Origin of the sequence: 'Nostoc azollae' 0708 (assembly GCF_000196515.1) — a bacterium.
GTDB lineage: Bacteria > Cyanobacteriota > Cyanobacteriia > Cyanobacteriales > Nostocaceae > Trichormus_B > Trichormus_B azollae.
The window spans coordinates 1-109570 of the sequence record NC_014249.1; the positions used below are offsets into that span (position 1 = coordinate 1).

Genomic DNA, 109570 nt, shown 5'->3' on the forward strand with positions numbered 1-109570 from the left:
TATTACCAGTCAAAGTCTAAATGATCAGAAAACTATTTCCTTATTACTATATGATTTACTAATCCAAGAACATAATATTGTAAATCGTAGACCACAAGGCTTCCCCAATGATGGTAAAAGAGCAGTAACTATTCTGCCTAAAATCATTACAGGTGGTTTAGACTTTATTAGTAATTTTTAAGAATCTGCTTTGAAGATAGCAAATACTATATTAGAACACATCTGCCCAATGGGGAATATTAATCAATATTATAAGTTACAACTTAATATTTTATGCAAGGCACTTTTATCTGTTGAAAACTATGATACACGCTTTAATGGAAGAAACCTAATTGATCAAGGATAAATAATTACACAAGATCAATCCGGGTGGAGAATTAGAGATTCACTTCGTAGCAAAATCAAAGAGATTCTATCCGAGCGCAAAATTTCATCAAATCAGGCATTACTTTTCTGGGATTTATTAGTTGAATTACATCGAGAAATTAATAATGTGATTTCCTATTCTGAAAAATTTCGTAATGTTTTAATTCAGGATTGACAGTGGGTATTAAACTCGCTAAATAGTTATGAAACTCTAGATACTTAACAACTTACTACTGCTCGTAACACTTGGGATTGGCATTACTGATTTGATCGAGATCCTGAACTCAAAAAAATAGTAACTAACTCTAAAGATTTTTTTCAGAAAAACTAACTATTCCCAGAATATGCTCCTCTTCTTGAGAGAGATACTTTCCAATAGAGAGTTTTAGAAAAGTGGGGAGAGGGTATAAACTAAGAACTAGTTAATCCAAATAACTTACAGAGTATTCATGAATGTATTCAGACTAGACTTCCATTTTTGGGAAATCCTAATCAAATATCTATACCATTCATTGTAGCTGCTAAATTAGGTGAGAAAGCAGCACAATGTGAAGTCATAAATAAGTTTCTTGAACAAGTATTAACACTATCTTTTGAAAACCCCGAGTCTCAGTTTGCTACAATAGTTTGTAAAAACTGGGTTTGGATAACTAGAAAAAATAATTACTCAGAACTAACATAGGTATTTCAGAAGATTCTACAATGAACTAATAATAATAATAAAGAAAAAATTGTAAATCTGATTCAAGGAATTTATGAAACTACCTGGGATAGTATCTCAGATACAGAAGTAAATATTTTATTAGAGCAGAAAAATAATTTCTTACAGACTAATTCATCTATCCCCTTTCTCAGTTTAATGGGTGGAATTTTCTTTCCCAATTTAGACAGAATCAAAAATACACTACAAAATGTATTTAATGAGCTTGATAATCAATAATTGCTTAATCAGTTAACTACATTTTTAGCATTATTAGACTATGCAATACATTCACTGAATATTAGGACTAATAATGTAAATAATCCTTCCTTGAGTTATGGGATTTTAGATCAAGTTTTACATCCACCTGACATGTATAATCTTAATGGTAGAAGTATTGACCATTTACAAGAAATATTGCAAATATTTGCTAAACTAGATTTGGAGTGGCTCTTGAATGCTGTATAAACACGCTTAGAAATGTCTTTAGAATCCGATAGTTCCACTAGAATACGAAATATTACCCAGTTTACAAAGATTATCTGAATTGGTTATTCCTATTTGTTTAGAACAAGTAAATGATAATAAAGTAAGAAACATACTCACAACTATACTATAATATATTGATACTTCTCCAATGTTAGTGTATAGTTTACCTCAGCATTTATTTGAGGTTACTCTTAATAGAGTATTTACCAGTGATTTAGTTATAGAAAAGCTGCGAGATTCTAAAGTAAAGGAAAATCCACAAGAAATTTATCAGTGGTCAAATTTTGCTGGTTATTACCCAGAAGAGTCTCCTAACCGGCGTAAAATTGCCCATGAGACTTACTCTCTAGCAATTCAATTTAATGATAGTAATAAATATTCAATTCTACAAGCTCTGACTAATCCTAAATAAAAAACATGGATGTCAAGTATAGGAACAGTTGCTGCAATTTTTGAAGCAGAGGTAGAAACAGCAGAACAAAAACTAGAGACTGAAAATGATTCAGTTCTTAAACCATACTGGGAATGGAGATTGCAATTAGCATAAGTAGAAATAGAACGTCAAACTGAACTAGTTAAAGAGGAGATAGAAGAATAAATGCAGAAAGATTAAAAGATTATATAAATAACAGCACTAATAAGTTATAATAAATAGTTGATACATTAAATGTATATAGTTTTTCATTATTTTTGCATGATACATCTATCAATAAAATTAAAGAATTTGAACAAATAGGAGGTGATTTATCTTGTATAAATACTCTTGTGAATGGTAGAGAGGATCCCCATAAACTACTAGAAAAACTACTCTGTGATACTAATACCTGTAATGATATTTTTAGATATTCTGGAACAGAAATTACTTTTGAAAATGCCCGACTACTTTAGTTTCAAGCGTATCTTGCAACAACTTAGGCTATATATGACTCAATTACAAGTAAGATTTCTCTATTTTTTGTCTTGAATCAGCCTGTAAAAATCTGACTAGTCCATCACAATTAATTAGCCACTTTATCAAAGAAAATAAATCTTCTTATATTAGTTACTTTATAAAAGTAAATTATGGTTAGTTTATGGGTACTTGTTATGCTATAAGAAATTATTTTGTTCATCATAGTGCTGTCAATTATGGAAATTTTTTCCAGGGTACAAACCTAGTAGATAAATCTAAGATATCTCAAGATGCCTGGAATTTTATCAATGATAAAATAAGAGGATATAACGTAACAAATGATCAACATCGTTTAGGCTTAGAATTTGAATAGAACTCTTATTTAGATGGAGTTAAGATGCCTGTTCTCATGAAGTACAAAAAGCATTCCATAGCCTAGTTCATAAACACAAAATTGGTGAATACCATCTTCCCAAAGATTCAATTGTCATTGGTGCGGGTAATCGCGCTCAAGATAGTGCAATCGTTAAACCCATGTCTTCACCTTTACTCAACCGCATAGTTCATGTCCATTTAAAGGTTTCCCATTGAGACTAGTTAGATTGGACAAAAATCATGATATTCATCCCTGGGTAATTGAATATATTAAAACTCGTCCAGATCATCTCTGGAGTCAACCTCCTAAATATGAAGGACCTTTTTCCTTGATCGGGCGACAAGGAATATAAAACTAATATAGATAAAGGGTTAAAGGTAATAGATGCACTCAAAAAATCTGGTGCTTATTAACAATTTTATGGGGTTATTAAACAGCTATTTATAAGGTGCAGTTTGATGGTAAAAAAGAATGGTCTCATCAAAATAACAAAACAATAAAAATAAATACTACCATCATTTTATCAAGAAATCCTCGAATAATACCTGAGTAATAGACAGTTAATCATCCTGAAAATGGTGGTGTGGGTACTTCAAACACAGAAAAGAGTCAGAATAGGAAGATTAGCAGCTAACCTGCCATTACCAATAGAAGAAAGTAGCCATCGTCGTCATATACAAAGATTTTTGAACTCTAATCAATTGAGTGTAGTGCTGCTATAGTTTCCAACTATTGCACCAATTTTAGCACGATTACTTAAACCACTCTCCCAATTGGTAATTGCTATAGACAGAACACAATGGAGAAGCAATACCATTTTGGTGGTAAGTGCAATTTATCAGAAAAGAGCATTACCACTATATTAGTGTCTGCTAGATAAAGAGGGTTGCAGTAATTTGCAAGAACAAAAAAGTATTACGTTTAATAATTAGGTTATTGAAAAATAATCAATTAGTCATTATTGGGGATAGAGAATTTCATGGTACTGACTTAAGGAAATGGTTACATACTCAGGGTTTGAAGTATATCTTCAGACAAAAAGGACACCACTTGAGGGGGCGACAAGCAAAGTGAAACAAAAATACTGAACTTTAGACTAAATCGGTGATCTTCAATAAAAGAAGGGAGTCTGATTGAATACAGTTCCCCTTTTGGCAAAAGCTAAGAGAAGAATCACCTACTCTTACTCACCAATATGGAACGTACCTCCTTAAAAGGATTCCGTCAAACCACATATAAGTACTTAGGCAGAGTGAAAGACGCTAACTTTGAATTAACAGATGCGATATTACTAACGAGAAATGTTTATTGTCTAGCAGAGTTGTCCCTATCACGCCTTGTTTAGACGAAAATGCACAAGCCTCTAGGAGGCACTACAAGACCGCAGACCACAGCGACAGAAATTCATGCACCTAGATTATAGAACAGATACCAACCATGGAGAAACCTCTATTGGGAGGAGATCATACAAACTGGTCACAACCAGATACAGTCAAATTGAAAGAGAGAACCTATGAAGATAAGTGGTACATCCATAGCTGGAAATAAACCAATAACCATAGGACAGGGGTATAACACAATTGCTTGGATACCAGAAAAAGAAGGGAGTTGGGCATTACCTCTAAGACATGAACGAATCACAAGTGCCGAAAGTCCCATCTCAAAAACAATTTGGTAACTCAAACAAGTGTGTAAATATTTGGCTACCAGACCAATTTCCGTTTGGGATAGTGAATACGTTGTGGGCCTTTTGTCTTAGAAACTGGTAATATTCCCACAGATATTCTCGTTTAGTTGCGTTCAAATTTGTGGTTATAGGGTGAACCGGGAGATTATTCTGGGAAAGGCCGTCCGAAGAAACATGGTGATAAATTTAAACTGAATGAGCCAACAACATGAGGTGAGACAACATCTGTATTAAAAATAAATGACCCAAAATTGGGACATGTCCGGGTGAGATTATGGAAAAATTTACACTTCCGTCAGGCTGCTACACACCCACTGTTACTAATTAGGGTTAAATATCCCAACGCGCAAGGTAACATGAGAGTATCTAAACGTTTATGGTTGACTTGGGTAGGAGAAGAAATACCACCCCTAGAAGAAGTTTGGTCTCTTTACTTGCGTCGCTTTAACATTGACCATTGGTATCGCTTTTTAAAGCAACGTTTGCATTGGAATATACCGAATTTAAGCACTCGTAAGTAGTGTGAACAGTGGAGTGATATCATGCCTCTGATAACTTGGGAATTATGATTAGCCCATGATATCGTTACTGATCATCCTCTACCTTGGCAGAAGTCTCAGGATAGTTTGACCCCTGGAAGGGTTACTCAATCCATGAGTGGAGTTTTTGCAGCCATTGGTACTCCTGGTTCTGCACCCAAACCTCGCGGAAAGTCTCTTGGTTGATAACCCGGACAAAAGCTTCACCGTAAAAATCCTTACCCCCTCGTCAAAAAAAGTATCACAGTCACCTAAAGAACCATCTGTTGCTGTTTAATACTCAAGGTTATTCATACTTTTTCTAAGTCTCTGATTAACTCAGCCCTACTGGATCATTTTCCATACCTTAGTCTAAACTCCAGTTAATAAGTTTGAAGTAGATATTTTAGCTTAAATCAATTCGTAATTCGTAGTTAAAGAGCAGAAGCCTAGTATATTAATTTTGTCTTCTCTAACATCGTGAATTTTTGAAAATCTCACTCCTGTCACGTTTTTAATTAATTCGGAAATGATGTTTATATCTAACAAGTATAAATACGTCATCTTTAAAATTTAATACCGTCTAAAGGTAATAATCCTGCGTCCACCTCAGCAAAGTCTTCGTCCAGTACTTCAAGAGTGGAAAGGATTTGCAAGACCGATTTTCTCTTGATGAAGGAAATCATGGCAAAGAGAATACCATTTTGTATAATGGTAAGGGTTTCGGCCGTTTTTTTGGCTAGTTTAAGTAGGATTTGAAGGTTTTTTGGGAGTTCTACAAGGGTAATTTATGTCATGGTGGGTTCTGGTGTTAGGGAATAATAACTTTGGCGTACAAAAAAGGAAACAGGGAACATCTAAGAAACCTTAGTTCTGAATCTAGAGCTCAGTTGAAAAAAAACAGTGTCATTATTTCAATCTCATGTTTAAAAACATGAGTTTTTTCTGTTCCCTTTTCCCTGTGAAATCTATTTTACCTATGAGGGCATTGGTAATTAGAGAAGTAAAATATTTATTTTTTTAACAAAGGAGATTCCTGAGACTGGCAGGGCAAATGCACGCCTAATAGAATCAGCCGTAAATCGTTGTGTGTTCCCAAATTCTAATTTGACAATATCTCCTCTATTCGGAAAATAAGAATTAACTACCAATCCTCACTCCCCACAGCATTTCCCGTTTCCAATTTAGGATGAAATCAGGAGTTATACCAGGAGAGCAAATCATCAAGCGTATATTTTTTTCTTTTTTGTGGTGTAATCACAATACTGTTAGCGTCCACACTCAAATTTATCGCTATCCCTTCTGTTAAATTATACAACTGCATAATCCACATATCGCCGCATTTCCGGAGCTTGAAACCCTAACACAATATCTTCCTTTACTATCCCTCTTTACACAAGTTCTTGAGCTACTCTCATTTCCATCATATTTTGCTCAATCCAAATCTTTCCCTGCTTAATATCCAAATATAAAACACAACCATATACCTGCCGATGTTCATCCTATACCATATTCATGATCTAGTAATGGTCTTGTTCAAGCTCAAAAACGGTGTAGCAATTTATTAACCCATTGGCGATGAGAATAGCTGCATAATCTGTCAACAAAGACTGAATTATATGGGGATAAGAATCTATGGTATCCATTATACAATTACCTCTTAGATCGGGTCATAAATAATTTGTTTAATTTGATATGTTTACTAATAAAATTTCTGCAAATTCCCGTTTTAAAAAAGTTTCATAAGTAACCACAAGCATAGCTAAATAGAGAATACGAATTAGATCACTGATTTCTAAAGCCAGGTGATAGTTCAAAAACTGTCCTAACGCAGCATGGTAATTGGTCAGTGGCGAATCACTCGAGAGGGTCTTAATTTCAACTGCAATTTTTTCTTGGTCTCGCGCTGCTGCTAATAGTTGCTGGGTAACTAAATCAATTTCTTTCCTCTGTTCCGCCTACTTCTAGTCGCAGGAAATGATCGCTTATCTACCACTGCTCATTTTCCAAAGAAATTCTAACCACAGGATGAATCTATCTTTAGCTGCCATCGCTATCTTTCTCTGATTTACTTGCAATTTATAGAACAGTTGAAATAAAGAATGCACTTCGCCCCATCACACAGCGGAGCTATTCTCCTATTGCGTGGAGATCCGCGGAATATAAATACATTCGCGGAGCGTCTCCTAGAGAAACCCCTCCAGGACAATTGAACTGGGGCGGAGTACAAGCCAAGCTCCCCCTGCCATCTACCTCTTCTGACCGTAATTACACGCACCAAAAGCCATCTGGTGTGTTAACCAAATATTCCCAATGAGCGAACGCCAAGTTAGACATGAAATTCCCTGTACATTCACGGGAGGGTAGAATATAAAAAAAGCTTCCTGAAACCACGCTTCCAGGAAGCTAGATGTTAATTGTCATGTGATGGTTATTTCCCAGATGGATATTACTAATGTTGAGGTAAGCAACGTAGAAAGTCTCCCTCCCTCCGCCAGTAGAGTTGTATGTCATGATACTTCTGCATCTGTTACCGCTGAATTAGTAGAGGAGGTGATTCGCCAATATTATTACCTTACACCTGCTGTAGCAAATGATGAGGAGTTGATTTTGGCTTGGGCAGGGTCACAGAACCGTGAGCAAACTAAGCGAAAATACTATCGCTTTGGTCAAAAATTACTCACTTGGTTGAAAAATCAAGGTGTACGAGATTTACGGCTGGTTCAGGCACCAAAGTTACTGGAATTTATTGCTAGTTGGGGTGAGGTTTCTCCTTATACCAAATCTAACCAGGTGCTAATATTGCGATCACTATGGAGCTATGGTCATGGGGAGAATGTTGGCTATTTCTTACGGAATATTACTAGTAGTATAGATTACGATAATTTCAGTGACTTACCAAAGGCAGAGCGTTATTTAGAAGATTGGGAGATGGCACAGTTGGCTGATGTTGCCCAACGATTGAGGGAGCAGTACTGGCTAGTTTTTTCTTTGCTTTTTTATAGTGGGATGCGGGTGGGTGAGGTTGGTCGGGTGACGGTTCCTGGTGATAAACCGGGTCAGCCGAAGGAAGATTATCCGGGTTTATATTGGCACAATTTTAAATGGCAGCCCGACCCGATACCAGAAGATAGTTCCAGGGGATATTACACAATTAAGTTTCGGGGCAAGGGGGGAAAGTACCGGGAAATTGGTTTGGATCACGAAACTTCACGGATCTTTAAGAAGTACCGGGGGATGGCAGGTGAAAAGATGCCAGTGTTTCCGAATATGTCACCTAACCCGAAAAAGCGGGGTTTACCGTTGAGTGACCGGGCAATTAAAAGGTTGATTCAGGATATATCTGAGGTGGCGAAGGTAAAGTTTTCTTGCCACTGGTTACGGCATTCTCACGCATCGCGGGCGGTGGATAGTAAATCACTGTTTGAGGTGCAAGACCAGTTAGGGCATAGTAAGAGCGATACTACTAAGACCTATGTTCGTTCTAAAAAGGATGCGGGAACGGGGACTGTATTACCGAGGTTTTGAGGAGAAATATCAAAGTTAAAACAAATCCTTCGTTCTGTTAAAAGTCGCACCTTGGATTAAATCTTGAAATTATTGTTACTTAATTTTTTAGGAATGAATAGAAATCATTTTAATACTTAGAGTGTGATAAATGGATCTTTCTGGTTTTTAATTAGTAATAAATTCTGTTGCCTCTACAGATAAAGTTAGCCCAATATATAAAGCGTCCATTGCCCCTACTCCAAATTTACTTGATTGTTCATAAGCTGTGGCAATAATTGTATTTATACCCTTTGCCCAGTGAGAAACTTCCTCAAAAAATGCTTCATAAAACTTAACTTCAGTTTTTTAGTGATTATAAATTGCTTTTGGTAATACCTCTAATTTAAGAAAAATACTAGAAGCAAATTCTCGGTTTTCGTCCTCCAGAATTTGTAAGGCCTGTTCAGCGATCTCTCCTTGAGAAAGAGCAGTATAAATTAAAATACTAGCCTCAATAAAATTACGATTCATATCAGGTCTTCTCCATATCTACCTCGACATTCTGCTTTCTCTTTGTCTACTTCTTCAGCCGTTAATAAAGGCATACCAGAATCAATTATCTCTTGGCGGATTTTTCCTAACTTTTGGCCCAACTTAGAAGCAGATTGTTTTTGGTATTTTAGAGAATCAATAAAAGCTAAAATTTTTGATTATTCATCTGTATTTAAATCTTACTATTTGTACATGAACAAATGACAAAATAGTCGAAAAGGACTATCAGATAAAGATTATACTGCTTTATAGTAAGAAAAGATAGAAGCAGTCTTTTCAATAAAGACTATCTATTAATGGAGTTACAAGAATTCTATAAGACAGACCTAAAAAATCAGTTGAATCTAGCAGAGTATATATTGCTCAGAATGATGATCATTCTGCTGCGATCATTAGAAAAAGTAAGTTTAGAAGCTTTGCTTACTGACATAACAATTCCGATTAAATCTGAAAGTAGAAAAAGAAAAATACAGAGACTTATATCTTTACCAAACCTAACAATTGATAAAATCTGGTTCTCGATTATGAAAACATTTTTAGAAACATATTTCAGAAATGAAAAATTAATTTATATACTGATGAATAGGATAGCTTGGGGACATATCAATTTATTCATGATTAATATAGTTTGGGATCAAAGAGCATTTCCTATATATTTTGAATTATTACCAAAGTTAGGTAGGAGTAGCTTTGAGAGATAATCACGGATAGTGAAGAAAAGTTTACCCATTTTAAATAACCACAAAATCTGCTGCCACTCGTAATCCATGACTTTAGATCAACAAAATTAAATTAGGGTCGAGTCTCAATAAGCGTAGCGACCCTTGGATTTTTGGATAGCTGACCGCATCGCCTCAACTTCTTCCAGTAACGAATGTTCTCTAGTCCTGACCTCGCAATATTTGCGAGAGTTAGGCGATTGACGCTCAAGTTTTTCTGTTTTACCAATTTTCGGTAATTGGACAAGTTCTTTACTCATGACCCAAACTCCTAAAAAGCTTGGGGTATACCAACTAATTTTACCAACTTAAGCACAAAAGTTAGTTTTGCACAGTTTCTTAGAAAAGAAATCAACCTTCCACAGAAATTTGTGTTGATCCGGTAAATTGAATTACATGAATATTGAGTATCTAAGCAGCATAAGATATTAGCTGATTCTGTTAGTTATCGACTCTAAATCCGGGATACCATTACTGGAATTTACTGGTTAATTCTTCATTTAAAACTTGTGTCCGTACCTGAATCAAAAGATGGCTACCTTTGGGTATCCAACATATTTATTGCTTTTTCAAAAACCGCTTGCTGACAATCTAGTTTACTGCTGATTCTGTAAAACTAGTGGAAATAGTTTCACCACAGCAACAACGTTCTCAATAATTGGGAATATAGCTTTCATTATTAGAGATATAACTCTCCAACTCCCTCACTATTTTTAGCAGTTTATTGAACTCTTTTGATGCTTTATCATCTAGTTGAACTATTTCTAAAATATCAATCACTAGGTCAATTAACTCTAATACCATGAATACATTACCATGCCAAAGATAGCACTTAATACGTTTAATTTGTTTGAGGCTATCTTCTTGAATCTGCTGATATTTCCGACCCAAACCCCTGACCATTTGCTTGATTAATATTATTCTTATTCGCATTGTGATATAAAACCAATCCAGTAAATACTGTGTATCGGGGTTTAAGTAAGATATTAGCTTGGGAAGTTTATCATCACCATCTGATAGAAAAGTTATTTGTTGGTTCATTTGCATTCCTTAAAACTTTAACACCTTAAAGATACGGCGTTGAAGTTTATTATCGTAGCAATAAGTCATGCAAAAACGTTTTGATGTGCCGTCTGCTTTTATACTTTTACCAACAAAAACTTCAAAGTTACTCGCTTTTTTCAACTTCTTACCATAGGAACGAACATACTCGCCATCCAAACCAACTAGAAGTGGAAAATCAGGTCTAGGTAACTAGTTCCAGTCTTATGGGCATCCTTCAATATATCCCCCCCCTTTTCTTCGTACCGGAAACATTTAACCAGTTCCTTGTACGCTATCAAGGCATATTTACAAGATGGTTTAGAGTGTTTATTAACTAAACAAGGAAGTTTCATCACTGAAGATTAATATACAGATATTGATAAAGCTAATGATGCAGTAATTTTGCGGACGGAATCCTACTTTGAAGAGGTAGATCCCCAGAAAAATCAATATTTAAAGGATTTACTGCGCCAACTTGACATACCGGAGAAGACACCAAGCTTTTCCATTTTATTCAGACTTTACGCCAAGAATTAACCCAAGGAGAAAGTGCCATTGTCTTTACCCAGTACACAGACAGAATGGACTATCTGCAAGATGCTTTAAAACAATTGTATGGTAGTCAATTAGCTTGTTACTCTGGACAAGGTGGGTAAGTATTAACTGTTAACAATTCACCGTTGACTGAACAAAATAGTCAGGATTCAACAGTCAATAATCAAACTACTTGGCGTATAGTTCCCAAAGAAGAGATTAAACATAAATTTCGCCAAGATGAAATCAAAATTCTGCTTTGTACGAAATCTGCATCAGAAGGATTAAACTTGCAAAATTGTGGAGTGTTAATCAATTATGAGATCCTCTGGAATCCAATGCGCATAGAACAACCTATAAGCGGAATTGAAAGAATTGGACAAAGATATCAAACTGTCCGCATCCAGAATTTTTATTGTGATGGCACTCTAGAAACAAAAGTTTATAGAAAATTACGCGATCGCATCAATGCCTTTGCTACTGTTGTGGGTAATCTCCAACCCATTTTAGCCAAAGTTCCCACTTTCATTGAATAGGTAGCTATGAGCGTAGATCCAAAAGAAGAGGATGTATCGATGTATGAGTTTGACTCGGTATTAGACACACCTCTTCGTCCAGGAATTGAAGCAATGGTGACAATGGATTTGGATGCTGATTTGGCAGAAATTGAAAAAGCTATTCCACCCACTCCTTTTACACCAGAAAGCATTGAGCATTTATTTACGACATCGGCAATTTTAAAATCTACTGGGGTGATTTTTGAGCCAAACGGGAAAGGACTTAGTTACTGACTTATAAAGGCAAGGAACACCAGGTTACTTTTTACACAGCTGTATTTGATAAAATGTCTTCTCTGAGATTGATGAATTTTAGAGAAACTTTGTTTGCAGGATTGTTACAGTCTTTCCTATCTAACTGACAAACTCAAGAGATAATGTAAAGTGGTTAAGCCATTAAGGAGGTTCTTTATAGTGATCTAGCTGTAATGAACAACGAAGATAAAGTTTGGAAATACTACTTTATTCGCTATTGCCACTCTTTGGGAATCACATTAAACAATTCACCCATTCCACAGCCGAAAAAATCACACACAACTGCTAAAATATCAACATCATAACAATTTTCAGAGTTATGATACAATCCCCTAACAACAGTAAAAGTTAGCCCATTCGCCTGAGCCAGCACCAACCTGGTCAAATATTGGTCATCAATTAAATCCTGTAAGCGACAACGAAGTTAGACTTTCAACTGCTGCACAACTTTTCTGTCACTTCATTTAGTAAATTTTGGTGAAACGTTACGATTCATTAAGGATACTGTTATTTAAAAGTCTTTCTTTTCTATTGTGTTTATACTTAACGCTATTATGGCGATTAGATAATTAAATAGTTAATCGCTATAATTGAAAAAGCAAAAAGGCGATCGCCCCATTCCAGCAAGAATATGCGATCACCCTTTAAAAACTAGACGTAACATTTGAGGTCAAAACTATGATGACACAAGATCAGGGTTTTAAGGTAGCTCTAGGCGATATCCAAGTAAGCAACTGCACAGCTAGAGTTAAAGAAATACATTAATAAACAAGCCGATACCATTACGCTATTTGCAGTCAATTACAGCTTTGATTACAACCGATTTACAGAACGCGCACTGCAAAACAAAGCCAAAACCACGCTAGCTAACTTTATCGGCTTTCTCCGTCAGACCTTTGATAGATTATTAGCTAGTGGTAAAGCATTACAGAATTTGTACTACGATTGCCTTACTTTTTGCCCAAATGGTAAACAAGTTTTTCACACTTGGCTTGAAAGTGAAGATTTTGGCATATCTTGCCATATTGCCTCCTCAGCCATGAAAATTTTCACTTAGTTTGACTAACTACCAAAGCAAATCCAAAGCTTAGTACGAAAAAAAGTCCATAAATGGAGCGTTGGAGCCCTGAGCCAATTGAGTAAAGTAGCTCATCACCTCATCAAAGAACGGGTAGATTCTGGCAAGAAAACAGCGGCACAAGTCAAGGGAACAGCAGAGAAAACTGCAACCAGCGCCAAAAAACTAATTCCACCGTTGTTGCTACTACGAGTAACGAAAGAATAGATGCACCAGAGTTGGCTCCTGGGATACAGATTGTCGTTATTGCTGATGGAGACTGAAAAAGTTACAAAGGCATTATTACCGCCAAATGAGAGATAAATGGCCATGAATCCTGGTGGGTACTATTAGAAAATGTGGTTTCTCAAGAGTCATTCACCAAAATATTGTTTGAACCAGAACAAATTCAATTAGGAGTACTAACAAATCAGGGCGGAAGGAAGACTAGTCCAAAAGAGACTTTCACTGCACAACAAGTAGAACAAAAGATTGCTGAGGCTTTAGCAGAACGAGAAAGAGAACAAATAAAAGCCGAACTGAGGAAATTTATTGAAATTCATGATACTGCTATTCAAGCGGCCACAGTTGAGTTAAAAGCTACTCAGGAACACTCACAAAAAATGGCGTAAGAGAAGGAGAAATTAATTGGGCAGTTAATTGAAAAAGAGAGACAGTTAGACAGAATGCAGGATCTCTCTATAAAAAACCAACAATTAGAACAACGGGTAGCCTAGTTAGAGAAAGCATTAGAACAAGCAGGTCAAAACAGTTGGCAGAATACATTTTCCAGACAAACAGCGGCGCTAGTTAATTCACAATTAGAAGAAGCAACAATTACACCATTGATATCAGAAGTTGAGCGATTCAATAAAGTAGTTTCCAGTAGGGAACAAGAAGTTGCACAAGTCAAAGCTGTTAACCACAGGCAATAAGCTAAATTAACGAATATTGTCAATTTGATCACCAATACGAACGAGATAAATTCAGACCAAACAGAAGTTTTCGAACAATTTTTACAAATAAAAATTTTGCTTCAGGAGATTAGGATCAATAATACCTCTATAGATCCAAAAGTATAATTTAAAGAAGATTAAAACTCCTCCCAATCGCAAGCGCCATATAAATAGCAGGGTTTTTAAGCCTTGTTACCACAGTCAGGGAGCAACGCGATTTTATAAAATCCGGCAAAAATGTAATTTTAGCTACTCGCACTAGAAGTATAGCTAAAATATTTTTCTAGTATCCAAGTAAATTCAATCATATTAAAGAATAAAATTGCACAACAAAGTATCCTCTCAAAATATCGTAGGAAGACTTTTATCCAATGCTTTAATAAGCAAGTACTGATTAATACAAATACCTATTAAACAGCAGTTAGAAGTCTAAAATATTAGATAGTTTGAGGACAAATAAAAAAGGTGAAAATCGAATTACAGAAATTATTCCAGTTTCCAGCTATCCATTGATAACGCAGATGTAACATAATTTCCGCATTTTCCCTTAACCAAGATTTACTGTTTCCTTTCATTCTTGAAATAAACTTAACTTGCTCGTAATTCCCTGTCAAATCAATGCGAGTTTATTGCTGTTATTTCTATTAACCTAACTGCTTTCCAGTATATATTCGTGGTTAGACTTCTGTTCCAAGTATCAAATTTTTAATGGTGGTTTTTCATCCCTTTAATCCAGTAAATATAACAGAAGAAGAACATAATAATAAAATTATACTTTTATTTGCACTTTTGCATGAGTAAGCTTGGATAAAAAGTACTGGCATAAGAACTATTTCAGTCAAAGAAATTAACACAAAATTTATACCAATTCATCTGGCTCCAACTTGAACACAGGATTCAACTTAATCACTAATTGTGGTGGGAACTGAATTTAGGAATAATTAAACAAAATATATCAAAAAGCATAGTATTTTACATCAAATAATATCCTTTAAATAGGGAAATAATCTGTAGCAATATAACTAACACATTTCATAAACTTGAGAATTATGTGGAGTAAATCATAACTAACAAGAGGAAGAAAATGACTATGAATGGAAATGTACAGATACCAGCAAGTGAAGAAACTACAAAAAATAAACAATTAGAGACAACTAAATAAACAAGAAGAATAGTAATTATGACTGGTAATAAAGGAGGTGTAAGTAAATCCACATTTGCAAGAGGATTACTGCATTTATATCTCAACAAACAGCTAAAGTATTGAGCGTATAACTCACATCATCGCAATGCCAGATTGTATAGACATTACAACTCAGCATAACCTAGAGTCAAGCTACTTGATATTTTTACAAGAGGAGGTACAGATGACTTACCAATGGACTTAGAAAAAGAACTTCCCCCATTGGTATTAGTAGATTTACCCACTCAATCAGGTCTGCTTTTTAAGAATTCTGAGAAAAATTTGGGTGTATTTGATGCTATCAAAGGCTTAGGATACAGAGTCATAAGGGTGAGTGTACCATCTAGGGCAAAAGACTCAGTGAGTCTATTACAAATCCCTCAGAAATACTGTGAAGATCACGTTAATTATGTAGTTATAAAAATATATTCCATAGTGAAGCTGATAAGTTTAAACGCTATGACAGTTCTGATACTCGCACTACACTTTTAGATGCTAGCACGGTAAAAATTAAAATACCCAATTTGTATTTCAAGCCCTATAAATATATTGATAAAAAACTTGACTTTTAGTGAAGTTTTACAAGATAAACAAGCCAATATTGTCATTAAATCTTGTGTTTAATTTTGGTTGGAAAAATCAGAGGAAAGCGTATTGAATGCTAATGAACTATTAGGGATAAAAGAAAATATAGTCATCACAGATCAAGCCGCATAGCCAAAATAATCCAGGAATTATCCCCACTACTAAACAACTAGTAATGACAGTTGGCAATCCTAGCGTAGGTAAGTCAAAAACAGCAAGGTTATTACTAGAGTTTTATCTAGAATCAAAACTGGACTCAGAGTTTATTACAGTGGTAATCGCAATAAGTTATATGCTTATCAGCTATTATTAGCTATTGCTCAATTACCATTAACCCAAGGTGGTGCAGACCAATTATTAATTGATTTAGAAAGTTTTTATGATGTACAATTAGCTTTGAGTGATTTACCCAGACCAAGTTTTGAAGGATCCAGACAATTTGCAGAAGAAGTTATGCTGTGGGATGCAATTGCACAATTAGGTTATCGTATCACCTTTATACATCCAATTTCTTATCGGAGAGATTATATAGATTATCTACAAAAGCTTTTTAATTGTTATCACAATAAAGCAGACCAGATCATTACTAAGAATGTGCATTTTAGTGATGATTTTCCCTAGTATAATGGTTCTAATATTCAACAGCGTATTCAAGCAAGTGGAAGAGATAAATTATATTTAGGAAAAGTATGGAGAGATACTTATGAATTAGTAGAATCTCTGGATTCACCTTATAACTATGCCATCCAAAATTCTGAAATAGATTTTATGAACCGTTCTTATGTCTTTAACTAGATAGAATAATTTAGTTAGTAAATCCAGAATAATCAACATACTGGGAAACTATTAGCTTTATTAAACATTACATCAGTACTGAACTTCCACAATCAATTAAATAGCGGTTTTTAAGCTTTGTTCTAAATATGCAGAATCAGGAATAACTAGGAATAGAATTATGCAGAGAAAAGCCATAATTCAGAACACTTCTAAGATTTGCAGTAAATTAATATAAAGCTGAATAGAATAAAATTTCAAGAATAATTGACCACCCATAAACACAGATAAAGATGGATAAAATAATAGATTTTCCAGTCCGTGCAACCTCATATAAAATTGGTCTTAGAGTTATCTTTTATTTGTCTTGAAAAGACCAATTCCTCTATATTACTGAACCTTTACTTTTTAAAATTCTAGTTTCTAACTCCTGAATTGTTACTTTTTAGCTACTACCTAAAATAGAATTATGTTAGAAAATTTCAGCACAATCAAAAACTGACATATAGGACTCCTATATCATCTCTATCAAGAAACTTAAAAAAGGCACACAAACTTATAAACACCTCTGTAAAAGCTTCTTTAGATACAACATTAGCAGGATAATCAGATCATTTTAAGCAGAAACCTCTCGATGTGGTGAGACGTTCTGGTATCAATCCTAAAGACCCATTTTTCTTGATATTGAGTTCCTTCAGTAAATTTGAAGTATTAATAGAAGACATTGTCGGTAAAACCAATACTGTAGTCGAGGGTTGGACAACAAAAATAGATGACAAACTTAATCAAGTATCAAGCATAGCTATTGTTCAAAAAAAAAGTGCTATTGCTAAAGTAGCATCAACCTTGTTAAGCAAAGCAGAACAAAAAAATCTAAATCCGTCTTTAGTCCCTTAATAGCCACTGCCCTAGTATTATCTGGTGTAGTTGGTGTTGTTATGCCGGCTGGTAATATATTTTTTATTTGAAGAGCTAGAGGATCAACAGAAGCAATTCGCTTAACTTGAGAAGAACAAGAAACTTTGAATTGGACTAGGTCAAAAGACGGAGAATTTGCCCATCAGATTATAAGGTGGAACGATTTTGACCTGAGTATTTGTCGAGCAAAAAAAGCTCAACTGAAAGGCAGATGTATGATTTGGGTTGTAAATAATGACGAACGACAACATTATCTAGACCAATTAGATCAAAAATCAAGATCAAGCCATTAAACTGATTTGATTTGTTTCTGAACTATCTATCAGTTCCTCTACAATTACTTCTGTAGCAGCTTGAGCACGATTTTGACAATCGAGTTTAGTTAGGACACGATGGACATGAGACCTCACAGTACCTACATTCAAAAAAAGTTTGTCGGCAATTTCATTGTTTCTATCACGAATAGCAATGAACTGTCATCTGCAAAATGCAGATTAACAAAAGCTATGTGTGGAGTATGAATATTAATGGTTTCTAGTTCTTCTACTACTGTTTGAGCCTCTGCAAAAATCTCGATATTTTTGTCAGCAGATAGTAGCATTTTGATACTATATCGAGTGAAATCATAGTCATCAATAATTACTATTTTGATCATCTGATTTACATATAATGTGCAGTTTATTCTGATTTACTCGTATTAATGATGATATTTAGAAATGGTTAAGTATCTCTTAACTTAGATAGATAGATGACAAATATCTTAATTTAATATTTTCTTAGAATTTGTCTATTAAATTTAATGTCTGCATTATAAAATAATGAGTTCTGTTCGCTGTATCGCTGCATAGGAAAGAAAACGTAGTGTGTCACAGAGACGATCAAGGGAGTCGTTAGTTTATTTATACTGTGTTGTGATACGGAAAAACTTCAACCGATAATATGCAAATTACTTCTCTTGAGCTAAAAATTGTCACATGATAGTCTAAAGACAGATTTTTACAAGATTTTCAGTGCGTAAACTAGGAGATATAAGAATTTTTTCTTGTGTTGCTTACTGCTAAATATAAAGATAGATTTTTATGAGGAAAATAAAAAATCATTTTTTTATACCTTTAGATAGGAGTGCAATTAAGAGAGCTATGTATAGTAGGCAAATAATTTATGCTCTGTTTGCTGTTAAGAAGTCACTTTTTTCTGCTAAAAAGTCAGCAGTTTTAGATCTAATATCTAAAACTGCTGGTTTGACTAAAGTGATTTATACTAAATCATCTTGTTTAATCTCCTCAACAGGACGATTTTTAAAGTTTCTAGTATGATTGAATGAACTATCATTCAAAATGTGACAGTAGCCAGATAAAGATATATAACTATCCTAGTACTATTGTAGAAGTTCACTATCACCTCCACTCAGTTTTGATAAACGCAAGAAATTTTTAGAGTCATTCTCACGAACAAATTTCACTTTTAAGCATGTGTATACAGTTGTAGAATCAACACCAATTTTCTCAGCTAACTTTTTTTTGAGTCCAGACTTCTTGTAATAACTGTTCAATTAACTGAACTAATTGTTTTTGGTATTCTTGCATAGCAGAAAAACTAGTTCTACTATTTATAAGATTTAGTTTTTATTCCACTTTATACTTATCGGATTATGTTAGCGAATTCAAATAATATCTAAATTATTGAATTTGGTTGAGAATAACGGCTACATCAGGCTTTTAGAATTTTGTATTTTATTCGCCAATAATATGCTTGTTTTAATATAAGAGTTTAGCAAAGCTAAATTGGATAAAACCTGCGTACTTATTTTATTCTCTAATTGTAAGACTAAACATCTTTTCTTTACAAGAGGTTCAGCAAAATAATAAAGCCGAAATTTCTGACAAGCCAATCAAGCATTTTAGATCACATCTTGACATACTTTCCAGAATTCTCTTAGAAATCACGGCTCCTAATGAAATTTTTAAGAAATTATAAGTAAAAATAGAACCTACCCTGCATTGTACAACCATAATTAGTGCAGGGCGAAAAAGTTACAGAATGGACTTTAAAAAGCATCCGTCAACAAAAAAGGTGTCATCACTCCCAAAGCAAAGTTATACGTATATGAGGGAATTGACTCAAACTTCTACTAATAGAGGAGAGAAGCAAACTAACTCATCCTCTAAATTCTACTATCTTTTTGGATACACAAAATCTTACTGTTGCCGAAGATATTGATCCAATAGAGTTGGAGACAAACTCTGAACAAAATCAGGCAGCTAATCAATACCTATCAAACAGAGCGGATCATCTAAATGAAGTTGATAGCCTGCATGGCAAAGCCATAAATGTGGAACTAGGTAGATTAGAGGACAGAATTGAAAAGGGTTTAAGAGCTTTTTGGGAAATTGGAAACTCCTTGGATCAAATTCGAGATAAACAGCTTTATCAGCAAAGTTAAACAACCTTTGATGAATATTGCCTTAACCATTGGGAAATGTCGCAACGGTCTGCTTATCACTTGATACAAGCTGCAGTGGTTTATAAAAATGTGACCCGTAGACACAAAGTTTTGTAAATGTGATCCATGGATCACAAAATCAAATTCTGCATACCAATGAATGCCAAATCAGACCCTTAGCAACACTACCCCCAGAAAAACAACGCGAAGCCTGGGCTACAGCAGTTTCTACAGCCCCCAATAGTAAAGTCACAGGTGCTCATATTACCGAAGTAGCAAGAGAGTATCACCGAGAGAACTCAGCAGATAAATCTAGGCAAAAGCATTCTTTTAAACAACAACACCAATCAACTGATAATTCTGAGCAATCATTAAACCATAGTTACTGGAATTGCCGTTATTCTAGTTAAGAGTTGGTAAAAGATGATCACCAAAGTTTTTATTGCGATCGCTTGGATAAGTTAAATTCTGTGGAAAAAAACAGCAACCAACGGGGTGCAGAATGTGAACACTGGACTTATCCCTTTGGAGAATCATCTCAAGTCAGAAATAATTTAGTCTCCTTACGAGAAACTTTTAACCTCACTTCATAACTAGCAACATACTTGCAAGCATTAATACAAGATGCTGCTAAAAAATCAGACTTAGCATTGATGGAATAAGTAGCAAAACTTGTGGAAGAGGCAATTTTCAAAAAGAAAACTCCTCCAAATAGAGATATTCACCAAAATTTTATAGATATTATAGTTTGAGAAGTTACCTGACATTCAAAAAAAATACCCTTATGCAGGGAGAGGGAGAACAGGGGGACATGAAAAAAGAACGCACGGTGGAAGTCTTCGTTATACCCCGCGCCTCTAATTCTTCTGTTTAAAATGCCGTCTCAGGCATTAGGATTTATAAAGGAAGTGCTGTTTCCACACCACTAATTTTTAAAGTTGTAATGTTGACTGTGAAAGACCGACCAACCAATTTTCAACTTCCGCCGCACAACGAAGCGGCTTTAGAAGGACTTAGGGAAGCAAAAAACGTCGACTCCACTGTGGCTCTAGCAACTAGTCGTTCAGCAATTGCTACAAGTACAATTGCCCCCGCTGGCTGGTTGCTTTTTGGCTTAGCTTACAAACCATTGGTGAGGGTGGAGAAGATTACGCGACTGGAAAAGCTAACAACTGTATTGTTAGATGAATTTAAAGACCAAGGAATACAAGTCTTTCCAGTCCTTCAAATTGAAGATAAGAACCCTATTGACTTTTTTATCAGGTTTCCACGCAAAACTCACCTGTTTATCTCCATCAGATCATTAGGAGACAGGGAAGTAGTCTACAACGAAACTAGGGAAATTATCCAAGTTCGCAAGAAAAATAAGGGTGGTTTAACAAGCTGGAAACCTTGTCCATTGCTTGAGCTAGCAGATTACGAAAAGTGGCTCAACAAGAAGAGAGACTTATTTGGAATGTCTTCAAGGGAGGCCACAAAAATACGTACTGCAAAAGTTCTAGTCTTATGGCATCCTACTAAGAAAGCTTCAAATCTCAAAGAACATCTTTATACTGAAGTGGGAAGTATGAAAACTCTAGCTCTCAGGAGAAAAGGTACTATGTTTGTTATTCAAGAGGAGGAAGTAACTGAGTTCGTCAAATCTTGGTTAGCTACGTGCGAATAAATTAAATAGATTGAAAAGGCGAAAACCCCACGTCCAGTTAGGACAGCGAGGTTTTCCACATACATTCCATCATCGGAATTGGAGCGGGGTATTGGGTTTGCAGCCTAATATTTATATCCCTGTTAGTGATCTTATCTCAAAAAGTTGAGATGTAAAACCAGAAGAACACTGATTTTACAAGAAAATTAGGATTTACGCAATTACGATGCCTTCGGTGTAACCCTTTGGGGAAACAAGGTCAAGCTACGAGCAGCGTCTCTTAACGCTAAATCGTTAGCATGGTATGATGCAAATATTAGCTCTGCTAAAGCGCACCGTCTCCAGCAGGAGAAGCAAAGAAAACGTAGATATCACGGGAAAACAATTTGAAACCCATATTGTTTGTACCCCTTGCGTAAGTCCTAGTAAAAAAGCAATTCAGGAATTATATCTTCTTATCTTCCTGAGTGTGTGTCTCAAAGATTACTAATATGGGATAGCTCCAATTCCTCCAAAACACTTACTGGAGGATTGGCTATGATCTCACAACAACAATTTCATAACGAATTAGAACCACAGCAGCCTGAAGAAAAGAAACAGGGGGCAAGGGAGCAAGGAGCAGGGAGCAGGGAGGACACTATCCTGCGGGAAGCTGGCGCAACAGGTGGAGATTCGACACTTCGACCAAGCTCAGTGACCACCCTACCTGGACAAGAACTTTGTAGAAATGGGAGACTCAAACATGAGTTCTGCTCCGCTTTACCGCAGGAGGAAGGAGTCATTTCTCCCTGCCCTAGTTCGGCTTACGCTCACGGCAAAAGCCTGCCCACTTCCCCCTACCTCTTCATTAAACAAGATCAATTTACACCACAGTTAGAACTAGAGCCTATTCAGAACGACAAAATTAAATTCGCATTTAACGCCACGGGTAAAGATAAAAACTGGGATTTTCGGAAACTAGCAGCCAACTTCCAAGACAAAAAAGGAACTATTTGGGATGTAGCTAGACATGTAGAAGCAGGACACGCCTTATGTGCTGGGTTACTTGATGGGCAATGGCGAAGTAAATCTCATATTATTGGTTCTCAGTGGTTGTTACTAGATATTGACAACTCACAAACTTGGTTAGATAAAAATGGTAATCCATTAGATAAAAATGGTAGACCAATCAAAATTAATAGAGCCTGGGTAGATATTGACGGTAATGTCATTGAAAAATCAGATGGTAGACAAGCCAAGAAAATCTACCAACATCAGCTAAAATTAGACGAAGCGATAAAACACCCATTCATCAAACAACATTGCGCTTTAATCTACACCACAGCCAGCCATCAACCAAACTGGGACAAATTCCGGTTAGTATTCGTACTACCTGAATACGTTCAGGGTGCAGATACAGTAGAAGTATTAACACGCTACTTAATGAAGCATCTACCACATGACCCAGCCTGTAAAGATGCTTCACGGGTATTTTATGGCAATACTAAAGCCACATTCCCCTTAATTCAACCTCATGTCAGACTACCCCAATCTTGGATAGATAAAGCTGTAAACACTGCTTATCAAGAAAAAATTGAGTACGAGAAACGGATAGCAGAAATTACAACACGTCGTCTACAATTCAAAGAACGGGCAAAAGCTAACAACTGGGATATTGATCAGCTAATTCAACAAGCATTAACTTATATTCCCTCACGTAGTCCTGGTAGTAACAACTATAAAGAGTGTATAGATGTATTAATAGCGCTAAATTCTCATTATGATGCTGTAGATGCAGAAATTATTGGTGAACAGTGGAGTCCATCAATTAAGGGAACAACTTGGAATATTCGAGACAAAATTAGGAGTTTTCGCGGTCGTTCTGGTATATCAATTGGTACGCTATTTCATATTGCTAAACAGTATGGATTCAGGTTTCCAAAAGTTGAAAATACAACTTTTAATAGTAATCACCAAAATAACAAGTATAACCACTACCAAATAAAGACATTCAGGGATTACCGACAAGAAGAATTAAACAATTATCAAAAGGAGATATTTAAAGATTACCGCAGAAGAAACTTTGGTAATAATTTACACATTACCTTAACAAATGCCAAAATCAGCAAACAAGAATGGCTTGCTAAATATGGTATAAAGAGAGACTTTCAAGAGTTACTGCAAACTTTAGTCACTGTTACTCATAAAGCCCAACAATTGATAGGTAATATTGTTTACCAACCACAACCAACCATACTTTTACCAACTAATAACCTAGATGTTGATATCTGGTTTGAACCGAAAACCCGCACCCAGACTTACCTAGATGCGACTCAATCAGGTAAGAAATTTATCTTAGATTTATCACACACTGGTGCTGGAAAATCTCACACCGTGGGGGAATTTATGCCAGAACAATTTGGAGTCAATACACTTTTCTACGTCAGCAATGAACACCGTAATCCCAGTGTAGCAACTATTGAACAGTGGACAGACTTACCAGTACGCCACAACGGATTAGTAGCAGATAATAAGAGACTCACACCATTGGGAAACCCACAAATACACTGGCCGCAACGGGGGGAAGAACCAAACGTTGAGGGAACTTGTCCTCTTACAGATTTTTTTAATGCCCTTGCAACCAAAGGATACAAAAAAGAAACATCCGTAGAAGCCAGCCTTAACCCCATCTGCAATGGCTGTAAACACAGAGCTAATTGTGCGGGTAGAGATGCTGCTGGTAATGTCCTCCCGAAAGTCAATGGTGCTACCTTCCGACGTGATAGAAGGGATGCTCTAGCATCTAAGCGAATTCGTGCTAATATCAACTCTTTACCCCAAGCTACAGATATCACTGGCATGAAGGGAGGTGCTTTTATTGACGAAGCTTCTAGACAACTACAACCAGTTGATTTTATTAAAGTTAGTTTACGAGATTTTAACTCCTCGATGATGGAGGTGCAAAGTAAATTACCGACAGTATATGACAAAATCAGAGGTTTAGTTCTACCTCTACGGGTACTACTAACTGGTGAAATTCCCCCTGTTGAGGAAACATATCATGGGTATAACGATGAGTTAATCAGAGCCTTATTAGGGAAAATCCCTACAGATTTACCAGAAATTATCGCTGAACTGGAAACTATTGCTCCAAATATTGAAAAATTGGTACAAGAGGCTGATAGTATTACATTGGATGGGGTTGATAAATGCGATCGCAATTCTTTCAGCAGAAAAACATTGAAGTTTATCCGTAGCCACCTCAGTAAACAAGCTGCTCAAGAGACTTACAGGAATATTGACAGTTTACCCGTTAGATGGTTGATTCCCCTTCTAGAAGTGATTGGAGACATTCAACCAGGGGCTTTACGAGTTAAGAACAAACATCTAATTATTGCTACTAAAAATAGCCGTCAAGTTGATATTCTCAAAGCTTTTGACTTTGTTTTCTTGATGGACGCTACTGCTAACCGTGAAAATGTCGCTATGCAGTTAGGCATTAATCCAGAGGAAATACTGGTGATTTCGGAAATCCCACCAGATTACAGTAACCTGATTATTCACCAAATCACAGGCTTTGGATTACTGAATAAAGACCGAGGTAATAAATTAAAAGAACGAATTGCGGCATTGCGCGAAGAATTAAATCAACGTCATGATGGTAATATTGCTTACATAGACCACTTAGTACATAAAAATAAGGGTGATGGACATTGGTTTGCTGATAATCGTGGCAGTAATGCCTATCAAGATAGGCAAGCCATTTGCAGTTTTGGCACTCCATATCAGGATATTGGCGCATCAGGGCAAGTTTATATAACTTTAACAGGAGACAAAAATGTGAGTAAAAAAAATAAGGCTTTTCAAGATGTAATTAACCATTTGGTTCACACTGAAGTTGTTCAGTGTGCAGGTAGAACTAGAGCGAGTCGTAGGACGGAGGAGGTTACTTTTTATGTAGTTAGTGACAAGAATTTATCCTATTTAGCAGATTACTACCCTAATGCTAGGTTTATTAAATCTGATGCTTTTAATATTTGTCCAAGAGCAGGTAATGAGATACAACAGACACATAAGGGTATATTAACAGGTTTTAAGTTGCTGGTAGCAGAAGGGGTGACGGATTGGCAGAAAGTTAGTCAGGGGGCTTTAGCTAAAGCTGCTGGTATTTCTCAATCATGGTTAAGTCAGGTTGCTAAGAGGTATTTGGGGGGGTGGAATAGCTTTAGAAAATTATTACTACTCCTATATAATTCTCTATATAGGGTTAGTAATAATTCTCTAGAAGTTTTGACTAAAGAACAGAAGTGGTTTATTGATGAGTATTTACCTTTGTTGCAGCAGGATCGAGAAGCTGGTTATGAATCTGTGGATTTGGTGATTGAACATTTGATTATCTTTAGTGAACATCTTGGCTGGCAAGGGTTTTCTAGGGCTGTAAATGCCGCTACGATGGGAATTAAAGCTTTTTTAATAGATTGTTTGATAGCTGTGTTGCCGAAGGAGGTTCATGATCATGTTAAACACAACTGGGCTTTCTATTTAGCTAAACTAGAACCTGAATACTGAGTTTATACTTAGACTTGCTGATTTTTTATAGTTGGATTAAACCAATACAATATTGCGGTGTAGCTTGCTACTTTTTTCATGAGTAGGAGTAATTTCCTCTTGTCAAGAAAAACTACATTGCCGCATAATATACTATTTTGATTTATTGGAATAGCAACTAAATGCGGTAGAATTGAAAATGATAAGGTAGTACAAATGGCTTATATTGATTTTAAATTAAGTAAATTTAAAAAGAATTTCCAGATTCACATTGATGAAGAAATGGATTTATTTGCTAACATTAGATCTACCCAAATAAGTGAACAACTTCAAAATACTTTAGAAGAAACTACTGAATTTGTATTAGCAATCAATACTGGAAAAGCCGCTCTGAAATGATTATTACACCTATTTTATTAGAGGTAAGACGAAGGGCTAATTCTCAGATTAGTTTATTGTCAGGAACTGATTTTAATGTTGATGTTGAAAAAGGTTTAAATAGTTATTGTGATTTTGTAATCAGTCGTTCTAAGGAACAGTTAACAATTAACGCACCTGTGATGATTATTGTAGAAGTAAAAAATGAAAAAATTAAAGGTAGCTTAGGATAATGTAGGGCAGCAATGTTAGCAGTACAGTTGTTTAATGATCAGGAAGATAATAAAACTAAAACTATTTATGGGGCTGTTATTATCGGAGATATTTGGAAGTTTTTGAAGTTGGAAGGAACTGGTGTATTTATTGACTTAAATAATTATTATATTAAGGAGTTAAACAAGATTTTGGGCATTTTGTGTCAAGGAGTTCAATGGTGAAAATTATTTCAATATATTCAATATGATATTTTTACTTTCAATAACAATATCATTTCTGATGGTAAAAATATCAAAACTCATTTTTGTAAAATTATTGGTTCTACCGCTCTTCTTATAGAAAAGAATATTAATTTAGTTTTTCTAGCGACTATCTTGATTGTCAAGTGATAATTTAGGCAGTCGCTGCAATAAATTCTGTTTTACATAAAGGCAAAGGTAGAGTCATTATTATTAATTTCTTCTAAAAACCTTTGTTCATTAATTTAAAAATCTATATCTGCATAACTTTCCGTCAAGGTCAATAATCTTAAAGAATGAACTGGAAGATTTGCATATAAGGAAGTCTTAAAAGCTGTATCATCCTGAGAACCTACCATCTGTCTCAATTCATTAACATTAACATATCCTTCTAAAAAAGCTTCTCTAGCTAATGTATTGAGAACTCCTTGACATATATCCCCTAATTTATCCTGGATTTTATGTGTTAAATTATCTGCTAAGTTAATTATGATTTGTATAAATTGAGAATCTCCCAACTCTACATTTTTATTTTACTTCTTAAAAGACTTTAAAAGTTCCTGCCATAAAAAAAGATGTTTAACAATTAAATAGGAGTTCTATGTAACGTCTCTCTATCCAGGAATCAACCATATTTTTATAAAAAAGTCTATTACTCTGCTAACTCTTTGTCCTCCTTAACCAATTCATTAATTTGATTATACTCCATTAACGCTATCAGTTTAAAGTATATAAGTATTATTTTATTTTCAGAATTAAAATTTGCTCGTCTTCCACTGTAATTTGTAGTGAAGTGGTAAGTTCATCTGATTGATAGACTATAATCTCTCCATCTTCACTATTTTCTATTAAACTTTCTTCGCTTATTAACCTTGCTATCATCAAAGGAATAGTGTACAATATAATGTCTTCCTCATATATTTCTGTTTAGTTTTCTTCCTATTTATTCACCGCAGCTATAATTGAATTATTATTAATTTGGTTGAAATTATCTTGCTGATTTTTTATTGTACTCACCTTTAACTCATCTGATAATATAACTGGTAATTTACGAATAAACTCTGGATTTTCTACCTGGACTTTACTTGGCTCAAATGTTATTACAACAGGTTCTTACACAGTCCTTCCAGAGTCGAGATTAGCAATAATAGATGCCAGTGTTTTAATAGCATTATTTGTTGTTCAATGCTTACAGTTTCTATGAATTGAATTGATTCTAATTCATTAAAATCAACATATTTGAGAAGTTTGCTTAATATTCTATATATAAATAAGCAGTTTTAGCAGGGGAAATATTAGGGGATATTCTACTTAATTCTTCAGTGAGTATAGTTAAAGGACTACTTATCATGAATTTATGCCAACCAATTGAACAAAAACTAAATTGATTAAATATTAAACTTGAAGATACTGATTTTTGACTGATCTTAAGGATTGATTAATATCATTGTTGATTTCTTCAGATATATCAATAAGTTCACCCGATATTTGACTCTGCTTAATTTGTCCTAATTTAATATCCAGTCACACAGTTCTATGTTTTTCTATATTTATTAAATCTTTATCGGAGTTCGTGATTAAGATTAAGTATTCTTTACCTTGTACTATAACTTCTCCATTATCTTCAGAAATACCGAATACATCCCCATTTTTTGAGTAATTTCTGTGATTTGATTGATAGAATGTAATCCTTTAAAATTATTATTTATTGCTAAGACTACTTTTTCTGTTAATTCTGTGCCTGATTTAAATTCACTACCAATCTTTGCAATTCGCTGAATATATTCTGCTGACTTATCTAACTTTTGTGCAGTCAAATACCATGTTCTTAATTTTTTCAATGGTGTTTCTTTATTCTTAATAGTTTTATCAGCAACTACTTCCTTTTGAATATTTTTAGATGAGGAAATGCCTGTAGAGTTAGGCAACTTTATCTCATGAGATGACACACAGATGATTGCTATCTAGGTACTTAGAAAGATACTTCTGGAGCTGTTGGTGTAATAGGTTGTGGTTCTTGGTTACTAAGCGTAGTATTTTGTTCTAGCTTGGCTGTGTGTGTATATCCATTACTCACAAATTCTAACTTATATCCCTGTGTCTCTAAATATTGTTTTACCAGTTGGTCAATACCAGCAGTATTACCTACTATAAAAGAACTTTTGGAAGCGATCACTCTATCAATTAGTAGTACATAATGTTTATCAAAAGTTTCCAAAATTTCTTCTTGAGTAACACCCCTCCAAGGACCAGAACCTGAAACCATAATTAATTGTGTCATTAGCTGAGTACACCCCTGTATTTCCCCCCTCTAAACTTCCTGATAGTTACGGGTGCTAGAGGGTGTTTTAGGTGGTGCAGATCACATACCAATGAATTCAGTAGCTACTTTAGCCATTGCTATATCTTTTTGCATATGTGTTGCTACAGTATCGTTCAGGGGTTGCAGATTAGTAAGTGGGTTAGAAGTTTTAGGAGAATTAATAAGTACCTGTCCAGGATTTTTGGCTTGAGGTGTGGATAAAGTAGTAGTTCTTGCTACAGATTACTTTGTTGGTAACTTTGAGGATACTTGGGTAATAGTCTGCGAATTTTCTAATACTTTAGAATATCCTTTAATCAAAGCGGGAATAAACGGAGATTCTTTACCCTTGCCTTCTCAGTAGTTATCTTTGGTAGAAGTGACATAGTGAGTACAGTTTTCCAACTATTTCACTCCTCCCCTTTGGGTGATAGCTGTAAACAACTTGGAGTGCTGTTCTAACTTGGCTTGAATGATTTCTGCCATTAACTGTATTCGTGGTTCTCCCAAAGGTACTGTAGTTTTGTAGTGTTGGTAAGCTTGTTCAGCAGAGACAAAAGGCACTCCAGCAGGTTTATCTTGGGCATAAGTTTCTGGTCCATATTTATCGGCGGGTACTGCGATGTTATCATGGAAAGATACAGGATACTCCCCTTGAATTGTGCCTAATTCCTTGGCTTTAATAGTAGGATTAGTTATAGCTACATCTAGAGGCTGAGAACTTCTCGAACCGATATTCACCGGAGAAGTAATAACAGATGTCAGCCGTATGGCTGTAGATAAAGGTGGTGGTATAGCAGGTGTAACCGATGACTGTTCAAGTTTTGCGCTGGCGAAAGGTATTATTTTTCTGTTCATATAATCTCCCAGTGCTTCTATATTCAGTCCCCACACTTCCGGTTTATCCCTAAAGGTAGTAAGTTCTCGACTACTATGTTTTTCCATTACTGCCCACTGTTACTGATATGCTTGATCTGCAATCATTTCTGGGCTGATGCGGTATTGTTTGCCTACTCGAAAGGCAACTTGTTGAGAACCTCCAGTAGGAATATTGGAATCCCTACTGGAGGCGATGGTATAAATTCTACTTTAGGCGATTGCGCGGAGTGCACTGCCGGAGGTAATCACACTATTAGACGTACTGGAAGCGATAGTGAAGCGCTCCGTAGGAATCCCAGAATGGCCGGCCACCTATAGCGTTTGTCAAAGACGTGCTGGAGGTAATCGCAATATCCCCCTCTTTAAATCCATAAGCTTTGTACGGTTCATAAGTTCTAGTTGTATGATATCTACCATATCCCTGCATAGCACCAATAGTAGTGCTGATGGGTAAAGGGTTGGGTTCATTGTGTATTTCCAGAGGAAACATCATTTGCACACGTTTACCCGAAATTACAACATCCTTTTGTTCAGGTTTTAAGACAATGGTGCTATTAGCAGGTAATACTTGATATACTGCGGATATAGTTTGCAGATTTTTAGGAACTACAATTGTTCGCTGTAGTGGATTGTCATTTGATAAATTGGGTGTAACTATAACAGGTATTGTAGGTGTAGCTAATTCCTGAACTTCATCGAGTCTTTCCTCTATTATATGTGGTCTATTGGGAAGGGCATTAAGATATTGATTGTAAGCACTATTTTTTCTGTCAGCACTTAATGCTTCTTCGAGCTTTGCCTTGAAAGCATCAAAGTCATTAGATGAAATTGTACTACTAACCAAGTAAATTATATAAATACCTTTTCGTTCTTAGTGATACATCTTGTGGAGATAAAACATTAAATTGAATACTTTTAGATTTAAAGCAATTCTGAACTAATTCTATTTTGTGGTTGTCTAGTACTATTCCTATTAATCCCAGTACCTTATCTTCTTGACTAGTAAACAATCTTGTTGGAAGTTCTTGGATTTTCTCTAGTAATAGTCCACTTTTTTCAACTATCACCTCTTGCTTTGTTACCGTAGTTGGTTGGGAATTATCTTTAAAAGCTTGATTCCTTTGTCCAAATTTGGGGATGTTTTATTGTGCTGGGTTCAATGTTAAGCAAACTGTGAGAAAAACTACTTTCTAATGTAAAGTGTACGGAACTTTATTGACCATGTTTAAGTATTTCTAAATTTTGTAGTACTTCCTTATATTTTTTATAGTGAAGAACTTCTAATAATTCTCTATTGAGAAAAATGGCATTCCTATTTTTACTGCTTGGTACTTCTAAACTAATACCTTTATATTCTCCTCCCGTAAGAACTTGATCTTTCAACTGATAAACATTAATTGTGTTAGCTTTTAATAAATTGCTATGAGGTGATTCAGCAATAATAGAACTACCTTCATTTGGACTATCACTAATACATTTTAATTTAAATTAAAGCAGATTACCATTAGCTAAATAATTTATTTTTCTTAATTCTTGAATCGAATCATTATCCAATTCTCCTAATGTTTGACCAGCCAATTTAATTTTAGCTGTGTCAATAGGAACTGCTATGCTACCAATAGCGACTGTAACTTGTTCATTATTGAAAGTCTTACCTGTATGAGAAAATTTGCTAATTTCTCTAAAATTAATGTTGATTAGTGGTTGCGATGGTAAATTAATAGTTGCCGTAGCTGTATAAGATTCACCTGGTTTAATATATGCTTGTGCCTGAGTATCAATTGGTAATTGGCCTGTTCTTTGTTCCAAAGCAGCAAATTCTTTGTATTGTTTATTATTGTCTTTGATAAATACCAATCTAGAATTATGTCTTTCATGTCCTGGAGGATAGCAACTGACTTGTATTTTTATCGAATAATTATCTTGGGGATTCCATTTCCTACCAACAACATTATCTCCTTTCCTACCAATTCTTAATGCCTTGATTCGTGAAGATTTTAACTTCTCTAATCGCTTAATTATTCCCTTGCCAAAGGTTGCAAATACAAAATTAGATTCCTTCTTACGGGAGCTTAAACCTCAATTATTTCCTTGTTTTAATTCATCTTATTGAGAAATTGATATACTCCATGTTACGGCTACAATTTCTAATTTTTGGTCTTCAGTAATTAAATTATATGAATTTTTAGAAATAGCATAAGCTTCTTGGAATAGTAATTTGATTTGACTTTCTCTCAATTTATTTTTAAGTTCAACTAATCTTGCTCTCTGAGTTATTATTCCTGGTTTAAGGAATATAGGCAATTACACGTTGTTGACTAAGTATTCCCAGTTTTGAATATTTAGGTCCTCCATTTTCCGTTTCTCTATCAATTTGTTATACTTTTAATAAAGTATGGGGATTCTGCAAAGACTAATATTTTTTCTGGAATTTCTTCTAAATAAACGTTAAGTGTAGAACCTTTCTAAATTCCTGGATGTTCCTAGCGAGTAAGATTAGTGATGGTAATTTCTGTACCATTGTTTGTTTTGACAATAGCATAAGGTCCTTGTTCAGTTCCTAGACATTTATTTAATCTAGTAGGTACATTGAATTTATCATCAAATTCCTGTTTGGCTAATATATCTTGAAAGTTTTGTTGGGGAGTAAATTCTACACCTTTAAATAAATTTTGAAATTGGATAATAGGATGTAATTCTAAATGAGATATTTCGGAATATTTATTAACTTGCTTAATAAGTAACTTGACTGGTGAATAGCCAGTAGTTATAATACTTTCACTCACGTAGGCAGATGAAGATTTTTTATCTTTTATATGATTAACATCTCGATAAAGATAACGTTTATTTTCAGCTATTACCTCCATATCAATCAGGTTTTTTGGCACTTTTGAATAAATCCACCGCAATTTGATGGTGGAAATAAGCTGCTTTAATTACTTGTCGGTACATATTGCGATCAATTACTAGTGTTTATAGTATCACTTGAGAATTTACATTTTGAACAGATACAAGTTTGAGAAATTCCTGCATTTCTTTTCTGTATTCTTTCCTTATGACTTGAGGATGGTTTTGATTATTTTCTAAATTGACTAATTTTTATAATGACTACCAATTTGGTCTAAATTTTTTATTGTTGAGAATCCTATAACTTATTAAAGTTTTAATTTCTGACTCTAAAGCCTTTAGTCCTGTCACATGATTACTGATAATAATAACGCTAATACCACCACTCATATGAATAGCAATCTTTTTACATAGAAGGTGGTACACAACCTTCTATGTAAAAAGATTGCTATTTCAGTTTGACTGTGGGACCATAAGCATTTTAAGGTAGGTTTCTGTATTCAGCTTCGGCGGTAAAATTATGATACTTACTGGCTAATTCTATACCAATATATTTACCATTAAAATTCCGATCTTGACGTTCTGCTTCGGTTTCTATGGAGTCTAATTCTTTGGTTTTAATACCTTGTAATTTAGGAATTCAAGCTAAGAGGCTACCATCTGGCCCTAAGTAATCTTTAATGTCTTTGTTGATGGAAACATATAAACTATTAGTATTGAGGAAGTGGGAGCAAAGGTTAAGAATTTTTTCGCCCTCAGCTATTCAAGGCACAGAAATTTCATCATTTTTAAGTTCTCTAGAGGTAATAATCATTCCCCAGTCCAAGGTTAGGAAACGACCAAGGGTAATATCCCGCTATTCATTTTGTACAAAGCAGCTAAGTTCTTGTTTAACTTTCTCAGTTTCTAGAAGTTAGTTATGGATAAGTAAGTCTGCGTTGATAATTTTGTACATTAACAAGTCATCTTGTTCAGATTTACTATTTTCCTCCGATAAATTATTTGTATATGAATTTCTATCTATTTTAGGGTCATCAGTAGATAATTCCGCTGCTTCATTTAGTAATTATTCAGTTTTTTGTTGTTTAATAAAAGCTTTGCGTTCTTCGTATTTCTCACAATATAACTGTGCTACTTTCCTTGGGTCTTTCTAGATTTCTGCGAGTTCTTGTGCTTACTTTTCTAATTCTTTGGCAAAGTCTTTGATACCTTGTGGGAAAGAAGCCAGTAGTTGAGAAATGGCAGTCTTACCTTTTTGAGACTGTGATTTTCCAGCTAACCAAATATTTTGATTATATAAACCCGGTTTGATTTCGGTTTTAATTGGTGTAGATGGGTTATTTTTATTCGTTCCATTGAAGCTAGATATGGGGGTAGTGAGGTCGATTTTACGTAAATCTTTTTGCCAAGAAGGCTCCTCTAAATTCTGCGGATGCAATGTTCTTTTGCCAAATCTCTCTTTGGTATCTTCTCTATCACTTACTTTTCAACCAAAGCGGTGCTGTATTAGATGATAACTTTTATCTTTTTATTCCTTTGTATTACTTAATTTGTCGTATAGCTCAGTTGAAATCTTTCCGTAGCAATCACCTAGTAACTTCCAGGCATCTTCATTTTTAAGAAATTCTCCACTTCCTCCAGTAGCATAATATACTAGTAAAATGTTTAGCTTTCCGTGGATAGTATTTGTAAGAATCTAGAACAATAGAAACGTAAGCACTATGATCTTTACGATCTGGACAGAGTTTTCAATTACTTCCAGACATTCTGGTGAAACGTATAGTAGCTTAGTTCTAAATAACAATAGTAATATCTCACCATTTGGGTGGTTATTTGATTCTTCTGCTGATGTATATTCATCTATTGGACCGAAGGAAAAATCTCTTTCTGGTCAAAAGAACTCCAAAAGTGTATTATCTGATTTTTTAGTTCAAAGTGAATTGTTATTCTGGAGATTACCATCTGTGTAAATCCACTTTTTTAGTCGAGTATGAAAGTGTTTAAATTCTAGAGTTATGAGTTTATAATTGATTTTTAATTGATAGTTAATTTGTAGGATTTTTCAATATATCCAGGATTAAAATCTCAGCTAAATATCACTAAGAATAAGGTCAATGAAGACAGTTTCTTGCAAGAAGAGTATTATCAGCAATTAACTGATAATTGTATGGTTTCCCATCTTATTCAGCAACAGGCTATAACATTGAGGAAAAATTATGATCAGTTCAAAAATTTGGTTAAACTAAGCCTGAACATTGGATAAATTTCACTGCTTATGACTTTTTCACAGAAGAAGAGAAGCAGCATTTTGATAGTGATGCTTTACTGAAACCGGAGTATGTGAAATATGCTTATGGTATTGATGTTAGCATTCAATCACTGGAAGAAATGGAACGTTGTAAAGAAATTGGAGTTGACAATTAAAATAATTTGTCTGCTCGATATGCTGGACAGGGTATCAATTTTAGTGAATAGCAGATGCAAGCAAGAATTATTGATAACAGAACCTATTTACAATGCAGGGAGTAGATGGAAATAGATTTGCGTAATTTTGAGGATGTTGATACTTTACTATTTGATTAAGACACACGATATTGAAACAAAGCGAAATTAGTAACTTAGATATCATAGATAACTACTAATAGTTCCCTCAAATTAGATTCTAAAAGTTACTTCAGTGATGGTGCTAGTGAAAGAAGTAGAATTGGAGGTAGGTTTTATTTTGTGTTTTATATCATTTGATATAAATGTGAAGCATTGTTGATAGAAACGTAAATTTACGCCAATTCTCCTTGATTTTCTGGTTCTTGATGCTGGTTGTGATTTAGTAGTAACTCTTTGAATCTTTCCAGTATTATTAAATCTTGGGGCGTCAAATCTTTATCTTTGCTCTCAGGACTATTACGGAGGGTAATTTCTGCAATTTCTTCTCCACTTTTTTTGCGTCGCAATTTGAGAATGTCTCTTTCTAGTTCAAGGTCGTAGTATTTTCCTGAATATGTTTCAGGTTGTCCTGCCTGTTACCAGAATAGATGGATAATATGGCTGATGCTGTTATGCTAGTGTAGTTTTTTGGTTTAGTACCCTGCTACTTTGTGATTAGGGACGGTATTATATCACTTACCAAACTGGAAGTTTGTCCATCTCCGTCTACAGAAATTGCACTTCTAGCTTCACTGTCAAGAGCATTTTTTGAAGACTTTCCTGAAGCGATTGCGCTTCGTGTAATTCCTGCGGGGTGCTTTACCATGGTTTGATTAGTGTCGTTGATATTTGTATTAACTAATGTTATTTCGTCTTCTGGGGATAATCCTGCTATCATTGTTTCGATAGTAGTTTCTGGCATTTCAACCTGTTTTGTACCCCGATAGGAATGTATTACAGGTAAGTCTCGTTCCGGCTTATAAGATACACCTCGTTTTCTCTGAGTCCCTGGAAAGCTATATGTTGAACCTAATTTATAGCCACTAACTTTGACATCATTTAACTCGAAAGCGATCGCTTCTTTAAACAACCCCACAGTATTAAATTGAGGATAAACTACAACACATTTTTGCCGAAGTCTTTGTATCAATTGGGTAACAGTTGGTTGATCTCTCGTAGCTGCATCAATGATGTCTGCTAATAGTTGGGTAATAGGTGGTTGATTGGAAGAGTGACTTTTCTGTTTTTCGGTTTGGGCGTGACGGTTACTAACAGTTGTTTCAAGCCCATTCTCCTTTTGGACTGTTTGAGTTATTCTGTCACTCCTACAAGATACAGCTACCAAGCCGTACTTTTTTTCCAATTGTCGTAATATTATCTCACTGCGGCGATAATCCCAGGAATCTGGTACAACCGAGCTATTTATACGAATACGAGAAGTAATAATTATGAATATGTGTGTGTTTGGTGTTATGGTGACGGGAAATAACGTACTGTTTTTGATTTAATTCCTCTCCTAAGAATTTCGTGGACTTGAGCTAATGCTGGGCAATTTCTCTGTATTGCTCATCCTCTAAATGTTCATGATATTCCCCTTTGTTATGGCATACATCATGGTGACGAATACAAAGAATGGCATGAGCGCCAGCATGTTGGAGATTAGGTCAAAATCTTCTGGCTGCACCAAATTCTTTAGTTAGTTGTATGGGTGTAGTTCCACTCATATTGCTGTTGATCATGGTTGTTTTCTTCTTACCCAGCAGATATTCTAAGGTGGAGCGAAAGCTGTGATTTTTTAACTGCTTGCCAATCAATGGGACTTCTTTCAGCGATGTCTACTAAAGGTTCTCTAGGTGGGGACTGAATACTTGATTGTATTAGAGATTTTAGAAAATGTGGTAAGTTTTAGAGCGATAGCGTTCGCGGAGTGTCCCGGAGGGAAATAGCACTACTGCAAGCAGTTCGCCTACTGTATTTTGATCCGTGCAATTCCCTTCGTGGCTCATCAAATATTTTCTTCTAGTTCATTACCTGTCACTCCACACTCCAGCAGTTGCATTTGTATTTCCTTAATGGATGTACGCAGGGATTCTACTAAGTTTTGTAGCTGCTCCGGATCAATATTTACGGCTTGTCCTATTTTCGCTGTGTTAGTTGCTGCTGTAGCTATTTGGTTAAGATTTATCCCAATAGTATTTAGTTCTGTGTACAACTTCTAATTTAACTGAGGGAGAGGGGCCATTCTACAACACGCCGTCGAAATCTAGCACGTCGAATAAATTTTGTGATACTCACTCTACCTTATTTTGCTTTTTGTTTAAGTTGCTCGTATTCATCAGTAGCAAAACGAACTGAAAGCTTAATTTTTCTGATAACTCCAGGTGAAGTAGTTCTGAAGATTTTGCTTTTACTAATTTTACCCTGTTCAAGTATACTTTTACCATAATGCTTAGATCAGGTCTTACCAAAATAAAAATATATCAAAAATTATATCTCGCTTATATTATCTGTTACTTTTCCATTTAGTGTTAGTTATTGCAATCTAGTTATTATCCTCTATAAATTGGTGTCCTAATCAGTAACAAACCCTTTGTGGCTTGTACTGGTGATTATGTAGCTATTAATTCTTTATCCACAAACAGAAGTAATATATGGCAAGCCAGAAAATTTTAGACAAGAGACTGAGATTTCAATTTTGAGAAAATACCCTAGATGGAATGTTGTTGAATTATTTGGTCAACCATTCTCATGAAAATATTGATGAATTAATATGATAAGCAATACGAATATATTTTATGCTATTAGCATATATCAATGTAGATGGAGTTAATAATAACTTCTTAGGTTAAGTAAGTTTATCATTATTGATGGATTGTTTAAATTATTGGGATTATATTCAAATAAAGTTAAATTTTAATTTAACCTTAGCTAAAATAGTTTTTTAAGGGATGGACAGTTTTAGTACTATTTTTATTACACACGATTCTGTAATAAAATAGAATTTTGATATTTATCAAAACTGAGTGGAATAATTAGTTACTAATAATATCACAGTTACTCAATCTCCAGAAGCTACGCAATATGATGACTTTTGGGACGAAGATGTAGAGGTACAGATGGAATTAACCAATGAACAAAAGGCTGTTAGACAGGATATTCGTTTTTTATTTGGATAAACAAACACTATAACTAAATGATTTAGTTACTTCCTGAATTTATACTTAATAAAATTAAATCACGAAGAATATATTTTACTTAATTGGTGGAAAAGTGAGTAATAAAATGACTAAAATTACATACAGTGTAACCCCGGATTTAATGCTGGCTATAAATTTAGGTGGTTCTCAAACTAAAGCAATTGGAAGTGTATCTTAAAAAGTGACTTTTCTACTTTGCCGTGTATGGAACCAGAAATAGCAGATGTATGAGTTGCGTCACTAGAAAAGTAGGAAAAAACTAAATCACTTGAAACAGATCCAGATAATACCTGCTGGGTGAGTATTAGTGAGGAATATTATACTATTGGTCTCCTAGCGAGAAATAAATATAGTGGTAATTCCTTACTCAAGCATTTGAAAAAAGAAAATGCATTACAGAAAATCTGTGGTGTTTTGTGGGTGGTTAGTCAAAAATTGAAACTGATGAATAAATTCACAGTTTTATTGGCTGTTTTATTACCACCTTCCGAATATCAAGATAAGGAGCATTTTGAATCTAAATTAAAACAGGTACTAAAATATTTTAATACACCTACTAGTGAAATTAGAATCAAATTGATAGACTTAAATGTTGTTCCTGAAGGAGTTGGTATTTATCTCCATAGACGTACTATTTGGGAACAAATATTTAGATGTCATAGATGTTGGATCATTTTGTTAGACGTTGTAGTGGTTTATTGAAAGACGATCCACATCTGATAGCTGCGATGGTAGCAGCAGGATCTGAATGTAAGTCGGAAGTTTTAGCTACTTTATCATGACGTAAAAGTGAAGCTGAGGTTTTAGCACAAGGCCAAGATATCTCTTTTACCCTCAAACTTAGTCGGGATGAATATTTTTGGGCATTAGTACGTTAGTTATTACAACAAATACCCTATAATATTAATGAACTGGTTTTATGTAGTCGTACTGTCGAGTATCGTAGGTCAGAATTAGAGGCATATTACAGTAACGTGAAATTGATTTGGAATGGTAGTGGAGAAATTCCCCCAGTACTTGATAAAGTAGGAATCGGTATGTGATTAGCAGATGTATGGACTTTGTATCACGTATTGTTTATTAGTACAGATTTAAGTACTAAAAATAGTAATACTACGACTAATAATTCTGGTTCTACTGGTTCAGAGAACAAGGTTGTTAACCTGCCTTCACCAAAGCCAAATGGCTTTTTGGAAATGCCAGATAGACTTTAAATTTTTTAATAAAGTCGAATTTCTGTAGCTGGTAGTTTATTGTGATGATTAAACCTTTAAGAATTAGGATAGGCGATTTCCTTTGGCAGTGTGCTACGTACAATCGCCTGAGACAACTCCTCCTTTTTTTCTGTTATTTCTCTACTGAATTTGGTCTATTTTATAACCATTATTCTAGATCAGTTATTCCTGAGAAATCTAAAAGTGCTTCCCTAGTAGTCCTAACTGTTTAACAGTTAGTTGATGAATGTACTCAATTAAGGTGGATGTAATTACACCAAATCGCTGATTAAGTTGTTGTATAATTAACTGTTCTTCACCTATTAGTTCACCATGTTCCATGGCCAGTTTTTCTGTTGGGCCAACTAGGGGCATTTTCTTTCCTCCTCCAAACGTTTAATTTTAGTGATTAATCCTTCTTGTAAAAGCTGAGGTAAACTCATCATTTTATCAATGATTTTGAATAGCTTAACTATTTGTTCTTTTGTTAATCCTCATTCGTAAAGTCCTCTAATTAACTTCCATTTCCACATCTCCCATTCAGTAAGATTAGTGGTTATACTTTTAGTCTTCAAGTGCACTATCGTAGTGATACTAAAGGGATTGTTACTAGATTCTAATTCATTTCAACACAATTCGTAATCAAGGAGTTTAGTAGTAAAAATCTAACGTGATCTTCACTATTTCCAATAGAATAATGATAGAATTAGCTCGCCAATTTGGTCTATAATCACCTGAAATTGCTAGACTAAGTACCTTGTTGTAGTAAAGATCGAAAGCGCGGTAGCGGTAGATAAACATTCGTTCTGTAAAATTAACCTTATAATGACTTTGGACTTCAAGGTGAATCAAAATCCATACCTGTTGTTTATCTAATAACCAAACTTGATAAAGTTTATTTGCAATCCGTTTTTCTGTTTCTGATGAAGCTGTAATCTCTTGTAGTTCTTGTCTAGAGGTTGAGGGGATTTCTTCCAATCAATTAATTCATAGATTTGACGAAAGAAAAAGAATAATAAGCGTTTAAAACATTCATTTAATGCTTCTTTCTATGATTCATCATAGTTAGCTGTTAATTCAGTCTTTTTTTAGTAGATCAGCATGATTAGAAAAAATATTATATACAGATTCTGCTACGAGTATATTTTCCTTTTACAATGGATATGATTTGTAAAATGCCTGAACTTTCAAGATTATTGAAGATAATTTCACAGCATTAGCAAATAAAACAATTATCCCAGTTTTTATAAAGTCTAGGGTATCTATATGAGTATAGGAGTATAGAATACTTTTTCTTACTGCCCAGGATAGATAGATTAGAAAAACTACAAATATTAATAATTCAAGTAGAGTTAAGGCTTTAAAAACTGTGAATACTATAATACCTATCCAGGTAATAAAAATAATTTTAATAATGAGTATAATATTTAATTTTGGTTTTTCTGGTGGTGCTCCTATCTTGCCAAGTGATGTAGTATTACTTTTATTTTTATAAGTAGCAGCAGACTTTGAACCAATAGAATCTCTGACTTTGCTAGTGCTATGAGTGATAAATCTTGTAAATTATTCTTAATTTAGGAGAGTTATGAGTTTGGCATTTAGGGCAAATGATTAGCATAGTTATCTAGATGATATTTACAGCAGTTTATATTTTGATGAATTGCATTTCTAGGTTGGTTTTCAATCATTAAGTGGTATGAACTAGACTTGATAATGCTATAAATTTATTCAAAGTGTATGATTTCATCTCTGGAGTAACTTTAATTTTTAAATATGCGAATTTAATAGTTCCTATTATAGACATAATAAATTTCACTTTAAATCAAAAGAACTCTTTTTCCTGGCTTTATGAGCTTATAGTAACTCATTTATTTAGCGAAAGAAAGAAGCCTAATTTTTTAGCCTCCTTTCTTTCCCTGTAATAATAAAGTCTGCTAAGGATTGACACCTAAACCATAGGTTAAGATTTAAAAATGTTATGCTTTGGGTTTTTGGATTTTTTACATATTTTCCAAAGATGTTTTAGATAGTGAGTGATTATCTTTGCTTATTCACGCAGCAGCTTTCTGAGGTGATTTGCGTTTGCGTGTAGAATAATCTTTGGACTAGTGGATGTATTATTTTTTCTGGTCTTCCTAAGTGTCTTGGTTATGATTTAATTTCTTTTGCAGGTAGTAACAGTTTTAGTGTAGGAAGAGGAAAGGGAATAGTTTCACTTTTCATGGTTTTTTAAGATGACATATCATTTTCTAGTTCCATTGTCTAAGGGGTAGATAATGTTTGATAATTAATTAGTTTATTAACTCTAGGAATTGACATTGATCTGTTGTCTGGTGTAACTGATGCTATAGCTTGTATTAATTGAGAAACTCCAGCAATAAAATCTATAAATATTACTACAGAGAAAGTAACACAGATAGCTTCAATCATTAAAGTAAGTACATATTGCATAATTATCTCCTTAAACACAGTGATTTTTGGTTTTCATGATTCTTACAAATGTTTTGCGTAGCGATATATCAATATCGCCACTGTATTAAAGCAAGATTCCTATGTCTTGATTTGAGTTTTCTGATGTATATGTAAGACTCACTACTGTCCGGTTAATTTTTGTGACAACCGGCTTAAATTTTAAGCCATCAGTACAGAATTTTATTTTTTGAAATCACCTAATAAGTATTGATATAAGACTAGATTAATATGAAGCCGCATAGAATAATTATAGCTTACTTCCCGTAGGGTACGCTGATGTATCTAGATAATAGCGGATGAAAATAGATAAATTAATGGATTTCGGAATTAGGTGAGATCTAAAAGAAAAATCTCTAGATTTATTTTTATTTAAAAATAGACAATTATCCTATACTTGATATGACTGAACTGTAAAGTTCATAAAGGGAAGAGAGTTTCACAAAGTTTTTGGTGTGGCTACATTTATTTTTCAGGTAAATTGGGATGCTTCTAATTTAGCTGAAAATGCTCTATGTACTGTTTTTGAACTATTTATTATCTAACTTAAAAAATAAAAACTGGGTATTGGGGAACTGTTTACCAAATACCCAGTTTTAAAGTAATCAAAAACTCCAAGTAGGTGGACGAAATAAAAATGAGGGGTATTGCGTTTTGTAAAATGCCTGAAACTCAATTAGAGTATTATATTGAGATAACTTTAGATACCGTTACATACCTTTAAAATTTTCTATTTACCTACTTAGTCGTAATCTCTAAAATAGACTTAGTTGAATAACTGCTACCTTCTTTATACTGCTACGGAAATCATGAATTTTGCTAATTGTACTAGATACAGGTGGTTGGGAGTTAATAGGTTTGATAGTCGTGATAATTTGAGAAATATTACTCATCTATTCAATATCTTCCATGCTGTGACTAAACAATTTATCTACTATTCCTCGGTGAATATGGTATTCTTGCATATACCTTTCATCATTTAGCTGAAAGTCATTATCACTGCCTTCACTATTTTCATCATTGGAAGATAATTCTGATGTATCTAAAGCAGCTTCATCTTCTTGTAAGATAGCATCAATTTCCTGCAATCGCCTGGAAACATCATTAATCTTTTCTGAATGTGGAAAAGATTGTCCTACAAGAGATTCCAATCTTGCTTTTTCAACCTTTGTATTTTCCAATTCTTCCTGCAATTTTGGTAGATATTTCGGTAATAAATCTATCATACTATCAAGACTGATTAAAGGATGAGAATGTTGAAACTCAATACTTCCTTTTCGTTGAGTAAGGTTAGATGGTCGCTAAGGGGTATCTAGGTAGTATATAGCCCATAGTCCGCGACGGTGGACATTGCAACCAGTACTTAATTTCTTCGTGCTTCCCAGTAGAATATGTACCTCACCAGAATCAATTAACTCAGACAACTTAGTCCGGTTAGATTTATTAAAATCATGAACGAACGCAATTTGTGATTCTGGAATTTCTAATGCTATAAACAGCATTCTGAAATACCAATAGGTGCTGTATTTGTCTGTTTTAGGAATACTTGTATCACAGAATATTAATTGAGTCCTCTTGAGAGTATTTGTTAGATTCCAAATTTGCCAACTATTCTAAATAAATTCATGCAACTTGCTTATATATACTTCTTTAGTTTCTCCCAATAAGCGTATTGTTAAAGTAGCTTTTATGAGATCCGTAGTTGCACCCAGCATATTATCAATGCTGGGTGCAACGTACTGAGTGTAGATTTTTTCAGACCTTTCTGGAGCTTCCATAATAAATTGGAACTGTGCTAAAGATAGTTCTATAACGACATCAATAAACTTAGCTTTTCGATGTTTTAAAACATCAGCAATGTTATCATTTGTGCGGAGGTTAATAAACTGATCCATCAGCCATTGCAGAGCCTGAATATTGCAGAAATTCTTAAATCGATTTACTACTTTGTATTTACCACTAACAGTAACTTCAGCCGAAGAAGTGGGTTCTATAAATTGACTGGCTCATTCATCAAAAGTTTCTATTGCCAATTCTCGTAATTTAGGAAGTTGAAATATCCGTATCCAATTAAATAATTTTGCCATAGTATTGAATGGAATTATACCCGTTATACCAATTACTTTTCCTGTGAATTGAGAACAAGTTTCTGTGAGGATATCTCCCAGAATATACAGAATCTTTATCTAGGTATCACTAGCAGTTTGACTCCAACTTTTGGGAATGCCTCTGATGTTGTATATATTGGTAGTAATTGAGAGATTCTTAAATTCATGAACCTTATCTATTACCAATATATCTGTAAAATTATCAAAATCAATGTGATTATCTTTTTTTGTTAATGGTTTTAACTTGTTGATTTTATTTTCTAGGCTTTTTAATACCTTTTGAATTGTTTACTGGTGATTCTATCATTTGACTCGTTTCTCAAAAAAGCTTAGAGAATTTTTTTTCTTGATTGTGGAATGCTAATTGATAATCCTCCGATAATAGTAAACTAACGAATTGGCAATCAGTAATGATAGTGCAATCAAAATCCCCTGTCTGAATGGCAGCAGTGAAGATTTTTTCCCTTCTGTATCTAACTTTTCAGGAGCTAATAAGTTTCCCATTAGATAGAGATATCTAAAACTCTGTTTAATTTGCTTTTCAGTACCACTTAGAATAACTAATATTGGCCTATTAGCTAATCTTAACCACCGACATTTCATCATAGATGCTATCATGGTATATATTTTACCAAATCCTACATCATGGGCTAGAAAAGTGGTATTTTTTTTAAGGATTATTGAAATACTCTCTAATTGCTAATAGTTTAATTGCATATCAGAATTACTACCTGGAAGCTAGAGGTAATTACCATTATATTTCGGGCAGAGAAAACATTAATTTGTGTGTTGTAATATGTATTGTATACAGTTCCACACATTTTGTTTATTCTCCCAAATCCAATTTCTAAAGGCAAATTTGATGACTTCTAATTTAGCTCGTGCTTCTTCTGTTGCTTTGTTAGATGCTAGAGTATTAATGGTATCCTTGCTTTCGTAAATAATGATTCGGGGGTCTTGACAATTTAATCCTTTTCCCAAAAGTTTGGTACTATCTATATAGTTCGTGCCGTATTCAGCAAGGTCGTCAGAATTCCTTCCTATTTTCTAAAAAGATGTGCTGGATGAAGTAATATGAGATATCATTACTTTAATTTGTAATATCTCTTTTGCAAACTACTGGTGAATTTCTAGTTTCATCCAGTTTGTAACCAATATTATGTGAATCTTCCTGGCCAAGATTTTGTTTTTTTAGGAATCTGTGAGATGATTCCAATCAATATTTGATGTTTCTAGATAAGCAAGTTTGATATCTTCCGTAGCATCGCGAAGCATTGTTAACGTTTGAACTGCCTTGGGTGCTTCTATATTTTTTGGTAAATTAGCACCAATCGCTTCTTCCAGTTTTCTGTAAATGTTACCAGATAAATATTGAGTAGCAAGTTCCTGTTTCTGGTTAATTGGATTATAAGAGATGAGATTATCAGTATCGAGTTCTTGACTGATTTTTTCTTGACTCAGGTTGCTAATTTCTGAGATATAATCCAAATCTAGGCAACTTTTTATATTCACGGAATATATTAAGGCATCTTGGGATGAATTAACTTTTGTGGGAGCAGAATATGAACGACAAACTCATTTAGAGAAAATATCAGCTAATTTGTAATTGCTCTTTTCTAGAGTTGTGACTAAGTAATAGTTGTGGTCTTTACCAACATATATTAGATTATACTTGCTAGTGATTCTTCCCCATTTGTGAGTGAATGAGTTATAGCTGTTTTTAGTTCTTGTTGGAGTTATATTAATTCCTAATCATTTACTGTTGATTGGGTATTTATGACTTTTATTAAACAGCTACGTAGCTGCTAGAAATCCTCAATTCGATTTCTCTCTACTGTTTCTACTAAAACTAAATGGTTTTTCTCTCTTTGATAAATTTGGTTTGTATGAATACAAAAAGCTATTTCTTTAATATGTTACAGTTCAGGTGGAACTAAGAGAAGTTATTCAGTTTCTTCTCTAGGAGAGTAGTTAAGATTTACAGGTATTTTACAAATGGCTTTAGATAAATCTCTGCCATCATCTAAAAGAGTAAAACCTTCACCGTATAGTTCATTAATGCTTAGTGTACCTAATAAGTGATCTACATGAGGATAGATTCTTTCTCGTAAATGTATGTATTGGGTAAATTCTTGCAGTTGGTTTTGATAATTTTTATTAAAACTTCCGCCTGTAAATTCACTTAGGAAATATTCTTTGGGATGAGCTTTAGTTTTGTTAACTTTATTACCTTCATCTTGAGGAACAATTTGCATTTCTTGAGTATTCATCCATTTTTATATATTAGCATGATAAGGATTTTGGCTTTTTACAAGATTAGTAGAAGGGGGGTAATTTGATTTGTAGCTATGCTTTTAAATACTCGGTTAAGAAGTTTTATAGCTGTTACTAGTTCTAGTTTTTATCCTAATCAAGCTCAGAATTTTTGAGAACTGGGAGCATCTAAAGTTTATGTTGAAGTAATGACTGTAATTAACCATTTTCTCTCACTAATTCAGCAGATTTAGCCGGACAATAGTTATGGATGCTGACTCTGGGAAAGTTATATTTTGAGTTATTTACTCCATAGCCACCAAAGGGAAAATTCCTACATACCAAATCAAAATATTCTTCTGGGAAGATGACCTTTTCAAATCCTTGATTGTACAACTTAGCTTTACCATACAAATATTTGGCTATAGTAGCGGGTGTTTTACCTAATTAAATGCAAACAGTTTTGACTTGCAGCATAGATCTTCTGGCATGAGTTTAAAGAATAAGCTATTACCGCAAGCTGGTTCTAAGATTTTGTCTCCTGTAAATTCTGTACGTGATAGCATTTCCTAAATACTACGAATAATTTTTGCTTCTGTATAATGGGCATTTAATATGCTACTGCTAGTGTTATTAACTTTATCTTATTTCACTAAACTTGGCAATTCTTTTTGTGTTTTAGTAACCTATCTACTTTGTGGATTTAAGCTAAATATTTCTGGTAAATAACCCCATCTGTTAATTTGTCTAATGTTTGTAGTTCCTCTTAGTGGGGAGTGTTGTTTAAATTTTATAGAGTAATAATTGCCTGTTTATTGTTTTCCCATTTTTGCTGGGGTGTGGTTTTTGATTCTGATCCTATTGTTGAGTTGATTATAAACATATTCCATTACTAAAACTATTTTTTGGTAATGGGTGTATAGTGTAAAGATACAATTTAAATAGTTAATTTTTACAATCTAAGTGTTACTATAGTAAAAAGAAAAAATATAGCTTACTCATAAATCTAAGCTATTTCAATTATCTCAAAGCTACGTGAGTATTTAGGTAGTTGATAATATTTGGCGATGGTTTAAAAGCATATAAATAATTATATAAACCGATAGACTTCTTATAATCGTTTACCTAAGTTCGCATGGCGGCAACTATAATTCTTTATTAGTAATGCTTTGGGGCTATCTTTCCCCTCATAATAAGCTTGGTATATCTACCCCAATTTCTTCAAATTTAAAATTTAATTCCGAAATAAAATTAAACCATTTATATAGAAAAATGCAAAAACTGCTAGGTAATACTATTACGGTATAAAGTTCCGTCTTTGGCCTTTTGGGTTGAGCAATAAGAAATATTTGTCAGTATCATTTTGTCTCCTTCTGTAAATATTCTCCCATGCGCTAATGCGTTTCTCAAAATGGGAAGTATTACGGAAAGTTTATCCACTCTCTCTATGTTAAGATACTTTTTTATTCCTACCCAATTATTAATATCATTATCTTTAGGTTTAAGATTTCTGGAAATATTCCAAGAGGAATTTGATTTCTTATCATCACTGAATATTGACATAAAAAGCTTATCAAATACCTTTAAGTATAATCTAGAGGGTTATTCTCTTCTTTTCTTTATCTTATTTTTCATTTTATTATTTTCATGTTAGTCTATCCTTTGAGAATGTATGAAAACCCTTAATGAAGTAATTGATATTATTAGAGTTACTGCTTTATTATCTATTAGTGCGGATTCATAATACTTGTCCAATAACAATGAGTATCTACGTAGAAAATCTGTGTAAAAAGGGCAATATAACTTTATAAAGTATATATTAAACGACTGATCTAATACAGATCAGTAAAAAAAATGGTTCTTTGGTTATTTTATGAAAACCCTAGTTTAAAATTATTTAAGGCCTTATTCTGTGTGCATTTCATTTAAAATGACGTGGTAAATAATCCTTAACTACTATAGAAACAATGCAAGAGCCCAAAAATCTTCCCATTCTAGTAATCTTGAATGCTGACAATTTTTAGTGGTAAAACTTTGGGTAATTGTTCTCACTTCTTAGTTTACAAAATGCTTATTCTGGTATAGTCTAGTCCTTTTGTGAGGTGTTAAAGTTGATAGAAAGTCATAGTTTATGATATTTAATAATAATGCGATTGCTCATTATTTTCCTCTTGTTTTAATTTAGCTAATTTTTCCCTTTGATCATTAGTTGTGTAGCCTTTAGTCTCTGCGTCAGTGTATAATTTATCAGTTCTCTTCTTTCTTTCCGATCAATTTTTTTAATTCTTCAGTTAGATTTCTAGTATTTGCATATGACCTAATAATTGGTTATATGCAGTAACATCTATTACTATTGACCTGATACCTATTATCATTTTATCATTTTTGTTCTGATATTTATTGAAATACTAGATTTATTTTCTATACCTCGACCATCACTATTACCAAATAATACTGACAAAGATTTGTTTAACCTAACTTTATGTTGTAAAACTTGTTATTAATTTATATTAAACTTGGAAATTGGCCATTTTAAACCGAACCGAAAGTATTGGTCTTTGGTTATCTATTCACTCGCCCATTAATAATATACAAGTATTTGGCATAGTCTAGTCTCTACTAAAAGTATCGAGAGGAAACTTACTGCTAAAGGTGAACTGCTTGCAGCAGTGCTAGTTTCCTCCAGGATGCTCCACGATCGCTTTTTTCCTGTGTACTAATTAGTACAAAACCTAAAAGTACTAAGACTTCTCTTAGAAATTTCTACAGGACTAGAAGCTGGTCGTGTAACCTTTGGCCAAGACTACATCCGCTCAATAGTAGCAGTATCTTGAACAGCTAAACGTGTAATGTTTACTGGCAATTTTTTAAATCGGCTATTGTTACCTGCTGCGGTCTTCCTTCATCAAAAGCCAGTAGTGCGGCTTCTGAGGCCAGAGTGTCTCATGCAGCACTGCTAAACTTGCTAGTACTAGCAGCGATCACTTCCAGATACTCTTCAGCAACTTTTATACCGTAGCGTTCCAGATGAATTCTGAGAATGTGACAGCGTTCAATTTCTGTGGGTAGATTAACAAAGAAGTTCTTATCAAACCGCCCTTTACGCTTGAACTCAGTCCGTAAAGCAGTTAGGTTATTACAAGTTGCCACCACAAATACCCCTACTATACACTTAGACATGAACGTGAGGATATTTCCTAAAATTCTTTGTGAAACTCTAGAAGTGTCGCCATTAGCGAAAAGTGCTTTCTCTACTTCATTAATCCATAACACACAAGGTGCGATCCCTTTAGCTTTAATGATTGTGCGGTGGACATTACTTTCAGATTCTCCCACTAGACTACCAAGCATTGAGCCAATGTCTAGTTGCAATAATAGAAGATTAAGGATAGTTGCAATGTTCTTGGCTACTATTGATTTACCTGTCCCTATTGCTCCCGCTAATAGCACTCCTTTAGGTTGAGGCCGATTTAATGATCGCGCTTCTTGGGAAAATAACTGACGATGGCCTTGTAGCTAATCCCGCAGTAAATCCAAACGGCGAAAAGGTATTGTCGTGGGTTTACCCACGACAATACCCATTTGAGCCAGTAGCCTCGTTTTGTATTCGATACAAAGGAAAGTTTAGCATTAATCACAATGCCTTGAGGAGTTAGGCGTTCTTTCACAGTCAACCGGAGAAAGTTTCTAACTTCTTCCAGCATCAAGGTTAATACTCCTCTTACTAAGGTTTTTTTATCTTCAGTGGTCAGAGAAACTGTAAAATTCACCTCTTGCTCACTGACAGATTCTTACAAATATAGCAGATATGATTCTAAGTGGTCTTGAATTTGCTCAATGCTGGGTAAAGGAACTTCGCAGCACCGAATTAGCCTCAGTAAAGATTCATGCAGTTGAATGTTTTGACCCAGAAGTATAATGCGCTTTTCAGTTGGTTTGAGATGATGATACAAGTTCTTGACTCTAGTGAGAATTTTCCAACTCAATTGTAGGTAATTTTTACCTACAAAAGGGTGAATATCTCCCAGAATGAAAACTCCATTCCCCTCGGAATTGTTGATGTACTCGAATACATATATTAGAGGGTCTATGTAAGGAGGCTTTTTGTAAGTCTCAATTGATTTGAATACCATTCCACCGTCGTCAGCCATTAGACATTGCTCCAAGCTGGAAACTCCCAAATTCCAGAAATACACAGGATTGTTGAGTTTCTCCATGACTTCAGTAGTTAACTATTGAATGATAGTAGCTTCTTCAGGAGATAGAACCTCTAAAGCCACAATGGGTATGTGAGAGTCAATGGTGGTAATTAGGTTTGATACTTTTATGGTTGTTAATAAGGAATTTTGTTTGTTTCCCAGTGAAAATGTATTGATGAAATAGCAAACGTTGTTTAGGCGAAGTGTAATGAGCAAAGGGAGGAATATTGAAGATATTTTCCTCCTCCCTGCTTTGAATTTATTGATGTAGTCGGTGTTGATGGGTATTAGTAGTGCGAACTTGTTGTTGAGATTCTGGTTTGTAAGAGTGATTGCCCTGTACTATCCCCAAAGCTTCCTCAAAAGGTTGTATTGCTTCTAGACAGGAAAATCCTTCAAATCCTTCAGCTTCTATTTTTATTTTACCTGTAGCAGTGTCAAAATGTATCAAGATTGCCCTTTTCATAAATTATCTCCGTACTTGTTGAATTTGTTGATGTTCTGACAATATAAGACGCAGGTTATGTACTTGATCTGTGGTTTCTTCTGTGATGGTGCATTTTTCTAGCTGTTCCTGTAACTGTGCTGCTTTAGCGCGAACCATGTTTTTATCGTAGGTTTGCATGAGGGTATGAGAAAAGAAGTTTTCTCCCAGTCGGGGTACGGTTTCATGGGCAGCCTGAATGATTTGATACAGTTTTACTTCTTGATCCCGCAGAGAACCGATATCTGCGCGGGCATTTAAAGTAGAACTAGGGATAATAATCTCTGCACGTTCTCCTTCAGAGTCATTGTAATAACCTTTGAGCAATTGTGGTTTTTTATAAACCTGCACGGTAAGCTATAAATCTTGTAGAGCATCAACTAAAAATTTACGATTAATTAATTCTGTGGTGACAGTTGAGAAATGTGACATCTTAGTTACTGTGAATTGGGAAATTAATACTGATAAATAGGGAAGCAAATAGTTGCTATTACTTCCTCTTTTAATTGTGTAGCAAGTGTATGAGGTATATTATTCTCATCTATACCTCATACCTTGTTTTTGCTCAAGGATGATACAGACAGGTTTTTTTACCGAAGTTTGAGAGACATAGCTGGAGGTTTGCCTACCCCCATACCTTGATTACTTGCTAACCTTTGAATATGACGTTGTTAATCCAGCAGCTTGGCGTAAATTTCGTCTATTTTTCTATCTTATTGAGAACGCCTCTGTGAATCAGGTCTTTTGGTATCTATAGAAGCATTTTTGAGAATATCTTCTAGATGAGTCATTATTGCTTCCAGACTGCTACCTGTTTCAAAATTGGCGTTATCCAAAAGCATTTGCACTTTCTTGAAATAATGTTCCATCTTCTTTTTGAATTTGACTGGTTTGCATCCTAGTTCCCAATTGCTCAAATTTTCGAGTAATTGCGCTGCTAGTTGTTCACCTCCAGCGATCGCCGATTCTCTTAGTGTTTGTTCTAAATTTGTATCATACTGCTCAATGAATCGAGTTATTTGCTACAAACATTAAGCTTTTTGTTCTGACAATTGCTTGCTAATAGCAGGAATGATCACAGGAGGACCAATTATTACTTGTAAATAGTCTTCTACTTCCTCTAGACAGGGAAGAGCTTTTACTAAATTTTGCTTAACTTTTTGTTGTTGTTCTACAGATAACTGCCAAGAACTCAGCGAGATGAATTTATCAATATGTTCTTGGTAATATGTGTAGGCCTTCTCATATTCTCCTCTCAATTGGGTGTGTAAATTAGGGGTAATATTATCTTGGATTTCGATTAATTGACTCCAGACTATGGGCACTAAATCTATGAAATGAATCCAATCACCATTATCATAATTTATCCATTCTTGGACTGAAGCAATTTCTTATCTTGATTTGTTTCCGGCTTCATCTAAAGCTTTGAAAACTTTGATGCTCTTTAAACCAACTTCTAAGGTCGTAACTTTTACTAATTCTGATGCTTGCTCATTTTGGGATGTTTTAATTACATCTGCCCATTTTGGAGCATTGCTTCTGGTAGTTTTCTGTAACTTAACTTTGAACCTGATTCGTGTTTTGTTTAGTTTGGAGAAGTTGTATTATTAAATAATAGCATTTTGGAGGAAGGTTCTATTTGACTTGGGAATGATTCCTTATAGCGTATTATTTTGGAAGTTAAATTGTTTACTTTCTTAGAAAAGCGTCAGCTTTTTTTGAGAGCTACAGCCCAAATTACGTAGTGTGATTTTAAGTTTGAGCTTGCCGCAAAGACAAAAGTTTTTTTTGAAAAAATTGGCGTGGTTAAATCCTCAACTTGACCTCATTCAAATCGAAGTTTTGTATGTTTTTATGTTGTGTTATTTGATTAATCACAAGCTTTGTTTGACTGTCTCGAACTTAAAGCTAAAACTATGCTTACTTATACTAGTTTATACACGCCTCTACTTACCACTTTATCAATATGTAGATGCTTTTGTCCTGTGTTATGTAATAATTTTCAATATAGATTGAAAGTTTTAAGTCAAACTAAAATTAGTCTCTTCAGGACTAATTTGCCATAATTCTAATAGCTCAAGTATTGCTTTTTGAACATCCCAACGCATTAAAGTTTTTTGATTTAGGCTTGTGAATGGTCCATCAGTTTCAGTTAACATACGCTCTTTTGGTATCTCCTTAACTAAGTGTTTTCCTTTTTTAGTCGCAAGCATTGCTGGACTAACTGAAAACCAACATCCTAAAGATGTAGCTCTTTTAAGCTATGTTTGTGTACCAGTAAACCAATGTAATATTGGAATATCTGCATCTTGAGACTGATCAAAACAATTAAGAACTGAATCAACAGCAGATCTACTATGAATTGATATTATGCGTCCACCAGCTTTTTCTGTAGAGTCTAGAATATGTTCTAAAACACGGGTTTGAATATCTTTAATGTACAATTTATTTTGCACGATTACTTACTCTAATTTAACTCCAAAAAACTATGGTTTTCAATGTAGACGTGATTTATAAGTGGTCGGACAAAAATAAACGCTTTTTCAAACTGCAATCCTTGGGCTTCTGCAATTTTACAAGCAGTATTTACTGCCCGTTTTAAACGCAAGTCATCAGCTGACATTTGTAGCCTTACTTTTAAATTCAAGTCAACATTTTAAACCTTATTATCGTTGACAGCTTTCTCCTGGATTACCTCTTCAATCTCTGCCAGTTTCTTGCGAAGGACTTCCTGAAACTCTATTAATTGAGAAACTTCAACTTTCTTTAGCGCGTCCCCAGAAACTTTATACAAAGAGCGTGTTGCCGTAGTTATTGGTTTAACTTGTCTTTCCATTTTCTCAGCGTCGGTACTTTGTAAGGCCATCGCCTCAGTTACTAATTGCCGGGTTTTTTGTACAGATAATTTTTCTGCTAACACCTTTTGGGTGACATTGATTCTAATTTCTTCTGCCTCTGATTCTGGTACTCCCAAATTTTTCGTAGAAATTTTTTGTAATGCTATGGCATGAACACCTTTAAGACCAGAAGACCTAATTGCAGTTTTCAAGTCTTCTGCTAAAGAAAGCATAGGAAAAATATTGGCATCAATAGAAGCGGGATTGAGTTGTAAATCTAAAAGTACAGTGAGAATTGCTGCTTCGCGTTCATCTAGGTCCAAAACAGCTAAATCTTGTTGTTGTTCTTCTGGTGTTACTGTAATCAGTGCTACAATAGAATTCATTCGTTTTTGTGCATTCAACCGTCGTACTACTGTTGAGAGAATCCGGGGAATATCTTGAGGTTCTAAACTAGTATTTATTGCCAATTCCCGTACAATGGCTTCAGCCTTATCCAAAGGATTGAGCTCTTCCCGATGTAATGAAGTAATTAAAGCTTTACGGTGCAAAGCATCAGGTTCAGGAATAATCACAGCTTGCAGATTTTCCCAACTCAAGTTTTTAGCACTGCGCCAACGTCGTTCACCATCAAAGATAACTAAGTGTTCTCGTTGAATTAAAATAATTGGTTCTAGTTGTCCATCTGATACTAGGGAACGAGACATAGAATCAATACTTTCTGATAAAAATGTTTGTCTCGGTTGCTCTGGGTTGGCTTGGATTCTTTCTAAAGAAATAGATTGGATACCTGATTGTGACTGAAGTTGTGCCCTGAGAGTTTGTAGCTGTGTTTCTAACTCACTTGATCCTTGAGAGCGAAGTTCTTCTATTTTGGCTTTGAGACGTTGAATTTCTGCCTCAGCTTCTGATAATCGTTGGCATTGCTTTGCGCCTGAAAAATAGTTGGTGAGGTCAGGAGATTTACGAGTGGTCATAAATTAGCACAGATTTAATTTGCACATTGAGACGATGATTGAGCAGGAGAGAGGATTCAAAACTTCTAGCCAAAATCAAAAAGGTACAACTTTTGGGTGCAACAGATTAGTTAAACTTTCACCCTTTCTTTACTCTTGCTGCCAATCAAAGCTGCTAATTGCGAGGCAATTTCTTTAAAGTCATCCTTTGCTTGATGACTAGGACGGTGAATAGGTAATGGTAATCCTTGTCCACTGGCGTTAACAAATTCAGCACTATCCCGAATTTCTGAAAAAGCATGGATATTCATCTGCTCTAACTGAGATGGTAATGCAGCTAACATTTGTCTATGGGCTGCGCGTCGAGCATCGTATTGGTTGGGAACAAAGCCGAGAATTTCTGGTGTGGGTTTCAAGCGTAAGTGTTTACAATGGTAGTAATACCATTCCAGTAAATGAGCTGCTCCTTGAATGGATTTTGGCTCTAGTTGGACAGGGATAATTATGTGTGTACTGGCTGCCAGTGCCATTAAAGGTAAGGGACCCAGGGTAGCTGGACAATCGAAGATCATTAAATCATGTTCTAGAGGATAGTCAGTTAAGCGATCACCTAATAAGTAAGCTCCTCGTTTGTGTAAAACCAATTCATCTGCTGTTTCGGTAAGAACCATACCACCCTGACAAATAACTACTTTATCGGTGTGTTTACTCCAGCAAGGTGTTAACGGCCAGTTACCATCAAAATCATCTTTGAGGACAGCAGCTAAAGTATGTTCTGGTTCTGGTTGATTTAAACCACAAAACAGTGTCAGTGATCCTTGCGAGTCAAGGTCAAATAGTGCTACCTTATACCTGTGTTTTGCTAGACTATAAGCTAGGTGGACAGAAAGGGTTGTCTTACCACTTCCTCCGGCATTACTTATTACAGCTAATCTAATTTGCATGACTATTTTTTTGATGTTATTTGAGTATCATATATCGGATTTTCTACATCATATATTGATATATGATTTGAGAATATATTAGAATTGCTGGGTAATAACCCTTAAAATTCTTTGATTCCCTTCCCGGAAAGTATTTTAGTGAGTTTCACCATCTATTTCCTAATAGGTCTAATATTTATTCATTTGTATCATATATCAATATATGAGAATTAATCGAATCTTGAAATAGAAATTTCCTCTCGTGTTGCAGCCTGTAGACTATTGCTCAAATTAGGGGTTAAAAAAATAATAGTTCCTACATCTATGATTGAAGTCATAGCCTAGCACTGATATGTGAAAAAAATTATCTACTCATAGAAAAAAATACCTCTGCCAGCAAGCCAGAAGTAATATCCTTAAAAGCGAATGTGAGAAATATCAGTATTCCGAGAATGACCATTTTGAGAAGCTGTAGCTACACCAGCACCAACTAGCTGTTGAGTATTTTCCTGTGGTGTGGGTGGTTGAATAACACGGGTAACAGTAGGTGTATGAGTGCGACTACCAGCAGTAGTGCAGATAAAGTTGCGGATAACTGGTGGTGTTCTTCTCCTTATATCCTTTACCGCTATCTACTACGTTAAGATCCAGATAGCTAATAGCGCTACCAGTGGCCTTAATTCCAGATTCAGCAATGGAAACTGCTGCTGCTCCCTTGGTTCTGTAAGGAATTGAATCTTCTACTACTCCATCTTTTGAATAGTAGGAGAAAGTACATTCACCATAGAGAATTGTTACACCTTGATTGTCACAAGCTTTATCAATATTGAGCAGTTGAATGGTTTGGTTTGAGTTAATCATGGTCTATTCCTTGTGATGAAGTTGTCCAATGTTCATAAAAATTGCGCTTTGCGCTTTTAACCAAAACATCCCATAAATAAAAGTTATGCTGCGGGATGTATTTGAATGACTAGAAGTTGGCTTTAATTATGGAGTCTTGGTCTTCACCAGTTTCATTTGAGTCTTTGTGTTTGGTAGAACTGATGAGTTCTAAATTGTTGATACCAATAATGGGTTTATGTCTGGGTTCGTTGGTGTTTTTATCTATCCATCTGTTCAAGACTATTTCACTAGTGATACCAATAGTTGAACCTTTTTTAACCTAATCTGCTGCTACTTGAGCGATATTTCCCCAAAGTTCTAGATCAAAGTAAAGGGGAGTTTCACTTCTGTAGGGAGGTTTAACAGCAAGGGTCAATGATGTTTTCATTGCACCTGATTCAAAATAGCGTATCTCAAGTGTTTGACCAACGCGACCAACTAAATCAACTTTATCGATGTATTGCTGAGTCATGATATTTTCCTTTGGTAATAAATTTTTCCACGGTATTAGCACGATGGCACATTTTTGGTTATGCAACGAAATGAATGATGTGCTGCTAATTTGGTACTGGTATTGGATACAGCCCTATACCAAACCTGATTGCGGCTAGCGCATTGATTACTGGTTATATTGGGGAAAATTACGTAAGAAAATAACCCCAAATCTCCTGGAGATTTAAGGTTGATGGCTATTACAAAACTAGTTCCTTGATTGCTAAACCATGTAGTTTAGTTACTAATTTCTCTTCTTTCATGCGAGAGAAACCAGGGACTTTGTGCAATTTGGCTAACTTCCTTAGTCTTTTTAAAGTTAGTGTTTGTAAATTTTCCAAATTTGCTAACTCTGGAGAATCGGAAATATTTGTTATTTCTAAGGAAGAGTAAGCAGGTGTAGGAAAATTAGTTGAATTGGTGATAATTTCTGCTGTGTTGTCACAAATAATATCTTTACTGTAACCAGTATGACTTTCATCTAGTGGAGAAGTAGATTCAGATAGTGTTTCAGTGATCACCTTAACTACTGAATTATCTTCAATCTCTTTGTTTACGGTAGGTGCTATATTAGCACCATTTTCACTACGGGTATCATCTGTTGATGAAGTGATTTCAGTAGGTGAACTAATCGCATTATTACTGCTGAGGTTACGAGTTTCTGTTTTTGCGTTTGTGGCACCAACAATTTGCTCAATAGTGGCTACAGTGGGTTGTTTTGAAACTGTAATTCTGTGTACATTTCCCACTTTTCTCACTGAGATTCTTACCCCAGCAGTGCGGAGTTTTATTCTCAAGTTGTTGAGTAGTAGAAATGCTACATCCAATTGACGGTAATTAGTGATAATGGCACTCATGGTTTTTTATTTGATTTAGTTCACGACAAGAGCGCATAGCGCAATCCCTTTATCCAAAAATGTTTTTGGTATCTTTGATAATGTTTAGACAGATTGCGTTGAAAATGTAGTTTTTGGTATTAATCAGGAAATAGTAAAACTTCCCATACCAATCGGGGAAATACAATTTTCAACAGCGAGTTGTTGGTATCTTCCAGTTTCAACAGCCAATTTTGAACACTGAGAAATTCCTTCCAGTAATATTTGGAGGTAATCTATCAGTCATAGTTTTTGATGGAAATCTAATTGCACCTCAATATCTTTGGCAATACTTAATGCTATTAACAGATTGCTAGGTGGTTGAATTAGTTGTTCCAAAATTAATTGTGGGATAGATTGGAGTTCATCATAGTAAGCGATTGCGCCGAGTGCAGTGCTGCAGGCAATCGCTATCCTTGGAGAACCACCCGTAAACTGTATAGAATGAAGGTAGAAATTGTAAGAGGATACCAGGTGATTGTTGATAAATTCACATAATTCCTCTAAAGTATTTAAACTTTTTGTACATGATTCTCCATTTTTAGATTGGCAAGATATCTGTATTATTATTACTCCACTAGTAATAAATAATTTGGAATAGATAGACTGAGCTATTATGAATTATTAATTGCTCTCTTTCTTGTAGGAAATACTGATTGAACCACGAAGGCACGAAGGAAGCGAAGAAAGAAGAGAAAATGAAGGAGATAGGTAGACTGACAGTACGAAGGAAGTATTAATTACAGCAGATTCAAGGTTTATGAGGTACAGTAACCAATTAAATTTTAAGTTTTAAAGCTACTTCCTAAAAATGATCTACCCCATTTACTACAAAATTGCTGTATTTATTTGAATAGCTACTGTTTAATTTTCCATTTGTATTGAGAATTTCTATCGGGAAGATGCTAACTGCTGTACAGCTTCCACCCAAATAGGAGTTTTCTTTCCATTGACTGGAATCAACAAATTTCAATGTTTTTGCAAAGGTTCAACACTCATATTTGGTAACTTCTATTGCGCCCAAACAATAGCATCAGTAGGTATTTCCTAGTTCGTCTAAGCTGGATCCTTACAAATTGGAACGGATTGATTTGAATTGCTGGAATTAATAGAATTAGCAGCAGGTGGTAAACCCAAAATACCAAATTCTAAGCATAACGGTGGTTGAGTAGATAATTTGACTTGTACTTCACATTGTCTCAAGTGGTGCTGTCCTGCTAAAATAGTTGTAGCCTCATAATCTTTAGCTGTTTGACATACTTGTTGCCAAGTATCTTTAGTTAGCATTACCATTTCTTTACTGCTAGGAGATGTTTTAGCAATTAATTTATCTTGATAAAAGCTAGTAAGATTTTGCAGAATTACTCAAGGTTCTTTCCCCCATTCCGATAAATTCCGAATAATATTAATCACAGAATCGCCGTCATTTTCAGTAATTTTTTCTACCATTGTTAGCAATTTATACTCAGCCACATCTCCCACCATTTCCCATACCAAATTTGGTCAATGCTAATATTTCGTAAACTCAATTGATCTAGTAAATATTGACTATCCCGTAAATATCCAGAAGAATTTTGTGTAATCGAATGTAATATTTTGTAGTAATACTAATTGATTCCTCATTCACAATTTGGTTAACATTTTGTATCATATACTTCATACCAATTCTCTTGAAATTGAACCTTTGACAATGAGGAATAATCGTCGCAGTAACTTTGTGGATTTCTGTTGTGCAGAGGATGAACACTACATTTCTTGGTGGTTTTTCCAAGCTTTTGAGTAAAGCCTGGAATCCTTTTGAACTGAGGCTATGTACTTCATCTAAAACAAACACCTTGTAGCAGCTGTTGACAGGTATAATGTGGGTGCGGTCAATAATTTATCTGATATTCTCAACACCAGAATTACTAGCAGCATCTATTTCTACCACATCTAGGGATAAACCTTGAGAAATGTTAGTACAGTAATTGCATAGTCCGCAGGGTGTGGGAGTAGGAAAATCGCCATGTTGACAATTGAGAGATTTAGTAAAGATGTGTGTGCTGGAAGTTTTACTTCTACCTCTCGGACCAGTAAATAGATATACCGGAGCAATTCATTGAGATGTGATAGCATTGGTAAGAGTAGTTGCAATTGCTCTTTGACCAATAAGTTCAGCAAAAGACTGGGGATGATATTTCAGATCAAGTGTTTGGTATGTCTACTTTTCTAAAACTAGATAAGTTGAATTTTCCCAAGCTTATGTATTAGTAATAAGCTTGGGGTGTGAGTAATTTTTACTGTAGTTATTAAAACAGATTTGATGTAACAAATTACAGAGATATAGAGTACACAGAGAAATGAGGTTTAAGAGATATTTGCAGAATTTTTAACTAACAAGTATTGATAGTTGTTTAGCTAAATCTAAACCGTTACAATTTTTATTCAGTCAACCTATGCAGCAGTAACTTTCTTTTTTCTCCCCCTAGTTTTGGAAGTAGAATTTGTAGAAGTTTGAGAATTAGTTTTACTTTCTGCTGGGTTTTTTGTCGAGAATAATTTGTGTTTATTAGATTATTTGCCTCCTTAACAACTTCTTCCATATTCCCAGCTTTAGCAGCTATATTTATTTCCTCATTTACTTGAGTTCCAGAGGAAATATTTTCTATAATTATAACTTCTTTATCATCTCGAGTATCTTCTTCCATAGTTGTGCTGTTATTACCAATAAGTTGAATCGGTATCACCAGAATTAATTGATTGAGAATGCTATCAAAAGGAGTAATAACCACATGATTTGTAGTTTAGCTCATATTAATTAATACCTCACTTGTAGGTAGAAATTTGAGATCTTGTTCCAGATATTCGATATTAAAATCCATGATCAATTGTTGCTGATAATTATCTTGAGGTTTAATATTTAAAGATTTCACACAGCAGCAATATCTGAAGATTTACTAGATAAAGTTACTTCTTAATGCTGGTAGTCATAGATAATTTCAATAATCTTAGTCTTTTGGTCAGCTAAAATTCCCACTTGTTTGAGAGCATGATCTAATAATTTTGTATCAACAAAAAATTGATGTTGAAATTGTTGGGTAATCAAAGATGAATATTTCGGATAATGTCCTTCTAATAATCTGGTGGTAATTTGGATATTGGGTAATGTAAATACCGCAATTCCATTTTTGATGTTAATAGTACATTTGCTGTTATTTCCTACACTACCTAAAATTTTTTGTAATTCTATTAGTGTAAGTTGAGGAATTGTGAATCCTACTGTATTTAAATCAGCATTACTTTATCAAGTTTCTATTAAAGTTTCATCTATTTTTATCGTTCTAGAAATAACTGCTAACCGATTTCTATCTGTTGCAGCCGCTTGTCAACTACTTTTAGTAAATTGAAAATGAACTCCAGCTAAAACTTGTTTATTTTCATCATTACTAGCAGTAAATAATGCTGCTTCTAATGCTTGTAATAATTTGGTTGCGGGTAATATAATACTCTTACCTTCAATCTCAGGTAAACATTGAAACTCTTGATGACTAACTATTTGAATCTGGTATTTACCATAAGAGTCAGTAATAATGGCAGCATTATCTACCATTTCTAAAAAAATATCTCGTTTAGGAAGACTTGAAATTACTTTTGTGAATAATTTAGCAGGTAAAGCAATTTTACCTTCTAGTTCTATTCTGGATTTGCATTGAACTCGAATTCCTAAACTCAAATCAAGAGCAGTCACTAAGATTTGTTGTTTGTGTTTATCTTCAACCAACAATATATTGTTGAGAATGGGATGATGAGGTTTTTAGGTACAGTGTAACTAACTAGATTAAACGTATTAGCGAGGTCTTTTAGAGAAATTGTGAATCTCATAATTTTGGGTTAATTGATATCAATAAAGCCATGAAATGACAGGTGCTTAGTTTGTCACTAAGCACCTTGATTTACTCTGTACTTTGTATACAGAGTAGTTATGTTCTGGAATTTATGTTTGGTAAGTTTTAATTAATCGCTAAAAACTATTAGCATAAAAATTGTTAGCGTTTTATTAAAGATAAAATTTTCTCAATTTTTACGTCTTTTCATCATCTACTTTGCTTGAAGTAGTAATTCATCTTAAGTCATGGTCTAAATTAATAAAGAATGTCTCTTTATGAACCTATTTCTACTGTATGAGATTTGCCGTTATTACTTGGAGAAACTGGGATTAGACTATGAGTATTTCACTGTTCAATCTCATTTGTAATTTGCTGTTATCGTTGTTGAGAAAGAGATTGATAAATTTGTTGAAGAGCTCTGGTATTTTGTTCTTCTTTGTGAAGACGATTAGTATAATAATTTATTGTAACTGTTTTTTCATTTTCAAAAAATGAACAACATTGGTTATTACCATTGTTATATAAACTGACATAAGTGTTTTTAGTAATACTCGCTGTAAATGAATGAGATAGTTTCCTAGTTTGATAGAGATTATACAAGCTTTAGCAATAAAATATGATGATTTTATTGACAATGAAGGAGTTTTCTATATACAACTATTATGTTGATATATACCTCTGCAATATTAAAAATATGATCTGAAATATAGGTTGTGCCTTCTGATTAGAATCATCAAATACTTAGCGCGTAGCGACTAATAAATTAGTTGTTTTAGTGTCAAATAATTTATTGATCAAATTAATTCTGTTAATTTTTAGTCTGGTTCTGTTGCTTTATATCAAGTTTGGCCATTTGAATAATTAACTCTGTTGGTACATTTCAACATTTACATTTCCAGTTTTGACTTAATTATTCTGCTTTTCTGATAAAAATAGTCGAATTTCTTGAATTTTTAAGAAGGCATCTTTAAAATTCAATTGCCTTTGCTTCAGTTTTAAAACCGAAGTATGTGACTTTTTCTTTTCCCAAAAGACTGGTGATAGTAGCAACTCTAGGTGCAAGCATATTGAGAGTCCATCTACTAGCGCTAAGTTGTACTTTAGTAATATTGAGCATGGATTTTATTTGTGGTAGTTTAATTTCAACTTTGGGAACAGGCTTTAGGTATTCAGTAATCGCTTTTTTTTATTTTACAAATATTTCTCAGAACTTACAAAAATATCTTTCAATACCAAATTGATATAAAGCGCCATAGAATAAAATAACAGGAATAATTGAATGCAGATGAATGCAGATAAAGATGGATAAATATAGATAAGTCAATGGATTATAGTATTCTGTGCAGCCTTATATAAGATTGGTAAAACTCTCACTCTCTGTATTTTCTATGCCTTTGTAGTTAATTATAAAGACCTAAAATATACAAAAGGTGAAATTTTAAAAAGTATTTTTGCGTAAGTACCATAAATAATTTTCCCCCTTGAATTCCTGCAAGGAAGAACCGCGTCAGCGAAAGTTATTTGATACTATATTGATAAACTGAGATTGAACGACCTGGTGAAATTATTAGCTCATTTATAAATTTTTGTAGAGAATTTACACCGGTATATAGTGAATGACAAGAACCTGTAGTCCTATGGAAATAGGTTGCAAATTTTCTCCAACTTCTAGTTAATATTAATGCCAGCAAATACTCCACAGCAATAACAGCTACTTGTTAATTAACAAATAAGCTTTGGCGTTTCCGTGCTTGAATTTCAGCACATGATAAAGGTGTTGATTTTAATTCTTCAGGTAATGGTGTTAGTAGTTCTGGATTTTATCTAGAAGGACTGGGAACATTAAAACAAAAGTTGTTTTCTTAAAGATTATCAAATGCAGCTCCTAAGGTAAATTCCTTAGTAGAACCAAGCACCACCTATCCAGAACTAGAATTAGTATGATTATCACAATCTAACCACCAAATTTGTGGTACAGGATCTGAGTAGTTTTAGTCTAAGCAAGTGCTAATTTCACCACGCGCAGCAGCATTATCTACACAACCAATAATCACTGTTAACTTATGCCATCTGGCTGATATAATCTTTTTAGTGAATGGTTTAGTGATCGCCCCAATTTGCACTCCCAATCCTAAACTGTATCTGGCTGTTAAAACTCCCGCCTTGTGTGACCTAATTTCCGACTGTTAAAAGTTCTGTCGAGGAATGTTTTCGGTTCAATGATATCTGGGTCTACAACTATACAGGAGGTGGTTTTGTTGCTGTTTGCTTCAATCTCCAGCATCAGTTTAGCAACTGACGGAATTAAAAAACCCCTGTTCTACCAGTACCCACAACTATAAAATCAAGGTGATCATGTACAGGTAGCATAAGCGGGGTAGAATGAGTAAAATATAGGTCTAATTTAGACATGCTGTAATATCTGTGACATGAAATCTGTTTTCTAGCGGTATCATTCCTTGAATTTTTACTTCTGCGTTCTCTGCGTGAGATTTAAAAATGTGGTTAATTTCCCTGAAAATAGCTGTAATCATGTAGATGCTACTGAATTAGATATTAAACAGGTTGGTAACTCAAATACCCAGTTATCAGATATTAGCCAAAAGTGGCTGTATGTACCCAACCGAATGTAGATATGGGGATTGGTGAAAATCTCACCTAAAACAGCAAAGATTCTGAATTTTCCAGCTTCTTCCTCGTCGTCAGTAGCAGAAAATTGTGCGCTCATACTATAGTCACTGTGTACCTCAATCATCGCGGTTTCATAGAATAAGCTGGTTGCCTCTACTGGAATTACACTGGTAGATATAGCAGTTTCTTCTGGGGTGTACAGATGCCACTCCCTATCGGTAAAGCAGAGATAGAAGAGTATTTCTTGGTGCCTCGCATTTTGAGCTAACTGTAAAATTTGCAACGTTAACCTAGCGGAAACCAAGAGATATTGCAGGTGGAAGTAGGACGTAAGATGGGGTAAACCACGAATACTGCATTAGTTGATAGGAAAGCACATAGATAGTGCTTGACGTGCAGCACGAATAAACACTCGGTTTCCAGCTAACTAGTATTCCATCATTTTGCCTGTTATCGGTGCTAATTAGGTGCTGGTGGTAAATTGATAACTTATGAGTTCTGGTATAGTCATGAGATAATCTTTTCAATTGCAATGGTGATTTTTTTATTACCCCAAGGAACTAAATTCTGTGTTGGGTATTTTTTACAGTGTTTATCGTGTAGTTGCTGTAAATGCAATTGCACATCTTCAGGATATAATTTAGACTTACCCTGCACCGAGTCTTGATTGAAAGCACTATGCCAAAATAATTACTATACCTGCATGATATTTTTAGGGGAACAATTGGGAATAGAATCTTCACCAAAATATATAAAACCGTTTTCTATTACGTTTGGTGAGGGTGTATAAAATAGGAGGGAATTTTACTTGAATTTCTCAATAGCCTAAATACAATATTGAGATTACATCCAGTAAATATTAACCCCAGTATAGGTATTTTAAAAGTTATATTTTCCAAGGAGATGTAATAACGTTGTGGTGGATAAAACACACTAAGCATTCTCCTTTCTGATATTTCCCCCACCTCACGGTGTTTCGTGGTAACTAACTTGAGTTAGTGGGTTTAGCAGCAAAAGCTTATCTCAATACAGCAGGAGCAATAAATTTTTAATTTGTTGTTTCTCTATCTTTATAAATTGTAAGATATTGTCCTGGCAGAAACACTAGCATATCTGCTAGTGTTTCTGCATGAGTAGTTTAGTTGATAATTGAATTTGAGATATCATTAATATTGAGTTCAGGTAGAATATTAGTTAATGCTGTGTTTTACTCCATAATTTTACTATCTGTTTTCTATGGTCAATGAAAGATTCAATTCCTTCTGAAAATTCTGTCATTTCCTGGCAATACGCTATGGATAATTGCTACTACGCAGCTAAGTATTTTAATACTTCTTGTCGCGAATTAAAGGAGACTTATTCTTCATGAGTGACATCCAAGCAAATATATTCTCTGCTGTGGTCAATGATAGAAATCACATCATAAACTAGAGATAAAGGTGGTGCTATTTGTTGACGAAGTGATCAAAGTTTATCCCAATTGATTTTATCCACAGTTACCAATTTACCAGGGATAAATTTGAAGAATGATTCCCGATCTTCTTGAGGATATCCATAACCTATCAGTGACAAGAGAAATTGTTCTGTGAAACTGATTTCTTCTAAACTCATTTCCCACCAACCTGTGTTTTGAGAGTAAACGGTAATTTTTGTGTACCTTTCTGTGCATTCCTGAAAATCTTCCTGATTTTCTATGGGGAATAGCCACTTATTTACCAGTTCCAAAAACTCAATTTTTAGGTCACTATGAACACTAGGATATGAATGTTGTCTCAAGGGAGTTGTTGACGATAATCATTCACTGGGAAACAGTTCTTTGTAGAGACTGAGGTAATTAATTTGTTTGGTGAGTTCTTCTAAATACTAAATTCCCTCTTTTACAGTTTGGGGAATCTGGTATTTTTTTAAAGACTCAGTAGCCAATTAATATTGACACTGCATTAGAAGCCGGAAATTGTTATTTGTGAAGGTATGCGTGGACATTTTCTGAGAATATTTAAACTCTTCTCTTATTCAGTTTGCTATTTTCTCCCAGTGGTAATTGCTGTTTCCAGTTCATTTTGTAATAGCAGCAGATTTTCAATATTCAGATGACCTTGAATTACTAACATTTGGATTTGCCAACTTAATAGTAAAGCTGGGTTAAATTGATGTTTGCTGATAATTAGAGTTTGGAGGATATCATCTAAACCTTTAGTACCTGCTGTGTTGACCATGCGAATTTGGGTAGTTCCCTCTTTATCTGTTCGCGTAATTTCTGCATGAGCAATTTCTGAGTAGAATGGTGTCAGGGTATTGGCGAGAGTTTTGTCAGTAGCTGCAATTTCATCAGCTATGGGTATTTCTTGACCTTCAATTACTAAAATGTAAGATATATTAAAAGAGTGTTAATTGATTAGATGGGTTGGTTTTATGAGGATTAGTTGGTGGCAAATTAGGAGGATTGACAATTTTGTTATTCTCTGACTGTTCGACAGATAATTCCTATTTTTGACCTCCTTTTTGTTGAGCTTGTTCTGCTATTTATGGTAAAATAGTTTTTAACTTTGTGAGAACTTCAGTTATTACTGGATACCGCTCAACTTCATTGAGTGTACTAACTTGCATTACTGGTGCTTCTACCTTGATTCCAGGCGTGATTAATACCTGCCGTAACTCGTTTGTATTAGCTGGTATATTTTTGATGTCTAAGATGATAGTGTTGCTGTAAAAATCAAATTCATGTTCTTTTTCAGATGCTATATTAACAATATTAGCATCTGTGAATAAGGTGGTGAAATCAGCATCATTATCGTTAGTTTCTACATCTGTATCCATAATCTCTTGAGTTCCAATTTTTGACATGATTAGTAGTTAAGAAAGATTAGCTAACTAAACGGTTTAAACTCTAAATATTCATCCCCTATTTCCTGAGAGATTACCATTTGTATTCGCACTCTCCTTGTGTGTATTTAGCTGATAGCTGATTTCATTCTTCCCAATGACAAAGCAGGGTAGGATTAACTGATTTAAAACCCATTCCTACCTTAATCCATAAATCATATCTATTTGCAAAGCGAGGATTAATTATTTCTAGTAGTAGCGGTACTATTTCTGTATTTTCACCTGTAAATTCTGGATTGGTTAGTAAGGAGTGACTGTTTTTGTGGGAATCTCTTTTTGGTGATTTTGCACGTTTGGTCATCTGTTCAATTACCCAAGAAGGTGCGATCGCTATTTCGATTTGCTCAGGACAACAACCACTCAGCCAACGATAATAACCTATTTCTAGATGAATATTGGGGGGAAGTATTAATGGTATTTTAGTACCTCTAAATTCTAAAACTTCACTGGGGACGGTGGTGATTTTGCGGGATTTAAGTTGAGGGTGATTGTTACCTGGTAATTTCGGTAAATATTGCGCCCTTGCTGGTCGTCCTGATGTAAATGCAACTGTGGTGGGTAGTGTTTGATGCGCGATAATTGCTGCATGGGTGCTGCATGGGTGCTGTATCTATCACAGTCTATGGCGATTAAAAATTCCTGCGAGTTTTGACCGCAAAGTAGATCTATACCTATGGGAGTTACTTTGTAACAACTGTAATGGCGCTTTCTAAGTGGTACTTTCTCATAGTCCTGGAGTTACTTTAGCAATGTTTGGGGAGACGAGGGGTGTTGTTCTCATTGATACCCTAATAGTTGTTTCCCTGAGTGGGGATGATAGGTCTGTGTGGGGGAAGTATTTTGAGGGTATCAATCAGTTTTTGGGTTTGTGGTTTTTTTCAGCATGGGATTTTAATTCTGATTGGGATTGTAAAGGAAATAAAAGGTGTTAAACCTCAATAATGTGCTTTTGGTATATGATTTCCTCCTTATGTAAAGAGTTGAGTAAACAACAGTAGTTCATTTAGTTGTTGAGTTTTTCAGCTAAGTCTGCGTTAGCAGACTAATATCCTTTTTGGTAGATTAGACATCTCCGAAAACTATGAAAGCTGCTTGGAGAATATCGTACCATCTACATTAGCCAGGATTGCAACCTAGCTAATGTAGATGGTAGAATAGGCGTTTTAGATATTTACTAATAGTAACAAGACAAAAATAAGCAATAATATGCGTCAATTTTAGTCATGGGTAAAGGAATGTATTTGTGTTAGTAATGTTAGCGAGCTAAGTCAGAATCTGACTAAGCCACAAATAGTAAAAACTACTTATTCATATTTATGGGGATTCAATCTAAATTGTTTCTGGGCAACTCGAAATATTTTGACAGAACGAATTCGGTGTTCAACAAACACTCGTTTAGCACAGAATTTTTGTTTTCTTGTTCTTGTGTTAATTCGCGTTTTTTAGGTTTTTTAACAGGAGTAGAAATTAAATCTCCTCCTTGATAGGCTAAGTCTCCCTTAAATCTTTGGTTTTTAGCAAACTTTGAGCGATCTTCTTGGAATAAAGTAATATCTCTTTGGGACCTTTTCTCCAGCGATAATATCAAGTATGTCATTCGTATCTGGTAAAATAATTACCTGGGTTTTAAATGTATGATGACACTTCTTCCCAGAGTAATACTTTTAGAGTTCTTGATTATTTCCAGGTATTTCCCTAACTTGCTCATAGCTATCTACGATGAATTTATGGTCTGTCAGTATCTCTTTTACTATTTTATAGTCAGATGTATTTAGTTCACTTATTCAACTAAACTAAATGGTAGTAATTTTTTGAAGATTGGCAAGCAGTAATTAAATGTACTATTTGCTGTAGATTTACTGACTATAAATTGAATACCTAGTATTTCAAATGTTGTCATATGCCTCAGATACACCAATATCAAAATTATTTTTTCCGAGATACATAATTTTGGTTTATGCCCTCCCCCATCTGCTATTATTCTAATTTCTCTTGATTCTAATAAATCTTGTTTTCATGCTGTGATTTTTCGTCATTTCCGATTAACTTTTGCAGTTCTACATAATCTAACTCAATTAGCCTCTGTGTTTCTTTTTGATTCTCCTTAATGTAATCTAGTATGTCACAGATATTTGTGTGTTAAAAGCCTATCCTTATATTCTTTTAATACCTAATATTACTATTTTGGATATGTCTTCTGTCCCAGAGTGTGGATATATCTGCATTCATGATCTTAATGGTTTAATTACTCAATCTCAACAATTGTATAAAAGATCCTGATATTTAACTCTACCTTTAGTGAGTTTTTCCCATGTATAAGTATGATGAAAAATTTATTTTAGGGCAAGAGAATAGGATTTTAGATATTAGATATAGGAGTATTACGTCTGTAGCAAAGTTCAGAATAAAGCATATTTAAATTCGCTCAATATCTATTTTATTTGTGAGGAGAATCTAATTTTTCTCCTCTGACTTCTTTCACCTGACTAACTTCAAAAATCAGGGAAAAACGTTGCCTAATTCATTTTTCGAGAAACGTTTCTAAAAGGCTTACCTGCTTTGATGTTACAGGTTCTTGTGCGCTAACGCTCCAGCAAACTCGAGGCGGATTACTCAGCCAATTAGTATTAGTTTTCAGTAGTTCCAAACGCTGAAAAGTTACAGTTCGTTTCAGCAGTGCTTTTCTCAAATAGGTTTCGAGTTCTGCTTGTCTAACTAATCGGGGTAAAGCTCACAGTTAAAGGTATTAGTAAAGCACCTATTAATGCCAATGCCCATAACGGCGGTTCTTGGGCGCGATTGATAGGAGAATAGCCAGTGAATAAAAATGTCAGCATACAAGCAAGGCTAATATCTAGAAGATTCGTTAGTTAGAGTAAAGTCGCTCCTAAGCTGAGTGACAAGTTAAACTTTGCTAGACTTAAAGCGATGTCGCAAGTTGGAGGCATAATAGTAACAGCTATTGCTGTCCCTGCCACACTAGCAGAAATTTTTGAATTTACCTTAGCGTAGCTACTGATACCATCGGCTGCAACTGCAATATCTAAATTAAGCAGGTTAGGTTTGGAGTGAGATAGCACTTCACTGCCGAAACTAGGTAGATTAACGATCTAACCTATACTGTAAGAAATTAAAAGTGCTAGTGATGTGCCTAAGAATACTGCTATTATGCCTTTACGAAATAGGTTGATATTTCCAATTAATATACCAAATGCTAAACCTCGAATTGGTAACATTAGAGGTGCGATAATCATTGCGCCGATAATTACAGCAGTGCTATTGGCAAGTAGACCAAATGTAGCAATTGCACATGAGCCAATAATTAAAATCAAATTATGTTGCGTCGAGATTAGACTCTTCTAATAATTTATGTACTAACTGTTTTAGTTGTGATGGTTTAACCACTGTATGTTTAAACCCCATAAAGCGATTGGGAATATTATTTATCAAAACTCCTTCAAATCAAATGATTTTAGATTCTGGATTCTAAACAAAAGCTTTACAGTAGAATATCCACCTAAAGATAAATAATGCACTAGATAAGTAATGAGACATAATTAATTACATAAACATCTGGACTGAAATACTTGACTGGTAAGGGATTGGTAAATAAATAATATGTAATTAATTCTGTAGTTATTTCTAGGAATCACGATGAAAGAGGAAGTCGAACTATAAATGTACTACCTAGCCCAGGTTGACTTTGAACTTGAATATTACCTTTATGCGCTCTGGTAATGGCGATTGCGATGGCCAATCCCAAACCTGAACCGCCAGAGATACGAGAGCGGTCACGATCTACTCGGTAGAAGCGATCAAAAATTCGCTGTTGATGTTCAACAGCAATACCGATTCCTGTATCTTGAACTTTAATGATGGCGTAAAGCTCACTTTTTTCCAAAAGGATCGTTACTTTTCCACCGCTAGATGTAGCTTGAATTGCATTGGCAATTAAGTTAGAAATTAGGCGATAAAGGTGTTCTTCATTTCCTATTATATAGAGTTTTTCTAAGACTTGTACCTGTTTAGAGAGATTCACTTTAGTTTCTACTGCCAAAAATGCTAATTCCTCAGTTAAGTCGCTAATTAAATCATTTAAACAGCAAGACTGATATTCTCCCGTTAGTTCTTCTTGGTCTATCCTAGTTAATAGCAATAAATCTCCTACTAATTGTGATAGTCGCCGATTTTGGCGTTTGAGTACATCTAAAATTTCTCTATTGGATTTTGGTTTTTGCTGTAACTTAATAGCAGCTTCAATAGTAGAATACATTGCTGCTAAAGGTGTACGAAACTCATGGGCAGCGTCAGCAGTAAATTGTTGCATTTGTTGGTAGGAAAAATATACAGGTTGAATTGCTCTTCCTGCCAACCACCAACTAGACAAACCGACGAAAATCATGGAAATTGGTAATCCCAACACCAAAACTAATCTTAAATAGGCTAGATGTTGATCTAAGTCGGTGATACTACGCGCCACTTGTAGATAACCCGAAACCTGGTCTTGAGTATACAAAGGTAAAGTGATTTTGCGGTATCGATTGCCAGAGGAATCTGTTGATATTTGCCACTGATCTAATACTGAAGTAACAGATAAATTGTCAACTTCCATGCCCCCACTAGCAAAAATTTTTCCTGAGCGATCCAATAAGTGTATATAGTAATTAACTGGATTAGCCGCCTCTGCGATTGATTTCTTAATAGATGTTGTTGTACGCAAACAGCTTGTTTGAGTCACACATAATTCTAAAGAAAATTCTTTATTCAGGCGTTGTAATTGTCCGGGTTGTTGCCAAGCTGGTTCAATACTTTTATGGAGTGCATTTGCGACTGATTGCAATCCCTGATCTATGGTTTCATAGTAGGCATGGGCAACCACACTATAAACTCCCAAACTAGATAGGCCTAAAATACCGCCCATGACGAGGGTATACCAAGCTGCTAGGCGCAACCGAGTCTGGTGGAAAATAGGATTGCGTTCCATATTTTTATAACCTTGGTGAAAGTTTCGCTTTTCAGTTAGCAGAAATTAACTGCCTATTTCCGTAACTGGAATATTAAGACGATAGCCTACACCATAAACAGTTTCAATTAAAGATTCTTTCTCTTCTTCTCCTAATTTACGTCTCAATAAGCGAATTTGTGCTGCTACGACATTACTAACTGGTTCTGCACCAATTTCCCAAAGCTGACTAATAATTTGGTCGCGGCTGACAATTTGGTGAGGATGTCTCATGAAATATTCCAATAATTGAAATTCCTTGACAGTTAAAGAGAATACTTGGTTTTTACCATGACTATACTGACGATGGAGTTGATGAGTGCTGTAATTGAGAGTCAGGCAACCTACTTGTAAGTGTCGGGGCTGGACTTGAGGTGTCAGCGTTGTTCCTACGTAAGAGGATCGCCTTTGTAAGGCTCGTAATCTTGCTAGCAGTTCTGCCATATCAAAGGGTTTAACTAAATAATCATCTGCACCGCTATCTAAACCAATAATCTTTTCTTCTATCCGATCTTTAGCCGTTAGCATTAATACAGGTAGAATTAGCTGGTGTGATCGCAACCATTTACATAACTCTATCCCCGATACTCCAGGTAGCATCCAATCAAAAATTGCAAGTGTGTACTCAGTCCAGCCAGTTTCTAAATATTGCCATGCCTGATTACCATCTAGAAACCAGTCAACTATATACGCCTCATGGCTTAGGACTTGTTTAATTGCTGCACCTAAATCTGCTTCATCCTCAACTAATATAAGCCGCATAGTCAACACAGTGCTAAAAGCCTTCTTTAAATACGCTTTCACAAAAAAGTGAAATAATTATGAAATTTTAAAGTCCTTTTTATAATAAGAATTCAGGACTCAGAATGAGTGTATGAATTCTGTAGAACTGGGTAGTGAATATCGGTTTACAATCTTACTTCTCTACGAGATGCTACTGCGAATGTCCCGCTATACGCTTTCGCCCCCAAGTGGCGCAAAACTAGTATTTAATTTTACAAATCAGTTAGAATTAGGGTAGCACTGTTACAGTGAAAGAAGACCATTTTATCCATGAATCTATTACCGTGAAAAATCAACTGGTCAATTTCATTTGCCCAATTTGGCGGTGCTTTGTCCGTTAGGTCTGCATTGTTGAAAGCGACTTGAATCTTGTGTTGGGTATCCCGTTCTCGGACTATCGGTGATGACCAAGTTGTTGCCTCTTAATAGGCTTTAGTCCAGTTGCTAGTGTGAACATAATGAATTTTGTTAGGTGAGATAAGAAGGTAGACTAAGCTGAATGAATCAATTTCTGTATTCAATCCTTCTGTCAGTGTGATGGGGGAATTATACCACAGTTCACCGTGATTCAACCGCACAATCGTCATACGAGTCGAAAAAGGAATCATTATTCCATACATTGTTATTTGGACAACTGACCCATCTACGATCCAGAGATTTTAACCGACAGGTTTAAGCGTATTGATTAGCTGATATATCTTAATGAGATCTTGACTTATGATAACAGTCTTAGGGTTTTGATAAGCTGTTAGAAATTTAACTGGCAATAACATAATTTCCCTTGTTCTTAATTTTTCTCCCCCCTTTAATAATAAATTCACCACCATTTAGTAATCTATCTAATACTTCTTGTAAATCATCTATAGGTTTAAAGAGGTGATGAGCTATGTATTCTTTTACTGAGTAGCAAACTAACTTAACTAAATTAAAGTCTGGACTATAAGGAGGTAAAAGTAAAGTTGTAAGTTGGGTATCTCTCATTCTATTTTTTGGAGTATTTCCTTCTTTTTATGGTAGCTGGCATTATTCAGTATAGTCAGAATTGTTACTCCTAGTTCTGCAAATGCTGATTCGATATTTCCTTGCTCAACCCATTCGGTTCTAACGGACTTGTATAAATTAATTATTTGTTTATAAAAGATTTTTGATTCTCCTTTTTTGATAAAGTAACACAGTCTCTTTTTATCGTGATATCTAACTCCTCTCAGCATATTTACTTTTCCTCTTCTCCTTTATCCCGTGATTTTCTTCTACTTCCCTTTCTTACCTAATTTTTAAGTCTAATTACCCTCATACTAAAACTACTTTCGTCCTAAAACTACACCTGTAGCTTTCCTGGATTAGCTTTTGACGCTTCTAGGTATCCTGATAGTTTTCCTTTAAAGGCCTTTTTTATTATAGTCTTGCTTATCTTCTAGGGTATATTTTACCTATAGGTAAGCGTATTTTTCTCTCTAATGTTCTCCTTATTTGCTTACTCAATATTTTTATTCCTGTTTGTTCTTCCATCTACTTTTGACAATTTTTCACTTGTCCATTTTCCAAATTCATATCCCATTTCTGATGCATCTTTTCCTATCACTATTAATAATAAATCTATGTATTCATTTGTCACTTCTCTGTGATTTCCTTTTCCCCTCTTATCTTTCAAGCTTTCTAAATTTTGTGGATCTCCATTAATACGCCAATATGCTACACTTCTATATGCACACCCCAAAAAATCACTAATTTCTTAGTAGGTTTTTCCATCATTCACTAATAACAGTATTAATGCTCTTTCTCGCTACTGTTTATCTTCAGTCTCTCTGATGATTTTCTGTAGGTTTCCTTCTTGTTCTCTTGCCAGGTATTTTTTCACTGGTATAGTAGTAGATACTCTTGTTATCCTATTGCCATTTTATGCAAATTAAAGGTACAACAGCTTAATGCTTGTAATTCTTCCTAAGAATAGTGAGGGGGTAGTTCAATTGTTTTATTATGGGCTCCTAATTCTAAGCCAATTTTGGGTTGAAGTTCTTCCGTAAATTCTTGAGTAGACTCTGCTAACTTATTACTTGCAACTCCACCGAAAATTGCCCCTGTAACTCCACCAGTTGTAGCACCTTCCTTACCACTGATAGAGAGACCTAGTGTGACTCTGGCAATACCACTGTCCACAGCACCTAGACTTGTAGCAAATATTAAAAATAGCACTGCCATCTTAGGAGACACTGATATGTTACCTCCTTCAGTTTATGGACTTGTAGCCGGCGGATGAGGATAATCTGTCACTTTTAAATTATCATGTTGAGGTGTAATTTGCCGTTCATCGTTTGTCATCATGTTTCCCCTTTTTGTCCTTACAAATAATGAGTAATTCTCCTCTAGTGGCCACTAGATGTTTATTGAGTGCTTGATTATTTCAATTGTTCAGCTATAAATTAGCGAAGCTCTGCTGTCAGAAAATCCCCAATATGTAAGGCATTAGCCATAACTGTTGATGTAGGGTTAACACCTGAATTGGAAGGAAAAAAACTACTATCTACTACGTGAAGATTGTTAACATTATGAGTACGGCAATTGAGATCTAGGACTGAGGTTTTGGGATTTGTGCCGAAGCGACAAGAAGTATTACATTGATGAGCTACGGCTCGTTCTGGTATATGAGTGCGGGGATAAATGCTAAATGGTAGGACCTTTTTAGCAGAACCAGGAATGGATTGGAGTATAGATGTCCACCGATGGAGTAGCCGATCACGAGCCACGATATTATTTACTCTATAGTCAACATGAATTTTGTCACCCACCACCCGAATTCGATTATTTGGATCTGGTAGATCTTCTGTCTGCAAATACCACCCTATAGACCTTTCAGCTAGCAAATGGCGCTCATAATAAGGAACTAATTTAATTAATGGAGCCATTAACGGAGGTGTTTCTGCCGGAAACATATCAGCTAGCACATTGCCCATATTCTGCACCATACCCATTGCATAAGGAAAATTCGGCTCTCCCCAGTAAAAATCATTAACAAAGAGGGTTTTTTGAAAGTTAGCGTGATTTACCTCTAGATGGATGGAAACTACAGCTGTTTCGAAATTTCGCCCCACTTGATCAGAACTGTTCGCTAATTCCTGGGAATATTTATCTATTAGCAGAGTGTAATAGCAACGCAGTAGAGTTGACAGAACTATATGCAACAATGACAATGTCACCGGTAAAATAATGTTTTTCGTCGGCGATTTCAGTTTCTACACTTGTAATCTCTCTCCCTGATTCATTAGTATGTAGCCGCAAGACTTTAGTATTGGTTTTAAGGGTGAAATTGCTATACTCTTCCTAAGCACGACGAATAGCGTTTACCTCAGCATCAGCTGTTGCTCCTAACAGACAAGGGTATCCATCAAAAGTATCACAACGAATGTAAGGACTATTGATGTAGTCGCTTTCATTCAGCTTTAATCCTAGTGGTAAATGAAAGGGATATGCACGCAGTTGCGGATACCATCAGCAACTGCGTGCATATCCGGTTCATGATTTACTGATGGATAAGGATATGCTTCACTGCGGGTTGCTTCTGTGGGATCTTCACCTTCTCTACCATGCACCTCATATAATTTTTCTGCCTGTGTGTAGTACGGCTCGAAATCTTGATATTTTAAAGGCCATTCTGGGTAAATTCTGCCTTTATAAACTACCTTTGTAAAATCTCTTTCTCGTAATCTAATTAGAGTCGCACCGTAAATTTTAGTATTACTACTAACCCAATAATCTGTCTGGGGTTGAAATGCCTTACTATCCTAATTATACCATTCTTCATGAGTATGGTAATGATGTTTTTGATAAACTTCCTCTGGATTCCACTTAGCTTTCTCTCTCGGTAAAAAGTCACCTCTTTTAGTACTAGAATTTTTCTACCTGTGGGTGTAAGGCGGTTAGCTAATGTCCCTCCACCTACTCCTATACCGATAATAATGATGTCACAATTTTCTTTGATACTAGTCATAATTTGTAACTCATACTAAGTATGAGTAAATAAAGTTATTTAAAGCTAATATAATAATATGTAATTGTGATCGAATTCACTACAAGAAGAAACAATTAACCGCAGATGAAAAAAGATGAATATAGATAAACGTAGATAAGATTTTAGTCATTAGACTAGGAAAGTCTAGATGTTCTTTCAAAGCTCAACAAATAATATGAGATTAGATCATTATGTTTAGATTAAAACTTTTTTTATAAAAAAACTTCTACCTAATGGATTAGTTACTATTTTCCCTCAAGAGAGGTTACTATTTAATAGTATTTCTGTATGTTTTATCTAAATCTGAAAATGAATTTAATTTAAAAATAGCTTTTTCAAAAAAAGCTTTCCAAAATATTTCCTAGCCCAGAAATGATAGTCTACAAAATCAAATTTATTTGACTTTCTTATAAAGGAAGAAATCCTAATTACTGACAAATATGTATTGGGTTATTCCGAATCTCGCTGTAATTTAGACCCGCTATTTAGCGTTAGTAGCCAAGTTAGAGACAGTAGATTATTATGCCTAAAACTATCGAAATTTATCACGTTCGCCTGCGAGCTATTGTACCTAAGGAGGTTTCACTCCAAAAACTGGCTAACAGTGCAGTCCATAGCAAGGGTCCAGTTTAATTCCACGAAGACGATAGTGTTATATGGAGTAATGCTCACGGTAATCGTCTGTTGCGCTGCAGTCCTACTGACAACGTGAGTTTGATCCGAGAACCACCTGATTACTAAAGTGCTAATTATAGAGATTTGGAAGGTCGTTTGGTTGCCTATTCGTCGGGTTTAAGTGCCATTATACGCCGCGAATATATTGGGGAATGGCAGGTCTTAGTTGATCACTATCAGGTCAAACGCCTCAACAGTCCCAATAATTTGGTAGTTAAAAGCAACCGTACAATTTGGTTTACTGATCCGCCCTATGACATTACTGAGTCAAACTAAGGTTATGGAGCTGAGCAGGAACAGCCTGGAAGTTATGTATATCGCTTTGATCCAGCAACTGGTGGAATTGATCTTGTCATCACTGATATGGTACGTCCTAATGGGCTGGTTTTTACTCCAGATAAAAGGCTTTCGTATGTTTTGGATACAGCTGCATTTAATATTCCTGGAGGACCTCATCATATTCGAGTTTACGAGTTCGTAGGCAATCGCTATGTAAAAAATGGGCGTGTATTTGCAGTCATTGAGCCAGGCAAACTGGATGAATTGAGGGTTGATGAATATGGCAATGTTTTTACTAGTTCTCAAGATAGTGTGCAGATATATGCCACCGACGAGACTTATTTAGGAAAAATTTTCGTACCAGAAATATCTGCTAATCTGATTTTTAGTGGTAAAAATCGTGAAAGCTTACTTATTACGGCTGGTCATTGTCTATATGCTCTTGACCTGAATATCCGGGGCGTACAGTTATGATTTATCCACTTTTACGAGGTTTTAGTGATCGCTGTGTGGATACTACCGCAGGGAATCTATTTTCTATTAACTGTTAATCATCCATTTCTCGGACTATATCTGTTAAGTTCGCTTGCTCATGCTTATCCTAGTGGAGTTTCGGGATTAGCACTTTTATTCCTGAGAGTTAGCGTTGGTAGTTTATTCATGATCCATGGTCATCCCAAAGTATTGCACCTGCGTCAGTGGGCTAATTCTATCACAACACCTGTGTTTCTTTGCCTTTTGTCAGCATGGACGATGTTGGGTGCGGGATTATTCCTGATTTTGGGATTTTTTATACTTTTGGCAACTTTATCGATTTTGGTTTCGATGTTGTTTGCGATTGTATTACATCTAATTGAAAGCAAACCGTTTATGGCTAAAGATCCATACTTAATTCCTGAGGATTAGTATAAAGGACCATTAGGAAAAGGTGAACCTCCCAGTTCGGAAATGGCATTTATGTATTGTGTCATGTTGATAGTGATTGCCGTATGTATATAGTAAGATCAGAAACAAGTTCAAACCCAAAAGCTTGTGTATAGAAATCCAAAGAGCAGGTGCGATTTACTACTGTTAGGCTAATAGCTCTAATTCTTTGTATCTGTACATCGTTTTGACTAGATATATTCAGCATTTTCTACTTACTCCCTACTTAGATTTAAGGTTCTATTAAAGAAGATTAGATCAAAGGTAAAATCTTTCTTATATTTCCTAACTTTTATTTACTTTCCTCCTCATTTCCAAATATTTTCAAGAATTTTCTGGCAACTAAAATACCTACAACTCCTGCACTAACTAATTCTACTACTTACACGACTTTTTTACCTATATCATGAGGATCAAGGTGGTGATAAAAATTTTTTCCTCTACCCATTCGGTCGTTGCTTTAAAGTCATTGATTGGTGCTGGCAATAGCATTAAGTAAGTGCCTTAATCCAATAATGCCAACATACTGCTTTTTTTAACCCATGTGCAATTAGTGAATCTCTACCTAATGTTGGAGTTTCTTTAACTATTTTTGGGGCGAGTGCTGAGGCTAGTATTTCTTGTAACCATAGATTCATCATATTACTCCTTAGAATACTTAAATTTCTGAATTTTCTTATGTTCACCAAAGATAGAGAAGTAAGAATAAAAAGACCCAAATTACATCAACAAAATACCAAAATAAAGTAGTATTACTAACAGTAAAGTCACCTTTTTCATAGTTACTTTGCCTGAACGAGCGGACAAGCATAGTTATCTGAAGGATCACACCAGTAAGAACGTGTAGACTATGAAAACCTGTTAAAATATAGAATGTAGAACCAACTAATCCTGTGCTTAAGCTAAAATCAAGGTTATTGCATTCGATTCCTTTACCAATTAATAAGTAGCTTCCCATGCAAATTCTCATCAACCAAAGCCAGCAAGATTTATTGAGCCTTCCATATTTAAGAGATTTTTCTGCTGGTTAAATGACACAGCAGCTGGAGAGCAAAACTACCATGTTAATAATGATAAAGTTAGACAATTTTGGACCCGAAATACCAGATGTAAGCCAATTTCCTGAGTGCGTTACCGCAGACTAATATATGTAAAAATAAAGCTTAAAAAAACTATGCTTTCTGACAACAGGAATACGGTAAACTCAAAAATCGCTTTGCCATCATGGTTCTTCAGCACGTCCACCACGGACTGGTAAGAAACGCTTTAGCCAACTTGGTAAGTATTTCCGCCACCGTTCTAAAGGAATAGGACTTTCATCCACATTAATAACGCTACGGTTTATCATTTAGTCATTAGTCTTTATCCTCTGCTCCTTATCCCTTTGGCTTTCTTTGTCAGCTAGTTCTTAGTGTTCTACCTGATGATAGTCGGGAGGTTCTATAACTGAGTATTTAGGATCGCCATAGTCGTAGGGCGGTCTTTTTACCACTGGAATTTCCTCAAAGTTATCTTGCGGTGGTGGTGAGGTGGTTGTCCATTCCAGTCCCGTAGCTAGCCAGGGATTATTACTCGCCTTCTGTCCGTATAGTAAAGAACTGACCATATTAGCAATAAAAGGTAGTACAGATACTCCCAAAAAGAATCCCCCTAGACTAGCAATGATATTCCATCCTTGATACCGTGGGTCGTAGGAAGAAATTCGGCGTACCATTCCCTGTAAACCTAGTGGGAGCATAGGAAAGAAGGTCAGGTTAGCACCGATAAAAGTTAACCAAAAATGCACCTTACCCCAGCCTTCAGCGTACATCCGTCCAGTTATTTTTGGAAACCAGAAGTAAATGGCAGCAAAGATTGCCATCGTGATGGTGTTAAAGACAATGTAGTGGAAGTGTCCTACTATAAAATAAGTATTGTGGACATGAATATCAAACGGTACTGCTGCCAGCATTACCCCAGTTACACCGCCAAGCAAAAACATGGCTGCACCTCCCATAGCGAACAGCATGGGTGTCTCTAGATGCATTTTGCTCTTCCAAATTGTAGCCGTCCAACCAAATGCCTTGACACCAGTAGGCACAGCAACCAACATTGATGTCACCATAAATAACATCCTCATCCAAGCAGGGGTAGCACTGGTAAACATATGATGTACCCAAACAAAAATACTAACTACAGCAATGCCTAAAGAAGCAATAGCTAATGAACGATAGCCATAGAGGGGATTACGAGAAAAAGCTGGCAGAACCTCGGCAAAAATACCAAAGGCTGGTAGTGCCATAATGTAAACTGCGGGGTGGGAGTAGAACCAGAATAGATGCTGGTAAATAATCGGGTCGCCATTTTCTAAGGGTTTGAAGAATTGTGTCCCAAAACTGAGATCAAATAATAACAGGATCAGTGCACCTGTGAGGGAAGGTAAATTAACTAGTTGCAACAACTGGGCGCTGAGAACAGACCAAACAAATACAGGCATTCGGAAGAAGGTCATTCCTGGGGCACGCATCCAAAAAATGGTAGTTACAAAGTTAACAGCCCCCATAATTGAAGAGATTCCTATCAGTACTACACTGACAATCCAAATAAATTCACCGTTAATTGGCTGACCAGGAGGAATTTGCAAACTTATTGGCGGATATGACCACCAGCCAGATTGCGCTGTTCCATTAGGTAGCAAGAAGCTAGATATTAATAAAATCCCACTTGGTGGCAAAATCCAAAAAGAGATGGCGTTGAGCAGAGGAAACGCCATATCCTGTGCTCCCAGCATTAGTGGCACTAAGTAGTTAGAGATACCTGCATTGAACGGGATAATCCACAGAAAAATCATGATTGTCCCATGCAATGTAAACAAGCCATTATATAAGGGACGATCAACCACATTTAATGCTGGCGTAATCAGTTCGGCACGGATGAGCATCGCCAATAGTCCGCCAATCAAGAAGAAAATGAAAGTCATTACCATGTACTGAACACCGATGACTTTATGGTCAGTGCTGAAGCTTAAGTATCGCCGCCAGTTATTTTTATGCTCGTTTTGAGGCATTGTGTTGATAGAGTTATGTGTCGTCATTTATTACTTTCCTTTTATTTGTGGTTAACCTTTTAGGCTGTGTAAGTAGGTAAACAGAAAAATTGAGAGGTATGTGAAGAAAAGTCAATAGGGCTGAAACCTTCTTTTCCCCTGCTCCCTGCCTTACCCCAACGACACTTTTTAACGCCCACCTACTTACTATTGGCAATCGAACTTTGCTTAGGTGCGACAGTGTACCAGTTACTCTTAAACAATGTTTTGGGTGGTTGGGTATATTCATCAACAGCGTGATTTTTCATGGCTATTGGTTTTTGTTTCGCTTGAGTAACCCACTGGTTATATTGCTCAAGAGATTCAACGTTTATATTGGCATCCATCAAAGCAAAATAAGTACCACTAAATAAAGCATCTTTTAGCTTGTATTGGCCTATGCGATTTGGTGTAACTACAAGGTCAATATCACGTCCAGGGACAATATACTGCTGTAAACGAAACTCAGAAACGTAAAAACTGTGAAGTACATCCTTAGCGTGCAGATTCAGGCGAGTACGAAGATTTACAGGCAGATGTAATTCATAACTGATAACATTATTTGGATAACGGAAAGACCAATCCCACTGCTTGACAAAAACCTCAATAGTTTCAGATGCTGGTTTTGGTTTGTCATTATTGACTAAGCCATACGCTGGTTTTTCTAGAGATGTAGGCAAATGCACGATTTGCCCTAAACCCAAAATATTTAATTGCTGGTAAATATTGAAGCCTTGCCAAGCAATCCACAACACTAATAAAGTTGGACTTGCAGTCCATAAAATTTCTAGCTTTATATCTCCTCTAGATGGGTGTCCCTCACTGTAGTCATTTTTGGGTGCGCGAAAGAAGAGTATCGAGTACACCATCATCCCTAAAAGCCCAAGGATAATAAACGCACCAATTGAGGTTAAGAAGCTAAATAAACTATCTACCTTTTGGGCTTCTGTTGTCGCTTCAACAGGCATCCAAGTATAAGCTTGTTGCCCGATCCAATGACTGACAACGAACAATACTGCAATATAACCAGCTATTAGGAGATATTGTATAAATCTGGACATAATTCAATACTTTTTATTTGAGCAGTAAATTTGGGTTTAAACCCTCCTCAAGTAACTTAGCCACAGTCACATGAATGCCAAATTCCTCTCCCAACTGCCCTCCTAAAGTTCCGTAGACGAATAATAGTCTAGCATCACCATCCCTGCTAATAAGTAACTCTACTGCACCTATCTGGAAGTATCTTCCCGCTAGTGATAGTGTTGCAAACCTGTCCATACAGTCATGGCGATAATGATCGCCAACAGCAAAATGCCGCTCAAACCATTTAAAAGCATTGTCCAACCAGCACTCAATCACCAACCACTCTTTTGATCAACTGGTGGATTTGCTAAAAGTAGCTCAAAAAAACCAGCCGCAACTGTTAAAAATGTGATAGTTGCTGCTGCTATGAGTTTGTACCAGCCGACATCAAAAAGGCTAGAATGGATAGTAGCCAATCCCAAAAATCTGAAAATTGGTTTTTCTAAAGAAAGCAATACTCCTGCTATGTCAAAAATGATGGCGATGATGAATAAAGCCAGGGTTAGATGCACCAACTGCGGATGTACAGGAATCTCGTAAGGTAATCCGTTAGCACCCAGGCACAATCTCAACTGTTCAACCAGTTGCGGGTTCATGGTGAAACTCCCTGTTTTATGGCTTCAACTACAGGTTTAACATGCAATCCATACACCCAAAACAATTTACTCCCCAAATACACTTGCAAAAATACTAGGCAGACTAACAATGTTGCAGCCCTAAGGTAAGCAGGTGGTATTTCTCGGAGACTGCGGTTGCGAATCACAAAACGCCAAGCGGTGATCGCGGCAACTATCGCTCCCAGTGACCAACCCAAGACAGTATGATAATTCAGTGTTGACTGGGCTGCTTTCTGGGCTTGTGCTAGTCCTGCTTCAAATTGGCCAAAGATAATTGCGATGAAAATTGCGATCGCCGCCACAAACATATTCCAGAAACTCACCTCAAATAAACGCACGTTCCGGGTGAAATACCCTATAACATCACAGAAAAAAGAAAAGAATACCATTGCAATCACAAAGTGAACGATAATTGGGTGCAAAGGATCGGGGTATGCCAAATTCTGGCTATTGAGAGGTAAGGCAGACATCGGTGTTTCCTTGGGGTATCGACATGAGTGATCACTTAGATATTCTCCAAAAATAGAATCCAGGCTTAACTGTTTGAAGATTTTCACTTTTGCAGATCTTAACAGGATTTAGAGTTCCTAATAACCAATATCTAAAAGATTGAGCAGAAAGCTACTATCTTAAGGATGACTTATATAAAAATAAATTTTGATTTCTTGTTAACTACACCTCTCTTATTTTTCTGATTTTGTTAAGAAATTAAGATAGTAGTACAAGAAATTGCTGAAATATTATTATATATAATTATATATACCTGAAAATAGGTATTTTATAGAGATTAAGACTAAATTAGTAAATGGTTATTTGTCATTAATCAACCTCTTTTCTATATAAATAAATCCATATGAGAAAATTGCAATTAACAATTAAGTATTATATCATCTACCTCCTGCTTAAGAAAGATAAGTAACTGACTTCATCCTTCAAATATTTCATCCAATAGTGAAATAGTGATGAGATTTTTCTAGTTCTTTTGGTAGAGATATTTATCATCCTAATCGCTAGAAGTGTTAATTCTTAGAAACTTATAAAGTAATGCCAGAATCACCGAAATAGCGACCAATTAAAGGCAATGCCCAAAAGGTAATGTTCAGCCAAACCCTGAGACAATTGGCCACTATTGATATTTTAGTAAACAATGCGGGCATTGAAAAAAACTTAGTATTGATAGATATGACCATTGCTCAATGGAATTCAGTAATTGGGATAAATCTAACAGGACAACTCTTGTATGCATTGTGGACTAGCTAACATATTTAAGTTTTGTAAGTAGGATTTAAAAAGAGCTATAAAACTTTCTGCTTATTCGCAGCAGGGGAAAAAATCACAGAATTGATTAGCTGATAATACCTAGGAAAGTTACTGTCAGTTCAGGTTTAATAATTATTAGCGACGGTTCCTCTTTTTTAGTAATAGCTAATAATGGTTCTATCGACGAAAATTTATCTCAAGGTTTTTGTTTGAGGTAAGTGGCTGATTTATTACTACGAAATTTCCGTACATCACTACCAACTTTCACTGTTAGCTTCTAGCAATATCACTCATTATAATACTTTTTACCAACTTACTAATCCATAACTTCTTATTATCAATGTCACTCTATCTGCTAGTAGTTTATTGGGACTGTTCAGCAGAACATTGTGAAATGGATGCATGAAGATATTAATATAGCCAACTATCATAATGAAGATCTTTGATTTCAATTAATGTTTAGCTGTGCATTCTGATTTTGCGGATATTTTTAATGTTAAATCACAGCAAATATTGATACGAGATGAAATAGAAACCAGCTGGGAAAATGGTGTACTCACTACTGAATATCGCAACAGCTCTTTTTTACGCGGTATTGTAATTGACCCAGTTTGTGGTATTTCTGGGCCACGCTATACCAATGGTTCTTTAATGTTGGATGTGGTCATCACTCCTGGGAAAATATGGCATACTTGTGTCATGTTTATAGCCTTAGCTGATAAAAGAATCTTTAAACCTCAAAACACCTGCACTGTACCTCACAATACAAAAGCGGGAAAGGTTAGGGATGAATTTCTCGCTAATGCGACAAAGTTGCGCTCGTCTAAGCTAAAACTGCCAAATACTATCATCAAGCGATCACAGATATGGGAGCGTTGCGAATTGAGGTGGATGATAATCGACATCAATTTTGGATGCCTGCTGCTGGTATTCCCTGGTTTGTTACCGTTTTTGGATGTGACTCAATAATTGCTAGCTTAGAAGCAATCATAATTTATCATGAATTTGCCCATGGCATGTTACTTAAACTGGCTCAACTCGAAGTAACTGAGTTGGATGATTGGCAAGATGCCCAACTGGGTATCGTGCCACACGAAATGCGCCGTGATGAGTTAACTACACTAAACCTACTTCTGTATCATCCCTACTACAGAATAGTAGATACCATCATCCTTTGGATTGTTACTTTAGCTGAAGCCTATAACTGGAACACCGAGGTCAGTATGCTTGATGAGTGTTGAGCACTACTATAAAAGGCACTAATTTAGATTGACAAATACGGCGGCTTTGACGGAGATGGATGTGTTGAGTATTTAAATCATTCCTCAAAAGGATTATGCAATTAAGGCTGGAAATATTTTGGTGATGCAATAGTTTACCCCAATGGGCAGTTAGTTGAGCTGCCAATCGCTTTATCTGAAGTGCAAAGCTACATTTATGATGTGTAGCGTGAAAAAGAGCAACCCAAAAAGCTGCGTCAAAAGGCAAAGGAATTATACCAACGATTCAATGAATAATTTTGGATGGATTGAATTGGTTTTACTGCTTAGCATTAGACGATAAAGAGCAGCAAATTCAATCACTTGCCTCAACTAATTTAGTCATTGAACTGAGCATTATCTTGGCAGTATTAATGGGGTAGCAATTTACCCTAGCTGAGTATGTTGGTGGGCTGTTGATGATTGCCGTACTAGTATTTCTGTTTAAAGTATTCCTAAAACCCCAGATAGTGAAATCAGCTAAACAGCAAGCAAAAATAGGACTTTCTAGCAAGATGGAAGGATAGGCCAATATGGATATATTAGTAAAAGAAGGTCCCATTTGGCAAAAAAATTTTTCTGATCAAGGATTTATAGCTATTAGCCATTACTTTGTTATGGACTGGGTTTCAGTGTGGCTATATATTGCGCTGGAATTAATGATTGCAGGTGTTTTGCCTACCTGGGTTCCCAATTATTTTTGGTAAGTATTCTTCCTCACAGATCATCCTATATTGTCGAAGTTATGGGGGGCAATTGTGGGGCCAGTTATAGAAATATTTTCCTTTGTTTGTTCTATGGAAAATATTCCTCTAGCGGCTGTGCAGTGGAATGGTGGTATTAGCTTTGGAAGTGTAGTCGCATTTATTTTTGCCGACCTGATTATAATCCCAATTCTCAACATTTACCGTAGATATTACGGTTAAAAAGTTATTATATTTCTAGTAATTGCTTTATATACAGCAATGGTAACTGCGGCACTCATCATTGAAGTTCTCTTCCGAATTCTGGGGTTAATACACCAGAACACAATGCCAAAGTAGTTGAAGCATCTATCCAATTTAACTACACTACAGTATTAAATATTTTCTCTTTGGCTCTAGCAGCTTTACTAGTTGCGTGGTTCTTAAGAACTGGCGGACTAAATATGCTAATAATGTCAATAATAGTAGTGAAAAAGAAAATAGCGAACATCCTAATATGATGCATTATATTGTGAGGAAGAGGAGAAATAAATCTGTAGGGAACGTACCTATTTAAAAGCTAACATTTACAACCATGGCAACTAATTCTTCTGAAAAAAAATAATACTTGTGCCGATGGGATCTAATTTGGCGATTGCTATTGCTAAATTTATTGCTGCCTCTATTACTGGCAGTTCCGCTATGATATCTTATGATATCTGAAGGGATTCATTCAATCATAGATACTGATGATCAACTAATTCTTTGACTGGGAATTAGCAGAAGTTAAAAACTAGCAAATTATAGTTATCCCTTTGGTTACGGTCAAGAACTTTATTTGTGGAATTTCATCGTTGCCATCCTCATTTTTTCTATGGGTGGTGGAATGTCAATTTATGAGGGAATGACTCATGTAATTAACCCCAGTCCATTAGAAGATCCAAAGTGGAATTATATTGTATTGGGTATGAGCATATTATTTGAGGGTTATTCTTAGACTGTAGCTTTAAAAGAGTTTTTAGCGACAAAGGGTCAACAAAATTTTTGGCAAGCTATCAAAAGCAGTAAAGAACCCACAGTAATAACGATATTATTTGAGGATTCTGCAGCGATTTTAGGTTTATTTGTTGCCTTAATGGGAATATTTTTAGGTCATCTATTTAATAATGTTTATTTTGAGGGTATCGCCTCAATTATTATTAGCATTATCTTAGCTGTTGTAGCAGTAGTCTTAGCAAGAGAAAGCAAGGGGTTATTAGTTGGTGAGAGTACCGATCCTCAAACTATAGCTAATATCCGTCCTTTGTCAAACATAGAACTAGAAGTAAAAGAGGTTATCCGTATGCTAACAATGCAAATTGGTCCACAAGAAGTATTACTTAATTTAGAAGTTCAGTTTTATCACCATCTTACAGGTGAATAAATAGCATCAACTATGGAAAATTTAGAAATAAAAATTAGCCAAAAACATCCTCAAATAAAACCAATATTTATTGAAGCTAAGTCCTTAGCTGCTACTCGCGAAATATCTCCATAGACCTTTTAAGAGAAAAATTATCTATATTAGAAATATCTTCTTTAATGAAGCATCAAGAACTTTGCGAATCTAAAAAAAAAATAATTGGATTTTTTTGATATGAATCAGTCTACGAGTCAGTATAAATACTTCAGCAGTAAGAGTTAAGTAAGGCTCAAAAGTTATAAAATCAATTCAAGTAGAAGAAAGTAATTAAAAATGATTATTCAGATAAATACAAATGTAAAAACTTATTACTTATAAAAGTCACTGAAAAATAAGTAAGTCATAAGTGTATCAAAAGTTGAAGTTATTATCATTACTGCAGCTTCCGCCAGTATAGGCAGAGCCGCTGTCCCAGAATTTACCAAGGAAGGTGCGCATAAAGAAGTTGAAGAAGCTGGTGATAAAGCATTAGTGTTATAAACAGATGTTTGTGATCCACAATAAGTAGAGGCGGCAGCGGTTGCGGTTGAGAAAGAGTTCGGACCGATTTATAGGGTTAACGACGGAATAGCATCAATTTTATCGCCATTTTTAGAAATAAAATCAGAGGGATTCGGCCGCTTTACTGAAGTGATATATTTAGGATATGTGTATAGAACAATGGCGGTTTTACGGCGCATAAAAAAACGCAATTGCGGTATACTTGTACAAGTATGTTCTACCCTAGCCTATTGCTTAATTCCCTTACAATCTGCCTATTATGATATGAAGGCTGCTATTCGCCGATTTAAAGACTCCATCCGTTGCGAACTGTATCATGATGGCAGCAATGTTCATATCACAATGGTACAGATGCCAGCAGTCAATACGCTGCAGTCTAACTGAATTAAGAATAATAGGCATCATAAATCCCAACCAATACTATCAATCTTCCAACCAGAAGTAGCGGCTGAGGCAATTGTCTAGGCAGCAACACACAAATAGGGCGAACTTTATGTAAGTAATTCAACAGTTGAGGCTATATTGGGTACTAAAGTCGCTCCTGGATTATTAGACCACTACCTCGGTAAGACTAGATACAAGAGTTAACAGACACAGCAACTACAAAATAAGCACCGTCCTAGCAACTTGTGGGAACTACTGTTAACATACTATAGCGCTCACGGTAGATTTCCTCACTAAGCACAGGATAACAGTGTTAAAATTTGGTCAGCTGAAAATCAAGATTGGCTTGTCTTAGCGTTAGGAGCTAGTGCTGTCTTAATAGGACTGGTGGCTTGTTTGGGATATCAACCTCAACAATCTTCTCATCACCAGTTGAAGCAAATATAATCATTGAGTTAAATTATTCCAACTGAAGTAGCTAGGGTAAATTTATTCGCATCGAACACAAATCTTGGGCTAAATCAATGAACAAGTTATTTTAACTTGCAATTATAAACATTTTTATCCCAATGGCATTCCCAAGAATATTATCTGTATGAGTAAATTCTACAACGAGGCTTGAGTTTTCATCATTCTTTCCTTTCCACTGCTTCTAAGTATGATTTTAATCTTTTAGAAGTTATTATTGAGGTGCTACTTGGTAATGTCTCTGTTTTTCTCACCTCAATTACTTACTAGCTGGGCAAGTTACCCACAAAATCCAAAAACAACCAAAAAGCTATATCTATAAGATATGAAAATTCTTAGTCAAACACAGGCTTTTGGCTCACCAGGTATTGAGCCGCGATAAACTTATGCTAATAAAGATTGACTAGGAATACCCTACTCTACCTCTAGTCGTGTTTGCTTTACTGTCTGGAAGGGTATCATCACTGGAATTTACAATCCGACAGTAGATAAACCTCAAGTTCACGATTTACAGTACCTAATTTCTGATGGGAAAAGCTTTTTCCATGAAGAAAAACGCCATTTATGATCACAAGTGGAATATCCTTGGACTTATGGCTTAAGATACCGTATTACCAATTCAGATCCCCAAGGGCATTATGCCGTAATTAAGGAAATAATTGCTGACCCATATTTATCCTGCATCTTAACAACATACGAAAATTACAGCAGAGAACTAGTTTATTTCCCAACTCCAGCTATATGCCTTGTGTACGCCGCATCTGGAAATCGGTGGTAGAAATAATAATGGGTAAACAGTAGAGGTAGCTGGACAAAATATTCTTGTAGTAGAAAAAGGCGGAACCTGGCTGTTGCTAGGCGTAACAGTCCCATTTACTTGTCTTTCCTGTGGCTATATTGGTCAAAGTAATAGCTGGACATATTTAACCCATGATTTCCAAATGGATTGGGAGTTTGACAGTACTTTAGATAGCAAGCTTGCTCTGACTGGAGAGCTAAATCTAGATCAAAATTACGAGTTTACTTTAGGACTGTCCTTTGGCAAAACTCTGCACAATGCAATTTCCACATTATTTCAATCGCTGAATATTCCTTTCGAACATTAGAAATAACAATATAACGAATAGTGGGAGCGATCACTTAACGAAATCAAACCATTAGGAAATAATTCCTGTGATGATGGAAACCTATATCACAACAGTGTTAGTTTGTTGTTGGCACATGAAGATAAAACTTATCCCGATGCTTTAATTGCATCTATGACTATCCCTTGGGATGAAGTGAAGGACGAGCAAGACGAAGGAGGATATCACCTTCTCTGGATGCAAGATATAGTCAGCAGTGTAGCAGGTTTAGTCGCAGCTAGAGAAACATATACAGCACTGCGATCGCCTCTGGTGCTGTGCTCCGCGCAACCGCTAATTTATCTGGCCACTAGTCAGCAATATATTCAACATTGAACCATAGACTAAAAAACTAAGTGCTAGGGTAATTGCAGAAATCGTATAAGCATAAACAATTTTGTCATAGGGGCCTGGCATTCCAAATAAATCCCACACCCAACCATTAGCATTGAGTAATGTAGCTAACACAAACAAAAAATCAAATAAATTGGGTATTGATCATCTCGGATGATCAATACAAAGGATAGAATAAGGAAGACTACAAGACCAAAAGTATTTGACCATTTACCTTGCACTGCTGCAGCTATGACAAAACTGTTAGTATAGCCTGTCCTATCCATGCGATAGTTTGATAACCTTTCTAATTCAGAATTTTCAAAAATTACCTCAAAAATATTAATTCAAAACGTCATTTTTCTGCTTAATCCCAATCCGTATTATTCTCATCATATTTAAATTTTTAATGACTTGATAATAACTCTCTTCTACATCATTGTAGTCTTATTTTTGTGATAGTCCTTCACGGCTATCTTGTAAAATTATGTCAGCATGATGGCGCAGGCTTGCTTGATATTTAGAATTATTCGTGTAAGTAGAAATTACAGCTATAGCTTCTAACAAACAAATAGTTACTCCTGCATCCGACTCTCCATACTGCTAAATTCGGTTAAAAGCATGATCGATCAATCCTTGAAAATCCACTCCTTTGGCAATGAAGCACAATTTCCTATTTTTATCATAGCGCTAGGGCGAAGGGAAATCTCTTTGAACTAAGTGGCGCAGTCCAGCAGTAATTCAGTCAATACAGCTAATTGCGGTAAATGGATCGTTTATTCCAGGTGAAATGGCACGCAGAGCCATTTCTACTAATTGATCGATTGGAAATCCTATATCCTGTTATTCTGTATGTTCTTTGCCAAAAATAAAAACATCATTAATTTGTTTGGTAAGTTTTTTATTTACTTTTTCTCCAGGGAAAACCAAGGCTAAATTGCCACCTTGAATTATAAATTTTTCTGGTCTAACCTGAAGGCGTATTAGCAAATTATGTTTAGAAACAATTTCCATTAATTCCTCATTATCAATTGCTTGTAAGTAACCACTTCCATTAGCTCGAATCGGTAAAGCCTCTTTCTTAAAGGACATGGGAATTTCTCCAATTCCTTGTCTATGTTCTGGTTTACCATACCCAATTATTTCTGGAAATAACCTAACAATTGCTGAATGTAACTCTTCACTAACATTTTGGACTACTTGAGATGCCTGAATTATGGTTCAAGCATGATGGATAAAATGAATTAACACACCAATATTAATAATAATTGCGAGTGAAGTCCCAACTGTAACTGAAACTTGTGGTACATTTTATTCATATCCATCTCCTCCTCTATGAATTGTCCGTAATACAAGCAGGCAAAATATGAACGTACCAATAAATATGCTTACTGCAACTTGGTTACCCGTATCCTACATAAAATTACGCAGAAGCTGCGGACTGAAATTGGAAGCAGCCAATTGAAGCGCCACAATTGTAATTGAAAAAGGTGTAGCAGCAACGCTAATCATCAAACCTGCAACCGATCCCAAAAGCGATCGTGCTCCATCTGCTCTACCTGTGTAAAAACACTGATAATCACTGTTTACCTTCCCGGTATGGTCAAGATTCAGCATTGTGAAAGCTAAAGCAGTAGCTCCCACTGCCATAAATGCTGGTATAGACCAGTAACTTGAGTGGAACTGCTCCCACAGTTTGCTTATCTTGACATTTCTCATTGTTCGTTGGTTTAAGAATCTACTTTACCGTTGTTGTCTTCTAAGGAGCGTGCTTTAGCAAGTAAGCTGAGCGAATCGCTGATACGGTGAGGCTTCGGTACTTCACTTTTACCTGCGGGCCAACCTTCACGCTGACGGGAGCGGTTTCCATCTGTCTCTTCGGTCTGGTCGTGGAACAAAATTTGTTGAGTTGGGTATGGCAAATCAATGCCGTTCTCAACATAAAGCTTTTGCTTAATTGCAGAGATTACTTTATCTCGTGAAGATAAATTATCTGCCCTGCGTGGTGGTTTGATCCACCAACGCACACGAATGTTGACACTGCTTCCAGCAAGTTCCATTACCAATACATCAGGAGCCGGATCTTTTAAAATTTCATCTATACTATGTACGGCATCTAACATCAACTGCTTGGCTAGATAAATATCATCGGCGTAGCCAATACCGATATCGTATTCTAATCGGCAGTTGTCAAAGGCAGTGTTTACAGTTACTGAATTAGTAAATAATTCCGAGTTCGGAATAACAATCCGCCGACCATCATAGGTTCTGATTATAGTTGCTCTTGTTTGGATATTTTCAACTGTTCCTTCAAATCCTTTAAAAACAATTTGATCGTCGATTTGGAAAGGCTCAGTTAACAGAATTAAAATCCCAGCTAGAAAGTTTTGCAGAATATCACGAAAACCAAAACCAATTGCAACACCACTAATTCCCAACAGTTGTACTAAATCACCAGCTTTTAATGAGGGGATTATAATAGAAAGGGCGATAAACAACCCAACTAAAATCGTCACGCCCTGCGCTAATCTTCCCAATACTAGCCCTAAGTTCCGGGCAGAGCGACGATTGCGAGTTAACCGCTTGACCAGTGCCTTAATTCTGCTGGCGATAAATAAAATGATTATAAAGATAATCAGTGCTAAGATAATATTCGGGAGCAAAGCTATGAAACTATTAGCTATGCTTTGAAACTTATACCAAGATGTCGATATTTCTGCATTCATGAATTTTCCTCACTAAGGTAATTTTTGCTAATATCAACGCTCAGAATTTTGATCTAATAATTCTTGAATTTCCCCCCGCAATGCTGCGATTTCACTCTGAAGCAGTTGAATCGATTTCACTCCAGCTAACTCTGCTTCGTCATCATCGGTATCACGACCAATAAAAAAGATCGCCAGAGTTGCAGTGACATAGTCAAATATGGCAAACACATACAACGCTAAGAAAAAATAAAGTACTCGACCTTCGGGTATTTTGGGCGAATAGTTAGAATCCATCGTTGTCATTAGCATTGCTTTCCAGCATAAAGGAGTACCGTAGTTGTGCAGCCTTGATTCCACAGGAACTTCGTTTTCAAAGGTATATATTCTTACTCCTCCTATTAAACTGACAATTATTGTTAACGCGACAACATAACTAACCCCTTGCCGGCTTAAACTTGCTGCTAGGACCCGCATTCCCTAGTTAGCACGAGTCATCACTCACAACCACTGTACACTTCGCACAGCCCGCACTCTTTGTAGTACGCGTACTTTTCGGATAATCCGAAAAGTACGCAGCGCTGGCAACACCAAAGAAATAGCTATTAACCAGTTGCTTTTGATATAAGAAAATTTATGAGCAGTAATCACTAGTTTAAATAGAAAATCTAATATAAAAAGAATCCAAATAATGATGCTAAAGGCTTCCAGTAAAGAGTTTAATCCCCAGATGATCTCGATGATGAATAGTGCTAGCCATACAAAGTCCAGCACCACCATTGGAATTTCTAGCCAATCTTCCCTGTTGCAAGACTTCATTACGTTTTTTTTCTAGGGCTGGCTTTTCTGAAATTTTTAAACTACTCAATAAGATGAATTCGTAATGACGTTCGATGACTTGCTAACGCTGTGCTAACATAATTCGTAATTTTAGATAATTAGCTTTATTATTTACTTGCAGGTGTTTCTAGCAGGTTGACATCAACTAAAGGTGTCACATTTAAGTCCTGTTTCCATAATTGGGTTTGAATTGATTGGGGAAGGTGATCGCGTATTTCTTCACTAGACGCTATAACTCCCGGTTGACGCTGCATATAACTAACAGATAGTAGGGTATGCTGCCCTTGAATATTGGATCGTATAAAGTACACATTCGACTCGACTAATTTTGCTAAACCAACTTGCTCCACAGTTTTCTAAACTTGGGCGTTGGCAAGTCGGGCAAGGCTAGAGCGTTGTAAATTGGGAGAATGAGAAAACTACTAAGTCAACAAAAGAGCCTATGCGATGACAGTTATCACCAACGCAGAAAAGAATACCCGTTTTTTACCATGCTGATAGCGAGTTCCTTGAGCAGACAACCTAAATACTCGGAATAACAAAGCTGCTGAAAAGTTGATGCCGCTTTGTTGCAAAAACAGTAAGAATAGCCCCGAAATTGCCATATCCCATCTGCCAACCGTACCAGCTATACCGACAATTCCCACAGGTGGAGCTAAGGAAGCGGCAACTAATATTCCGGTTGCTGCCCCAGAGACTAAACTACTGCGATCTGATTGAACTAAGTTGAGAGCTCCTGCTGCTCTGACTGCCAATGGTAAAATTACTGCCACTGCTGAAATCTAGCTATTGTCTAGCATTAAACTAGTGAGAATTTCTTGCTGTAATATCAGGCTAAGTAACCAAGTAGTGGCAATTATGACTGCTAAAGCAGTAAGATTTCTTGAAATACTCTGTCCTAAGAGTTGGCAATCACCTCATGCAGTTGCAATTGCTGTATTCATCGCCTGGCCTGCAAAGGGTGCAATCAGCATTGCTGCCCCTAGCAAGTAAGCTATTGTAGTATACAAGCCAATCCAGACTACAAAGCTTGTCAGTGCTCCATAACCAAGAAAACCTCGCCAAGAACTAACACTTTGCAAACGAGAAAGAAAAATCTCAATCGGATTGCGTTCTTCCACATCTATAACTTGTTGCGGTGCTTCTAATACAGGTGGTTGCAGAGTCATCACATCAGTTGGTACGAGCATAATTTGTACTTTGGGCAAGTCTTGCAACTTGTCCAGAACTTTGCTAACTTCTTGATTAGAAAGGTGAACAGTCACTACATCAATCGGTATCAATCGGTTCTTCTGCATTGCCTTCAAATCGCGCGAGATTTGTGCCATTATGAGATTTGACAATATCGATAAGAGCTTTTCCATTTCCCCGTGGTACTTGGATAATAATTTGATGCATTGTACCCTCCTATTGATAACCATCTTATTTTTTTTAGACAATAACTCTACTACCCAAAGAAAGATTCTTTGAAAGATGTATCTCATACTCAGTTAACACTTAAATTTTGTCCGTAAAATGAGTACATAGGAAAATAACTGATAGCCAAGATAGCAAAAAAGTTTATATAAAGAAAATTTCATTGATTTATTGTTTGAGACTTAGATTAAATCTCAATATTGGAAAAGATGTGGAGAAACCTGGTATATTTTTATACTCGAAAGCAAGCTTTAGATTTTATTGACTCAGCCCATTGAAGAGACATATCAACAAGGATTTATAACAGGTTATCCTGATGGTTATTTTCATCCTAATCAACCCGTTTCTAAGATTGAGGCTATAGTTGCTTTAAGCAAAGGATTGAATTTAACTACTGGTACATCAACACTTAGTATACCTACAGCCATGCAGAGAGTAGTTCCTCAAAAAACCGCACAAAAACCGATAAAAGCACGTATTTTTATGTCGTTTGTATTTACTACTTTAATGCAGCCTTTATTGATATCAAAAGTCCCAGCTTTAGTAGTTAATGCTGTCAGCCTTAACCGTCCTGCGTCATTTATTATTACCAATACTTACGCAGATACCAATAATATTACGCAATATGCAGTTGGAGATGTAGCAGCCGCAACTAAGGCAAATATAGTAGTCAGCTATCCAAATCCAAAAGTTATTAATCCAAATAAACTTGCAACTAGAGGAGAGATTACAGCTTTAGTTTATCAAACTTTAGTTTCCCAAGGGAAAATAGAACTAATTGCTATTAATTTACCTGCTAATCGCTATGTTATTTGGACTCCTGTTCACCAAAAAACACTCAATAAGTACGATTTTATTCAACATTTCTGCTGATTTCAGGTCTAAGAAGTTAGTTATAAGCTTCTAAAATTTTATGCAAACTTTTACTTGTGGTTTAATTAAAACTAATTCTTTAAACCCATTAATTCCACAGTAATGATTTTTTAGAGATGTATATCTTTTTTTAGAAAGAAGGAGTAAAAAATTATATCTTTACACCTGCAAATCAAATATAGATTTAGGAGGAAAAATAATAGGGAGTAACAAGATTTTGTGAGATCAGGCAAAACAGGTACTATTAGAACTTTTTCAGAATTACTGTTATGTTATAATAAAGAGATAGCCTTTTTGAACTACTAAATTCAACTCGTAGTTATAAATTAAGGCTAGTAAGTTACTGGGAATTTCTACACAAGTAGACGTCAGAAGCCTAATCATTCAGGCCGATCCAGGCTAGTTATTACAATAATCCTCAATTTGTTGGATAATGCGATTAAGCATTCAGCAGCCAATCATCAAGTATTTATCTCTGCATACAGCCAAGGCGAACAAGCTATTATTCAAATTCAAGACGAAGGAAAAGGGATAAAAGAGGGTGATTTACCCCGAATCTTTGAGAAATTTTATATAACAGACCCTGCATGTAAAGGTAGCGGTAATCTTCTAGTATTAGCAATTTCTAAGCGGATTATTGAGGCCCATCAAGCTAGTATTATCGCCTGCAAAACATCAAATCAAGGGATAACTTCTACTATATACTTGCCGATAATTCTTCATGTATGATTTCTAATACTCTATGAGTGGGGTTGCACTCATATAATTAAGTTTTGACCATGATAACTGTACAATTACTCTTACGAGAAATATTTTCAGCAATATTTCCTTGAATCGCTTGTTGTAGTAAACTCTCACAACTAGCTCCCAGAACAATTACATCACTCTTATCTTGTTCTGCACACTGGAGGACAGCATCAGAAACAGAATTAGCACGAATTGGGGTAGCCACTACTTTACCACTAACTCGGCATTGCAGAAAGTTAACGGATTTATCTAATAAAGTTGTATCGGGAATAGAGTTATTAGGCTGGAAAACTTGACATAGATTGATTTGGGATGACCTACTTAAAGAAGAAAGCGCAGGTAATAACTTAATTGCTTGGCTGGAGTTGGGTCCACCTGCTATTGGCAATAACCAACGGTCAAAGGATCTTTTATCATCTAATTTAGCCAAGATAACATCACAACCTGCCTGTCGAATTATGGTATCCACGACTCGGCTAAAAACTCTACCAGGAGTTGATGTACTGCCTTTCCATCCCATCAGTACCAAGTCAATGTGTCGTTCCTTGACAGTCTCCAAAATTGCCCCAGCAACATTATGAGCAACTCGAATCTCGGTGTGAACGGGAATCCGCGAATTCTCTCCTAAAAGTATTGCCCGTTGCAAAAGTTGAAGACTTTTGCTGATTTGTACTGGTGTTTCCGATGGAATACGGCTAGACGGAACAATAATCACTTGTAGGGATTCTATTTCGTAATTGCGATCTTTGGCAATCGCAACTGCCATTTCTAGTAAAGTCTCGGCTGTCTGTGGATGTGAAAGCGGTACTAACAATCTTCCTTTGCCTGTAGCCGGAGCGCGACTTTGGTAAACCACATAAGAAGGTGCTAATTTACGTTCCATTTGTTCGCTATTACCACTAAGTCGCTCTGCTTCTACACGGATAATATCACTACGAGTAATAATTCCTATAAGCTTGCGACCTTCTGTAACAAGCAAGCAGCTGAGATGATAACGATTAAGTATATGTAGTACATGAGCCAGTGTCGCTGTGGGAGTTACTGTCACTGGCTCTGGTGTCATAATCTCGCTAATAGTTGTATCTCCACTTAACTTTTGCGAAGCAATATTAACTAAATCTTCCTGAGTAACAATACCAACAACTTTACCATTCTCTAAAACTGGGAAGTTGCGATGGTGAGAGTGGGAAAATGCCTGTACCGCTTCATCAGTACTCATCTGGCTAGAGAGGGTTTCCAAACGCCGTTGCATTACATCTACGGCACTGAGTTGTGCCAGAAGCACCTCTCTGCTTGGCTCCTTGGTTATATGAATTCCTTTCCACTCTAGTAAAAGGTCGTAGAGAGATCGATGGTCAATTTTTTCTGCTACTAAGTAGGCAACCACAGAAGCAATCATTAGCGGTAGTACCAGGTTAAAATCTGTTGTCATCTCAAATACAATGACAACTGCCGTAATTGGAACCTTAGATACAGCGCTAAAAAAAGCAGCCATACCCACATGAGCATAGACTGCCGCAGCACTCATTCCCAGTAAACTGTGTTCGATAGCACCGACTAAGTAACCAAGGGCAGATCCCAAGACTAAGGTGGGAACTAGTAAACCCCCTGGCGCTCCAGAACCGTAGGTAAAAATAATTAGGATAAACTGAACTAAAAGAGCGATCGCTGCAAATGACCAGTTAGTATTACCTGCAAGCAAAATTTCTCTCAACCCAGCATGATCGCGAAAGGTAGCAGGTAATAAAGCGATCACCACACCACTAACTAACCCAGCGATTCCAATTCGCCAGGATAAACTCAACCTTACCATTCGGCGGTTAATTGCTAGACTCTCGAGAATACCTTTATTAAATAGAATGCCTATAAACCCCGCCAGAACTCCTAAAATCAAGTAGAATGGGATTTCCTGCGCAAAGAAAGTTGTATCGGGAAGACCTAAATTTAGATGATTCAGATCAAGGTTGTGACTACCATAAAGCCGGGAAATGACTGAAGCGATGAAAGAAGCCAAAATCGCAGTCCCAAGAGTGATACCTGACACATCTTGCAGTAATTCTTCCACTACAAAAAGCACACCTGCGATAGGTGCATTAAAAGCCGCAGCTAATCCCGCCCCCGCTCCAGCGGCGATCAATTGGCGACGATGCTCTGGTGAAGTCGGAGCCCAGTTACTAAATTGATTTGCCAAGGCTGCCCCAATTTGGACAGTTGGCCCTTCCCGTCCCAAAGGCATTCCCGAACCCAACACTAACGTAGCGCTGATCAACTTGACCAAAGCAATCCGCAGATTTAACGGCATCGGTACCCGAGCCAATACTGCTTTCACTTCAGACATTCCACTACCTGATGCTTCCGGTGCAAAGCACTCGACTAGCCAACCAGCTAAGATTCCTCCTACTAGTCCAATACTCGGTAGTACTAAGTAGGCAGGACAATGGTAAGAAACACGCACTCGTAATGCGCCTGCCCAATCCACTGCCTGTCCTAACAGAACTGCCGCTAACCCAGAAACTAGACCAATCACGCAAGCTTCCACGAAAGCCAAGCGCCTCGGTTTAACCAGCTGACGGGAAAGCCTCAACCAAAAAATTTTACTCCTGGCTAACATATTTTTAGCAATCACTTGTCATCAATGAAGGTATATAAATGTCTGAAATATCTTACCATTCACCCTATTCATAGAGTTTCATAAGAAAATGAAATCAGAATGAAATTTTCCTATGCCTAAAGATATAGATATATGCCGTAGCAGTACAATATTTGTAGTATTTTGTACTGCTCGGAAGTAAATATTTTTTCAGGTCTTTTGGCTTGTACCCATTTTGCAGCTAGATATTTTTTGTAGTAAACCTCCCAGCGATTCCTTTCGGCTTTGTTCTTGTGAGACTACCAGGGGCGTGATTAACTCTCCCGCAAAATATGAACAAGCACATTTTCGTTATTTCTCAAAACCTTACTGGATAAAGGTTTAAAAATGTGAAAGTTGAGAGTTAACCAAGCCTTAATGTCATTCACTAGCTGGCTAAGATTTTTGGTTTTTTCCTCACAAAACCTCCAAAAATTTGCTTGCTCCTCTTCCGAGAGAGTCTTAATAAATCTTAGGAATTGAAGATTAGCTCTGGGTAGGGTTTTTGGAACTCAGTTATTGCGTAGCGATCGCGCTTGTTGCAGTAAGGCATTCGTTAAGCTGCTGACCAGAATGATTAAGTATTAGTCGGCCCAACAAATCAATAGTGATCGCGTCGCCTAGCAAGGATGCCCCTTTTGATTAAAAGAATGGAAAGTAGCTAATCAAGCAGGAGAAAGTGTAGCATTTTCTGGACTATGTTGGACTTCAGGGAGTATGGTGAAGTAACTATCCACTTTTGTGATTCAAAAAATTGGATATTTAGATATTTAAGGACTAGATCTAATATTTTGAGTACCTGATTTACATAATTCCCACAAGGGGAATTATGTAAATCAGGGAAAATTATATAGCAACTTGTAAAAATGAAAACCTTACTTCGGGAAATATAATAAAGGCATAAAAGCTTTATTTTTAATTTATTGCTGTTTAGAGTGCTAATTTAAATACCCCTTTGGAAGATATATTAAATTCTATACTGACATCTATATTTTATCTCAAGATACTTGCTCTTGGAGTATGTTGATTTGAAATTATTTCCCTCTGCCACTGTTCTAAATCATCGGTTATCTCTCTCAAATGTAGCATTTAATTTTGCAAAATATCGCCTTTTAGATTCTGTAAAGCCAAAAATTGTCTGAGGATTCTTGATTTCTCTGGATTGTATGTTTAACTTTTTGATTAGGAATTTGATTAGGAAGAGTTGACTCAGATCTTAATTGTAATAAACGCTTAACCAGATGAGGAGAAACTTTGACAATTTCAGCAGCAGTGGTCAAATTTTTACGTGACTGTAACTCTTGAATTAAATTTTGTAATTTCTGCCATAAAGGATTACTGGGAGTTATCCAGCATTTTTCTACTACTACTTATAATCCCTTGGTAATGAGACTGTAGTGTGGAGTACCTTTGCCTGTTAGCACCCGAACGTTGTAAACTTAGTGAGTCCTAGCTGAAAATTGCTTAATAACCGTCAAGTGTACAGCATTTGTAGCAAGGAGCATTTCGCAAATACTGACTGGGTTAATTTGTCTGAGGTGAATTAAATCGGCTCCTGAGTCTTTACAATTCGACCTGTCGGACAAGCCTTGCAAACAACCATCCACATCCATAAGGATGTGAGAAGGGTCATCTAAACCATACTCATTGAATAACTTCCCCAATTTTGTAAAACGAGATGCATACAAAATGTCCCGGACATACCTCCACAGTTTGCAGTTGGGCTTGAGTGCAGGTGACCTTGCTTCTGGGGATAATACTTAGAAAAATTTTGGTATCAGTTGATTATACTCTTGGTGTCAGTAATGCTTGAGGTGGAATATTGACCAATCAAAGAAGTTGTGACAGTTAGAGATAAACAAAAAAACTTGTTCATTTTTATCCTCTGGAAAACTCTTACTAATTTCTATTCAGTAGTTTAAAGTCGCAAAGAGTAATTTAGTTGAACAGTAATTTGAGTATTTTACCGGATGAAAGAAATGTTAGGTCGCTTCATATTTGCTACAATCGCTTTTTGATTTTGTTATTCTACCTGCTTACTAACTGTACCAAATGCTCCTTGAGCAAATGCACCCAATAAAAAGCGATCGCCACTTTTACTGGTTTAGATGCTCCTCAACCCACTATTGGATTGAGAAATGCTACTTTGAATATCAGGTTGATTAACCACTTCCCCACCTTGGCCAATCCTGACATTAAGCCTAGTCGTGCATCCAAGCCTAAAATCTCTTTACCTTTGTCCTTATACTGATTAGCAATTAAAGGTTCTCCTCTTTGACCTTGTATAACTGTGCTTTTACCTCAAAAATGGCCAAATTTTGAACCATAAGCTGACCAAAAATTCACCAAGCTTCACACCTTGCAGCAAAAAGTTAGATAAAATTTTGTACCAATAAATGGCCGCGTGTTAAAAAGGTAAATCATAATAGAGCGTAGAGTTGTCTAAACCCCAAACAGTCAAAATTGCCCAAATCCAACAGCAATGTCATCAACTTAGCTGCCAAGTTATGGTTCAAACAAGCTGTGAGGGACAGTATTTGTTGATTGTAGTCAAGGTAAAAACTCTTTTTATCAGCACCCTCGATGTTGCAAATCAATGAACTCAGAAGAATTTGAGTATTGGTGTAGACAGCAATAACTAACGGCACAAACAATAGATTTGATTCCCAAAATTCGTGCTACTCCACCCTCACGTCGTATACAGGAACGAGCCAAAAACTTGAGTGGAGTATACCCTAGTCGGAAAATGGGTCAAACCATCCAATTTGAAAGCCACACCGTAGAATTGTAGGCAATTTACCAGATGGAAAACGACCCAGAAGTCTTAGAATATTACTACCAGCTCCCACCCTTCAAAATTCAGTACAAAAATGCAGTCGGACGTAACATAAGTCATTACCATACCCCTAACTTCTTTGTATTACGCTCCACAGGAGCAATCTGGGAAGAATGGAAAACAGTCAAAGCATTAGAGCGACTAGTCCTAAAATACCCAGGACGCTACCAAAAAACAGAAACCAGACATTGGCACAGCCTCCCAGAAGAAGCTTACGCCGCCACCTATGGACTAATATACAACATCTGCACCAATGCTTAAGTACATCAAGTTTTCACCCAAAACCTGATGTTTATGTCAGATTACTTCGGGTTCAACACGAACATCCCCACCAGCGTCACCGAAAAAATACAGCAATGGGTAAAAAGCACCCTATGAACAACAATTACCGCAATGCTGGCATCGGTTCCCGGAGTCAGAGCCAAAGATGTATACGCTATAATTGTAACCCAACAGCTGTATGTAGACTTGTATGTTGTCCCATTAGTAGAACATTGGCGATTAAAACTGTGGGCAAATCAACAAAATACCGATGCTCATACCCTGCTAACACAAGAAACTATATTCCCTAACTTAGAATTCATCTCCCCCACAACACTCTTATCTAACACAACATTTTTGTGGGACTCAAGACCGTGGACTTTAATCAATCACGGTGAAACCACCACCACACTACTACCGAAAGTTGGGCAACCAATATAGTTACCAACAGCATTTCTTCTCCAATTGCTCTTTGCAGGTGATATTAGCATCTAATCAAAAGAGGAACTCAAAAGCACCAACGAAACCGTGCGCTCATTAATAGATGCCACCTCCCCCAGCGACCTCAGATAAGCAAACCACAGATTTCATCTAGTACAAGCATATTTCCAGCGTCACACAGAAATCCACAAAGATATTAAATCCCGCACCCTGCGTCGTTGGGTACAATAGTACCCAACGACGCAGAAACCAGCTTAGGTTGTGGTTATATTAGTCTACTGCCACGGACAAAGAGTAAAGGAAATCGTCAATCCAAAGTACCAACTCAAGAGAGCGAACTACACGATAAATTTATTACAGACTATTTTGAAACCCCTAAACAAGCACCAGCAGCTTCAGTCTATCGAGCATATATTCAGAGCTTGCCTATCCTTAAACATTCAAACACTCAATCAGCGCACATTCTATTCTCGATTAAAGAAGCGACAAATCCACGAACACACCACGGCAATAATTTGCTGTAGAAACAGCTGCTTATTCCCCGATTATAATTCTTACAGGAGGTCCAGAAGTAGGTGAAACTTTTACTAACCACACGATAGTCAGCTTGTGAAAGGCGATGGGAAAATCAATCGCTTTGGCTTCACCAACTGGACGAGCTGCCCAACGTTTGAGTGAAATGACTGGGTTGGAAGCAAAAACAATACACCGCTTATTAGAATCTGACCCCAAGACGATGGGGTTTAAATGCGGTAGCGAAAATCCTTTACCGCAGGCAGCAGTTATTATTGATGAAGCGAGTATGTTAGATTTTTTTTAAATACTCCTTAGTTAAAGCAGTTTCTGCAGTTAAAGCAGTTTCTGCGGGCACACAATTTTTATTAATGGGAGATATTGACCAGTTACCGTCAGTTGGACCGGTTAATGTACTTGCTCACTGGATAAATTCTGGTAAAGTGCCTGTAGTGGGAATAACTCAGGTATTTCGCCAAGCGCAACAAAGTGCAATTATTACAGCAGCCAACGAAATTAACCGGGGACAGTATCCGACAATTGAACACATCAAGAATAACCCTATTTCTCATTGTTTGTAGCATGGTGGAGGATTTGAACTAGAACACGGTTTACAAAAAATTTGTACATTAATTACAGATTTGATTCCCCGATTAGGATTTAACTCAGCTAGAGATGTACAAGTGCTTTGTCCGATGACATGGGATTAGTGGGTACTCATACTCTTAATAATATCTTGCAGAAACTAATTAACCATAAAAGTCCCGAAAAAGTGGAAATTACTAGGGTTGGGATGACGTTGCGGGTAGGTAACAGGCTAATTCAGCAGACTAATGATTATTAACGGGAAGTGTTTAATAGTGATTTAGGAAATCTTACTGCAATTAACACAGTTAAACAAGAGGTAAATGTACAGTATGGTGATCACGCAAGCGATGACTTATCAGTCCAATCGGTAGTTTATAATTATGCTGACTTGAATGAAATTACACTCGCTTAGAGTGTTTCTATACATAAGTCCCAAGGTTCTGAATATGCGGTGGTGATTTTACCTTTGTATATGCAATATTATATGATACTGAGTCGTAATTTGCTTTATACAGGTCTAACTCGTGCGAAAAAGTTAGCAATTGTAATTGGTTCAAAAAAGACGATTTCTTTAGCTGTATGCTCTACTAATAATATGCGCCGATATACAGAGATAAAGCAAAGGTTGGTCTTGTTGGGTAAACATTTATGAACTACTGAAACTAATATGAAGATATATAGAATAAATAAAATACCGAAAATAATTGAATGCGGATGCACGCAGATAAATGCAGATAGATCAATAAATTTTAGAGTTATGTACAACCTCACATAAAATGAGGACGTTGCTGAATCATGGGATAATTTCACCGAAATTAGAACAAATTTTAAGGGTTTCAACTACTAATTCATCCCGCATTTATACAATGCTAAAACTGGTATAAACATCTACTTTCATGGACAACTAAAAATATTGATTGGCTGCATAATTACATTGGTAGTACAGAAAATATTGTTTAAGATAATATGAGAGAATATTTTAATAAATTGATTAGTACTTTAGCTTGATCATTCATATTTTACGAGAACCTGCAACACCTACCTAAATCAACGAGATGCTTCAAGCCAATCATTTCTATATTAAAATAGTCATAGATATACGTCATCAAATTTTGGCAGGTGAAGGTAAAATGCACTCTGGCTATGAAAGTATTTTACTTGAAAATGGGAGTCAACAGCAAGATATTTAGGGCGCAAGTTAGAATCCTATTTCCCAAGGAAATTTCTATAAATGAATGGTAAATCTCCGTCCATGTCAAAATAGAACAGTGGGAATTCTAGATCCAGCAATTTGGGAAAAGGTCGAACAAATTATCCACAATTTATTAGGAAGTGTATGAATAACTGGACTGTAGAAAAAATTATATTTCGATGCGAGCATCTTTCTTTACATCTTGAAAGATTGGCACAGAACTTTCTACAAATGGCATCTCTCAGTTAGGATGAGGCTAATAGAGAAATGCTACTTCAAATTGTTAGAGAAAGTAAAGTATTTTTAGAACTGACAGCGATTGATTTAGATGTGGGCAGTACCTTTAAACTGGCTCAAATGAAACGTCAATTGTCTCGGTGGCATATTTATTGGTTGGAAACTTAGGCAAGTGATTTTAGTCGTCTGGAAATTTCAACCTTGTCTCAAACCTAGGCAAATCGAATTAGGGAGATGGCAGAAGTTCTGGTTTAAATTAACTAAAGCAAAAATTCATCTCATTACCTGCCCAAAAGGCAGGTAATGAGATGAATTTTCGGTAAGTTTATGACAGTCTCCCCGGATTTTTAACAAAGATTATGAAAGTCTTATTAAATCTAGATTCTCGATTTTCACACTGTTGAAAAAATACTCTCTTAAAAAATCGAGGAAACATATTTTGTGTAAGCTTTTGGAAGATAATGATTACATTATTTGTGAGAAATCTAAGATCTGCTTCTAGCACAATACGCTATTTCATGCGGCTTTCTTCTTTGGAGTAGTTATTGACTTAATTTATAAGATAGTGATCGCTTTACTAAAGCCCTTTGAATGATACTCACAGCCATAGTTTGTCCCAAGTAGAGGTAAATACGTCAAAATAGTTAAGATAGAACAGAGATAATTATTAAGCTAAATTTTATGTCTGATATTAACTGGGGATTAATTAGAAGCGGTTCAACATTTGGAAATCTAATTTGCTCCTTGACTCTTCTTAAGGATCATAAGGCTCGTCTTTAGGTCCGTCCTGAAAAAGATTTTGCCCAGGATGCACGATCAGGAGATGGATTGACTATTTACCAAATGAAATTTCATCAAAACAAGTCTACATCTTTGACTATTGCAGATGCCAAAAAAGAAGCTAAGAGAATTTCTGAATACTTCAAAACGCCTAGTAAATCACAAGAAAGATGGCAGGGAGTAAAAAAATGGATATTGGTAAGTAATATTGCGTTTGCTTCAAATGACGATAAACTGAAATGGAATAAAGATATTAAGACATTATTTACCAAGTTGGCATTAGAAATATCCTAATTGGCAGAAGATAGACATTGAAACACGACTGTACCAGTATCCTGATCTGAAGCAAGCTTATTTTGGTGGAGAAACGCAAGTTTCTTGGGAATTGCTGAAGCATGTGAGCAGATAAAAAATTTCAAGTATTTAACCATCCTCATACTATAAATGCCACTTATCAGGGAAGAACAAGAGAAGTAGAGCAATTTCGGAATCTTATTAATGATGCAGATGAAAAGATTCTTGTTATTCATGGGGCTAGACGTATTGGCAAGACTTGATTTCTTCTGCAAGGTGCAGAAACTCAGGCTTTACCAGAAGGATGCCAGGTAATTTAGGCAAATGTGGCAAATATGGGAACTATGACAACAAGTAGCTCATGGTTCATGGGATTAATTCCCGAACGTCGTACTTTAGTTTTGATTGATGAACCTGATGATAAAACTATTTTGAAGACGCTAATAGAACAAATTTCCAGTAGTCGTATTAAAACTTGGAAAATTGCTATTGCTATTCGTTCTTACAACGATTGAGTTTTGAAGTATCTAAAGGGAACTCGAATATGCCCAATGGTTAAAGAATTGCAGTTACCAGCTTTAGAAAACAATGAAGCAGTTGCTTCTTGTGAAGAACTTCTGAAATCAGGTTATCTGGAAATATGGACAGCTGATCGAAAAACACAAGCTGATACTCGGATTGCTAATAGATATTATAATTATCTAATCTGGACGGCGATAGCTGTCAAGCTTCTAGAGAAAAGACAAGAAGAAAACAGTATAGGCAATTTTGAAACAACGCCTGAAGAAATAGAGGAGTTACTATCTGGATACTTGAAAAGTATTATTACATGACAGTATACTATTAATCCTACTACACGAGTCGAAAATATTCTACAGTGGACAGCGTTATCTAATACCGCAAATCGAGAAGATACTGCTGTAATAAGCTGAATTACAACAAAGGTTGGATGTAGAAATTCCACAGAACTAAAGAGATATTCAGATCAGCTAATTGCCTGCAATATGCTTATTAACCAAGGAGGTTATGACCGTTTATTAAAAAAAAATCAGATATTTTAGCAGATTATCTTTTGCAAGATTGGCTAATTCATAATAACGAACTATCTGACGATGCCTTAAAATTGTTGAAGAAATCAATAGAATTTTAGAAAAGCCTACAAAAGTTTTAAATATTCTAAAACTACTCTTAAAAAGTATTACTAAATTTGAATTAAATCAACAGTTATGGTGCAATAACTATATGAATATTTTAAAGGAATTTCTAGACGAATAGTATGAGACAATTCCGAAAAGGAATGCTCGTCAGAAATTAGCATACCTTAATCTTTTACATGAATTTTTTTACTCATGTATCTAAGGTTTTGAAGATTTCAAGGACAATCGTAAATTCCAACTTATAATCAGAAGTTATTTCAACTATTTTCGGACAAGAAACTATTGACAATAATGATGTAATATTGGCACTACCATAGATTATTGACCATACGGC

General features: G+C 35.7%; 111 protein-coding genes and 21 pseudogenes. 50 read left to right on the plus strand and 82 right to left on the minus strand.

Annotated features, from left to right (window positions below; genetic code table 11):
* The first annotated feature begins 1306 nt into the window (after window positions 1-1306).
* From AAZO_RS24960 to AAZO_RS44440, 9 genes and pseudogenes are all read left to right on the plus strand, one after another.
* Window positions 1307-1534, plus strand: coding sequence for a hypothetical protein (locus AAZO_RS24960; protein WP_013193268.1), 228 nt, complete (start codon window positions 1307-1309; stop codon window positions 1532-1534).
* A gap of 169 nt (window positions 1535-1703) precedes the next feature.
* Window positions 1704-1967: a hypothetical protein gene (locus tag AAZO_RS24965; protein ID WP_013193269.1), complete on the plus strand. Its 264-nt coding sequence runs from the start codon at window positions 1704-1706 to the stop codon at window positions 1965-1967.
* A 9-nt stretch (window positions 1968-1976) separates the two neighbouring features.
* Window positions 1977-2102 carry a hypothetical protein gene (locus tag AAZO_RS41940; RefSeq protein WP_013193270.1) on the plus strand — a complete coding sequence of 42 codons (126 nt, stop codon included), beginning with the start codon at window positions 1977-1979 and terminating at the stop codon, window positions 2100-2102.
* A gap of 741 nt (window positions 2103-2843) precedes the next feature.
* A pseudogene (locus AAZO_RS44420) lies at window positions 2844-3033 on the plus strand (MoxR family ATPase); the annotation flags it as partial.
* 16 nt (window positions 3034-3049) lie between these two features.
* Window positions 3050-3175, plus strand: a complete 126-nt coding sequence (locus AAZO_RS44425) for a hypothetical protein (protein ID WP_420807089.1) — start codon at window positions 3050-3052, stop codon at window positions 3173-3175.
* A gap of 223 nt (window positions 3176-3398) precedes the next feature.
* Entirely contained in the window at window positions 3399-3545 is a 147-nt protein-coding gene (locus tag AAZO_RS35970) for a hypothetical protein (RefSeq protein WP_187289696.1), read from the plus strand.
* Between the two features lie 214 nt (window positions 3546-3759).
* Complete coding sequence (locus tag AAZO_RS44430) at window positions 3760-3897, plus strand: hypothetical protein (RefSeq protein WP_420807090.1); 138 nt, start codon at window positions 3760-3762, stop codon at window positions 3895-3897.
* A 439-nt stretch (window positions 3898-4336) separates the two neighbouring features.
* A complete protein-coding gene (locus AAZO_RS44435; protein ID WP_420807091.1) occupies window positions 4337-4501 on the plus strand; it encodes a hypothetical protein in 165 nt (54 codons plus the stop codon).
* Window positions 4502-4761: 260 nt separating this feature from the next.
* Window positions 4762-5031: a hypothetical protein gene (locus tag AAZO_RS44440; protein WP_420807092.1), complete on the plus strand. Its 270-nt coding sequence runs from the start codon at window positions 4762-4764 to the stop codon at window positions 5029-5031.
* 1307 nt (window positions 5032-6338) lie between these two features.
* On the opposite strand, the pseudogene AAZO_RS44445 reads toward AAZO_RS44440, so the two are convergent.
* Together AAZO_RS44445 and AAZO_RS24985 are read right to left on the minus strand one after the other, a co-directional pair.
* Window positions 6339-6674 (minus strand): annotated as a pseudogene (locus tag AAZO_RS44445) (element excision factor XisI family protein).
* A gap of 39 nt (window positions 6675-6713) precedes the next feature.
* Entirely contained in the window at window positions 6714-6968 is a 255-nt protein-coding gene (locus AAZO_RS24985) for a XisH family protein (RefSeq protein ID WP_228371821.1), read from the minus strand.
* 502 nt (window positions 6969-7470) lie between these two features.
* Between AAZO_RS24985 and AAZO_RS35975 the strand changes: the two genes are divergently transcribed.
* Window positions 7471-8556 carry a tyrosine-type recombinase/integrase gene (locus AAZO_RS35975; RefSeq protein WP_187289699.1) on the plus strand — a complete coding sequence of 362 codons (1086 nt, stop codon included), beginning with the start codon at window positions 7471-7473 and terminating at the stop codon, window positions 8554-8556.
* A gap of 327 nt (window positions 8557-8883) precedes the next feature.
* On the opposite strand, the gene AAZO_RS40435 is transcribed toward AAZO_RS35975, so the two are convergent.
* On the minus strand, window positions 8884-9048 hold the full coding sequence (locus tag AAZO_RS40435; RefSeq protein WP_228371807.1) for a hypothetical protein: 165 nt from the start codon (window positions 9046-9048) through the stop codon (window positions 8884-8886).
* Entirely contained in the window at window positions 9045-9170 is a 126-nt protein-coding gene (locus AAZO_RS41945; RefSeq protein ID WP_266890031.1) for a hypothetical protein, read from the minus strand. The genes AAZO_RS40435 and AAZO_RS41945 overlap by 4 nt, the downstream gene beginning before the upstream one ends.
* A gap of 195 nt (window positions 9171-9365) precedes the next feature.
* Here AAZO_RS41945 and AAZO_RS25005 point away from each other — a divergent pair.
* Window positions 9366-9767 (plus strand): annotated as a pseudogene (locus AAZO_RS25005) (IS4 family transposase); the annotation flags it as partial.
* Between the two features lie 107 nt (window positions 9768-9874).
* Here AAZO_RS25005 and AAZO_RS35980 read toward each other — a convergent pair.
* The 3 genes from AAZO_RS35980 to AAZO_RS35985 form a co-directional block, all read right to left on the minus strand.
* Entirely contained in the window at window positions 9875-10048 is a 174-nt protein-coding gene (locus AAZO_RS35980; RefSeq protein ID WP_013193275.1) for a hypothetical protein, read from the minus strand.
* 391 nt (window positions 10049-10439) lie between these two features.
* Window positions 10440-10829, minus strand: coding sequence for a hypothetical protein (locus AAZO_RS27970; RefSeq protein ID WP_144031420.1), 390 nt, complete (start codon window positions 10827-10829; stop codon window positions 10440-10442).
* 9 nt (window positions 10830-10838) lie between these two features.
* Window positions 10839-11009: a hypothetical protein gene (locus AAZO_RS35985; RefSeq protein WP_187289697.1), complete on the minus strand. Its 171-nt coding sequence runs from the start codon at window positions 11007-11009 to the stop codon at window positions 10839-10841.
* A gap of 503 nt (window positions 11010-11512) precedes the next feature.
* Here AAZO_RS35985 and AAZO_RS40440 point away from each other — a divergent pair.
* Together AAZO_RS40440 and AAZO_RS40445 are read left to right on the plus strand one after the other, a co-directional pair.
* A complete protein-coding gene (locus AAZO_RS40440; protein ID WP_041643998.1) occupies window positions 11513-11902 on the plus strand; it encodes a helicase-related protein in 390 nt (129 codons plus the stop codon).
* Window positions 11903-11908: 6 nt separating this feature from the next.
* A complete protein-coding gene (locus AAZO_RS40445) occupies window positions 11909-12157 on the plus strand; it encodes a hypothetical protein (protein ID WP_041643999.1) in 249 nt (82 codons plus the stop codon).
* Window positions 12158-12392: 235 nt separating this feature from the next.
* On the opposite strand, the pseudogene AAZO_RS32500 reads toward AAZO_RS40445, so the two are convergent.
* Window positions 12393-12581: pseudogene (locus AAZO_RS32500) on the minus strand (helix-turn-helix domain-containing protein); the annotation flags it as partial.
* A gap of 732 nt (window positions 12582-13313) precedes the next feature.
* On the opposite strand from AAZO_RS32500, the gene AAZO_RS40450 reads away from it, so the two are divergent.
* Window positions 13314-13463, plus strand: a complete 150-nt coding sequence (locus AAZO_RS40450; protein ID WP_228371808.1) for a hypothetical protein — start codon at window positions 13314-13316, stop codon at window positions 13461-13463.
* 131 nt (window positions 13464-13594) lie between these two features.
* The gene (locus AAZO_RS40455) at window positions 13595-13867 is read left to right on the plus strand and encodes a hypothetical protein (RefSeq protein WP_013193276.1); all 273 of its coding nucleotides are present in this window, start codon (window positions 13595-13597) and stop codon (window positions 13865-13867) included.
* Between the two features lie 131 nt (window positions 13868-13998).
* On the opposite strand, the gene AAZO_RS40460 is transcribed toward AAZO_RS40455, so the two are convergent.
* Window positions 13999-14193 (minus strand): hypothetical protein, encoded by a 195-nt coding sequence (locus AAZO_RS40460; protein WP_228371809.1) that lies wholly within the window; start codon window positions 14191-14193, stop codon window positions 13999-14001.
* Window positions 14194-16412: 2219 nt separating this feature from the next.
* Between AAZO_RS40460 and AAZO_RS40465 the strand changes: the two genes are divergently transcribed.
* Window positions 16413-16580, plus strand: a complete 168-nt coding sequence (locus AAZO_RS40465) for a hypothetical protein (protein WP_228371810.1) — start codon at window positions 16413-16415, stop codon at window positions 16578-16580.
* A 792-nt stretch (window positions 16581-17372) separates the two neighbouring features.
* Entirely contained in the window at window positions 17373-17630 is a 258-nt protein-coding gene (locus AAZO_RS40470) for a DUF6753 family protein (protein WP_228371811.1), read from the plus strand.
* 302 nt (window positions 17631-17932) lie between these two features.
* Here AAZO_RS40470 and AAZO_RS40475 read toward each other — a convergent pair whose 3' ends face one another.
* Window positions 17933-18076 carry a helix-turn-helix domain-containing protein gene (locus AAZO_RS40475; protein WP_266890043.1) on the minus strand — a complete coding sequence of 48 codons (144 nt, stop codon included), beginning with the start codon at window positions 18074-18076 and terminating at the stop codon, window positions 17933-17935.
* Window positions 18073-18306 carry a helix-turn-helix domain-containing protein gene (locus tag AAZO_RS40480; RefSeq protein ID WP_013193279.1) on the minus strand — a complete coding sequence of 78 codons (234 nt, stop codon included), beginning with the start codon at window positions 18304-18306 and terminating at the stop codon, window positions 18073-18075. Before AAZO_RS40480 ends, AAZO_RS40475 begins: the two co-directional genes overlap by 4 nt.
* A gap of 1527 nt (window positions 18307-19833) precedes the next feature.
* Between AAZO_RS40480 and AAZO_RS40485 the strand changes: the two genes are divergently transcribed.
* The 6 genes and pseudogenes from AAZO_RS40485 (at window position 19834) to AAZO_RS25075 (ending at window position 27081) form a co-directional block, all read left to right on the plus strand.
* Entirely contained in the window at window positions 19834-20094 is a 261-nt protein-coding gene (locus AAZO_RS40485; protein ID WP_081462928.1) for a hypothetical protein, read from the plus strand.
* A 119-nt stretch (window positions 20095-20213) separates the two neighbouring features.
* Window positions 20214-20504, plus strand: a complete 291-nt coding sequence (locus tag AAZO_RS40490; protein ID WP_081462929.1) for a hypothetical protein — start codon at window positions 20214-20216, stop codon at window positions 20502-20504.
* A 3-nt stretch (window positions 20505-20507) separates the two neighbouring features.
* Window positions 20508-20687 carry a hypothetical protein gene (locus tag AAZO_RS40495; RefSeq protein ID WP_228371812.1) on the plus strand — a complete coding sequence of 60 codons (180 nt, stop codon included), beginning with the start codon at window positions 20508-20510 and terminating at the stop codon, window positions 20685-20687.
* 350 nt (window positions 20688-21037) lie between these two features.
* Complete coding sequence (locus tag AAZO_RS25065) at window positions 21038-21760, plus strand: hypothetical protein (RefSeq protein WP_013193282.1); 723 nt, start codon at window positions 21038-21040, stop codon at window positions 21758-21760.
* 516 nt (window positions 21761-22276) lie between these two features.
* Window positions 22277-26287 carry a PriCT-2 domain-containing protein gene (locus AAZO_RS25070; protein WP_013193283.1) on the plus strand — a complete coding sequence of 1337 codons (4011 nt, stop codon included), beginning with the start codon at window positions 22277-22279 and terminating at the stop codon, window positions 26285-26287.
* A gap of 195 nt (window positions 26288-26482) precedes the next feature.
* A pseudogene (locus tag AAZO_RS25075) lies at window positions 26483-27081 on the plus strand (hypothetical protein).
* 263 nt (window positions 27082-27344) lie between these two features.
* Here the strand turns inward: AAZO_RS25075 and AAZO_RS25080 are convergent.
* The 12 genes from AAZO_RS25080 to AAZO_RS40510 all read right to left on the minus strand — a co-directional run bounded on the left by AAZO_RS25080 (window position 27345) and on the right by AAZO_RS40510 (window position 37763).
* Window positions 27345-27617 (minus strand): hypothetical protein, encoded by a 273-nt coding sequence (locus AAZO_RS25080; RefSeq protein WP_013193284.1) that lies wholly within the window; start codon window positions 27615-27617, stop codon window positions 27345-27347.
* A 1086-nt stretch (window positions 27618-28703) separates the two neighbouring features.
* The gene (locus tag AAZO_RS43040; protein ID WP_041644001.1) at window positions 28704-29027 is read right to left on the minus strand and encodes a hypothetical protein; all 324 of its coding nucleotides are present in this window, start codon (window positions 29025-29027) and stop codon (window positions 28704-28706) included.
* Window positions 29028-29071: 44 nt separating this feature from the next.
* The gene (locus AAZO_RS43045; RefSeq protein ID WP_041644004.1) at window positions 29072-29380 is read right to left on the minus strand and encodes a hypothetical protein; all 309 of its coding nucleotides are present in this window, start codon (window positions 29378-29380) and stop codon (window positions 29072-29074) included.
* Between the two features lie 426 nt (window positions 29381-29806).
* Window positions 29807-30346, minus strand: coding sequence for a hypothetical protein (locus AAZO_RS43050; protein WP_041644007.1), 540 nt, complete (start codon window positions 30344-30346; stop codon window positions 29807-29809).
* A gap of 187 nt (window positions 30347-30533) precedes the next feature.
* Window positions 30534-31124: a hypothetical protein gene (locus tag AAZO_RS43055; RefSeq protein WP_041644009.1), complete on the minus strand. Its 591-nt coding sequence runs from the start codon at window positions 31122-31124 to the stop codon at window positions 30534-30536.
* Between the two features lie 368 nt (window positions 31125-31492).
* On the minus strand, window positions 31493-31663 hold the full coding sequence (locus AAZO_RS43060) for a hypothetical protein (protein ID WP_338027293.1): 171 nt from the start codon (window positions 31661-31663) through the stop codon (window positions 31493-31495).
* 105 nt (window positions 31664-31768) lie between these two features.
* Window positions 31769-32137: a hypothetical protein gene (locus AAZO_RS43065; RefSeq protein WP_041644015.1), complete on the minus strand. Its 369-nt coding sequence runs from the start codon at window positions 32135-32137 to the stop codon at window positions 31769-31771.
* 626 nt (window positions 32138-32763) lie between these two features.
* Window positions 32764-33168: a hypothetical protein gene (locus AAZO_RS43070; protein WP_338027294.1), complete on the minus strand. Its 405-nt coding sequence runs from the start codon at window positions 33166-33168 to the stop codon at window positions 32764-32766.
* 1133 nt (window positions 33169-34301) lie between these two features.
* Window positions 34302-34565, minus strand: a complete 264-nt coding sequence (locus tag AAZO_RS43075; protein ID WP_338027295.1) for a hypothetical protein — start codon at window positions 34563-34565, stop codon at window positions 34302-34304.
* A gap of 1339 nt (window positions 34566-35904) precedes the next feature.
* The gene (locus tag AAZO_RS40500; protein WP_228371813.1) at window positions 35905-36078 is read right to left on the minus strand and encodes a hypothetical protein; all 174 of its coding nucleotides are present in this window, start codon (window positions 36076-36078) and stop codon (window positions 35905-35907) included.
* 137 nt (window positions 36079-36215) lie between these two features.
* A complete protein-coding gene (locus AAZO_RS40505) occupies window positions 36216-36914 on the minus strand; it encodes a hypothetical protein (RefSeq protein ID WP_228371814.1) in 699 nt (232 codons plus the stop codon).
* A 642-nt stretch (window positions 36915-37556) separates the two neighbouring features.
* Entirely contained in the window at window positions 37557-37763 is a 207-nt protein-coding gene (locus AAZO_RS40510; protein WP_013193287.1) for a hypothetical protein, read from the minus strand.
* Between the two features lie 1282 nt (window positions 37764-39045).
* On the opposite strand from AAZO_RS40510, the gene AAZO_RS40515 reads away from it, so the two are divergent.
* Entirely contained in the window at window positions 39046-39450 is a 405-nt protein-coding gene (locus tag AAZO_RS40515) for an acetate and sugar kinases/Hsc70/actin family protein (RefSeq protein WP_228371815.1), read from the plus strand.
* A gap of 710 nt (window positions 39451-40160) precedes the next feature.
* On the opposite strand, the gene AAZO_RS40520 is transcribed toward AAZO_RS40515, so the two are convergent.
* The 27 genes and pseudogenes from AAZO_RS40520 to AAZO_RS43080 form a co-directional block, all read right to left on the minus strand.
* Complete coding sequence (locus AAZO_RS40520) at window positions 40161-40337, minus strand: DUF4351 domain-containing protein (RefSeq protein ID WP_228371816.1); 177 nt, start codon at window positions 40335-40337, stop codon at window positions 40161-40163.
* Between the two features lie 276 nt (window positions 40338-40613).
* Window positions 40614-40940, minus strand: coding sequence for a hypothetical protein (locus tag AAZO_RS40525; protein WP_228371817.1), 327 nt, complete (start codon window positions 40938-40940; stop codon window positions 40614-40616).
* A gap of 1284 nt (window positions 40941-42224) precedes the next feature.
* On the minus strand, window positions 42225-42413 hold the full coding sequence (locus tag AAZO_RS40530) for a hypothetical protein (protein WP_013193288.1): 189 nt from the start codon (window positions 42411-42413) through the stop codon (window positions 42225-42227).
* A gap of 911 nt (window positions 42414-43324) precedes the next feature.
* Window positions 43325-43657, minus strand: a complete 333-nt coding sequence (locus tag AAZO_RS40535) for a hypothetical protein (protein WP_013193290.1) — start codon at window positions 43655-43657, stop codon at window positions 43325-43327.
* 75 nt (window positions 43658-43732) lie between these two features.
* On the minus strand, window positions 43733-43933 hold the full coding sequence (locus AAZO_RS40540; RefSeq protein WP_081462930.1) for a hypothetical protein: 201 nt from the start codon (window positions 43931-43933) through the stop codon (window positions 43733-43735).
* Window positions 43934-44044: 111 nt separating this feature from the next.
* Entirely contained in the window at window positions 44045-44326 is a 282-nt protein-coding gene (locus AAZO_RS40545; RefSeq protein ID WP_081462931.1) for a hypothetical protein, read from the minus strand.
* Between the two features lie 1404 nt (window positions 44327-45730).
* Entirely contained in the window at window positions 45731-46027 is a 297-nt protein-coding gene (locus tag AAZO_RS40550; RefSeq protein ID WP_228371818.1) for a hypothetical protein, read from the minus strand.
* Between the two features lie 455 nt (window positions 46028-46482).
* On the minus strand, window positions 46483-46809 hold the full coding sequence (locus AAZO_RS40555; protein WP_081462935.1) for a hypothetical protein: 327 nt from the start codon (window positions 46807-46809) through the stop codon (window positions 46483-46485).
* Between the two features lie 202 nt (window positions 46810-47011).
* Window positions 47012-47206 (minus strand): hypothetical protein, encoded by a 195-nt coding sequence (locus tag AAZO_RS40560; RefSeq protein ID WP_228371819.1) that lies wholly within the window; start codon window positions 47204-47206, stop codon window positions 47012-47014.
* Between the two features lie 2302 nt (window positions 47207-49508).
* Window positions 49509-51120 (minus strand): annotated as a pseudogene (locus tag AAZO_RS25175) (AAA family ATPase).
* 130 nt (window positions 51121-51250) lie between these two features.
* Complete coding sequence (locus tag AAZO_RS25180; RefSeq protein WP_013193292.1) at window positions 51251-51457, minus strand: DUF2997 domain-containing protein; 207 nt, start codon at window positions 51455-51457, stop codon at window positions 51251-51253.
* 3 nt (window positions 51458-51460) lie between these two features.
* Window positions 51461-51907 (minus strand): annotated as a pseudogene (locus AAZO_RS25185) (DUF1257 domain-containing protein).
* Between the two features lie 599 nt (window positions 51908-52506).
* Entirely contained in the window at window positions 52507-52800 is a 294-nt protein-coding gene (locus AAZO_RS40565) for a hypothetical protein (protein WP_228371820.1), read from the minus strand.
* A 696-nt stretch (window positions 52801-53496) separates the two neighbouring features.
* Window positions 53497-53931, minus strand: a pseudogene (locus AAZO_RS33020) (TatD family hydrolase).
* Between the two features lie 11 nt (window positions 53932-53942).
* Window positions 53943-54098, minus strand: a complete 156-nt coding sequence (locus AAZO_RS35990; protein WP_013193293.1) for a hypothetical protein — start codon at window positions 54096-54098, stop codon at window positions 53943-53945.
* Window positions 54099-54131: 33 nt separating this feature from the next.
* The gene (locus AAZO_RS25200) at window positions 54132-55289 is read right to left on the minus strand and encodes a ParB/RepB/Spo0J family partition protein (protein WP_013193294.1); all 1158 of its coding nucleotides are present in this window, start codon (window positions 55287-55289) and stop codon (window positions 54132-54134) included.
* A 110-nt stretch (window positions 55290-55399) separates the two neighbouring features.
* Entirely contained in the window at window positions 55400-56212 is an 813-nt protein-coding gene (locus AAZO_RS25205; RefSeq protein WP_013193295.1) for a ParA family protein, read from the minus strand.
* Between the two features lie 540 nt (window positions 56213-56752).
* Window positions 56753-57052, minus strand: coding sequence for a hypothetical protein (locus AAZO_RS25210; RefSeq protein WP_013193296.1), 300 nt, complete (start codon window positions 57050-57052; stop codon window positions 56753-56755).
* A gap of 109 nt (window positions 57053-57161) precedes the next feature.
* Entirely contained in the window at window positions 57162-57311 is a 150-nt protein-coding gene (locus AAZO_RS40570) for a single stranded DNA-binding domain-containing protein (protein ID WP_228371792.1), read from the minus strand.
* Between the two features lie 42 nt (window positions 57312-57353).
* On the minus strand, window positions 57354-57545 hold the full coding sequence (locus AAZO_RS40575) for a single-stranded DNA-binding protein (RefSeq protein ID WP_228371793.1): 192 nt from the start codon (window positions 57543-57545) through the stop codon (window positions 57354-57356).
* A gap of 220 nt (window positions 57546-57765) precedes the next feature.
* Window positions 57766-58422, minus strand: a complete 657-nt coding sequence (locus AAZO_RS25220; protein WP_013193297.1) for a hypothetical protein — start codon at window positions 58420-58422, stop codon at window positions 57766-57768.
* Between the two features lie 1074 nt (window positions 58423-59496).
* Window positions 59497-59727 (minus strand): hypothetical protein, encoded by a 231-nt coding sequence (locus tag AAZO_RS40580; protein ID WP_228371794.1) that lies wholly within the window; start codon window positions 59725-59727, stop codon window positions 59497-59499.
* Between the two features lie 78 nt (window positions 59728-59805).
* Window positions 59806-59937 (minus strand): hypothetical protein, encoded by a 132-nt coding sequence (locus AAZO_RS41950; RefSeq protein ID WP_266889986.1) that lies wholly within the window; start codon window positions 59935-59937, stop codon window positions 59806-59808.
* Between the two features lie 37 nt (window positions 59938-59974).
* Window positions 59975-60535, minus strand: a pseudogene (locus AAZO_RS40585) (AAA family ATPase).
* A gap of 325 nt (window positions 60536-60860) precedes the next feature.
* The gene (locus AAZO_RS40590) at window positions 60861-61127 is read right to left on the minus strand and encodes a hypothetical protein (protein ID WP_228371795.1); all 267 of its coding nucleotides are present in this window, start codon (window positions 61125-61127) and stop codon (window positions 60861-60863) included.
* Between the two features lie 266 nt (window positions 61128-61393).
* The gene (locus AAZO_RS41955) at window positions 61394-61525 is read right to left on the minus strand and encodes a hypothetical protein (protein WP_266889989.1); all 132 of its coding nucleotides are present in this window, start codon (window positions 61523-61525) and stop codon (window positions 61394-61396) included.
* A gap of 69 nt (window positions 61526-61594) precedes the next feature.
* Window positions 61595-61687: pseudogene (locus tag AAZO_RS43080) on the minus strand (hypothetical protein); the annotation flags it as partial.
* Between the two features lies 1 nt (window position 61688).
* Between AAZO_RS43080 and AAZO_RS40600 the strand changes: the two are divergent.
* Window positions 61689-61826, plus strand: coding sequence for a hypothetical protein (locus tag AAZO_RS40600; RefSeq protein WP_228371796.1), 138 nt, complete (start codon window positions 61689-61691; stop codon window positions 61824-61826).
* Here AAZO_RS40600 and AAZO_RS40605 read toward each other — a convergent pair.
* The 18 genes and pseudogenes from AAZO_RS40605 to AAZO_RS25310 all read right to left on the minus strand — a co-directional run bounded on the left by AAZO_RS40605 (window position 61805) and on the right by AAZO_RS25310 (window position 77590).
* Complete coding sequence (locus tag AAZO_RS40605) at window positions 61805-62203, minus strand: beta clamp domain-containing protein (protein ID WP_266889992.1); 399 nt, start codon at window positions 62201-62203, stop codon at window positions 61805-61807. The two genes, AAZO_RS40600 and AAZO_RS40605, sit on opposite strands and share 22 nt — an antisense overlap.
* A gap of 1070 nt (window positions 62204-63273) precedes the next feature.
* Entirely contained in the window at window positions 63274-63423 is a 150-nt protein-coding gene (locus AAZO_RS40610; protein ID WP_228371797.1) for a hypothetical protein, read from the minus strand.
* 874 nt (window positions 63424-64297) lie between these two features.
* A complete protein-coding gene (locus AAZO_RS40615) occupies window positions 64298-64435 on the minus strand; it encodes a hypothetical protein (protein WP_228371798.1) in 138 nt (45 codons plus the stop codon).
* 401 nt (window positions 64436-64836) lie between these two features.
* Complete coding sequence (locus tag AAZO_RS40620; RefSeq protein ID WP_013193300.1) at window positions 64837-65220, minus strand: hypothetical protein; 384 nt, start codon at window positions 65218-65220, stop codon at window positions 64837-64839.
* Window positions 65221-66401: 1181 nt separating this feature from the next.
* Window positions 66402-66662, minus strand: a complete 261-nt coding sequence (locus AAZO_RS40625) for a hypothetical protein (protein ID WP_228371799.1) — start codon at window positions 66660-66662, stop codon at window positions 66402-66404.
* A gap of 296 nt (window positions 66663-66958) precedes the next feature.
* On the minus strand, window positions 66959-67153 hold the full coding sequence (locus AAZO_RS40630) for a hypothetical protein (RefSeq protein ID WP_013193302.1): 195 nt from the start codon (window positions 67151-67153) through the stop codon (window positions 66959-66961).
* A 307-nt stretch (window positions 67154-67460) separates the two neighbouring features.
* On the minus strand, window positions 67461-67781 hold the full coding sequence (locus AAZO_RS25260) for a hypothetical protein (protein ID WP_013193303.1): 321 nt from the start codon (window positions 67779-67781) through the stop codon (window positions 67461-67463).
* A gap of 124 nt (window positions 67782-67905) precedes the next feature.
* Complete coding sequence (locus tag AAZO_RS40635) at window positions 67906-68121, minus strand: hypothetical protein (RefSeq protein ID WP_228371800.1); 216 nt, start codon at window positions 68119-68121, stop codon at window positions 67906-67908.
* Window positions 68122-68193: 72 nt separating this feature from the next.
* Window positions 68194-68430, minus strand: a pseudogene (locus tag AAZO_RS40640) (DNA primase); the annotation flags it as partial.
* Between the two features lie 714 nt (window positions 68431-69144).
* Entirely contained in the window at window positions 69145-69417 is a 273-nt protein-coding gene (locus tag AAZO_RS40645) for a hypothetical protein (protein WP_228371801.1), read from the minus strand.
* A 183-nt stretch (window positions 69418-69600) separates the two neighbouring features.
* Complete coding sequence (locus AAZO_RS41965; protein ID WP_266890000.1) at window positions 69601-69720, minus strand: transposase family protein; 120 nt, start codon at window positions 69718-69720, stop codon at window positions 69601-69603.
* Between the two features lie 537 nt (window positions 69721-70257).
* Window positions 70258-71270: pseudogene (locus tag AAZO_RS25280) on the minus strand (DUF389 domain-containing protein).
* A 199-nt stretch (window positions 71271-71469) separates the two neighbouring features.
* Window positions 71470-72804 carry a two-component system sensor histidine kinase RppB gene (rppB, locus tag AAZO_RS25285; protein ID WP_013193304.1) on the minus strand — a complete coding sequence of 445 codons (1335 nt, stop codon included), beginning with the start codon at window positions 72802-72804 and terminating at the stop codon, window positions 71470-71472.
* Between the two features lie 45 nt (window positions 72805-72849).
* A complete protein-coding gene (rppA, locus tag AAZO_RS25290; RefSeq protein WP_013193305.1) occupies window positions 72850-73584 on the minus strand; it encodes a two-component system response regulator RppA in 735 nt (244 codons plus the stop codon).
* Window positions 73585-74361: 777 nt separating this feature from the next.
* Window positions 74362-74586 carry a hypothetical protein gene (locus tag AAZO_RS44450; protein WP_420807084.1) on the minus strand — a complete coding sequence of 75 codons (225 nt, stop codon included), beginning with the start codon at window positions 74584-74586 and terminating at the stop codon, window positions 74362-74364.
* A 493-nt stretch (window positions 74587-75079) separates the two neighbouring features.
* Entirely contained in the window at window positions 75080-75322 is a 243-nt protein-coding gene (locus tag AAZO_RS44455) for a hypothetical protein (protein ID WP_420807085.1), read from the minus strand.
* 224 nt (window positions 75323-75546) lie between these two features.
* Complete coding sequence (locus AAZO_RS25305) at window positions 75547-75816, minus strand: hypothetical protein (protein WP_013193307.1); 270 nt, start codon at window positions 75814-75816, stop codon at window positions 75547-75549.
* Between the two features lie 209 nt (window positions 75817-76025).
* Window positions 76026-77590 (minus strand): annotated as a pseudogene (locus AAZO_RS25310) (GMC oxidoreductase).
* 780 nt (window positions 77591-78370) lie between these two features.
* Between AAZO_RS25310 and AAZO_RS40655 the strand changes: the two are divergent.
* The 3 genes from AAZO_RS40655 to AAZO_RS25320 all read left to right on the plus strand — a co-directional run bounded on the left by AAZO_RS40655 (window position 78371) and on the right by AAZO_RS25320 (window position 79471).
* On the plus strand, window positions 78371-78562 hold the full coding sequence (locus AAZO_RS40655) for an SMP-30/gluconolactonase/LRE family protein (protein ID WP_228371802.1): 192 nt from the start codon (window positions 78371-78373) through the stop codon (window positions 78560-78562).
* A gap of 78 nt (window positions 78563-78640) precedes the next feature.
* Window positions 78641-79039: an SMP-30/gluconolactonase/LRE family protein gene (locus tag AAZO_RS40660; protein ID WP_266890066.1), complete on the plus strand. Its 399-nt coding sequence runs from the start codon at window positions 78641-78643 to the stop codon at window positions 79037-79039.
* Between the two features lie 33 nt (window positions 79040-79072).
* On the plus strand, window positions 79073-79471 hold the full coding sequence (locus tag AAZO_RS25320) for a DoxX family protein (RefSeq protein WP_228371803.1): 399 nt from the start codon (window positions 79073-79075) through the stop codon (window positions 79469-79471).
* Window positions 79472-80171: 700 nt separating this feature from the next.
* Here AAZO_RS25320 and AAZO_RS43085 read toward each other — a convergent pair.
* The 6 genes and pseudogenes from AAZO_RS43085 to AAZO_RS25345 all read right to left on the minus strand — a co-directional run.
* Window positions 80172-80480, minus strand: a pseudogene (locus AAZO_RS43085) (cytochrome c oxidase subunit 3); the annotation flags it as partial.
* Window positions 80481-80711: 231 nt separating this feature from the next.
* Window positions 80712-80837 carry a hypothetical protein gene (locus AAZO_RS43090; RefSeq protein ID WP_338027292.1) on the minus strand — a complete coding sequence of 42 codons (126 nt, stop codon included), beginning with the start codon at window positions 80835-80837 and terminating at the stop codon, window positions 80712-80714.
* Between the two features lie 60 nt (window positions 80838-80897).
* Complete coding sequence (locus AAZO_RS25330; protein ID WP_013193309.1) at window positions 80898-82562, minus strand: cytochrome c oxidase subunit I; 1665 nt, start codon at window positions 82560-82562, stop codon at window positions 80898-80900.
* A 152-nt stretch (window positions 82563-82714) separates the two neighbouring features.
* Window positions 82715-83614 carry a cytochrome c oxidase subunit II gene (locus AAZO_RS25335; protein WP_013193310.1) on the minus strand — a complete coding sequence of 300 codons (900 nt, stop codon included), beginning with the start codon at window positions 83612-83614 and terminating at the stop codon, window positions 82715-82717.
* 13 nt (window positions 83615-83627) lie between these two features.
* Window positions 83628-84232, minus strand: a pseudogene (locus AAZO_RS25340) (DUF2231 domain-containing protein).
* Window positions 84229-84723: a DUF2231 domain-containing protein gene (locus AAZO_RS25345; RefSeq protein ID WP_013193311.1), complete on the minus strand. Its 495-nt coding sequence runs from the start codon at window positions 84721-84723 to the stop codon at window positions 84229-84231. Before AAZO_RS25345 ends, AAZO_RS25340 begins: the two are co-directional and overlap by 4 nt.
* A gap of 625 nt (window positions 84724-85348) precedes the next feature.
* Between AAZO_RS25345 and AAZO_RS32615 the strand changes: the two genes are divergently transcribed.
* The 10 genes and pseudogenes from AAZO_RS32615 (at window position 85349) to AAZO_RS40680 (ending at window position 91730) form a co-directional block, all read left to right on the plus strand.
* Window positions 85349-85513, plus strand: coding sequence for an SDR family NAD(P)-dependent oxidoreductase (locus tag AAZO_RS32615; protein WP_081462936.1), 165 nt, complete (start codon window positions 85349-85351; stop codon window positions 85511-85513).
* A 465-nt stretch (window positions 85514-85978) separates the two neighbouring features.
* Entirely contained in the window at window positions 85979-86482 is a 504-nt protein-coding gene (locus tag AAZO_RS36005; RefSeq protein WP_187289692.1) for a glycogen debranching N-terminal domain-containing protein, read from the plus strand.
* 47 nt (window positions 86483-86529) lie between these two features.
* Window positions 86530-86754, plus strand: a complete 225-nt coding sequence (locus tag AAZO_RS36010) for a hypothetical protein (RefSeq protein ID WP_187289693.1) — start codon at window positions 86530-86532, stop codon at window positions 86752-86754.
* A 551-nt stretch (window positions 86755-87305) separates the two neighbouring features.
* Window positions 87306-87479, plus strand: a complete 174-nt coding sequence (locus AAZO_RS36015; RefSeq protein ID WP_187289694.1) for a hypothetical protein — start codon at window positions 87306-87308, stop codon at window positions 87477-87479.
* 27 nt (window positions 87480-87506) lie between these two features.
* On the plus strand, window positions 87507-87698 hold the full coding sequence (locus AAZO_RS28000) for a permease (RefSeq protein WP_049790993.1): 192 nt from the start codon (window positions 87507-87509) through the stop codon (window positions 87696-87698).
* 595 nt (window positions 87699-88293) lie between these two features.
* Window positions 88294-88878: pseudogene (locus AAZO_RS43095) on the plus strand (cation diffusion facilitator family transporter).
* Window positions 88879-89442: 564 nt separating this feature from the next.
* Window positions 89443-89802: pseudogene (locus AAZO_RS40665) on the plus strand (SDR family NAD(P)-dependent oxidoreductase); the annotation flags it as partial.
* Between the two features lie 928 nt (window positions 89803-90730).
* Window positions 90731-91048 (plus strand): annotated as a pseudogene (locus tag AAZO_RS40670) (hypothetical protein).
* A gap of 73 nt (window positions 91049-91121) precedes the next feature.
* The gene (locus AAZO_RS40675; RefSeq protein ID WP_266890014.1) at window positions 91122-91376 is read left to right on the plus strand and encodes a hypothetical protein; all 255 of its coding nucleotides are present in this window, start codon (window positions 91122-91124) and stop codon (window positions 91374-91376) included.
* A 102-nt stretch (window positions 91377-91478) separates the two neighbouring features.
* Window positions 91479-91730, plus strand: coding sequence for a hypothetical protein (locus AAZO_RS40680; protein WP_049790995.1), 252 nt, complete (start codon window positions 91479-91481; stop codon window positions 91728-91730).
* A 444-nt stretch (window positions 91731-92174) separates the two neighbouring features.
* Here the strand turns inward: AAZO_RS40680 and AAZO_RS25375 are convergent.
* The 6 genes and pseudogenes from AAZO_RS25375 to AAZO_RS44470 form a co-directional block, all read right to left on the minus strand.
* A pseudogene (locus AAZO_RS25375) lies at window positions 92175-93446 on the minus strand (DUF2254 domain-containing protein).
* Window positions 93447-93457: 11 nt separating this feature from the next.
* Window positions 93458-94453 carry a mechanosensitive ion channel family protein gene (locus tag AAZO_RS25380; RefSeq protein WP_013193312.1) on the minus strand — a complete coding sequence of 332 codons (996 nt, stop codon included), beginning with the start codon at window positions 94451-94453 and terminating at the stop codon, window positions 93458-93460.
* A 33-nt stretch (window positions 94454-94486) separates the two neighbouring features.
* Window positions 94487-95300, minus strand: a pseudogene (locus AAZO_RS25385) (potassium channel protein).
* A gap of 79 nt (window positions 95301-95379) precedes the next feature.
* A complete protein-coding gene (locus AAZO_RS44460) occupies window positions 95380-95583 on the minus strand; it encodes a hypothetical protein (RefSeq protein ID WP_420807086.1) in 204 nt (67 codons plus the stop codon).
* Between the two features lie 129 nt (window positions 95584-95712).
* Window positions 95713-96045: a DUF389 domain-containing protein gene (locus AAZO_RS44465; protein ID WP_420807087.1), complete on the minus strand. Its 333-nt coding sequence runs from the start codon at window positions 96043-96045 to the stop codon at window positions 95713-95715.
* Window positions 96046-96189: 144 nt separating this feature from the next.
* On the minus strand, window positions 96190-96600 hold the full coding sequence (locus AAZO_RS44470) for a DUF389 domain-containing protein (protein WP_420807088.1): 411 nt from the start codon (window positions 96598-96600) through the stop codon (window positions 96190-96192).
* Window positions 96601-96949: 349 nt separating this feature from the next.
* Between AAZO_RS44470 and AAZO_RS25395 the strand changes: the two genes are divergently transcribed.
* Together AAZO_RS25395 and AAZO_RS25400 are read left to right on the plus strand one after the other, a co-directional pair.
* Window positions 96950-97561 carry an S-layer homology domain-containing protein gene (locus tag AAZO_RS25395; RefSeq protein WP_013193313.1) on the plus strand — a complete coding sequence of 204 codons (612 nt, stop codon included), beginning with the start codon at window positions 96950-96952 and terminating at the stop codon, window positions 97559-97561.
* Between the two features lie 426 nt (window positions 97562-97987).
* Window positions 97988-98290 (plus strand): sensor histidine kinase, encoded by a 303-nt coding sequence (locus AAZO_RS25400; protein ID WP_041644100.1) that lies wholly within the window; start codon window positions 97988-97990, stop codon window positions 98288-98290.
* A gap of 37 nt (window positions 98291-98327) precedes the next feature.
* Here AAZO_RS25400 and AAZO_RS25405 read toward each other — a convergent pair whose 3' ends face one another.
* Window positions 98328-100919 (minus strand): chloride channel protein, encoded by a 2592-nt coding sequence (locus AAZO_RS25405; RefSeq protein ID WP_013193314.1) that lies wholly within the window; start codon window positions 100917-100919, stop codon window positions 98328-98330.
* A 1457-nt stretch (window positions 100920-102376) separates the two neighbouring features.
* Entirely contained in the window at window positions 102377-102625 is a 249-nt protein-coding gene (locus tag AAZO_RS40690; RefSeq protein WP_228371804.1) for a hypothetical protein, read from the minus strand.
* 971 nt (window positions 102626-103596) lie between these two features.
* On the opposite strand from AAZO_RS40690, the gene AAZO_RS41970 reads away from it, so the two are divergent.
* From AAZO_RS41970 to AAZO_RS25445, 10 genes and pseudogenes are all read left to right on the plus strand, one after another.
* The gene (locus AAZO_RS41970; RefSeq protein ID WP_266890022.1) at window positions 103597-103728 is read left to right on the plus strand and encodes a hypothetical protein; all 132 of its coding nucleotides are present in this window, start codon (window positions 103597-103599) and stop codon (window positions 103726-103728) included.
* Between the two features lie 12 nt (window positions 103729-103740).
* Window positions 103741-104034 (plus strand): TnsA endonuclease N-terminal domain-containing protein, encoded by a 294-nt coding sequence (locus AAZO_RS40695; protein WP_049790997.1) that lies wholly within the window; start codon window positions 103741-103743, stop codon window positions 104032-104034.
* A gap of 132 nt (window positions 104035-104166) precedes the next feature.
* A complete protein-coding gene (locus AAZO_RS40700; protein ID WP_049790998.1) occupies window positions 104167-104475 on the plus strand; it encodes a hypothetical protein in 309 nt (102 codons plus the stop codon).
* A gap of 218 nt (window positions 104476-104693) precedes the next feature.
* Window positions 104694-104999, plus strand: coding sequence for a hypothetical protein (locus AAZO_RS40705; RefSeq protein ID WP_049790999.1), 306 nt, complete (start codon window positions 104694-104696; stop codon window positions 104997-104999).
* A pseudogene (locus tag AAZO_RS25420) lies at window positions 104993-106228 on the plus strand (ATP-dependent DNA helicase); the annotation flags it as partial. The gene AAZO_RS40705 and the pseudogene AAZO_RS25420, both read left to right, overlap by 7 nt.
* 403 nt (window positions 106229-106631) lie before the next feature.
* Window positions 106632-106766 carry a DUF5674 family protein gene (locus tag AAZO_RS40710; RefSeq protein ID WP_228371805.1) on the plus strand — a complete coding sequence of 45 codons (135 nt, stop codon included), beginning with the start codon at window positions 106632-106634 and terminating at the stop codon, window positions 106764-106766.
* A 269-nt stretch (window positions 106767-107035) separates the two neighbouring features.
* Window positions 107036-107173 carry a hypothetical protein gene (locus tag AAZO_RS40715; protein WP_013193315.1) on the plus strand — a complete coding sequence of 46 codons (138 nt, stop codon included), beginning with the start codon at window positions 107036-107038 and terminating at the stop codon, window positions 107171-107173.
* A 660-nt stretch (window positions 107174-107833) separates the two neighbouring features.
* Window positions 107834-108079: a hypothetical protein gene (locus AAZO_RS25435; protein WP_228371806.1), complete on the plus strand. Its 246-nt coding sequence runs from the start codon at window positions 107834-107836 to the stop codon at window positions 108077-108079.
* Between the two features lie 344 nt (window positions 108080-108423).
* Window positions 108424-108594, plus strand: a complete 171-nt coding sequence (locus tag AAZO_RS36020) for a hypothetical protein (protein WP_187289695.1) — start codon at window positions 108424-108426, stop codon at window positions 108592-108594.
* Window positions 108595-108630: 36 nt separating this feature from the next.
* Window positions 108631-108912 carry a hypothetical protein gene (locus AAZO_RS25445; RefSeq protein ID WP_013193317.1) on the plus strand — a complete coding sequence of 94 codons (282 nt, stop codon included), beginning with the start codon at window positions 108631-108633 and terminating at the stop codon, window positions 108910-108912.
* Window positions 108913-109570: the final 658 nt, after the last annotated feature.

Bases quoted from the DNA above. Each gene is read 5' to 3' on its own strand.
- AAZO_RS24965 (WP_013193269.1), top strand. From the start codon at position 1,704: ATGTTAGTGTATAGTTTACCTCAGCATTTATTTGAGGTTACTCTTAAT.
- AAZO_RS41940 (WP_013193270.1), top strand. From the start codon at position 1,977: ATGTCAAGTATAGGAACAGTTGCTGCAATTTTTGAAGCAGAGGTAGAA.
- AAZO_RS35970 (WP_187289696.1), top strand. From the start codon at position 3,399: ATGGTGGTGTGGGTACTTCAAACACAGAAAAGAGTCAGAATAGGAAGA.
- AAZO_RS44435 (WP_420807091.1), top strand. From the start codon at position 4,337: ATGAAGATAAGTGGTACATCCATAGCTGGAAATAAACCAATAACCATA.
- AAZO_RS35975 (WP_187289699.1), top strand. From the start codon at position 7,471: ATGGATATTACTAATGTTGAGGTAAGCAACGTAGAAAGTCTCCCTCCC.
- AAZO_RS40435 (WP_228371807.1), bottom strand. From the start codon at position 9,048: ATGAATCGTAATTTTATTGAGGCTAGTATTTTAATTTATACTGCTCTT.
- AAZO_RS35980 (WP_013193275.1), bottom strand. From the start codon at position 10,048: ATGAGTAAAGAACTTGTCCAATTACCGAAAATTGGTAAAACAGAAAAA.
- AAZO_RS27970 (WP_144031420.1), bottom strand. From the start codon at position 10,829: ATGAACCAACAAATAACTTTTCTATCAGATGGTGATGATAAACTTCCC.
- AAZO_RS40445 (WP_041643999.1), top strand. From the start codon at position 11,909: ATGAGCGTAGATCCAAAAGAAGAGGATGTATCGATGTATGAGTTTGAC.
- AAZO_RS40465 (WP_228371810.1), top strand. From the start codon at position 16,413: ATGCTGTGGGATGCAATTGCACAATTAGGTTATCGTATCACCTTTATA.
- AAZO_RS40480 (WP_013193279.1), bottom strand. From the start codon at position 18,306: ATGATCAAAATAGTAATTATTGATGACTATGATTTCACTCGATATAGT.
- AAZO_RS25065 (WP_013193282.1), top strand. From the start codon at position 21,038: ATGTTGACTGTGAAAGACCGACCAACCAATTTTCAACTTCCGCCGCAC.
- AAZO_RS25070 (WP_013193283.1), top strand. From the start codon at position 22,277: ATGATCTCACAACAACAATTTCATAACGAATTAGAACCACAGCAGCCT.
- AAZO_RS43045 (WP_041644004.1), bottom strand. From the start codon at position 29,380: ATGACACAATTAATTATGGTTTCAGGTTCTGGTCCTTGGAGGGGTGTT.
- AAZO_RS43050 (WP_041644007.1), bottom strand. From the start codon at position 30,346: ATGGAAAAACATAGTAGTCGAGAACTTACTACCTTTAGGGATAAACCG.
- AAZO_RS40520 (WP_228371816.1), bottom strand. From the start codon at position 40,337: ATGCCCCTAGTTGGCCCAACAGAAAAACTGGCCATGGAACATGGTGAA.
- AAZO_RS40530 (WP_013193288.1), bottom strand. From the start codon at position 42,413: ATGCAATATGTACTTACTTTAATGATTGAAGCTATCTGTGTTACTTTC.
- AAZO_RS40535 (WP_013193290.1), bottom strand. From the start codon at position 43,657: ATGATAGATTTATTACCGAAATATCTACCAAAATTGCAGGAAGAATTG.
- AAZO_RS40540 (WP_081462930.1), bottom strand. From the start codon at position 43,933: ATGCTGTTTATAGCATTAGAAATTCCAGAATCACAAATTGCGTTCGTT.
- AAZO_RS40545 (WP_081462931.1), bottom strand. From the start codon at position 44,326: ATGGATCAGTTTATTAACCTCCGCACAAATGATAACATTGCTGATGTT.
- AAZO_RS40555 (WP_081462935.1), bottom strand. From the start codon at position 46,809: ATGAATACTCAAGAAATGCAAATTGTTCCTCAAGATGAAGGTAATAAA.
- AAZO_RS25180 (WP_013193292.1), bottom strand. From the start codon at position 51,457: ATGAAAAGGGCAATCTTGATACATTTTGACACTGCTACAGGTAAAATA.
- AAZO_RS35990 (WP_013193293.1), bottom strand. From the start codon at position 54,098: ATGTCAGCTGATGACTTGCGTTTAAAACGGGCAGTAAATACTGCTTGT.
- AAZO_RS25200 (WP_013193294.1), bottom strand. From the start codon at position 55,289: ATGACCACTCGTAAATCTCCTGACCTCACCAACTATTTTTCAGGCGCA.
- AAZO_RS25205 (WP_013193295.1), bottom strand. From the start codon at position 56,212: ATGCAAATTAGATTAGCTGTAATAAGTAATGCCGGAGGAAGTGGTAAG.
- AAZO_RS25210 (WP_013193296.1), bottom strand. From the start codon at position 57,052: ATGATTAACTCAAACCAAACCATTCAACTGCTCAATATTGATAAAGCT.
- AAZO_RS40575 (WP_228371793.1), bottom strand. From the start codon at position 57,545: ATGACTCAGCAATACATCGATAAAGTTGATTTAGTTGGTCGCGTTGGT.
- AAZO_RS25220 (WP_013193297.1), bottom strand. From the start codon at position 58,422: ATGAGTGCCATTATCACTAATTACCGTCAATTGGATGTAGCATTTCTA.
- AAZO_RS40580 (WP_228371794.1), bottom strand. From the start codon at position 59,727: ATGCTAACTAAAGATACTTGGCAACAAGTATGTCAAACAGCTAAAGAT.
- AAZO_RS40590 (WP_228371795.1), bottom strand. From the start codon at position 61,127: ATGGAAGAAGATACTCGAGATGATAAAGAAGTTATAATTATAGAAAAT.
- AAZO_RS40610 (WP_228371797.1), bottom strand. From the start codon at position 63,423: ATGCTCAATATTACTAAAGTACAACTTAGCGCTAGTAGATGGACTCTC.
- AAZO_RS40630 (WP_013193302.1), bottom strand. From the start codon at position 67,153: ATGGTCAACACAGCAGGTACTAAAGGTTTAGATGATATCCTCCAAACT.
- AAZO_RS25260 (WP_013193303.1), bottom strand. From the start codon at position 67,781: ATGTCAAAAATTGGAACTCAAGAGATTATGGATACAGATGTAGAAACT.
- AAZO_RS40635 (WP_228371800.1), bottom strand. From the start codon at position 68,121: ATGACCAAACGTGCAAAATCACCAAAAAGAGATTCCCACAAAAACAGT.
- AAZO_RS40645 (WP_228371801.1), bottom strand. From the start codon at position 69,417: ATGACATACTTGATATTATCGCTGGAGAAAAGGTCCCAAAGAGATATT.
- AAZO_RS41965 (WP_266890000.1), bottom strand. From the start codon at position 69,720: ATGACAACATTTGAAATACTAGGTATTCAATTTATAGTCAGTAAATCT.
- rppB (WP_013193304.1), bottom strand. From the start codon at position 72,804: ATGGAACGCAATCCTATTTTCCACCAGACTCGGTTGCGCCTAGCAGCT.
- rppA (WP_013193305.1), bottom strand. From the start codon at position 73,584: ATGCGGCTTATATTAGTTGAGGATGAAGCAGATTTAGGTGCAGCAATT.
- AAZO_RS44450 (WP_420807084.1), bottom strand. From the start codon at position 74,586: ATGAGAGATACCCAACTTACAACTTTACTTTTACCTCCTTATAGTCCA.
- AAZO_RS43090 (WP_338027292.1), bottom strand. From the start codon at position 80,837: ATGATAAACCGTAGCGTTATTAATGTGGATGAAAGTCCTATTCCTTTA.
- AAZO_RS25330 (WP_013193309.1), bottom strand. From the start codon at position 82,562: ATGACGACACATAACTCTATCAACACAATGCCTCAAAACGAGCATAAA.
- AAZO_RS25335 (WP_013193310.1), bottom strand. From the start codon at position 83,614: ATGTCCAGATTTATACAATATCTCCTAATAGCTGGTTATATTGCAGTA.
- AAZO_RS25345 (WP_013193311.1), bottom strand. From the start codon at position 84,723: ATGTCTGCCTTACCTCTCAATAGCCAGAATTTGGCATACCCCGATCCT.
- AAZO_RS32615 (WP_081462936.1), top strand. From the start codon at position 85,349: ATGTTCAGCCAAACCCTGAGACAATTGGCCACTATTGATATTTTAGTA.
- AAZO_RS36010 (WP_187289693.1), top strand. From the start codon at position 86,530: ATGTTACTTAAACTGGCTCAACTCGAAGTAACTGAGTTGGATGATTGG.
- AAZO_RS36015 (WP_187289694.1), top strand. From the start codon at position 87,306: ATGGATATATTAGTAAAAGAAGGTCCCATTTGGCAAAAAAATTTTTCT.
- AAZO_RS25380 (WP_013193312.1), bottom strand. From the start codon at position 94,453: ATGAATGCAGAAATATCGACATCTTGGTATAAGTTTCAAAGCATAGCT.
- AAZO_RS44470 (WP_420807088.1), bottom strand. From the start codon at position 96,600: ATGGCACAAATCTCGCGCGATTTGAAGGCAATGCAGAAGAACCGATTG.
- AAZO_RS25405 (WP_013193314.1), bottom strand. From the start codon at position 100,919: ATGTTAGCCAGGAGTAAAATTTTTTGGTTGAGGCTTTCCCGTCAGCTG.
- AAZO_RS40695 (WP_049790997.1), top strand. From the start codon at position 103,741: ATGGAAAACGACCCAGAAGTCTTAGAATATTACTACCAGCTCCCACCC.
- AAZO_RS40700 (WP_049790998.1), top strand. From the start codon at position 104,167: ATGCTGGCATCGGTTCCCGGAGTCAGAGCCAAAGATGTATACGCTATA.
- AAZO_RS40710 (WP_228371805.1), top strand. From the start codon at position 106,632: ATGCTTCAAGCCAATCATTTCTATATTAAAATAGTCATAGATATACGT.
- AAZO_RS40715 (WP_013193315.1), top strand. From the start codon at position 107,036: ATGCTACTTCAAATTGTTAGAGAAAGTAAAGTATTTTTAGAACTGACA.
- AAZO_RS36020 (WP_187289695.1), top strand. From the start codon at position 108,424: ATGACAACAAGTAGCTCATGGTTCATGGGATTAATTCCCGAACGTCGT.
- AAZO_RS25445 (WP_013193317.1), top strand. From the start codon at position 108,631: ATGGTTAAAGAATTGCAGTTACCAGCTTTAGAAAACAATGAAGCAGTT.